Origin of the sequence: Serpentinimonas raichei, from assembly GCF_000828895.1 — a bacterium.
Lineage (GTDB): Bacteria > Pseudomonadota > Gammaproteobacteria > Burkholderiales > Burkholderiaceae_C > Serpentinimonas > Serpentinimonas raichei.
Genome location: NZ_AP014568.1, coordinates 1,572,897 through 1,683,208 on the forward strand (window position 1 = coordinate 1,572,897; position 110,312 = coordinate 1,683,208).

Consider the following 110,312-nt stretch of genomic DNA (forward strand, 5'->3'; position numbering starts at 1 on the left):
GCTTATGGTGGCCTGGGGACGATCACCGACGACACGCAGATGACCTTGTTCACCGCCGAGGGACTGATCCGAGGCTGGGTGCGTGGCTGCTTCAAAGGCATCACAACCTATTCCGGGGTAACGGCGTACGCCTATTTGCGCTGGCTGCAAACCCAGGGCGAACGTCCGACATGCGACATCGACTTCGGCACCGATGAGCCTGGCTGGCTGTTTCAGCAGCGTCAGCTGCACAGCCGTCGCGCACCGGGCAACACCTGCCTGGCGGCCCTGCGGGCAATGAACTCGCTCGGGGAGCCGGCCCGCAACGACAGCAAGGGCTGCGGCGGCGTCATGCGGGTTGCGCCGGTCGGTCTGTTCGCCTGGCGCCTGCGTCAGTACGAATCTCCCCAAGACGCCTTCCGGCTGGGTACCGAGTTGGCTGCGCTGACCCATGGGCACCCGACCGGAGCCCTGACCGGTGGTGTGCTGGCGGTTCTGATCCTCGCCCTGACCGATGGCGCGTCGCTGCGCGAGGCGTTGGCCGCCGTCAAACTCTTACTGCGAGCTGAGCCCGGCTTTGAGGAGACGCTTCGGGCGATCGAGATGGCTGAGGAGTTAGCCGATTCCGATTTGCCACATGAAGAAGCAATAGCCCGGCTGGGCCAGGGCTGGGTCGCCGAGGAGGCCCTGGCGATCTCCATCTATTGCGCGCTGGTCGCCCGGAATTTCAAACATGGCGTGATCCTGGCCGTGAACCACGATGGCGATTCCGATTCGACCGGAGCGATCGTCGGAAACCTGCTGGGCGCGATGTACGGCGTGAAGGCGATCCCTGTCGAGTGGCTGGAGCCGCTGGAGCTGCGCGACGTCATCACCGAATTGGCGGAAGACCTCTACGCCTTCAAGGATTGGGCGATCGGCGAGTACAGCGACAACGAAGAGCTGAACCAGCGGATCTGGCGCAAGTACCCGGGATTCTGAGATGGAGTGAACTGGCATGAGCGGAAATCGATGGGACCAGCCGGGTGTGCCCCACAAAGGATGGCACTGCGTGGACGTGGTCGATCTGCGGGCCGACGGTGAGTCGGCGGACGAAACCGATTACGCGACCTGCCAGATGTGCGGCAACGAGAAGATCCGCTACGTCCACATCATGGAACACCCGGATCTGGACGAGAACTTCGACGTCGGGTGCGTCTGCGCCGAGAAGATGAGCGGCGACTACGAGGGGCCGAAACGGCGTGAGGCCAAGTTGCGCAACCGAGCAGCACGCCGGACCCGATGGCTGCAGCGCAAGTGGCGGGTGTCCGCCAAGGGGAACAGCTTCCTGAACGTCGATGGGCACAACCTCGGCGTCCACATGAACAAGTTCAATCGGTGGGGCTATCGGATCGGGAGCCGGTTCAGCACCAAGACCTACGCAACCAAAGACGAAGCCAAGCTGGCCCTTTTCGATGACTTCTGGGCCGCGACCCAGGATGACGATCGGCTGTGGGCCAGTGACTGATCAGGGAAATAGATTCGATGGCGCATAACTTACCCAGCAGCACACCGCGAGACGGAAGCCCACTGCCCAAGGGCAAAAGGCCTGATTTGGTCGAACTGATCGCCGCTACCCTTCATTCGGTAAAGGCGTATGACTTGCCGGCGGAATGCGAGCGGCTCGGATTGGCTACCGGGACAGGTAGCGAAGCACACTCCAGCAAGCGCGTGTACGTGCGAAGCCGTCTCCAAGGACTGAGCAACGATCAGCTTCTCCAGCTCGCACGCCAGGTTGAGCAGGATCACGTCAGTTTTTCGCTGAGCGAATTTCTCCGACTGTTAGACGAGTCGAGCGACGGTCAGACAGTCACTGAACTCACGCGGCGCTCGATCCTCAAGCTGCTGAACGACGTGGATCTCTTCGGCGAACTCCCGCTTGTCGAGCAATTGTCCAATATCTGGCCATTACCGGAAATGCGTGGCGCGGGCTTCGAGGCAAATTTGGAGGAGTCCGTTATACGGCACTGCGTGAACAACGACGACTGGACCAACGCTGAATTGCTCGAGGTGGTGGGCGCACTGAGCTGCTCCCGACAACTGTTCTTCAAGTTGCTTGAGGCGGTCGTCTCTCCAAATGCCCGAAGAGGAAAGGAGCAGACGCAGCTCGTTGAGACACTGAATACTCTCCTCAAGGCGGACGGCTTCCAGCTAAGGCCATCGGGGAGCATCTCAGGACATTCGGCGTTCGCGGTGAATCGAATCAGTGGTGGCGTATCTGGCGCGCCCAAGAATTTGATCTTCGCGTCAACGGGTCCGAAGCCCGAGATCGTCATCCAGGATGCCATCAACAACGACATCCGAATCGTAAGGAATGAAGAGCACTGCCTCGTGTACGACCGCCCGATTCAGGCCAACGGGCTTACCAAGGAGGAGATGCTCTCGTGGTGGAAGGAACGGCAAGGCATCCAGGACGAATCAGATGCACGGCGATCGCTTTCTCAACGTCTGATGGCATCCCTCGCATCGGACGGCGAACGAAACGTATTCAGCGTCTACTACCGAGCATTCAAGGATCTCGGCGATAAGCTGCCAGCCCTCATTCCGCAGGTCTATCTGCATTACGACCCATACACGCTGGCACAGCTCGGCGGGGTTGGACGCTTGTCTCGGCAACGCATGGACTTCCTACTCCTTTTCAGCAACGCAGGTCGTGTGGTCGTCGAGGTTGACGGATCTCAGCACTTCGCCGAAGACGGGAAGCCATCCCTCGCCAGGTACGCGGACATGGTGGCGGCCGATCGTGACCTCCGGCTCGCCGGGTACGAGGTCTATCGTTTCGGGGCCAACGAGCTCACCGGCCACGGGTCGGCGGAACGGATCGAAGTATTCTTCCGGCGCTTACTTCGGAAGCACGCGGTCCTTCCCGGAGCCGGTTCGGCTGAGTGAGGCCATGCCAACCGATCCGGAGTTGCGGACGTGGGTTCAATTCCGCAAACGGGAATCGAACTGGCGTCCTGGCTTAGGCACTTGGCTGATGACCTCGGCCGGGCAGAACTGGTAGGATTGTCGGCAGTTGGGGCTGGATTCCGCACCTTTCCGCAGGAGTTCGCAGCGGTTCTAAGGCGCTGAGTTACATAGGTTTGGCGCAGGGTTCCACCCCACCACCATATACAAGGGCCCGGATAATCTCCGGGCCCTTTTCTTTTGGCCTTTCCCCAGGGAAGCGCGCAGATGTGCTGCGGGTGGCCACCTGCCGAAAAGCCAGAAATCGTCTACTTTCTCAGCCAGAGCCGTCTCTGTTCTCCGTTTTACCTGCGGGTATGTGCAGATTGCGATATAGTAAAATCAACGAGTTATCTGCTCTGGTTCATCGTCAACCAAGGCCACCGGTCAAGCATCAAACTCCGTCACCACCTCCCATTGGGTAGCCCATTCATGTCGACGATGAGCAACAAGAAGAAAATCACCGCCGATCTGCAGTCAGCACTGTCTGGGCAGAGCCCACTGAGCATCGACCTCTACGTTGAAGTTCTGGCTGACTATGAAGCTGAGCTGAAAGCATCGCTGGACAAGGACGCCGATGACGCCCTGCTGTGCATGCTGGCCGACGACGGGGACGTGGCGATGATGGTCATCGACTGGGACGGCAGCATCTACCGGAATGAAAACGCGTTGAAGAAGCTGCGAGCCATGTGGCGGCACCGCTTTGAGGCCAATGTGCAGACTCTCGTGCCCATCCTCAGCACCCACATCAGCCAGAAAAACTTGGGGGTGGCAGGCATCAAATGGTTGCCCGCATCAACCGATTGAAGCGGGTTGGCCAATGACGGCCATGTTCACGAATCGAACGCGGCCACCACCTCCTGCTGCACCGCTTGCAGCCCCTTGCGCTCGATGAGGTTGAGGAGTTTGAGGGACGTGCCACTCGGCTTCTTGTCACCTGCCTCCCACTTTTGCACCGTGGACACACTGGTGTTGAGCACCGCGGCAAACACCGACTGGCTCAGGTGCGCTTGTTCGCGCAGCGCTCTGATTTGCTGCGGCACCAGCTCGTGGACGCCGAGATGGCACAGGGCATCAAACTCGCCCATGCGCCGCTTGCTGATGAGCCCAGCGCCATGCAGCCCGCATGCGGTTTCGTGCACCTCATTCAGGATGCGGCTTTTGCGTTTGGTCGTTGTCATGGCATACCTCTTCAATTTCACCCACCGCCAGAGCGTTTTCCAGTTGGCGGTCATCAAACTTCAGCAACACCGTTACCACCTCTTGGAGCGCCTTCAATTCATCTTCGTTGACGTTGGCACGCTCGTTCTTCTCGAACCCGTAGAGAAAGAACCACAGTCCCGCGCGCTTGGTCGCTACGATGGTTCTGGAACCGCCACGCTTGCCTTGGCCCGCCAGCGCAATGCGCTATTTTCAATAGATGGCCACCCAAGTCTGCGTCCACGAGTCCCTGAACCATCTCTCTCACTGCATCGCGCAGGCCCGCATCAGTCAGACCTGTCTTGCGCATCCAGCGGGTGAATGTGCGGGTACGGAAAACTCTGTCCATTTATTAAATCATACCACTGGATGCGATAGATTGCCAGTCGTGCCAGGCTACGGCGCGCAGGCGAATCGACCTTTGTCCCGTTCCCTGACCAGTTCGTACCAGCGCTTGGCTGGTGCCGAGGGCGCCGGACGCTCGACTGGCTCGACGGCTGCTGCAGCGGCCTTGCCACGCACACTGTTGGCGATCTCCCAAGCCAGAATCGCCTGCAGCGAGAAGCGCAGATTGCCGACCAGCATCAGGTGCGGCACGCGCTTGCTGTTGCGTTTGGCCTGATCGCGGAAAAGGTGGGTCGACAGCGATGCCGCCTCGGCGATTTCCTTGGCTGTGAGGCATTGTCTTGCAGCCTCGTCATTGCCGCCCTGATCCGCTGCTTTACAAGGCGGTGTTCAAAGAGCGGCTCGGTTCAACGCAGGGGCCAAGGCAGATCGCAACCGATCCACGATGGCAGGCAGGGGCTTGGGGGGAAGCTCGTTCTTCTTGAGAAACGCCAGCCACAGCGCCTGCCGCGAGGAATTGTGCGCGAACTCGTCCGTCAGCCCAAGCGGCACCGCATTGGGCACGGACATGCCGCGCCGCTCGAAGGTGGCTTTGATCGCTTGGGCCAGCAAATCGGTGTCCAGGGTTTCTCGCTCCAGCAGCACCGACAGATCGAAGTAGTCCTTCAGGCGGCTGTTGCTCATGCCCAGCAGGGCGATGGCGTGGAGTTTTTCCGCGATGACCGTGTACGTCGGGTAGGCTCGCAGCCGGGGTGCGGGCAGATCATCCAGCAGGACCGGATAGACCGAATCCACCGGTGCGGGTGTGACGGCATCGCCGAAGCCAACGTCGATCTGCGTCTTGCAGCGCGCCTTGGCCAGTTCGCCTGCGATGAACACGCGCACGCCGCCGTAGCCGGCTTCCTTGCGGATCTCATCCACCGTGACCGAGGCCGGATCGAATGCAATGCCGTCGTCAACAGCCACGGCGGCGATGTCACGGAAAGTTTCGGCAACCGATGCCAAATCGCTCGCGCCGAAGCCGAGCAGATCGGCATCGCGCGTGGCCCGGTGCGGCATGTCGTACCAGAGCGTGAACAGCAGCGCGCCCTTGAGCAGAAAACGATCGGCGTGCTGCGATTGGGTCAGGCGGTAGAGGATGCGTTCCAGCGCAAAGCGCACCAGCACCTGATTGAAATCGACACCCTGCGTTTTGGCAACGTTGAGCAGGCGCGCACGGACGGACGCAGCGACGTTGGGATTGGCGGGGTTCATCCGATGCTCTCCAGATAGGGCCGCATCACGTTGGCCACGCGGCAGACCTTGGCGTTGCGCCAGATGTCATCGACCGATGCCTTGTTGCGGGCCCGGACGTCCTTCAGTGCCTCCAGCGCCACGTCCAGGCCGATCTTGTTGCGGTGCTTGAAGCAGTCCGCCAGGGTCTTGGCCACGCCGTACACCCGCAGCGTGACGCCATCGCGTTCAACTTCATCGATGCCCGCCGTGTAGGCTGCACCCGTGAACTGCACCATCTTGATCGGCGGGTAGTCGAACCGTGGGGCATGGCTGCCGCGCGGCATGGCGATCCAGACCTGGCGCGGCAATTGGGTTGTGAGCTCGTGGAACTGCAGCGCCGTGAGCAGGCAGAACACGGCTTGCGGCACCTTGGTGGCGACGGTCACCAGACTTTCGTGTTCAGACCACTGAGAGCCCGGCAGGCGGTACAGACCACGCCCAATTTTCTCCAGCAAACCAGCGGCCGTCAGACGCGTCAGGACGACCCGGGGCGCATCGATGGCGTCCAGATCGCTGGCACGCAGCAGCCCCTTCTGGCTGGCCAGGCCGAGGACGCGCTGGGTATGGGTGTCAGGGAGCATGGCTGGAGTATGTTCCTTTTATTCGTCAAAAACAATATATGGACGAAATATAGGAACGCAATCAGCAACATCTGCTCAAGACGACGGCGCGGAATCGAACCGTGCGCCGTCCTGCTCCCTGACGAGTTCGTGCCAGCGTTTGGCTGGCTCTAAAGGTGCTGCCGGGCTCTCGGCTTCATCGCTGACGGCTGTGGCGGTGCCGCCAACCACGCTGTTGGCCGTCTCCCATTCCTGGATCGCTGGCAGTGAAAACCGGAGGTTGCCCACCAGCATCAGGTGGGGAACGCGTTTGCGATTGCGCTCGGCCTGATCGCGGAACAGGTGGATGGGTAGCGATGCTGCTTCGGCAATTTCTTTGGCGGTGAAGTAGTTGTCTTCAGCCTTGGCATCGAGGCCCTGCGCCGCTTCTGGCACTTCCGGCTTGAAGTCCCGTTTGATGCCGAGCAGTGTCATCAGATGCTGCGCGCTGCTGTGCTCGAACTCGAGGACGTCTGCTTCGTGGTATCGGACGTGGCGGAACAACTTGTGCCAGACCGGCCCTTCGCCATCGAGCCGCCAGCGCCGCAGCGTCTTGAGACTGACTTGCCAGCGGTCGGCCACATGCTTTTCGGTCATCACGGGGTAGTGCATCTTTTGCTCCTGAACAGATGACCCCAGGACAACGCTGTTCACCGTAGAAGTCAAGCTCAGTGTTCGATGATCACCCTGGAGCCGTCTGCGCAATCAGCACATCGGCCGGGATGCCCAGGCTCTTGTGCAGTCTGCGGATCATGGCCAGCGTCAGCGGGCGCTTGCGGTTCAGGACTTCGTAAACGCGGTTGCTCTTGCCTATGATGGGCTCAAGATCTTTGATAGACAGACCGCTCTGATCCATGCGGAATTTGATGGCATCCACCGGATCTGGCGCGGTGATGGGCACTTGCTTGGCCTCGTAGGCTTGCACCAGCGTGGCCAGGATGTCCAGGCGATCACCCTCTGGCGTACCCAGATCGGGGTCGGAATCCATCAAGGCCGAGATCTCTTTGAGCGTGGCCTTGTAGTCTGCTTCGGTGTGGATGGGGCGGATGTCCATGTTTTCCTCCGTGGCCGGTCAGGCCGAATCGATGGTTTCTGCGTCCACTGCGCCGTACTCTTTGTGGGTGCCGACGAACTTCACGTAAACGATCTGCAACTTGTACGCAATGGCCACGATCAGCCGGTAGTCATTGCCTTTGATGTTGAAGACCACGCGACGGTTCTTCAGCACGCTGGCGCTGCGGTACTGCGCCTTGATGTCGGCGGGCTGGCTCCAGCTCGCACTGGTGGCCTCCTCGTACCAAGCCTTCAGCGGCTGCTCGGCGTCGGGGTAGCGCTCCCAGAAGGCGCGAAGGGTAGACACGGCAATCACTCGCATAGTTCGAAGTATAGTCCCAAAATGGGACTAAGGCAAGTGGCGTCCGGCCGAGGCGGGTGGTCAAGGCGTCCAAGAATGTGTGAGTGGGTGTGTTTATGGTTGTCCGAGCTGGCTCAGCATTGATCGGCCGGATTTCCGAGCTGCTCGTTTCGTACAGGTGGGCACCTACAATGGGGCCGCTTTCGAATCTGGTTCAGATGACGGACGCGGGTTCGGTTCCGCGTTCCACCACCACTCACCCCCAATCCCAGCCCTTATCCGGCTGGGATTTTTTTTGATATTTTCCCAATAATTTCAAGTGCTTACGAGCCTTGGCCGAAGACTTCCCGGCGTCCAAAACCCCCCCAAAATCCCCTGAAAAGCCGCCCTGAAAACGGAGAATTCTCTGTTTTTCTCTACCAGCCTCGCGAGTACTCGCGAGGCCTGATCGTTAAAAATCAATGGCTTGCAAGGGGTGAGTTGTGGCGGGCAGATATTCTCCAGTCGAGATCTGAAATCTGAAAGCGCCTTGCACGAGAGGCGGCGGCATGATTCAGGCGACAACTTTCTTGGCCTGCGCCGAACCGGCCACCCAGCGTTGCTTCGGATGTGGGACAAACGGCAACGAAGCTACCGGGCGATGGGGTATCGCGTCGAGGCGTAGCGCGAATTTGGCGAAATCAGGTGCCCGTACAGTCGCTTGTCTTCTGTGTGCGCAATCGTTGCGACAGATGCCGTCACTGGTGCGACAATGCCCCTATCTGATCGCTCCGTGAGGCCCCCATGTCCGACCGCATCAACGCCCGTCTGTCGCAACCCTTGGCTGAATTCGTGGGCCGAATGGTCGGCGAGGCGGGTCTTTACGAAACACCCAGCGAATACGTGCGCGACCTGATCCGCCGCGACATGGAACGGCGTGACGGCCAGTTTGTGCAGGACGCCATTCTCGCCGGATACCGAGACTTGGCGGCAGGCCGCGTCTTTGCGTCCAGCGGCGACTTCAAGACCGACATGGCAGCACTCGAGCGCAAGGAAGCCGATGGCTGGCAATGACGTGCCATCACCCGCCACGTTCCTGCTGACCCGCAATGCGGCGCTGGATTTGCGCCGCATCCACACGCGGTCGCGACGTGAATGGGGCCAAGACGTTGCCGACCAGTACCTCGCCGATCTGTACGCGGCCATGGGCGTTGCTGCCGCCAACCCGGAGCAGGGCCGCTTGCGGCAGCACCGTTCGGCGCCGTTTCTGATGGTTCCTGCGCGGCAGCACTTCGTCATATATGACCTTGTGCCGCAGGGCGTCGCGGTGCTGACGGTTCAACATCAGGTGCGCGACATCGAGACCCTGATTGCGCAACTGACCCCTGCTTTCGTCACAGAAGTGGAGCGGTTGAAGCGGAAAGTCTGATGCATCCCGTTCATTGCAACCCGCCGCAGCCATCTCCAATGCTCATGAGCTCGGGAGGCCGGTCGGCAGATGGTCATCGATCCGCCAGCAGAGCAAGGAGCCCCATGATGGCAAGAAAACTCGATGACGTGATCGCCGCGCTGCCCAAAGAGCGCCAGCAACGGGTGCAAGCGCGAGCGATGGAGTTGGCCACGCTCAAAGATCTGCGCTTGGCGGCCGAGCAAACCAAGCAGCAACTGGCCGCCACGCTGGGTGTGGGGCAAGACACCATCTCGCGCCTGGAAAAACGCAGCGACATGCTGCTGTCAACCCTGCGCCAGTACGTGCAAGGCATGGGTGGCAATCTCGAGCTCGTGACCCAGTTCCCGAACCGCCCGCCCGTGGTGATCGAGCACCTTGGGGTGCAAGCAAGCTCTGACAAAAAGCCTCGCGCAAGCGCTTGAAGGCAAGCTCGGGGATCTGCGCAGGTTTTGGCTACATCAATATTCGGGGCTTGGGCACGTGTGCGGCGCGCTCGATGAGATCGTGCAGAAGGGATATGGCCACGGCCTTGTTGATCTCTCGGCTGGGCGAGCCTTGCGCACGGATGGCCCTGAACTCGACTTCGGATTCGGATTCGGATTCGGGGATGTGGAGGGCTACCCCTGTCACCCTAGCCGGGTGGAGTCCTTTGGGGGCCGTTGCTTGGCTGCCACATCACGGGCGATCTAAGGGCATGTTCCAGTTGAACCGCCTGATCGGCGCTGTGGGACAGGGTGCTGTAGCCTTGGAACGCTGCGGCGTTGCCGGAGATTATGGTGGGGGCCTTGCAGGAAGGCAAGCGCGGTGTATCCGAGCAGCGTCGAGATGGCCGAGTAGCAGGCCAGCGGAGCGGAAATGAGACTGGTTTTGGGGGCGAGGTCAAGGATTCAGGTAGAAGTCGTCTGGGAACGGACCTGCCCCGTCAATGGGATGATCATCAGCATAGTTACTTGGCGCATTGTTGAAGCTGCCACTATTACCATATCGACCAGAAAAGTTTTCCTGCTGAAGTCGGGCCTCGTATTCATCCTCCTCCATTCTGCGACGCTGGTCCTCCAATTCGTTGGAGTTCTCTGAGAACTTTCCATTCGCCCGTGACAGCATTTCCTGATGTGCGTACGCCTGCCGACGGCCTGCCTCTACTACTTCCTTCTTGCGGCGCTTCCGATAGTAATTGCGTTGTCCACCAAGCCACCTTTCAATGTCCTCGCGGAGCTTCCAAGTCTCAAACGCCGCTATGGTGGTCTCCCGCTGCCCGCCGTCTCGCAGTGTCCTAATCTTCGTACGCAAGATGACTGGGATGAAGCGCTGCATCCCACGACTTTCGGACCAAAGAAAGACGTGCGGGCAGTCAGGCAGTTGTAGTGTTGGATCAAAGACCAAGACTTCATCATCCAAGAGGCCGAGCCAAAGTGAGGTGGACATTTCGTGACGCCTAACGTTTGAGGTGAGCGGCACCTGCGCTCTACACGAGATTTCCATATCCATCCGTCGTGTACCAGCCACTGCCCGAGCAGCGGGCGCAACTCTCGACCTCGCCACGGCAGGAGCAGCTAGAAACGAGACGCTGCGTCTTTAGTGCGCTTGCGCGCTCTGCTTGCACCTTCTCATCGACAGCCTTAATGCGATCCCACTCCTCGACACTAACTTTGAGTATCCGTGCTTCAAGTTGTTGAATACGCGTCTTGAGGCTTTCTCTTTCCCTGAATCCGTGACCCCATTAGCAGCCAAACTCTAACCCAAGCCGAATCCGCTTTTAGACATGAATTCCGCTCTGGATTTCTCAAATTTGGCCCAAGCCGAGCGTGTTTGCGCGCCCATGCGCTATCAAAGCATGGGAACGGATGCGTTGAACAAGGCCGTATGGGTGTTTTTGCCTGCAAGCGCGCAGCCCCCATCCTTGGGAGCCTCCCAATTGGCTGATCTTTCTTCGGGTGCTGGTCGGCAGCGGCTGGGGCTTTGCGCTTGGCCGCTACAGCGCGTCAAGCGCGCGCCAGTGGCGCTCAAACACCGCAAAGGCCCTGTCGTTGGCCCCCAAGCCCAACACCCACTGGCGGGCATGGTCCACCATGCGGGCGGCCTTGAACATCAACTCCTGTATCACCGTGCGGATGCGACGGCGCTGCGCGCTGTGGCGCACCGGTGCATCGGGCCCGTGCAGCGTGTGCTGGCCAACCAAGCGCAGCAGGTTCATCGCCACGGCCGCCAGCGCGCACACCACGTAGTTGGTGTCGAACTTGCCCGAGGGCAGCCGGGTCAGATCCATGTCGGTTTTGAACTCCGAGTGAAACTGCTCATGCGTGCCGTGCTCGGCGTACAAGGCAATGACCTGCTCGGGCGTGAACGACTCAGGCAAGGTGGTGCTCCAGCCTTCCAGCACATACTCGGGCAACAGCATCTGCTGGCCCCGTTTGTCAACGGTGCGCTCGGTCAGGCGGTACACGCGGCGTGCTTTGAGGCTCTCGTTACCGTCTCTGATGGCCACGCTTTGCTCCCACAGGCACTGGCGTTTACCGGGGCGCAATACCGTCCAAGCGGTGTTGGCATCGGCTACCCGTGCCTGGGCGATGGTCTCTACCGGCGTGCTGCGCGGGTTCCACTTGATGAGCCACGCGACCTCGCGCTGCAGGGCTTTGGCTTGTCGGGCGATGGCACACATCAGCTTGGCCGAATCAAAGCCCGAGTCGGCCCGCAGCAGCAAGGGCGGCTGGGCCGCTGCCGTGACTTTGGCCGCCAGCGGCAGCAGCCGCTCGATGTTGTATTCGGTCTCGCTGGCCGAGTGCTGGGTGCCCGGGCGCAGGGCAAACTCCAGGCAAAAGCCTTGGGTGCCCAAGTAGGCCACCAGCGGGCAGTAGCCGTCCACTCCCGCATAGGTGCGCCCCACATGCTCCTTGGCCGTGCCGCTTTGGTCCATGGCGAAGGTGTCGATGTCCAGTGGCACATAAGCACAGGGCAGCGCCCCGAAGTCGATGGGCTGGCCCTCGAGCTTGAGGCTCAAAACCGCGGTGTTGATGTCATCGATCAAGTCAAACCAAGCTGGCGCGTGGGTGTCCAAGCGCTGGCGCAGGGTGGGCGACGAGGGCACCGATCGCAAGCCCAAGGCGCGGGTGAAGAAAGTGTCTTGGCGCTGGCCTTCGATGGCATCAAAATCGTTCTTGCCCAGACACAGCAGGCCCAGGTAGCTCTTGAGGATGTCGCTATTGGCGATGCCGCTGCGCACGGGGTAAGCGGGGTCGACCAAGGCGTTGAGATTGATGCGCTTGAGGTACTTGCCAATCAGGGCCAAGCCAGCGTGCTGGCTCAAGTCGTAGGGCAGTTGTTTGATGACAAAATCGGGCATGGGGGCTTCACCTTCAGGGTGAAGCCCACTTGGGGTCTAGAATGTTGATTTCAATAGGGAATCAGCAGTATTTTTGGTGCGGGGTCACGGATTCAGGTCTTTCGTCATCAGTGGTCTTTCGCTCTATAGCACGACTGGCTCGTTCGCCGTTGAGTTGTACGCCAATATGGTGAACCTGATTCCTCAGCGCGGCGATAACGGTCTGTGCATTCGCGAGCTTCGTGAGGACTCCGTCCAACCGCTCCTGCAGATCCGATTCTCCGGATTGAGGCTTGATAATGTCGGCATGGGAGGGTAAGTGCAGCGTCCCATCGGGCCGATACACCAAGTATCCGCCGTCTGTTCCTGAACGGACGGTGAAGCCTGGGTTCCTGCGCGCAATTTCCAGTGCTGTTCGATAGTCCATGGCGTGGCAAGTGCGGCCTATCGTCGAGGTTAACCGGCGTGCCGAAGGCCCGTCCGAGTTGAACCGCAGGTTAGGCGCTGTGGGGAAGGGTGCTGCGGCCTTGGAACGCTGCGGCGCTGCCGGAGATTATGGCCGGGGCTGTGGATGAAGGCATACGCGGTATGCCCGAGCCGCACCCAAATGGCAAAGCAGCAGGCCAATACCCGTTTGGTGTTGACAGCGCAGGTCAGCTTGAGCGCCAAGTTACGCAGCATTGGATGGATATTCCCCGCGCCAAAGTTGAGCAATAATTCGTTGAAAATCATATATCGACGATACGTATTCTTCATTTGTACAGTTACTCGTGGTTACGAGCCAAGATGACTTTCCTGTCTTGCTGACGGTTCGGCCATAACGGGCGAGCTCGACTACGCATTCATCTTCGTTCAAGTATGGCCAACCACTGCGATCAGGTGCTGATTTCGGACTGGAAGTGCTTACTGATTTTCCGTTCGAATCGTCCTGCCGCCGCGCCTCAATTTCTGCCAAGAATTCAACTTCGATCTGTTGTACTCGTAAGATTATGTAGCGCGCTCTGGCCCTTGCCAAGTCTCCGTCCGTAAGCGCATACGCCCGGGCCCAGAGGCCAGGGTGCGGAGGGCCTGACATCAGTTCGCTAGCCACTCGGTCGAAGAACAGTTGAGGATTCACGATGTGTAATGGACTGTTGTTGTACTACCTAACGTTGAGGTTAACCGGCGTGCCGAAGGCACGTCCGAGTTGAACCGCAGGTTGGCGGGGTAATCGGCATCCTGCCGAAAATCGCGCCGAAGAAACAGCCGTTATTCATAACCAAAAATTATTATCTATGAGCAACTTCAGTGTTTCTTGAGAGGCGTCATGGGCGATGCGCTGCGACGTTCTGATCCGCCTGCCAATACAAGTGACGTAGAGCGAGGTTAGTAACTTGCTTATTGGACTCCACTTCGGTTAGGTAGGGATGGCTTAGAAAGAAAGTCGCGGACCGCAGGTTTATGGATACTCCATTAAGTCGTAACATCGACTCAGCGACTACACCCGTCAAAGCGGAGCCGCTTATGCGTACTCTGCCAACATGCCGCGCTAGTCGTGGCGGTGGCTCAGTTAAGTCGCTAAATTCATCAGGTTGGACAAGCGGCGGTGGGCCTGCTCTCACAAGATCTGAATAGTACTTGTCCTCGAGTAAATCGGTGATTAAGTTGGAACGGTCAATTCTCAACCGTTGCTCCGGCGTTAGGCTATGGTAATCAGTGTCAAAGATGGTTCTAGTTAACTGCTCGCGGAGTCTTACAACTTTTTGTTCGAAGTGATGTTCTTCAATATTCTCCGTTCGCCACTCGTTCACTCCCTCAGAAATTCTGCTCGCCCAGCTACAGAGTATTTTGGAATACAATTGGAATTCTTTGCTCCAGCTTTTCTGCCAGAGTCGAATGTCTGAAGGAAGAATGCGCAGCACCGGCAAGCCAATGTCTCGCAAAAGCGCCGTCTTGCGTTTGTCTTTCAACTGACGTTGCGGATTATTGTGAGTTTGTCCGTCAACTTCAACGCACAGCAAGGGTCTGTTGGAGTCTTGACTGTGAATCACTATGTCTACGGGCCCGAGGCTTCTTATGGATTCGACTAGTTCGATGTTAAAGGAGTGCACGTACTCTGGAATCATTCGGTGAACTGCGACTTCATCCTGAATCCGTGACCCCATTAGCAGCCAAACTCTAACCCAAGCCGAATCCGCTTTTAGACATGAATTCCGCTCTGGATTTCTCAAATTTGGCCCAAGCCGAGCGTGTTTGCGCGCCCATGCGCTATCAAAGCATGGGAACGGATGCGTTGAACAAGGCCGTATGGGTGTTTTTGCCTGCAAGCGCGCAGCCCCCATCCTTGGGAGCCTCCCAATTGGCTGATCTTTCTTCGGGTGCTGGTCGGCAGCGGCTGGGGCTTTGCGCTTGGCCGCTACAGCGCGTCAAGCGCGCGCCAGTGGCGCTCAAACACCGCAAAGGCCCTGTCGTTGGCCCCCAAGCCCAACACCCACTGGCGGGCATGGTCCACCATGCGGGCGGCCTTGAACATCAACTCCTGTATCACCGTGCGGATGCGACGGCGCTGCGCGCTGTGGCGCACCGGTGCATCGGGCCCGTGCAGCGTGTGCTGGCCAACCAAGCGCAGCAGGTTCATCGCCACGGCCGCCAGCGCGCACACCACGTAGTTGGTGTCGAACTTGCCCGAGGGCAGCCGGGTCAGATCCATGTCGGTTTTGAACTCCGAGTGAAACTGCTCATGCGTGCCGTGCTCGGCGTACAAGGCAATGACCTGCTCGGGCGTGAACGACTCAGGCAAGGTGGTGCTCCAGCCTTCCAGCACATACTCGGGCAACAGCATCTGCTGGCCCCGTTTGTCAACGGTGCGCTCGGTCAGGCGGTACACGCGGCGTGCTTTGAGGCTCTCGTTACCGTCTCTGATGGCCACGCTTTGCTCCCACAGGCACTGGCGTTTACCGGGGCGCAATACCGTCCAAGCGGTGTTGGCATCGGCTACCCGTGCCTGGGCGATGGTCTCTACCGGCGTGCTGCGCGGGTTCCACTTGATGAGCCACGCGACCTCGCGCTGCAGGGCTTTGGCTTGTCGGGCGATGGCACACATCAGCTTGGCCGAATCAAAGCCCGAGTCGGCCCGCAGCAGCAAGGGCGGCTGGGCCGCTGCCGTGACTTTGGCCGCCAGCGGCAGCAGCCGCTCGATGTTGTATTCGGTCTCGCTGGCCGAGTGCTGGGTGCCCGGGCGCAGGGCAAACTCCAGGCAAAAGCCTTGGGTGCCCAAGTAGGCCACCAGCGGGCAGTAGCCGTCCACTCCCGCATAGGTGCGCCCCACATGCTCCTTGGCCGTGCCGCTTTGGTCCATGGCGAAGGTGTCGATGTCCAGTGGCACATAAGCACAGGGCAGCGCCCCGAAGTCGATGGGCTGGCCCTCGAGCTTGAGGCTCAAAACCGCGGTGTTGATGTCATCGATCAAGTCAAACCAAGCTGGCGCGTGGGTGTCCAAGCGCTGGCGCAGGGTGGGCGACGAGGGCACCGATCGCAAGCCCAAGGCGCGGGTGAAGAAAGCGTCTTGGCGCTGGCCTTCAATAGCATCAAAATCGTTCTTGCCCAAGCACAGCAGGCCCAAGTAACTCTTGAGGATGTCGCTATTGGCGATGCCGCTGCGCACGGGGTAAGCGGGATCTACCAAGGCGTTGAGGTTGATGCGCTTGAGGTACTTGCCAATCAGGGCCAAGCCAGCGTGCTGGCTCAAGTCGTAGGGCAGTTGTTTGATGACAAAATCGGGCATGGGGGCTTCACCTTCAGGGTGAAGCCCACTTGGGGTCTAGAATGTTGATTTCAATAGGGAATCAGCAGTATTTTTGGTGCGGGGTCACGGATTCAGGTTCATGTAAGCAGATATGTGGAGTCATAGCACTAATCTGAAAGGCGACATTGCGCTCTATTAGATTTATGGGTTGCCGGTCTCCTGAGTAATTCCGAGAGATGCCCAAACGCGAAACGGACTTCTCAACAAACTCCTCTGGCGAAACAAGTGGTTCGAATCGGAGCATTGGCGCGCCCCTCAGATCGAGGAAGTCGGTTGCACCGGACGCATCGGATTCTTCATCAGTGATAAACAAGAGCGGCTTAGTTTCGATCTTGTTTCGACCATGCGCGATGGCAAAAAGTGCGCTCATCTTCTTGACATCGTGGGTGTGTCCAGCCTGATGCCTCGTTGGGTCGAAGAATGCCGACAATGCGCAGCCAGCAAGAACCACATGATCATCGTCTTCAAGGCGGCTAACAAGCCCGTTGAATACAGCCCACTGACTTTGGCTGAGAACGGGACGGGCGTGCCAGAGCTCCGGCTTGGTCTCAAGCAAATACTCGTCGAGGAGAGAGTCCAGCGTTCTGTCGTTTTCCATGGGCGTAACCTCAAGTGCCATCAATGACGCCTAACGTTGAGGTTAACCGGCGTGCCGAAGGCACGTCCGAGTTGAACCGCAGGTTAGGCGCTGTGGGACAGGGTGCCGCAGCCTTGGAACGTTGCGGCGCTGCCCGAGATTATGGCCGGGGCTGTGCAGGAAAGCAAGCGCGGTGAGCCAGTGCCTTTCCACGAAGGCCTGCCACCAAGCAGCACCGACGAAGCCCACGACGGCTGCCCGCCAAGCTGTGGAGCTTGCCCCACCAGCATACCCAGCCGGTGCAAGCTCAAGCTTGTGGCTCATCCGGTGGCGCTGCTTGCCACCCCATCACAGGCGCGATCGTCCACTGCGACAGGGCATCTTGTGTACCCGCATCCGACACGCCCAGAGCGGGGTTGGTCCAGATGAACTGCGGATTCCACGAGGCCAACAGATGCGCGTCCTCTTGAAACATGGAAGGCCGGTCATCGAGCACGCACACCGACTCGATCTTCCAGCCCTCGACCTCCTGCCAGGTGTTGAGAGCCAAGTCGATGTAGGCCGCATGAGAGAGCGACTCACGCTCCTGCGGGGAAATCCACCTGTCGGTGCTGATCACCCGTGGCGCCAGTTCCGGCCCCAGCAACTCGCGCAGGGCCTGATCGCTGGCGCGGCGCCGCCAAGTGGAATGCACCAGGATTTTTGCATCCGACCCGGCAAGTGCCACCTCCAGTTCTGGCAACCAGCGCAACAAGCCCTGGGTGCGCGCCTGCGTGGCCAACTGCCAGCCAGGAGCAGAAAAATCCAGCAGCACGCGGCAGTCTGCCGGGTGCAAGACGCCATCAAGGTCCAGGCAAAGAATGCGGCTCATGCTGCATCGCTTTGTGCCTCAGAGGCCCTTTGAATGATCAACTCCAAGCCCTTGACCGCTCGCTGGCACAAGGGTTGCGAGGCAGACACCGCCGCCGACCAGGCCGCCGACGGGCCCTTTTGGGATCTTCGCGCACGCTGCTGGTTTTGGAACTCGTCCATCGCCATGTCGCGCACCTGCTGCATCGTGCTCGGGTGCAGCAAAGGACTCTGCGGCTCCATCTCGCGCAGCAAGTCTTGCGCCGCCGTCATCGATCCTTGCCCGATTTGCACCTTTTGCAGTGCGCTCCAGGCCCCATCTTTCTGGTCTGCATGCAAAAACGCCAGCCGCCGCATATACACCTCGGTGAGCGCCAACTCGGCGAGCACTTGCACCCCGCTGGGGCGTCCCGGCACGCTAAAGCTCAGGCCCGCCTCACGCGCCACATCAAAGGGATCCATCCCCTGGCCCGGTATCGACATGTTGATGGAGGTCTCGCCCGCACGGCGCACGCGGTTGCGCAACTCCTGGTCGTGCAGCAGCGGGTTTTCTGGATCGGCACGCAGCAACTGCATCTCCAGCGCGCAGCGCAGCGTCAGGTTGGCCGCGTGCCAAGCCTGGAAGGTGTCGATTGATCGGCTCTTGCGCTGCACCTCTTGCTCCAGGCCCTCGACCTGATTGCGTGCGTCGTAATACACCCGCTTGGCAGCCTGCTCTTGCTCTCGCGCCTGAGTCAAGTCTTTGCCAAGCACGGCAAGCTGGCTTTGCGCCTGCGCAAAATCGGTTTTCGCTTGCGCTAAATCGGCTTGCGCCTGCGCCAAAGTGCCATTGAGCACCTGGTTTTCAGCACGGGCAGCCTCCATCTTGCCCTTTAAGGAGCCAGCAACCCGCTCCCACTCCGGCATCACCTCCTCCTTGTATTTGGCTATGACGTGCTCGGCAGTGGCGAGGTTTTTTGCGCGCATCGCGCACAATTCCTGCAGCGACTCGATACCTGACCGCTGCGCTTCGATATCCGCCTGCTGCGATTTGATTTTTGCTAGCAATTGGTCTTGCACCTGCTCATAGCGCTGAAGGCGGCGCTGGGTGTTGGCCTCATGGCGCGCATCCATGACGCTGCCAATCATGAGACCCAAATCGGCAACCGCCGTGGCCATCGACATGCCTGTGCGTCCGTGGTTCATGTTTTGATCCTGCTGTTGTGAGACCCGGTATCCGTGGTCAGGCTGTTTGCAAAACAGAATTCCAACGGAATCAATGTGTTGGCGCTTGCGTGCGCCACATCCCGAAGGTGCAGGGGCGCAACTCAGACACCATCTTAAAGCAACTTTGCGGCACTTGACACGGCACTTGACGCAGCGATGGGTGAGCGCCCGCACTCAGCAGTGCGCGCCTTGCAGCAAGCGCGCCATCTCACAACATGGCTCTGGCCTGCTGGCAGCGCGGCAATTCTCGGCTTCTGGGCGCTCAAAGCAATGCACCACTTTGGATTTTGAGCATGCGCTGCTCCAGCGTCTCGCCCCAGCGATGGGTCCAGAGCACGACCTCACCAAAAAAGAGATTGCGTCTGCGCCAGGATTCTGGCGTGTATTCGACGTTGAATTGCTGCATTTTTGTGTTGCGCCCAAAAAACTGCGGCTCTGGGGCAAATCGCTTGGGGTCGAGCGCCCATGCGGGCACTTCGATGCCGTTGCGCCATGCAATGTCTTCGGCGGCCGCCGCCAGGTGCAGATCCACCATGGGGATGCCGACCATGACGGGCTCGACGGCAATCATGCGCGCCTGCGTCTCAGCTGCGGCGTTGTCTGGATGGCTGATCGCATCGACAAAGGTCTTGCCGGCCAAGCTGAACATTTTCATGCCGTCTTGGTCGATCAACTGGGCTATGTGAGCCAGCGATTCCACCGGAAAACGGCAAGGCAGGCCGGGCGAGCCATCGGAGCAGGCCGGTATTGCCAGATGTCGTGCAGGGCGCTGGGGGTTAATGGGGGAGGATTCACGTTTCTTGGTGTGGAGGCTGGAGCCAACAAAGCGGTGAAGGCGGCTCTGCAAGGCATCATAGATCAGGTCGGGCGCCAGCAGGGTCGGGCGCTGCGGCCAGTGCAAGCCCCCGCATCTGCTCATCCCACCCGCTGTGCCAAGGGCGGCGCAGCACGTGCTCCAGCGCCCTGTTGGGCGACTGCACCAACTGCTCGATCACCTGCGGTGCCAGCAGGGTCAGGCGCAGCAGGCGGCGCACCTGCGTGGGGTCGATGCCCTCGGCCTGCGCGATCTCGGACACCGAAGCAAACCGCCCATCATCCAGCAGCCGCTGCCAATGGTGCGCCAGGCCCAGCGCCCGCATCAAGGGGGTGTTTGGCACCCTCTGGCGCAGCTGGCGCTCGCGCCGGGCTTCGTGCTGGAAGGCCTGCGGCGCATCCAAGGGCGTGATGATTTGCTGCTTGACCCCGCGCTTAACCAGCGTCCAAGGCACGAAAGTCTCCAGTCGCACGCCACCGGCTGGGCTGGGTATTGGGTAAGTGACCGGCTCACCCTGAAACCGGCCCCGGTGCTTTCTGCTCATGCCCGCTCCTCAAAGCCTTGCAGCATCTGGCGCTGCGCCGCCCAATCCAGCGGCAGCGGGTTGCGCTGAAACCAGATCAGCGCCAACTGCGGCGGCTGCTGGCCGGCCATGAAGCGCTCGATCAGGTCAGGCGCCAGCAAGGTCAGGCGCAGCAGTTCATTGACCACCGAGTGGTGCAGCCCTTCGGCCCGGGCAATGTCCGAGCCGCTGTGCATCGCGCCGCTGTCGAGCAGGTGCTGCCAGTAAAAGCCGCGCGCCACACCGTCGAGCAAGGTCAGGTTGTGGCCACTGCGCGCCTCGCTGCCCTGCGGCCGCTTGCCCCGGCGGCGCAGCCCCAGCGGCACAAACTTTGGCATCGAATCTTGCATCATGCCTGCACCTCCAGCAGTTCGGCCCCGATGCTGCCGGGGGCGAACTCCTCGATCAGCGCCCGCCAGCCCAACTCGCGCCACTTCACCTGTATGCCCTGCACCGCGCCGACGTGGACGAGGTCGATGCGCTCGATCATCAGGTTGGCCAGGCGGTGCTGCTCGATGGCGTACAACTGCTCCCACACATCGTTGAGCCCAGCCAGCGCCATCACGATGCGGGCCTCGTCGATCTGGGTGTCGGGCTTGTTCTGCTGCACCTGGCGCAGCACCGCAGCCACGGCCTCCGGGCTGGAGAGCACGGTGCGGATCTGGGCCAGCACCGCCGCCTCAAGCTCCGGCGCAGGCAGGCGCTCGTAGCCCTTGCCCGGTGCGCCAAAGCGGCTCTCGGACTTGGACACGTAGTAGCGGTAGGTGCGCCCGCTCTTGCGCGAGTAGGTCGGGTACATGCGCTCACCCGAAGGGGCGTAGAGCAAGCCGCGCAGCAAGGCGTCGCTGCGCGCACGGATCTTGGTCTCGACCGAGCGGGTGTGGCCATCGCGGGCCAGCACCTCGTGTACCCGCCCCCACAGACCGGGGTCGATGATGGCCGGGTGCGCGCCGAGGTACCAACTGCCCTTGAGTGACAACTCGCCCAAGTAGATGCGGTTGCGCAGCAGCTTGTGCAGGTACTTTTTGTCGATGCGCGCACCGCTGCGGGTCTGGCCCTCTTGCGTGGTCCAGGCTTTGGTCGTGATGCCATCGCGGATGCGCCGGCCTGCGGATCGGTCAGCTTCAACGCAAACCTCCAAACACGCGCTGCAGGATCTGACTCCCCGTGGCCACTGGGTCTTGGCGTATCTTGCGCTCTTCTTCGCCTATCGTGAGATAAATACCATCTAACGCCCGATCGGTCACGTATTGCTGCAGATTCGCCTCTTGTGGCCTGAGCAGACCCAATCGGGCCGCACGGCCTGCGACGTCGTTGTATCTCTGCGCCAGCTCGACCCGCTCTGTGGCACGCGTCACAATCGGCAGGAACCGGGTGCTCAGGGGGGTGCGGGTGCGCTCGGAGAAAAAATTCGTGGCGGCGGTATCGCCACCTGTCAGGATTCGCCTCGCGTCGTCGATGGTCATGGTGCGTATGGCCTGCAGCAAAAGATTGCGCGCTTCCGGAGTGGCTTGCTCAGCCGCCCGGTTCATCGCCGTTTCAAGTGCGTCCACGCGACCGCCCTGCCCCATGCGCCGCAACAGTTCAGCAAGGTCCTGCAGCGCTCCCGGAAGGGGTATCCGAACTTTGGGGTTGCCCAGAAAGCCATCGGGCCGCCCCAGCAAGCGCACCGCCGACTCGGCGCCGCGCTCCAAAGCTGCGCGCAGACCCGCACTGGCATCTGCTGCAGACAACCCCTGCGCTTGGGGCTTTGATAGGGGAACAAGGGACAGCAACAGCACGATCTGCCGTCGACTCAGGATCGGATTGGGCATAGACTTTCCTCTTGTTGCATGTGGGGTGGTGGGACAGGATACCGAGGGCCTGCCAAGTGTCGCATCCCGGATGAACGCTGTCAAAGGAACACCACATGAGGCATGCCGTGAAGCACAGAATTTTTGGCGTCGCGTCATCGGCGCTCAACTTGTTTAGGAAGGGGTGACAACGTGTTTGTTTTATCCAATTTGTTGTCGGCCATCACGCAGCCCATGTTTTGGCTGGCCCTGTGGTGGGCGCTGGCGCTGCTGATTTTGACGCGCTGGCGCCGACCGGCCCTGATCATGCTTTGGAGTGGCTTGGTGGTGCTGGGCCTGCTCGGGTTTCGCGCCATCCCGGACGCGTTGCTGCGCCCTCTGGAAAACCGCTACGCCGTGCCCGCTGCCGATGCCATCGATCGCCACGTGGGCCTGATTGTGCTCGGCGGTGCGGTGGGCCACCCCGACAGCTTTGTCAAGCACGGCCAAGTGCCCTTGGGTGAAGCGGCCGAGCGCATGACGGTGCCGGTGGGTTTGATGCGCCAGCATCCGGGGTTAGAACTGGTGTTTTCGGGTGGAGAGGGTCGGCTGCTGACCACGGGCGTAAGCGAATCCGATCTGGCGCGAGCGTTCTACCAAGCACAAGGGCTGGACATGGCGCGGGTGCAGCTCGAAGGCAACTCGCGCAATACCCGCGAAAACGCCCAGCAAGTGGCCAAGCTGCTGGGCGATCGGTGCCAAGAGCCGTGGTTGTTGGTGACTTCTGCTTGGCACATGCCACGCTCGATGGCGGAGTTTAAGGCGGTGGGCTGCAACGTGACGCCGTACCCGGTGGACTTCAGGACCGGCGCATCGACCCCGCTCACCGAATACTCGCTCGCCCACAGCCTGTTGCGCTGGCAGACTGCACTGCATGAGTGGCTGGGATTGTGGGTGTACGGGCTGACCCGGTGAAGCGGCGCCCCGCACACAAAACGCACAAAACAAAAAACCGCAAGCTAAACGCGTTGCGGTTTTTGAATTTTCTTGATAATGGCGGAGCGGACGGGGCTCGAACCCGCGACCCCCGGCGTGACAGGCCGGTATTCTAACCAACTGAACTACCGCTCCGTGCGGTTGGCGACCCTACGGGGATTCGAACCCCGGTACTCACCGTGAAAGGGTGATGTCCTAGGCCTCTAGACGATAGGGTCAAACCTAGAAAACTTCTGCTTGCACTTGCCTGTTGCAGCTCGCCTTGGTGGAGGTAAGCGGGATCGAACCGCTGACCTCTTGCATGCCATGCAAGCGCTCTCCCAGCTGAGCTATACCCCCGTGGAGAAACTGCAACTGCTGCACACCCTTTTCAGCCCAAACCTGTTACGGCCTTTGCTTCGCTCGATGTGCATCAGCAAGACTCGAATTATAGACAGGTTTTAGGCCCTTTGCAAGGCACGCAAAACTTTTTCGCGCGGCTGCAAGGCCAGCACGGCATCGAGCGAAGGCGTGTTGGGGGTGCCCATGAGCAAAACCCGCACCGGCACGGCCAGTTGCGGCATTTTCAGGCCCTGGGCGGCAAGCACGGCTTTAAGTGCGGCCGCGATGCCGGGGCGACTCCATTCGCACTGCGCCAGCGCTTGGGCCAGTGCCGCCAGCGCCGGCCGCTGCGCCGCCACGCCGTGCTCGGCCAAGGCAGCGGCCGGCACCTCGGCGTCGCGGTAAAACAGGGCGGCCCAGTCGGCCAGCGCCACGGTGGTGTCGCAGCGGTCTTTGAACAGGGCGCAGATGGTGGGCAGGCGCTCGTCGGCCTGCAAGCCGCGCCGCGCCAGTTGCTCGGCCACCAGCGGGGCCAGTTCGGCCTCCGGCAGGGCCTTGAGGTGCTGGGCGTTGACCCAGCGCAGCTTGGCTTCGTCGAACTGCGCCGCGCTGCGCCCGAGGTGCTCGAGGTCGAACCACTGCAAAAACTGCTGGCGGCTAAAAATTTCGTCGTCGCCGTGGCTCCAGCCCAAGCGCGCCAGGTAGTTGAGCAGGGCATCGGGCAGGTAGCCTTCGTCGCGGTACTGCGTCACCGGTTTGGCGCCGTTGCGCTTGCTCATCTTCTCGCCCTGCTCGTTGAGCACGGTGGGCAGGTGCGCATAGACCGGCGGCTGGTGCCCGAGGGCGCGCAGGATGTTGATCTGGCGCGGGGTGTTGTTGATGTGGTCGTCGCCGCGTATCACGTGCGTGATGCGCATGTCGATGTCATCGACGACCACGCAAAAGTTGTAGGTCGGCACGCCGATGCGCCCGCTGGCCGCCTCGCCCTCCTCACCCGCTGCGCCCTCCTCACCCGCTTGGCTGGCCGGGGCCGGGCGGGCAAGCACGAGGTCGTCGAGCTCGGCGTTGGCGATCTCGATGCGGCCCTTGACCTTGTCGTCCCAAGCCACCACGCCGCCTTGCGGGTTTTTGAAGCGCAGCACCGGCTGCACGCCCTCAGGTATGGGCGGCAAAGCCTTGCCCGGCTCGGGCCGCCAGGTGCCGTCGTAGCGCGGCTTTTCCTTGTTGGCCTGCTGGCGCTCGCGCAGCGCGTCGAGATCGGCCACGCTCATGTAGCAGGGGTAGGCCAAGCCGCGCTCCAGCATCTGGGCCAGCACCGCTTGGTAGCGCGCCATGCGCTGCATCTGGTAGTAGGGGCCTTCGTCGAAGTCCAGCCCGAGCCAAGCCATGCCTTGCAAGATCACATCGACTGCGGCTTGGGTGGAGCGCTCTTGGTCGGTGTCTTCGATGCGCAGGATGAAATCGCCCCCTTGGGCACGGGCAAAGGCCCAAGGGTAGATGGCGGAGCGGATGTTGCCTAGGTGGATGAAGCCGGTGGGCGATGGGGCAAAGCGGGTGCGGATGCGGGGCGGGGTGCCGCGCTGCTCGGTGTCGGGGGTGGTCATGGGGTCGGCGGCGGGGGATGTGTCAGGGGGTGAGGACGGCATCAGAGGGCATCAGAGGGCATCGAGGGTGTCGAGGCCGCGCAACAAATCGGCCTCGATGTCGGGCATATGCTCTAGGCCCACGGCGACACGGATCAGCCCTTGACCTATGCCAGCGGCCTGGCGCTGCGCTTCGCTGAGCTTGCCGTGCGAGGTGCTGGCCGGGTGCGCGCACAGGGTTTTGGTGTCGCCCAGGTTGGTGCACAGCGAGAGCACTTGCAAGGCGTCGAGCACGTGGAAGGCGCGCGCGCGCGCTTGCTCGGCGCTGCTGGCATGCAGTTCGAATGAGAGCACCGCGCCGCCGCAGCCGTCCATCTGGCGCATGGCCAAGGCGTGCTGCGGGTGCGTGGGCAGACCCGGATAATGCACCCGCGCCACGGCAGGGTGCGTTTGCAGCCACTGCGCCAGCGCCAGCGCTTGCGCGCTTTGTGCGCGCAGGCGCAGGCTCAGGGTTTCCAGGCCCTTGAGCACCACCCAAGCGTTGAAGGGCGACAGCACCATGCCGGTGTTTTTTTGCACCGGCAGCAGGCGCTGGTGGATCAGCTCGGCGCTGGCGCAAACCGCACCGGCCATGACTCGGCCTTGGCCGTCGAGGTACTTGGTGCCCGAGTGCAGCACGAGGTCGGCCCCGAATTCGAGCGGGCGCTGCAGCGCCGGGGTGGCCAGGCAGTTGTCCACCGCCAGCCAGGCACCGGCCTTGTGCGCCAGCTCGGCCAGGGCGGCGATGTCGCACACCTCGGTGAGCGGGTTGGTGGGGGTTTCGGCCAGCAGCAGCCGGGTTTCGGGCCGCATGGCTTGGCGCCAGGCCGCCAGATCGGTTTGCGGCACGCAGGTGGAGGCCACGCCAAAGCGCGCAAACTCGGCCCCGATCAGCTTGAGGGTGGAGCCAAACATGGACTGCGAATAGACCACGTGGTCGCCCGCCTTGAGCAAGGCAAAGCAGACCAGTGTGAAGGCGGCCATGCCGGAGGCGGTGGCCAGCGCGGCTTGGCTGCCTTCGAGCGCGGCCAAGCGCTGCTCGAAGCTGGTCACGGTCGGGTTGCCGCTGCGGCCGTAGGTGTAGCCCTCCTCCTCGCCGGCAAAGCGGCGCGCGGCGGCGGCGGCGCTGGGCTGCACGAAGCCGCTGCTCAAATACAGCGCTTCCGAGTGCTCGCCATGCTGGCTGCGCTCGACCGCCGTGCGCAGCGCCAGCGTGTCGCGGTGCAGGGCAGCGGGTGGGGATGGGTCGGTCGTGGGGCGGCTCATGGGGTGGCTCACTAGGCGTTTGGGCGTTTGCGCGTTTGCGCGTTGGGGCCTTTAGGCGTCGGTGGAATTGGGCAGCGCCAGCCGCGAGCTGCAGGCATCGTCTTCTTCGGCACCGCTGCGCTGCGCGTGCAGGCGGCCAACGTCTGCGCTGCTGATGTCGCCCGTAACATAGACGCCGTCGAAGCAGGAGGCCTCAAAGCCATCGAGCGCCGGGTTGAGCGAACCAACGGCGCGCTTCATGTCTTCCACGCTCTGGTAGATCAGGGCGTCGCAGCCTATGCTCTGGCGCACTTCTTCGAGCGTGCGCCCGCAGGCCACCAGCTCGTCGCGCGTGGGCATGTCGATGCCATACACGTTGGGGTACATCACCGGCGGCGCGGCGCTGGCCATATAGACCTTGGTGGCACCGGCTTCGCGCGCCATCTGCACGATTTCGCGGCTGGTGGTGCCGCGCACGATCGAGTCATCGACCAGCAGCACGCGCCGGCCCTTGAACTCGCTGCCGATCACGTTGAGCTTTTGCCGCACCGATTTTTTGCGCACCGCCTGCCCTGGCATGATGAAGGTGCGCCCGACGTAGCGGTTTTTCACGAAACCTTCGCGGTAGGGTTTGTCGAGCAACTGCGCCAACTGGGTTGCCGCCGGCCGGCTCGATTCGGGGATCGGGATCACCACATCAATCTCGTCCAGCGGCACCAGCAGGCGCAGGCGCTCGGCCAGCGTGTGGCCCATATTGAGCCGCGCCTGATAGACCGAGATGCCGTCGAGCGTGGAGTCGGGCCGGGCCAGATAGACGTACTCGAACACGCAGGGGTAGTGGCGCGGCTGGGCGGCGCACTGGCGCGACTGGATCTGGCCATCGGAACCGATGAACACCGCCTCGCCGGGCGCGATGTCGCGCAAAAAATCGTGCCCGGTGCCTTCGAGCGCCACCGACTCGCTGGCCACCATGATGGTGCCGTCTTTGCCGCGCCCGATGCACAGCGGCCGGATGCCAAAGGGGTCGCGAAAGGCCAGCAGGCCGTGCCCAGCAATGAGCGCGACCACCGCGTACGAGCCCTGCAAGCGCAGGTGCGTGGCGGCCACCGCCTCGAACAGGGCCTCGGTGCTCCAGGCACCGTGCTGCCCGGCGCGACCGATCTCGTGCGCCAGCACGTTGAGCAGCACCTCGGAGTCGCTGTCGGTGTTGATGTGGCGGTGGTTGCGCTCGACCATGTCGGCCCGCAGCGCCTGCGCGTTGGTCAGGTTGCCGTTGTGCGCCATCACGATTCCAAAGGGCGCGTTGACGTAGAAGGGCTGCGCTTCTTCCTCGCTGTAGGCGTTGCCCGCCGTGGGGTAGCGCACCTGCCCCACACCGTGGTTGCCCGGCAGGGCGCGCATGTTGCGCGTGCGAAACACATCGCGCACCATGCCCTTGGCCTTGTGCATGAAGAACTTGCGCCCCTGCTCGGTGACGATGCCGGCGGCATCTTGGCCGCGATGCTGCAGCAGCAGCAAGGCGTCATAGAGCAACTGATTGACTGGTGCCGTGCTGGCAACGCCTACGATTCCACACATACGACGAGTCCTGTTTTTATCAAGGGAAATGGGCTGCCAACCAAGCTGGCATCAGGCCTTCGAGCGCAGCCAAGCCGTCGTAGAGCCCAGCGGCCCCAACCGACTGCTGCCATTCGGGGTGCTGGTGCAGCGGGGTCAGGTGCAGCAAAAGGGTGAAGGCCAGCAAAATCACCAGGCCGCGCAGCAGGCCAAAGGCGGCCCCCAGCGTGCGGTCGATCGGGCGCAAGCCCACCTGCTCGACGCCTTTCTTGATCAGCCACGCCAACAACCCGCCGACAAACACGGTGGCGATAAACACCAGCGCAAATCCGATCGCAAAGGGCAAGGGCGGGTCGAGCTCGGCCAGCGGCAACCAAGCGGCGGCCTCGTCGGCCCACCACTGCGCCAGAATGAAGGCCGCCACCCAAGCCGCGAGCGACAACACCTCGTACACCAGCCCGCGCCAAGCCCCGATCAGCAACGAAGCCAGCAGCAGCAGCAGCAAAAAAATATCGACTGCGGCCATCGCTCATAGCACGAGGATGGAAGCGGGCAAGCCAAGCTGGCGCACCCGCTCGGCAGCGCGTTCGGCCTCGGCGCGGCTATCGAAGGGCCCCAGCCGCACGCGGGTGCGCGGGCCGTCGGAAGTTTGGGCCACCTGGGTGTAGGTGACTAGGCCAGCCCGCTCCAGCCGCTGGCGCACCTCGCGCACGCGGGCCGGGTCTTCGAAGGCACCGACTTGCACCACCAGCCGCTGCGCCGCCGCTGGGCTGCGCCCCTCCAGGATGGCTTGGGCACGGGAGGCATCGGTGGGCGCTGGCGCGGCAGGGGTAGCCGGTGCCGCTGGCACGGGAGGGGCGGAGGGGGCAGCCGGAGCGGCTGGACGGACAGGGGCCGCTGGTGCAGGCGCCGCCGCTGGCGTGGCAGGACTGGGCGCCGCCGCAGCGGGGGCTGCAGGCGCTGCAGGCGCTGCAGGCGTAGGGGGCTCAGCCGGTGCAACCACGGGGGCAGGAGCAGGCGGCTGCACGGGCAAAGGCGCCCCCAGCTGCCGATCCGGGATTTCGATGGCGATGTCCACCGGCACCGGGCGCGGCTGGGTATCGAACAGCAGGGGCAAGCCGATCACCCCCGCCAGCACCAAAATGGTGGCCCCGATCAGGCGCTGGCGCGAACGCCGACGCAAGGTTTCGATGGTGGTCGGCGGGGCCGGGGCGTTGGCACCGCTGCCGCCTGAACGCAGTTTGAACATGGGCCGCTGTTACACCGTGGGTTGCAAAAAATCGGGTTCCATCGCGCCCAGCCGGCCCGAAGAAATGGCTGGTCTACCGTTCAAGTCGGCAGGTGTGGGGCCGCCAAACGCGGCACACCGTGCTCCAGCACTGCCCCCACCGTGAGGAAAGACCCGAAGACCACGATTCTATCAGCCGGGTCGGCGGCCGCGTGCGCCGCCGCCAAGGCCGCCAACGCATCCGCATGGGTGCTGGCGCTGCCGCCCGGGCGCTGCGGCAGCGCTTGCCACTGCGCCAGCAAATCGACCGCCTTGGCGGCGCGCGCGCCGGGCAAGTCGGTGAAATACCAGCCGTCCACCAGCGCGCCGGCGCGCTCCAGCATGGGGGCGAGGTCTTTGTCGGCCATGGCCCCAAACACCGCGTGGGTGCGCGGGAAGTAGCCTTGGGCGTCGAGGTTTTGCACCAGCGCCGCCACCGAATGCGGGTTGTGCGCCACATCCAGCACCAGCGTGGGCTGCCCCGGCACGATCTGGAAGCGCCCCGGCCACTGCACCAGCGCCAGCCCGTTGCGCACCGCCTGCGCCGTGACCGGCAGGCGCAAATGCAGGGCCTCGATCGCTGCCAGCGCCCCGGCCGCGTTTTGCAACTGGTTGGCGCCGCGCAGCGCCGGATAGGCCAGCCCGCTGTAGCGCTTGCTGCGCCCGCTCCAGTTCCACTGCTGGCGGTCGCCGCTGAACTGAAAATCGACCCCGATCCGGCACGGCTCGGCCCCAATCTCCTGCGCGCGCGCCAGCACGCTCTGCGGCGGCAGCGGGTCGCTGACCACCACCGGGCGGCCGCTGCGCATCACGCCGGCTTTTTCGATCCCGATGGCTTCGCGGTTGGGGCCCAGAAACTCCATGTGGTCGAGGTCGATGCTGGTGATGATGGCGCAGTCGGCATCCCACAGATTGACCGCATCCAGCCGCCCGCCCATGCCAATTTCGAGCACCAGCACCTCGGGCTGCGCCGCCACCAGCGTCTGCACGATGGCCAGCGTGCTGAACTCGAAGTAGGTGAGTGATACCTCGGGCTGCCCGCCGCGCCCCAAGCGCGCGCGCTCGACTTCGGCAAACGCCGCCGCCAGCGCCGCCGCCGCCACCGGCTCGCCGCGCACCTGGGCGCGCTCCTCGAAGCGCACCAGGTGCGGCGAGGTGTAGAGCCCGGTGCGGTAGCCGGCATGGCGGTAGATCGATTCCAGCATGGCGCAGGTCGAGCCCTTGCCGTTGGTGCCCGCCACCGTGATGAGCGGGCACGGCGGCACGATGCCGCGCCCACCGTTCATGCGCTGCATCACGGTGCGCACGCGCTCCAAGCCCATTTCAATGCCCTTGGGGTGCAGGCGCTCGCTGTGGGCCAGCCAGCCTTCGAGGGTTTGGGGCAGCGGGCCGGCGGGGCTGTGGTGGGGGTCGATCATGGGTGACGGGTGTGCAAAGGGTCAAGGGGCATGGCGCTGGGGCTAAGGCCACACGATGGAGGAGATTGTCGCGCAAGGCGCGCTGCGGCCACGCACCGCAAAGCACCCGCCCTTGCTCCACTAGAATCAACCACACGCGCAGAGGTTCCAGCAGCCCCTTCGGATCGATCCGTGCTCTGGCAACCCCCAACAGCCCAACCACCCCGTACCCCATGAGCACCACCCAACTCGACGGCGTGACCGTCCAAACCCAGGCCAACGTCTATTTCGACGGCAAGTGCATCAGCCACAGCCTCACGCTGCCCGATGGCAGCAAAAAATCGATCGGCGTGATCCTGCCCGCCACCCTCACTTTCAACACCGGCGCGGCCGAAGTCATGGAATGCGTGGGCGGCGCCTGCGAGTACCTGCTGGCGGGCAGCAGCACCTGGCTGCCGTCCCAAGCCGGGGAGCGCTTCGCGGTGCCGGCGCAATCGAGCTTCCAGATTCGCGTCAGCGGCCAGCCCTACCACTACATCTGCCACTTTGCCTGAGCGCACCATGCCCACCATCCTGCAATCCCTGCCCGTCGGCCAGAAGGTCGGCATCGCCTTTTCGGGCGGACTCGACACCTCCGCCGCGCTGCTCTGGATGCAGCTCAAAGGCGCCCTGCCCTACGCCTACACCGCCCACCTCGGCCAGCCCGACGAAAGCGACTACGAGGCCATTCCGCGCAAGGCGCTGGCCTACGGGGCCCAGGCAGCGCGCCTGATCGACTGCCGCGCCCAGCTCGTGGCCGAAGGGCTGGCGGCGCTGCAAGCCGGGGCCTTTCACATCAGCACCGCCGGCAACACCTACTTCAACACCACGCCGCTCGGGCGCGCCGTCACCGGCACCCTGCTGGTGGCCGCCATGAAGGCCGACGAGGTGCACATCTGGGGCGACGGCAGCACCTTCAAGGGCAACGACATCGAGCGCTTCTACCGCTACGGCCTGCTCACCAACCCGGCGCTCAAAATCTACAAACCCTGGCTGGACCAGCGCTTCATCGACGAGCTCGGTGGCCGCACCGAAATGAGCGAGTTCCTGATCGCGCACGGCTTCGACTACAAAATGAGCGTAGAAAAAGCCTACAGCACCGACAGCAACCTGCTCGGTGCCACGCACGAGGCCAAAGACTTGGAGCAGCTCAGCTCAGGCATACGGATCGTGAACCCGATCATGGGCGTGCCGTTTTGGCGCGAAGACTGCGCCGTCAAGGCCGAAGAAGTCAGCGTGACTTTCGAAGAAGGGGTGCCGGTGGCCCTCAACGGCCAGCGCTTCGACTCGCTGGTGGCGCTGTTCGAGCAGGCCAACGCCATTGGCGGGCGCCACGGGCTGGGCATGAGCGACCAGATCGAAAACCGCATCATCGAAGCCAAGAGCCGCGGCATTTACGAAGCCCCCGGCATGGCGCTGCTGTTCATCGCCTACGAGCGCTTGCTCAGCGGCATCCACAACGAAGACACGATCGAGCAGTACCGCGACAACGGGCGCAAGCTCGGCCGCCTGCTCTACCAAGGGCGCTGGTTTGACCCGCAGGCGATCATGCTGCGCGAGGCGGCGCAGCGCTGGGTGGCGCGCCCGATCAGCGGCAGCGTCACGCTGGAGCTGCGCCGCGGCAACGACTACTCCATCCTCGACACCGAAAGCCACAACCTGAGCTACGCGCCCGAGCGCCTGAGCATGGAAAAAGTGGAAGACGCCCCGTTCAGCCCGGCCGACCGCATCGGCCAGTTGACGCTGCGCAACCTCGACATCTCCGACACCCGCGCCAAGCTCGGCATCTACGCCGACAGCGGCTTGCTGGCGCTGGGCCAGGGGGCGGATTTTTTGCGCTTGGGGCGCTGAAGTCACCCGGTGGGGGCGGCGCGCGGCGCCAGGCCGGCTCAGTTGGCAAAGGCCGCAATGCCGGTGATGGCCCGGCCGAGGATGAGGGCGTGAATGTCGTGCGTGCCCTCGTAGGTGTTGACGACCTCTAGGTTCACCAAGTGGCGAGCGACGCCGTATTCGTCGCTGATGCCGTTGCCGCCCATCATGTCGCGTGCGGTGCGGGCAATGTCGAGAGCCTTGCCGCAGCTGTTGCGCTTGAGCATGGAGGTCACGTCCACCGACGCGGTGCCGGCATCTTTCATGCGGCCCAGTGCCAGACAACCCTGCAGGCCCAGACTGATGTCGGTCAGCATATCGGCCAGCTTTTTCTGAATGAGCTGATTGGCCGCCAGCGGGCGACCAAACTGCTTGCGGTCGAGCACGTACTGGCGGGCGCGTGCGTAGCAGTCTTCGGCCGCACCCAGCGCACCCCAGGCAATGCCGTAACGGGCGCTGTTTAGGCAGGTGAACGGACCCTTGAGGCCGCGCACCTCGGCAAAGGCGTTTTCTTCGGGGCAAAACACCTCATCCATCACGATTTCACCGGTGATCGAGGCACGCAAGCCCACCTTGCCGTGGATGGCCGGTGCGCTCAGGCCTTTCCAGCCCTTCTCCAGCACAAAGCCGCGGATGGCGCCTGCATCGTCCTTGGCCCAGACCACGAACACATCGGCGATTGGGCTGTTGCTGATCCACGTCTTGGCACCGCTGATCGAGTAACCGCCCGGCACCGCCTTGGCGCGGGTGACCATGCTGCCGGGGTCGGAGCCGTGGTTGGGCTCGGTGAGGCCAAAGCAGCCTATCCACGCGCCCGAGGCGAGCTTGGGCAGGTACTTTTGCTTCATGGCCTCGCTGCCAAATTCGCAGATCGGCACCATCACCAGCGACGACTGCACGCTCATCATCGAGCGGTAGCCCGAATCGACGCGCTCCACTTCGCGCGCGATCAGGCCGTAAGCCACGTAATTCAGCCCGGCACCGCCGTAGGCTTCGGGAATGGTGGGCCCCAGCAGGCCCAGCTCGCCCATTTCTCTAAAGATTGCCGGATCGGTCTGCTCGTGGCGAAACGCCTCGACCACGCGCGGGGCCAGCCGCTCTTGGCAGTAGGCGTAGGCGGCGTCGCGGATCGCGCACTCATCGGCGCTGAGCTGGGCACTCAGGGCCAGCGGATCGGACCAGTCGAAGCGGTTGTGTGTAGCAGTCATGGTGTACTCCTGTGGATTTAGTTGCGGCGCATCAGTTCGCGACCGATGACCAGTTGTTGATTCAAACACGCTCGAGCACCAGCGCAATGCCTTGGCCGACACCGATGCACATTGTGCACAGCGCGTAGCGGCCGCCGCTGTGGTGCAGGCGGTTGATGGCGGTGGTGGCCAAGCGGGCACCGCTGGCGCCCAGCGGGTGGCCCAGGGCAATCGCGCCGCCCCAGGCGTTGACGCGGGCATCGTCGTCGTGTAGGCCGAGCAGGCGCAGCACGGCCAGGCCCTGGGCGGCAAACGCCTCGTTCAACTCGATCACGTCCATCTGCGCCAGCGTCAGGCCGGTTTGCACCAGCACCTTCTGGGTGGCGGGCACCGGGCCGATGCCCATGATGCGCGGCGCCACGCCGGCCGTGGCCATGCCCACCACGCGGGCCTTTGGGATTAGGCCGTTTTTGGCGGCAGTTGCCTCGTCGGCCAAAATCAGCGCACAGGCGCCGTCGTTGACGCCGCTGGCGTTGCCAGCGGTTACCGTGCCGTCGGGTCGCACCACGCCCTTGAGCTGGGCCAGCGCTTCCAAGCTGGTCTTGCGCGGGTGTTCGTCGGCGCTGACCCGCACCGGATCGCCCTTCTTTTGTGGCAGGGTGACGGGGCAGATCTCGCGCGCCAAGTGGCCGGCCTCGATGGCGGCCACGGCGCGCATCTGGCTGTTGAGGGCCATGCGGTCCTGCGCTTGGCGCTCGATCTTGAAATCGGTGGCAACGTTTTCCGCCGTTTCGGGCATGGAATCGACGCCGTACTGCGCTTTCATGAGCGGGTTGATGAAGCGCCAGCCGATGGTGGTGTCGTACACCGCTTGGTTGCGGCTAAAGGCCGACTCGGCCTTTGGCATGACGAAGGGCGCGCGGCTCATGCTCTCCACACCGCCCGCGATCATCAGACCCGCTTCGCCGGCCTTGATGGCGCGCGCGGCGGTGCCGATGGCGTCTAGGCCGGAGCCGCACAGGCGGTTGACGGTGACGCCGGGCACTTGCAGCGGCAGGCCGGCCAGCAGGCTGCTCATGTGGGCCACGTTGCGGTTGTCTTCGCCGGCTTGGTTGGCGCAGCCGTAAATCACGTCGGCCACGGCGGCCCAGTCCACTTGCGGGTTGCGCGCCATCAGCGCCTTCAAGGGGATGGCACCGAGGTCGTCGGTGCGCACGCTGGAGAGCGCACCGCCGTAGCGGCCAAAGGGGGTGCGGATGGCGTCGCAGATAAAGGCTTGGTTCATGGGGGTCTCCGGGTGGGGGTTGGTGCAACTAAAGGGTTAACGGGGCCAGCGCAGCGTGATCTCAGCTTGCCGAATTGCTGCGCGCTGGGGTGCATCACGCAAGCAAGGGGTCGAGCTGGCCCAGCCTAAAGCCAAAGCCGACCGATTGCGCCAGGGCTTGCAGGTCGCGCTCGAGCGCGGCGCGCTCCTGCTGGCGGGCCCAAAACACGGGCCCGCCCTCCCAGCGCGGGAAGCCGTAGCCCTGCACCAGCACCACGTCGATGTCGCTGGCGCGGGCGGCCACGCCCTCGGCCAGCAGCAGCGCGGCCTCGTTCACCATGGCCAATAGGGCTTGGCGGCGGATCTGCTCCGCGCTGGGCGGCTGACCGGTGATGCCGCGCGCCGCACGGACTTGCTCGATGAGGCCGCGCACGGTGGCATCGGTGCTTGGGGCCTGTTTGCCGTCGGTGTAGGTGTAGTAGCCGGCGCCGGTCTTGCGGCCCAGGCGGCCCTGCTCACAGAGCCGGTCGAGAATGCCGACGTAGCGCTCGCGCGGGTCGCGCGTGGCGGCCTGGGCTTGGCGCATGTGCCAGGCGATGTCCAGGCCCGACAGGTCGGCCACGGCAAATGGGCCCATGGCAAAGCCCATGCCGGTCAGGGCGTGGTCCACGTCCTCGGGCCAGGCGCCATCTTCCAGCATGAACTCGCACTGCTTGCGGTAGGCGTTGTAGATGCGGTTGCCAATGAAGCCAAAGGCGTTGCCGCACAGCACGGGCAGTTTTTTGAGCGCCTTGCCCAGCGCCATGCCGGTGGCCAGTGCGTCGGGGGCGGTGTGTGCGCCGCGCACCACCTCCAACAGCTTCATCACGTTGGCGGGGCTGAAAAAGTGCAGGCCCAGCACGTCTTGCGGGCGGCGCGTGGCGTTGGCGATGGCGTCCACGTCCAGGTAGGAGGTGTTGGTGGCGAGCACGGCACCGGCTCGGGCGTGAGTGTCGATCTGCTGGAACACCGCAAGCTTGACCGACAGGTCCTCAAAAACAGCCTCGATCACCACGTCGGCGCGCTCCAGCAAGGGCCAGTCGATGCTGGCGGTCAGGCGGGCCTGGGCGGCATCGGCCACGGCAGGCTTCATCTTGCCAGCGGCCACGCGGCCGCTGTAGTGCTCGGTCACGCGCTGCTGGCCACGGGCCAGGGCCTCGTGGTTCTGCTCCAGCAGCAGCACGTTTAGGCCGGCGTCGAGCGCACAGATGGCAATCCCCGTGCCCATGGTGCCGGCGCCGATCACGGCCACCGTTTGCACCGGGCGCGGCTGGGCCTGCACCTCGGGCGGCAGCTTGCTGGCCTCGCGTTCGGCCTTGAACTGGTGGCGCAGCGCCTGTGCGGCATGGCTGGGCACCAGTTGCAAAAACAGCTCGCGCTCGCGCTGGGCGCCTTCGGCAAAGGGCAGCGCGCAGCCGGCCACCGCGTCCATGAGTGCGCCATAGGCGGGTTGCAGGCGCTGGCGCGCGCTGAGCCTGGCGCGCTCGGCAGCCACCTGCTCGGCCACGGCGGCGGCATCCAGCGTGCGCTCGCGAGCGCCCACTGGCAAGGCACCGGCTTCGGCCCACTGGCGGGCCAGCGCGCAAGCCGCTGCCAGCACATCATCGGCCACCACGAGGTCGAACAGGCCGCTGTCGGCCCAGGCTTGGGCGCTTTGCGGCTGGCCGTTGAGCATCAGGCCCAGCGCCCGGGGCACGCCCACCAAGCGCGGCAGCAACTGCGTGCCGGTAGAGCCGGGGATCAGCCCGAGGTGGATCTCGGGCAGGCCCACGAGCGCGCTGGCCAGGGCCACGCGGCCGTGGCAGCTCATGGCCAGCTCCAACCCGCCGCCCAGCGCCACACCACTCAAAGCGGCCAGCACCGGCTTGCGGCAAGCCGCCACGCGCGCCAGCACGGTGGGCAAGATGGGTTCCGCCGACTGGGCCGGCGTGCCCAGTTCGGCCACATCGGCACCGGCCGAAAAGGCCCGGTCGCTGCCCGCGAGCACGATGCCGCGCACGGCCGGGTCGGACTCGGCTGCGTCCAGCGCCTGCACGATGAAGCGGCGCAGCACGAGGCTGAGGCTGTTCACCGGTGGATGGGACAGGCTGACCACCGCCACATCGCCCTGCATGGCGTAAGAATTCAAGATGCTTCCCCTAAAACGGCAAAACCCGATTATTTTTCAGCAGGCCGTGTTTGACAATACGAATGAAAATTGACAGACTGTATAAAAATTTTTAACAAACAAACGCCATGGACGCAAACTCCCTGCTGCTGCTGGTTGACATCTTGGACGCGGGCAACCTGAGCCAGGCCGCACGCAAGCGCAAGATGAGCCGGGCCAACATCAGCTACCACCTCACGCAACTGGAGCGCAGCCTGGGCATGCAACTGGTGCGACGCACCACGCGCCGGATCGACCCGACCGAGGCCGGCCTCAAGCTGTACCAACATGGCCGCACGCTGCGCGACGAACTGCTGGCGGCACAGGAGTCGGTGGCCAGCCTGCGCGAGGGCCTGCACGGATCGGTGCGCCTGGCCGTGCCCACCGGCTTTGGGCAACTGGTCATGTCGGGCTGGCTGATCGAGTTCAAGCACCGGCACCCGAGCATCAGCCTGGAGCTGATTTTCGACAACCGGGTGGACGATCTGCTGCGCGACGAGGTGGACCTGGCGATACGGGTGCTGTCAGAGCCCCCGCCCCATCTGGTGGCGCGCGAACTGAGCCGGATGCGCCACATCGCCTGCGCCTCTTCGGCCTACGCGGCGCAACACCCCATGCCGCAGACCGTGCAGGACTTGGCGCAAGTGCCCATCATCACGTCCATGGTGGTCGGGCGCTCCTTGCGCGTGTCGGCCTACCAAGGCGTGCAGCGCCACGAAGTCACCCTGAGCCCCACGCTGGCCTCGGAAAACTTCCAGTTTCTGCACGAGGCCATCCTGGCCGGCTTGGGGGTCGGGCTGGTGCCCGACTACGTGGTGGCACAAGACTTGGCCGCCGGTCGCGTGGTTCAGGCCCTCGACGACTGGCGTCTGAGCATTTTCGGCACCCGGCTGTACCTGCTGCGCATGCCCGACCGCTACCAGACCCTGGCCGCGCGCACGCTGATCGACTTTGTGATCGAAAAAGCCAGAGCCTGGGCCGGCGGGGTTTGAGGCCGGCGTTTCCCTCGGCTTGACACCCCCAGCTCACAGATGGACCCGCTTCAGTCGGACGAAATGCGCAAGGCCACTTTGCCAAACTGGCGGCCCGAGTCCAGCCGATCCAAGGCTGCGTGCACGTCGTCCATGCCGAACTCGCTGTCGATCACGGGTTTGAGGCCTGTGCGGCCGACAAACTGCAGCAGGTCCGCGAACTCCTTCAGATCGCCGTAGGTCGAGCCGATCACCTGCAACTGGCGGATGAACAGTCGCCGCAAATCGGCCGGGGGCTGGTCGCCGCTGGTGGCGCCGCAGGTCACCAGGCGGCCGCCGCGCACCAGCGACTTCAGGGCCGCCGACCACACGGCTTCGCCCACGTTTTCTATCACCATGTCCACGCCGCGCCCACCGGTCAGGGCCAGCGCCGCTTTCGCAATGTCTTCCCGGCTGCCGTCGATCACGCCATCGGCCCCCAAGGCCCGCGCACGTTCGAGCTTGTCGGCATCGCGCGAGGTCACGATCACCCGCGCGCCCACCTGCTTGGCCAGTTGCAGCGCGGCCAGCGAAACGCCGCCGCCTATACCGAACACCAGCACGGTTTCCCACGGTTGCAGACGGCCCTTGGTAAACAGCATGCGCCACGCCGTAAGGTGGTTTACGCCCAAGGCGGCGGCTTGTACCAAGCTCAATCCGGCGGGCATGGGAAAGGCATTCTGCGCTGGCACGGTGACCCATTCGGCAAACGTGCCGTCGCGGTGCTCGCCCAGCAGTTGCAGGCGGGTGCACAGCACGCCTTCGCCGCGCTGGCAAAACTCGCACCGCCCGCAGGCCAAGCCGGCGTGCAACACCACCGGCTGGCCGGGCCGCAGGCAAGGGTCGTCGACATCCACAGCGTCCACCACACCAGCCCCGTCTAGCCCCATGATCTGGGGCAGGCGGTGGGTGATGCCTGCCCCGCTGTTGCGCATGTACAGATCCACCCGGTTGAGCGTGGCGGCGTGCATGCGCACCCGCACCTCGCCCGGCTGGCGCTCGGGCATGGGCCTGTCGCCCACCGCCACCACTTCGTTGCCACCGTGTCCTGTGAGGTAAACCGCTTTCATCGTTGCCGCCTCCGGGGTTGAGCCTGTGCCCTATTTGTTGCAGGGGCCGGACATCGGCCTGTAAGGCAATACATTGTTACATTATCCCCATTGTCTTGGATTGGAGCCCGTCCCATGTCAGAGTCAGAAAGCCGCACCCAAGGCGCGCGCATGGAAATTGCCAACCGCTTGTTTTTCAAGCTCTACCAATGCGCCAACCTAATGCACAAAACGGGCACCAAGGCCGTGGAAAGCGAGGGCCTGACCACACAGCAGTGGGCGGTGCTGGGCGCCTTGACCCGCAGCAAAGCCAGCAATGGCATGAGCGTAGGCGACTTGGCCCGCTACCTGCTGGTGAGCCGGCAAAACCTGACCGGGGTGATCGGCCGCATGGAACGCGACGGCCGCATTCGGGTGGACCCGGATCCGCGCGACCGCCGCTCCCGGCTGGTCCGCATGACCGAGGAGGGTGAGCAAGTCTGGCGCGCATTGGCGTTGCCGAAAATCCACCGCTTTTACGCCGATGCGCTCGACGGTTTTGCCATGACCGATCTGGTGCACACGGCGCACTACCTCATCAAGTTGCTCGACAACATGGAGCGCCTAGACAAGGGCACCGAAACCGATGAAGAGGCTGAAACCGAAGCCGAGGCCGAATCAGCAGCGTTGTCACGGCTGGCTTGAAGCCGCCCTTGGCCAACCACGAGCGCGCGCACCTTCACCGCACCGTCTGCGCCGCACGGTAGCCGCGCTCGGCATTCACCCCGCGCAGCAGCACCAGCCCAATCACAAAATACAGCCCGGTGACGAGCATGGCGGTGCGGTGGTCGCCGCCGGTGAGCCAGGTCACCAGCCCGTAGGTGAGCGGGCCGACGATGGAAGCCAGCATCACCGCCAAGCCCCAGAGCCCGAAGAACTCGGCGCGCTGGGCATCGGGCGCCAAGTAGCCCACCAGCGCGCGACCGGCCGACTGGCTCGCCCCTAGGCACAGCCCGGCCAGATTGGCCGCAAGCCAAAAGCTGGCCGCGGTCTCGCTCGACCAGGCCACCAGCACCATGGCGATCCAGCCCAGCAGCGTGAGCGCAATGCCGCGCACCGGCCCGATGCGGTCTTGCAGATAGCCAAAACCCAGCGCCCCGATGGCGGCGGTGATGTTGACGACAAAAATCATCATGACCGTCTGCGCGGTGTCAAAACCCATCACCTCCTGGGCGTAGATGGCCGCCAGGGCGATCACGGTCATGATGCCGGCCTGGTAAAACACGATGCAAATCAGGAAGCGGCGCATGTCTTGGAAACGGGCCGACTCGCGCCACGTTTTGGCCACCTGCGCCCAGGCCGAGACCCCAGACTTGGGCTGCGGCAGCGCGCGCTCGCGCACCCAGATGAAAAACGGCAAGGCCGTGAGCGCAAACAGCGCCGCCGTGATGAACAGCGTAACCGGCACGAACTCGGAGGCCGTGTGCCCGCGCGCCTGCGCCCAATGGATGTAGGCCAGACACAGCGCCAGGCACAACAAGCCGCCGATGTAGCCCAGGCCCCAGCCCCAGCCCGACAGCGTGCCCAGGCGCTGCGGCCGCGCCAGCTCGGGCAAGAAGGCCGCCACCAGATTGCCGCCGGAACTAAAAAACGCATTCGACAGCACCAGCAGCGCCAAGGCCAGCACCACACTGCCCGGCCCGATCCAGCCCAGCGCCGCCGTGGTCAGCACGCAGCCGATGGTGGTGAGCGCCGCCAGCCGCTTCTTGCCCGCGTGCACATCCGCCCAAGCCCCCAGCACCGGGGCGCTGAGCAGCACCAGCAGGTTGGAAAAGGCCAAGGCCGCGGTCCAAGCCAGCGTGGCCCAGGTGGTGCCCCCGGCCACGACCGAGACGAAATAGGCCCCGTAAATGGCCGTGATCACCACCGTGGTGTAGCCCGAATTGGCAAAATCGAACATGGCCCAGCCCAAGGCCTCGCGGCGGCGCACGCCGGGGCGCAGCACCGGGTTCGGGTCAAGTGGCGCTTTGGCGTGGTTCACCACAGCACCGGTTCGATTTCCAGCCGAATGCCAAAGCGCTCATAGACGCTGGTCTGGATGGCGGCGGCCAGCGTCATCACCTCGGCGCCGCTGCACGGGTGCTGGACGTCGCTGCGGTTGACCAACACCAGCGCCTGCTTTTCATAAACCCCGGCATGCCCCATGGTTTTACCCTTCCAGCCGCAGGCCTCGATCAGCCAACCCGCCGCGAGCTTAATGCGCCCATCGGGCAGCGGATAGTGCACCACGGCCGGGTCGCGCGCGATGATGTCGGCGCACTGCTCGGGGCTGACCAGCGGGTTTTTGAAAAAACTGCCCACGTTGCCGATTTCGGCCGGATCGGGCAGCTTGGCGCGCCGGATTTGGCACACCCAATCAAAAATCTGCCGCGCCGTGGGCTGCGCCAAGCCCGCCTCGGCCGCTTTGCGCTCCAGCTCCAAATAGCCCAGCACCGGCTGCCAGCGCCGGGGCAACCAAAAGCGCACGCGTGTGATCAGCGCCCGCCCGGCCAGCCCATAGCCCTGCGCGCCGGCGCGTTCGTGCTTGAACACCGAGTCGCGGTAGCCAAAGCCGCACTGCGCCGCATCGAGGCTGAACACCTGCCCGCTGTGCAGATCGACCGCATCGAGCGAATGAAAGCGGTCTTGCAGCTCCAGCCCGTAGGCGCCGATGTTTTGCACCGGCGCTGCGCCCACGCTGCCGGGAATCAGCGCCAGGTTCTCCAGCCCCGGCCAGCCGCGGTCCAGCGTCCAGGTGACGAAATCGTGCCAGTCCTCACCCGCTTCAGCCTCCACCAAATAGCCGGCCTCGGTTTCGCGCAGCAAGCGCTGCCCCAAAATTTCGACCTTCAGCACCAAGCGGTCGACATCGCCCGTGAGCACGATGTTGCTGCCGCCACCGAGCACGCACACGCGATCGGGGCGCCAGCCGGGCTGACCGATCAGGTCGGGCAGCAAGTCGGCCTTGCGCACCCGCAGCAGGCGCTGCGCCCGTGCCGCGATGCCAAATGTGTTGTAGGGCTGCAAGGCCACGCTTTTCTCGACTAACATGTGGGGATTGTCGCATTCCTGCACCGAAACGCCCGCCCATGCCCTCCTTCGACACCGTACTCGAACCCAATCTGGTTGAAATAAAAAACGCGCTCGAGCAAACCAGCAAAGAAATTGGCACCCGCTTTGACTTCAAGGGCAGCGCCGCCGCCGTCGAGCTCAAAGACAAGGAAATTTTCCTGACCGCCGACAGCGATTTCCAGATCAGCCAAATCGACGACATCCTGCGCGCCAAGCTGAGCAAGCGCAGCGTCGATGTGCGCTTCCTCGATGCCGGTAAAATCGAAAAAATCGGTGGCGACAAGGTGCGCCAAGTCCTCAAGGTGCGCGAAGGCATTGCCAGCGAAGACGGCAAAAAAATCCAGCAAGCCATCAAGGGCAGCAAGCTCAAACTGCAGGCCGCCATCCAAGGCGAGGCGGTGCGCGTCAGTGGCGCCAAGCGCGACGACTTGCAGGCCGGCATGGCCCTGATCCGCCAGGCCCTGCCCGATTTGCCTGTGTCGTTTAACAATTTTCGCGACTGAAAGTCGTCGCCCTACTTGGCCAGATTCCGGCTGCACCGCCCCTTCATCTGAACCGTTGCCACCTTCTACCCCAACCGGTTTCAGCCCCATGACCTTTGCCGCTGCGCCCGACCCCGCCTACGCACTGATGCGCGATTGGACGCAGCGCTGGTCCGACCTCGAAAGCGATCTGGCGCGTCTGCTGCTGCACCCACACGCCGACAGCAACTTCTGCACCCGCTTGCAGACGCTGCAACAGCAGGCGCATGGCCTGTTGCAGCTCGACCCCGATGCCAGCCTGTACTGGCTGCTGCAACTCGCCGCCAGCACCAGCATCGGCTACAGCAGCTCGCACGCGCTGGTGTGCTGGGCCCTGTCCCGCCTGGTGGCCCCCAGCCTCGATTGCTCGCCCCCGCAGCAGCTCAGCCTGGCGCACGCCGCCCTGACGATGAACATCGCCATGACGCAGTTGCAAAACACCTTGGCCGAGCAGCCCCACGAACCCAGCGCCGAGCAGCGCGCCGCCATCGAAACCCACGCCGCCCGCAGCGCCCAGTGGTTGCGCGAACTGGGGGTCACCGACGCCGACTGGTTGCACACGGTGGAGCTGCACCACGAACCCCAAGACGATCTCGACACACCAACCCGCTTGCTGCAAGCGGTGGACCGCTACGCGGCACAGATCAGCCCGCGTGAAACCCGTGCCGGGCGCTGCGTCACCGATTCGGGTCGGCAGGCTGTCGTCGCCCACTCTCAGGGCGCGGTCAACGCCATCGGCCACGCCCTGCTGCGCACGGTCGGCATTTGCCCGCCCGGCAGCTTCGTGCGCCTCGAAGACGAATCCACCGCCGTGGTGCTGCGCCGCACCGATCGGCCCGACGCACCTTGGGTCGCGCGCGTGCTCGATGCCGCCGGAACAACGTTGGCCGAGCCCACGCTCATCGACACCCGCCTCGATGGCTGCGGCATTGCTGCCGCTTTGGTGACGCAAACGGTGCGGGTGCGGCTCAACCACGCCCGGCTGCTGCACCTGTCGCGCATCGCGCTGGCGCACTAGGGGGCGCAGCAGCGGGTTTTGCAGAGCCTACTTAGGTTTTTTTGCCGCCGACCTTGCTCTCTTGCCCCGCCAACAGGCGCTGGATGTTGCCCGAGTGGCGCCACAGCAGCAGCGCACTCATGGCGGTGATGGCAATGCCCACGGCCGGCTGCACCTGCCACAAGGTGTCATCGCCCAGCCAGTACAGCAGCGGCGCCGTCAACGCCGCCACGATGGCCGCCAACGACGAGTAACGCAGCCCCACCAGCGTGAGCACCCACGCCCCCAACACCGCCAACCCCAGCCACGGCTCGAAAGCCAGCAGCACCCCAGCGGCGGTGGCCACGCCTTTGCCACCCTGAAAACGCAAAAAAACCGGATACAGGTGCCCAAGGAAAGCCGCCAAACCCACCAGCGCCACGGTGTTCCAGCCCAAGCCGAGCTGCGGCCCCCACTGCAACACCAGCCACACCGGCAACCAGCCCTTGAAGGCGTCCAGCAACAGCGTCAGGGCTGCGGCCACCTTGTTGCCCGAGCGCAGCACGTTGGTGGCCCCCGGGTTTTGGCTGCCGTAGCTGCGCGGGTCATTCAAGCCCATGAGCCGGCTCACCAGCACGGCAAAAGACAATGAGCCCATCAAATAGGCCAGCACGAGCGCCGGCAACCAGAGCCAATCGGTCATTATGGGAGTATCCACAAACAAAGCGCTTTACTGCGCCGGGTCGCGCATCTGCGCGCGCACGGCGTCGATCGCCGCCAACAAGGGCGCCGGCAACTGCGTGTCCCAAGCATCGAGGCAGGCATCGAGCTGCGCCACCGACGTGACCCCGATCAAGGTGCTGGCCACCTGCCACTTGGTGTAGCAAAAGGCCAGCGCCATTTGGCTTGGGTCGAGGCCGTGTTCGCGCGCCAGCGCGTTGTAGCGCCGCGCCGCATCCAGCGCGGCCGCGCGGCCCCAGCGCTGCTGGCGCATGCTGGCAAAGCGCGCCATGCGGCCCACCGAAGGGTCGGCACCCTCGAAGCCACTGGCGTCGTACTTGCCGGTGAGCAGGCCAAAGCCCAGTGGCGAATACGCCAGCAAACCGACCCCGAGCCGGTGCAGGGTTTCATCCAGCCCGTTTTCCACGCTGCGGTTGATCAGGCAATAGGCGTTTTGCACGCTCGCCACACGCGGCAGGCCGTGCTGCTCGGCCAGGCGCACGAATTCGTGCACGCCATAAGGGGTTTCGTTGGACAAGCCGATGGCGCGCACCTTGCCCTGCTGCACCAGTTGCGCCAGCGCCTGCAACTGCTCCAAGATCGAGGGACAGGGCCGATCCCGGGCCGGCTCGTAGTAGAGCGTGCCAAACATCGGCACGTTGCGCGCCGGCCAGTGGATCTGATAGAGGTCGATGACATCGGTGCCCAGGCGGCGCAGGCTGCCTTCGCAGGCGGCCACGATTTCGGGCGCCGTGAGCCCGGTGTGCTCGCCCCGAATCCAGTTCATGCCGCGCGAGGGCCCGGCCACTTTGGTGGCCAACAGCAGGCGCTGGCGCACCCCGGGGCGCGCCGCCAGCCACTGGCCGATGATGCGCTCGGTGGCGCCAAAGGTTTCGGCACGCGGTGGCACCGAGTACATCTCGGCGGTGTCAAAGAAGCTGACCCCGCGCTCGAGCGACCGGTCCATGATGGCAAAGGCCTCGGCCGAGCCGACTTGCTCGCCAAAGGTCATGGTGCCCAAGCCGATGGCGGGCACTTGTAGGCCGCTTTGGCCTAGGGGGACAATTTTTATGGCTGACATGCAAACTCCATGAACCGTCCACATCGATGTGGTGCCCCGAGCCGGAATCGAACCGGCACGCCGCTTATGCAGCAAGCGGCGGATTTTAAGTCCGCTGTGTCTACCTGTTTCACCATCGGGGCGCAAGCGGACGATTCTAGCGCCCGGCAAGGCGGCCCAGCAGGGGGGATCCGGGTCTTCAAGCCGCGCGCGGGTTCCCCTTGACCAGCGCCAGATAGGCGTGCCGGCTTGCGGGGGCGATGGCATCGAGCACCTGCTCGTAGGCGGTGCGGTGGCGCGCCAGCAGACGGATCGAGGCCACGGTGCGCGACTTGCAAAACCAGTGGCAGGTGTGCTGAAACAGCATCAGCTCGGCCAGCAGGGTGTGGGCGCGCGCTTTGGCGCTGCGCTGCCCGTGGTTGGCCATGGCGGCTTGCACGGCGTCGGCGTGCACGCGCAAGACGGCGCGCAAATCGAGCGTGGACTGGGGCAGCCAGCGCTCGATCATGGGCAGACTGAAGCGACAAAGGCGGGTTTGCTCGGCCGGCAACCGGCTCATGTCGGCGGCAAAGTCGCCCAACTGCTGGGCCAGTTGCGACTCGGCCTCGCCCAGCGCGGCCCACATCGGGGCGCGGCGCTCGGCCTCGGGTTCACCCAAGGCGCGCAGGTAGCCGTGGTTGAGCTGCTCCATCAGCTTTTCGATCTGGTAGCGGCGCAAGTGGCTGCCCAGCAAGGCGATGCGCTGGCGCTCGCTGTGGCCCTTGAGCGTGAAGTAGCCCAGTCCAAATAAGAAAGCGATCAGGAAGGCGTCCATTTGGGGGGTCGGTTGTGGGTGGCGCGGTCCACTGGGGGTTTGGGTAGGCGGGATGCAGCCCGTTCGGCGGCGCGCTCGGCCTCGGCTTGCTGGGCTGCGCGCAGCCACTGGGCAAATTGCTGCGGCGACTCGAGCGTGATGGGCCCCAAGGCGGCGCTGCGAAAATCGCTCAACAGCACCTCAGCGGCTTTTTGGGTGTTCAGGCGCCCGCCCGGAAGCAGGCAGCCCCGGCGCTGGCCGATGGCTTGCAGCAGCGCGTCTTCGGGCAGGGCGGCAATCTGCTGCACCGACTGCGGCAGTTGGTAGCGCGCCTGCAACAAGGCGGCGTAGGGCTGGCGCAGCCGCAGCAGCAGTTCCAGCGCCACGCTTTCCTCATCGTAGGCGTTGCGCCCCACCGCCCCACTGGCGGCCAGCAGGTAGCCGCTTTCGGGCACGATGATCTTGGGCCACAGCACGCCCGGGGTGTCGTAGAGGTAAAAATCGTCGGCCAGCAAAATGCGCTGTTCCGCCCGCGTGACCCCGGCTTCGTCGGCGACGCGGGTGGCGCGTTTGCCCACCAGGGTGTTGATGAGGGTCGATTTGCCCACGTTGGGGATGCCGCCGATGAGCACCCGCATGGGCTTGGCCAGCCCGCCGCGCCTTGGGGCCAGCTCGTGGCAAGCGCTGATCAGGGCGCGCGCCGGCCCGGCCATGCCGGCATCGAGGCCGATGGCGCGCGTGCGTGGCTGGGCGTTGTAATGCTCCAACCAAGCTTGCGTCAGGGCCGGGTCAGCCAAATCTTGCTTGTTGAGGATTTTCAGCGTCGGCTTGGGTCCGATCAGGCGCGCCAGCATCGGGTTGGCGCTGGAACCCGGCAGCCGCGCGTCGAGCAGCTCGATCACCACGTCGATGGACTTGAGGCGCTCGGCGATCGCTTTTTGCGTCGCGTGCATGTGCCCGGGAAACCATTGCACCGCCATATCGTGTTCTTTCTGGTGCGCGCGCTTAGGCGTGAGCAGCCAGCCAAGCGCGCAACTCGGCCAGCGAGTGCGCGACGTGCAGCGGGCCTAGGGGATCGAAGTGGGCATGGTCGTGCGCGCCGTAGCTCACGCCCACACTGGCGCAGCCGGCGTTGCGCGCCATCAGCAAATCGTGTGTGGTGTCACCGATCATGAGCGTGCGCTCGGGGGCGGTGTCAAAAGCCTGCATCAGCTCATGGAGCATCAGCGGGTGTGGCTTGCCGGCGGTTTCGTCGGCGGTGCGCGAGCCATCGAACACCCCGTGCAACTGCACCGAGTGCAGCGCTTCGTCGAGGCCGCGGCGGCTTTTTCCGGTGGCAACCACTAGCAGGTGCTGGCGCTGGCGCAGCTCGGCCAGCAGCGGCAGCACCCCATCAAACAAAGTCAGCTCGTGCTGCTGCGCCAGATAATGCTGCTGATAGCGCTGGCCCAGCAGGGGGTAGCGCTCGGGGGGCACGTCGGGGGCGACATGCGCCAACGCCTGCATCAGGCCCATGCCGATCACCCAAGCGGCTTGCTCGTCGCTGGGCACCCGGCCGCCGACGTCGCGCACCGCCGCCTGGATCGCTCGCACGATCTGCGCGGTGGAATCGAACAGGGTGCCGTCCCAGTCGAAGGCGATGAGGTCGAATTGGCGCGGGCGCATGGGACAAAAAGAAAAAGGGGCGGACTCTCAGAAAGGAGAGCGGCTGCAAGCGGCGCAGCAACGACAAAGGGCGCAGCACGCGCCCTTTGGGTCGGCGTCACGCAGCGCGCCCGAAGGCAAGCCGCGGCACGCCCCGCATTATCGCAGAACGGCTGCGCTAGCGCAGCAGCGCGCTCAAATGCGGTAGCTTTCGATGTTTTTGCCTTCGGCTTGCAGCGCCCGCACCCACTCGGGCTTGCGCCCTGGCCCGCCCGACCAGGTTTCGCCGTTGGGGCCTTTGAATTTGGCCGGGGCTTTGGCGCGTGCACCGGTTTTGCGCACGGCAGCACCCAAGTCTTCGAGCGTAATGCCGTGCTCTTTCATGGTGGCCTTGATGCCCAGAACAACATTGGCCAATTCCTGCTTGCGCATCTGTTCGGCTTGCACCAGCAGGGCTTCGGCTTGGGCTTTGAGTTCGGCGTAAGTTGCCATATCGGGGTTCCTTTAACGGAAAGTTTACAAGAGCCTCTATTGTAATCACAAAAAACGTTGACAATCGGCCCAAGCCAACAAATCGGTCGGCAATGTTGCTTGCAGTTGCAGCTCCTGCCCTTGCAAAGGGTGCACGAAACGCAATTGCCAGGCGTGCAAAAACATGCGCTTGCCGCCCAGTTTTTGCAAAGTGCGGTTCCAGCCAAAGTCACCGTATTTGTCATCGCCCGCGATCGGGTGCCCGGCGTGTGACAAATGCACCCGAATCTGGTGCGTGCGCCCGGTTTTGATCGTCACGGCCAGCAGCGTCGCCATTGGTGCCGCGCCCCCTGCATCGGTGTCACCCAAAGCCAGCTGCCCGAGCACCCGCACCAAGCTGATCGAGCGCATGCCCTGCGGATCGTGCTCGTCGGTGACGCGCACCCGGCGCTCGCCATCGGGCAGCAAATACTTGTGCAAGGGCCAGTCGAGCACTTTCAGCCGAGTCGGCCAACTGCCCTTGACCAGGGCCAAATAGGTTTTTCCCATGCTGCGTTGGCGCAATTGGTCTTGCAAGGTGCGCAGCACGCTGCGTTTTTTGGCCACCAGCAAAATGCCGCTGGTGTCGCGGTCCAAGCGATGCACCAGCTCCAGCAGCGGCGCCTCGGGCCGCGCACGGCGCAGCTGCTCGATCACCCCAAACGAAACCCCGCTGCCCCCGTGCACCGCCACCCCGGCAGGCTTGTCGATGGCCAGCAAGGCGTCGTCCTCGTAGAGCACGGGAAATTCGCGCGGTGGCGCTGCGCCCTCCTCGTCGGCCTTCAGGCGCCCGCTCTCAGGCAGGCGCAGCGGCGGTATGCGCAGCACATCGCCCGTTGCGACCCGGCTGTCGGCCTGCACCCGGCCCTTGTTGCGCCGCACCTCACCAGAGCGGATGACGCGGTAGATCAGGCTTTTGGGTGCGCCTTTGAGCTCGCGCAACAGGTAGTTGTCGAGCCGCTGGCCGTCGGATTCGGCATCGACCACGAGCTGGCGCACGCCGGCACTGGAATTGTTTATAATGGTTGTCACCAGAGTCGATGGGTTGGTGTTTGAGCAGCCTTGAAATCAAGCTAGGATTTTAAGGGCACGCGCCACCACCCCCGATTCGGTAACAAGTTGCCAGCCCTGCCCTTTCGTGCCGCCCCGCCTTGGCAGCAACGTAGCCGCCCACAGCGGCCGCACGAACCGCAGGTCGAGTCGACGTCGTCGAAGCGAACCCGATACGGAATACCCCAAACGTCCAGCCCACGCGCGCCGCGCCGCGCCGGGCTGGACGCGGACCAAAGTGAAACCAAAGCCCCTCTGGCAGACGCTGTGACAGCCCCCCACTGGCCCCCTTTGATCACCGCCCTCCACGCGCCCATGCCTTGGCAGGTTTGAGGCTGTGCGGTCGCGCCCACCCAGCCGACCGCACAGCCCACCCTAAGCCCGGGATCTCCGGCAATTCCTCCTCGTTCGCACGTCGCACGTTGGCCGCTGGCCGTGCGCCCCATTTGGGGCATGTTGTGCAAAAGACCGAGGAATTTTTTATGAAACGCATGCTGATCAACGCCACCCAGTCCGAAGAACGGCGGTTGGCCATCGTAGACGGGCAAAAACTGCTCGACTACGAAATCGAAATCGAAGGGCGCGAGCAGCGCAAAGGCAATATCTACAAGGCCGTGGTGACGCGCGTCGAGCCTTCGCTGGAAGCCTGCTTCGTGGATTACGGCGAAGACCGCCAAGGCTTTTTGCCGTTCAAGGAAATCGGGCGCCAATACTTCCAAGGCAATGCCTCGCCCGCCCAGGCGCGCATCCAGGACGTGATCAAAGAAGGCCAGGAACTGCTGGTTCAAATCGAAAAAGAAGAGCGCGGCAACAAAGGCGCGGCCCTCACCACCTTCGTCAGCTTGGCCGGGCGCTACGTGGTGCTGATGCCCAACAACCCGCGCGGCGGTGGCGTGAGCCGGCGCATCGAAGGCGACGAACGGGCCGAACTCAAAGCGGTGCTGGACCAGCTCGACTACCCGGGTGGCATGAGCATCATCGCGCGCACCGCCGGCATAGGGCGCGAAGCGGGTGAATTGCAATGGGACTTGAACTACCTGCTCAAGCTCTGGAACGCCATCGACGGCGCCGCCAAAGCCGGCAAGGGCGCGTTCCTGATTTACCAGGAATCGAGCCTGGTGATCCGCGCCATCCGCGACTATTTCAACAGCCAGATCGGTGAAATCCTGATCGACACCGACGACATCTACGAGCAAGCGCACCAGTTCATGAGCCACGTGATGCCCGAACATGGGCATCGGGTGAAGCGCTACCGCGACGACGCGCCGCTGTTTTCGCGCTTCCAGATGGAGCACCAGATCGAAACCGCCTACAGCCGCACGGTGCAACTGCCCAGCGGTGGCGCGATCGTGATCGACCAGACCGAAGCGCTGGTGGCGGTGGACGTGAACTCGGCGCGCTCCATCAAGGGCGGCGACATCGAGGAAACCGCGTTGCGCACCAACCTCGAGGCCGCCGACGAAGTGGCGCGCCAAGCCCGGCTGCGCGATTTGGGCGGCCTGCTGGTGATCGACTTCATCGACATGGAAGAATCGCGCAACCGGCGCGATGTAGAAAACCGCCTGCGCGATGCGCTGCGCCAAGACCGCGCCCGGGTGCAGTTCAGCGCCATCAGCAAATTTGGCCTGCTCGAAATGAGCCGCCAGCGCCTGCGCCCCACCTTGGCCGAAGGGGCCTCCATCCCCTGCCCGCGCTGCGGCGGCTCGGGCCACATCCGCGACACCGAGAGCTCGGCGCTGCAAATTTTGCGCGTGATCCAAGAAGAATCGCTCAAAGACGGCACCGCCGCCGTGTTCGTGCAGGTGCCGGTTGAAGTGGCAAGCTTTTTGCTCAACGAAAAACGCACCGAGATCACCAAGATCGAGCTGCGCCAGCGCATCAACGTGCTGCTGGTGCCCAACAAATCGCTCGACACCCCACACTACAAGCTCGAACGCCTCAAGCACGACGACCCGCGCCTCGACAAGCTCGACGCCAGCTACCGGCTGGCCGAAGAAATCGACGACGTGGCCACCGTGACCCGGCGCAGCCACGAGCGCGCCAACAAGCAAGAGCCGCTGATCAAGGGCGTGCTGCCCGACGGCCCGGCGCCGCAGGCTGCGGCCAAAGCCAGCCCGGCCGAGGCCCCGGCTGCGCCAGCGGCTCCTGTGGCTGCCGCCGCAGCGGGCGCAACCCATGCCGCCACGCCGCGCACTGGCGGCGCCGCCCAAGCGCCCACTTCTGCTGCAGCGCCGAGCGGTTTCATGGCCTGGTTCAAGCGCTTGCTGGGCTTGGAGCCGAGCGCCGCGCCGGCTGCGGACAGCGTGGTGCCATCCACCCCGGCCAGCCCCATACCCGCCACCGCATCTGCCCGGGCCGAGCTTGGGCGCGGCGGACGTGGGGGCGCAGGCCGCGGCCGCAATGGCGAACGCGGCGAACGCGGCGAGCGCGGTGATCGTGGTCCGCGGCCTGAAGGCGCTAGCGAGGCCGCAGGCCGTGGTGGCGAGCGCGGCAGCCGCGGTGAGCGCAGCGACCGGGGCGAGCGTCCTGCCCGCCCTGAAGGCCGCATTGAAGGGCGTGCCGATTCCGCCACCGAGGGCCGCGAGCCCCGCGCCGAGCGTGGCAACGCCCGCACCGAAGCCGGCGAGCGCACCGAACGCGGCGAGGCACGCCGCCCTGCGCGCCCGGATCGCGAAGGCCGCAGCGAACGCGAAGGCCGTGAGCCACGCGAACCCCGCGAAGGCCGGCGTGAGGGCAGCGAGGCCCAAGCCAGCAGCGCCCCTGCGAACCTAGACGGTGACATGAGCCCTGCCAGCACAGGCACCGGCAGCGAGACCCCACGGCGTGAGCGCGGTGGGCGTGGCCGTGGTGGCGAAGGCCGACGCGGTGCCACCATCCCAGTCAACGGGGTCGATTCTGTTGCATCCAGTGCCGAGGAGGCCAGCGCCGAGCGCCCCTTGACCGACGCTGCGTCAACCGATGCGTCGGGCACCCCGCAGCTGCCCAGCGAGCGCGAGGCCGAAGACACCGGCAGCCGCCGCCGCAGCCGCGACCGCTACGGGCGCGACCGGCGCGATCGCACCGCCGGCACCGAAGCCAGCGACAGCGCCGACAACACCGATGTGAGCGATGACAGCCCTGCCAATGCTCCTGCTGCCACACCTGCTGCCGCAGCGGTTGTTGCAACTGCCGCCGAGGCCAGCCAAGAAGTCGAGGCGCAACCGCGCTCCTACTTCAGCCGCGCCAGCAGCCAGGCTGCAGCCGATGCGCCCGCAGCAGCCGATGCACCCGCTGCTCCCAGCAGCGCCGCTGCGCCCGCACCAAGCCCCCGCGCAGTGACCGACACGGACAGCGCTGCGCTGCCTGCGGCGGCCCCTGTGCCCGCGCCAGCGCCAGCGGTCGCTCCCACCTCAACTGCCACCGTCGCCACCGAGCAGCAGCCCAGCGCCCAGGCCAGCACCCCCTACGTGCTGCCGCTGACCGAGCTCGAAGCGCTGGCCAGCCAAGTGGGCTTGCAATGGGTGCAGTCCGACGCCGCCCGCGTCGAGCAGGCCCGCGCCGCCAGCGCGGCCCAAGCGCCAGCGCCGCATGCGCCGCGCCAGCCCAAGCCGGTTCAAATGCCCGGCGATGGCCCGTTGGTGCTGGTCGAAACCCGCCGCGACCTGCGCCAACTGAACTTTTAACCGCCCGCTGGACTCAGGCTTTGATGCGAATCAAGGCCTGCGTCAGCGGCCACCGCTATTTTTGTTGTGCCATGAACACCGCCACCCTAGAACCCACCGAAGCCGCAGCCGCCAGCCCCCCGGCGCGCGAGTTTGCGCCCGTGCCCGACTTGGTCTGGTCCGAGGCGCTGCAAATTGGTGACGCCCGCATGGACGCCACGCACCAAGAAATGGTCGAGTTGCTGGCGCGCCTGCGCGCCCTGCCGCCCGAGCAGCAACTGGCGCCCTACCACGAGCTGGTCGCGCACACCACCGAGCACTTTGCTCAAGAAGACCGCTGGATGCTGGCCAGCGGCTTCACTGCCGACAACTGCCACAGCCTGCAGCACAAAAGCGTGCTCGACACCCTGCTGGCCGTCGAAGCCCACTTCCACAAGGGCGACCGCAGCATCATCACCCGCATGGCCGAGGCGCTGGCCGAGTGGTTGCCGCTGCACGCGCAGAGCATGGACGCCGGGCTGGCGCAGCACCTGCAAGCGCTGCAATTCGATACCCAGACCGAAACCCTGCCCGACCCCTCGCAGGTGCGCCCGGCCAGCATGAGCGGCTGCGGCAGCATCAGTTGCAGCTAAGCCCGTTCCACTCCAGCCCCTGGAAAACCCCCGAAGCCCAATGAGCACCCCGCAGCGCAAACCCGCCAGCCCCCTGACCGAGGTCTTGATCGCGGTCATCGTGCCGTCGATCATCCTGATGCAGCTCAGCGGCCCCGAAGACCTCGGGCCCGTCAACGCGCTGCTGCTGGCGCTGGCCTTTCCGCTCGGCTGGGGCGCGCGCGACCTCTGGTTGCAACGCCGCCTCAACCCCTTTGCCGTGCTTGGCTTGGTCAGCATCGGGCTCACCGGCGGCATCGGCCTGCTGGAGCTCGACGCCTTCTGGCTGGCAGTCAAAGAGGCCGCCATTCCGGGCCTGATCGGGCTGGCGGTGATCGGCTCCACCTGGACCCGCTACCCGCTCATCCGCACCGTGCTCTACCACCCGCGCCTGATCGACGTCGAGCGCGTGCAAGCGCAGTTGCTGCTGCGCGGTGCCCAGGCCGAGTTTGAAGCGCGGCTGCAACGCGCCACCTGGATGCTGGGTGCCACCTTCTTCTTTTCGGCCACCATGAACTTCATTTTGGCGCGCTGGATCGTGGTCAGCCCGGCCGGCACCACCGCCTTCAATGAAGAGCTCGGGCGCCTCACGCTCCTGAGCTACCCCATGATCGCCATCCCGGCCACGCTGATGATGCTGCTCGTGCTCTACTATATCGGGCGCGCCATCCACCAGCTCACCGGGCTCAAGCTGACCGAGTGCCTGCACACGGCGCAGTAAGCCCCCCCAAGCAAGCCCCCAGCGCGACTGCAGCGCCATATTTCACGCCCCGGCAGCCACTTTTCAACAGCTCGGGGCGCCCCGGGCGCTACCATGCGGGATCTATAACAGGAGACCCGCCCATGACCGTCATCACCTGCGTCGAAGACCTGCGCCGCTTGGCCCAAAAGCGCGTGCCACGCATGTTTTACGACTATGCCGACAGCGGTTCGTGGACCGAAAGCACCTACCGCGCCAACGAGGCCGACTTCGTGCCCATCAAGCTGCGCCAGCGCGTGGCGGTCAACATGGAGGGGCGCAGCACCCGCAGCACCCTGATCGGCCAAGAAGTGGCGATGCCGGTCGCGCTGGCCCCCACCGGCCTGACCGGCATGCAGCACGCCGACGGCGAAATCCTGGCCGCCCGCGCCGCGCGCGCTTTTGGCGTGCCGTTCACGCTCTCGACCATGAGCATCTGCTCGATCGAAGACGTGGCGGAGCACGCCGGCCCGGGTTTCTGGTTTCAGCTCTACGTGATGCGCGACCGCGACTTCATCGCCCGCCTGATAGACCGCGCCAAGGCCGCCGGCTGCTCGGCGCTGGTGCTCACGCTCGATTTGCAAATTTTGGGCCAGCGCCACAAAGACCTCAAAAACGGCCTCTCGGCCCCGCCCAAACCCACCTTGGCCAGCGTGCTCGACCTGCTCACCAAGCCGCGCTGGTGCCTGGGGATGGCGCGCACCAGCCGACGCCAGTTTGGCAACATCGTCGGCCACGTCAAGGGCGTGAGCGATATGTCGCAGCTCAGCGCCTGGACCGCGCAGCAGTTCGACCCCGCCCTGAATTGGGCCGATGTGGAGTGGGTGAAAAAGCGCTGGGGCGGCAAGCTCATCCTCAAGGGCATCCAAGACGAAGCCGATGCGCGCTTGGCGGTCGAGTCCGGGGCCGATGCGCTGATTGTGAGCAACCACGGCGGACGCCAACTCGACGGGGCCGAGAGCAGCATCCGCGCCCTGCCCAAAATCGTTGCCGCCGTGGGCTCGCAGATCGAAGTGCACATGGACGGCGGCATCCGCAGCGGCCAAGACGTGCTCAAAGCCCGCGCCTTGGGTGCGCGCGGCACCTACATCGGCCGCGCCTTCCTCTACGGCCTGGGGGCCATGGGCGAAGCCGGCGTCAGCAAGGTGCTGGAGCTGATGCAAAAAGAGCTGGAGCTCAGCATGGCCTTCACTGGCCACACCGACATAGCAACCGTGGACCGCTCGATTTTGCTGCCCGGCACCTTCCCAGTGGCTTAAAGGCGCGCCTTGACTTTTATGCCTGCAATGCCGACGACGGTGCTTTAAGCAATCACCGCTTCTTCGGTGCGGGTACCGCCCCGGTTATCGGTCCAGCGCACCGCCACGCGCTGACCCTTGGCGGCACCGCGGAACTTGAACGCCAAAAAGGGGTTTTGCGATACCGCTGGCCCCCAGACACCCGAGAGCACGGTGCGGCCGTTGTGTGTGGCCTCGACATTGGTGATGTAGTGCGCCGCAATCGGGCTGCCATCGGAGCCGCGGCGCAAGCCGGTTTCCATCGGGTGCGCCATCAACACGCGAACAGTGGTCACGCCACCCTCTTCGGTGGCTCGAACACGCATCGGACCTGCCATGATAATTCTCCAGATAGGACTGTGTAGGGTGCTGCTGCCGCGCCTTAACCGCCGCAGCCGCCGAGGATGACCCTGGTTTCCTTGACGACAGAAAACAGCCGGCCATCGGCGCGCACCACAGCCACGATGTTGCTGCTCTCGCTCATGCGCAAGCGGGTCTGGATTTCGGCTTCGGTGCCCTCGGGGATGGTAAAAGCAACCGTCAAGGGCAGCGGGTTGCGCTCGACCAAAACAAACATTTCGGTGGTCTTGGGCAGGCGGCTGATGACCGTCACCGGCACCACGGCGCCGTTTTCTGCGATATCGGGCGAGACGATGCTGATCTGGTTCGAGGTCGCTGGCGCACCACCCAGCGTGCGCAGCGCGTCCTGCAGCGTGCGGGCATCAAAACCGGGACGACCCGCTGCGTGGGCTTGCTGGGCCGTCACGATGCCCAGCGCAACCAAGGTCGCCATGGCACCGGTGGCCTGAAGAACGGTGCGTCGGTTGGTTTTCACGGATGGTTTCCTTTCGGAAGGGTTGATGTCGGTTTGATAGGAAAAGGGCAAGCCGAGTTCAACGCGCGGATGCACCGGCCAGAATCCACACTGCCAAGATGCGGGTGTTGGCTTCTTGCAGCTCGTTGGGCACCACTTCAGTTAAATACAGAATGTAAGCGGTCACCGCATACACCTGCGCCACACTCAGGCTTTTGGGGGCCTGCCAAGATCGGGCGACGGGGAGTGAAAGTTCAGAGCGGCTGCAGCCGCCCGCCTTGCATGTGCAGCACCCGGTCGCAGCGTTGCGCCAGTTCCGGGTCGTGGCTCACGACCACAAAGGCCGTGCCCTGCTCGCGTGCCAGCCCCAGCATCAGCTCAAACACCCCGGCGGCGCTGGTGCGGTCAAGGTTGCCGGTGGGCTCGTCGGCCAGCACGCAAGCCGGCTGCGTCACCAGCGCACGCGCCAAGGCCACGCGCTGGCGCTCGCCGCCCGAGAGCTCGGCCGGTCGGTGCGCCAGCCGCTGCCCCAGCCCAACTTTTTGCAGCCACAGCGCGGCCTGCTCGGCCGCTTGGGCGCGCGGCTGGCGCCGAATCCAGAGCGGCATGGCGACGTTGTCGAGCGCCGAAAACTCAGGTAACAAATGGTGAAATTGGTAAACAAAGCCCAAATGCCGGTTGCGCAACTGCCCTTGCTGCGCTGCGGTGAGCTGGTGCAGCGGCTGCCCGCACAGTTGCACCGCGCCGCTGCTGGGCGCATCGAGCCCGCCCAGCAGGTGCAGCAAGGTGCTTTTGCCGCAGCCCGAAGCGCCGACGATGGCCAGCGTCTGGCCGGCGCAGACTTGCAGATCGACCCCTTGCAGCACGGTGAGGTCAATCGGCCCTTCGCGAAAGCGCTTCACCAGCCCTTGCGCAGACAGCACCACCGGCGTTTGCTGGGTTTCACTCATAGCGCAGCGCCTCGGCCGGGTTGACGCGGCTGGCGTGCCAGCTCGGGTAGATCGTGGCCAAAAAGGCCAGCAGCAGCGCAATCAGCACGATCGGCACGATGTCGGCGCTGCGCGGGTCGCTGGGCAAGGTGGTGATGAGGTAGATCTCGGGCGGCAGCAGGGTGAAGCCGAGCAGGCGCTCCAGCGCCGGCATCAGCGTCTCGACGTTGAGCGCCACCCCGAGCCCGAGCAGCAGCCCGAGCGCAGTGCCGATAAAGCCCGCCAGCGCGCCCTGCACCATGAAGATGGCCATGATGCTGCCGGGGCTGGCCCCTAGGGTGCGCAAAATGGCGATGTCGGCGCGCTTGTCGGTCACGGTCATCACCAGCGTGGAAACCAGGTTGAAGGCCGCCACCGCGACGATCAGCGTCAGGATGACGAACATCATGCGCTTTTCCAGTTGCACCGCGGCAAACCAGGTGCGGTTGACGCGCGTCCAGTCGCGGATGAACAGGTCGCCGCTGAGTGTGGCCGCCAGTTGCAGCGCCACTTCGGGGGCTTGGTGCAGGTCGCGGATCTTGAGCCGCACCCCGGTCGGGCCTTCGAGGCGAAACAGCCGCGCCGCGTCTGCGTAGTGCAGATAGGCCAGGGTGGAGTCGAAATCGTGGTGCCCGGAATCGAACAAACCCACCACCGTGAGTTGGCGCATGCGCGGCATCACGCCCGCCGGGGTGAGCTGGCCGCTGGGGACGATCAGCGTCACCGCATCGCCCAGCCCCACGCCCAGGCTGCGCGCCAGCGCCGCCCCCAGCACCACGCCAAAGCCACCGGGCTGCAACTGCGCCAACGCCTGCTGCGCCTGATCGGCGGCCAATTCGGTGACCTGGCTCTCCAGCGCCGGGTCGATGCCGCGAATCTGCGCGCCGCGCATGTCCTCGCCCCAAGCCAGCAGGCCTTGGGCGGCAATGAACGGCGCGGCGCCGATGACCTCCGGGTGCGCGCGCACTTCACGCAAGGTTTGCTCAAGGTGCGGGATGGCTTGCTCGCCGGGCGCGAACACCTCGACGTGCGCCAGCACCCCCAGCATGCGGTCGCGCACCTCGGTCTGAAAACCGTTCATCACGCTGAGCACGATGATCAGCGCCGCCACCCCGAGCGCGATGCCCAGCATCGAGACGGCGCTGATGAAGGAGATGAAGCCGTTGCGCCGACTGGCGCGGCCAGCGCGGGTGTAACGCCAGCCGAGCCGGAGTTCGTAGGGAAGCTGCATGAAGTCGAAAGCAAGTGGGCGCAACCGCCCAAGGCGGAATCGAAGCGGGGGTGGTAACGGCCAATGGTAGCGCAAAGCGCCGCAGCAGGTGCCCCAAGGGGAGCTGCGCTGCGACTGCGCGGACTCGGCAGCCGCTCAGCACCCCCTCAGTGCGCGTCCAGCGGCGTGTAGCGCCACACCGAAGCGGGCGGGAAGTTGGCCGGTGTCCAGGCCTCGCGCTGGCCCTGCAAGCCCAGCTTGTGCGCCGACAGCGGCGAGGTGATGCAGTACGAGAAGTGCAAAAAACCGCGCCCGGGGGCCACCGCCTCGATGGCGTCGATCAAGCCTTGCTGGCGCTCCTGGGACAACAAAACCATCGGGATGCCGCACACCACGCTGCCAATGCGCCCCAGCGCCTGCAAGCCGAGCAACTGCGGCAGGCTCCAGGCGTCGCCGCAGACCACCGTGACGCCGGGGTAGGTGCGGCGCAGCACCTCCGCCATTTCGGGCACGATCTCGACCACGATCAGCCGCTCGGGGGCGATGCCGTCGCGCAGCATGGCCGCCGTAATGGCCCCGGTGCCGGCCCCGAGTTCGAGCACCATGCCCTCTGGGCCGCTGCGCACCGCCGCCGCCACCAGCTTGCCCAGCGCAGCCGATGAGGGAATGATCGAACCCATTTGCAAGGGATTGGCCAACCAACGCCGAAAAAATACCCAAGCGCGTTCGGCGGCGCTGCTGGAGCGGCCTGGGTTGGGTTCGCCAAGGGCACCGGCCACAGCGGATGCGGATCGGTTGTGGCTACGCACAGGTGCAGGTTGCATGGATAAGGGCCTTGGGTGCAGATTTAAAAAACAACGCGACAATCACTCTACCTTCCTTATGTGAAAGTTTTTTTGCAGGCCCTCCCTTGACTCAGATCGCGCACCAGATCGACCCCTTGCCCCACACACCTGCCTCGCCCGCCCCCTTGCACCTGATCGTGCCCTGGGCCAGCGCCCGCGCGCCCGCCTGCCAAAACCTGCTGCCCACGCTGGCGCTGCCTGCCTTGCAGGCCCTGCTGAGCGAATGGTCCAGCGAGCCGATGCACACGGGCAGCGAGTGGGGGCTCAACGCCCCACACGAAGCGGCCTCGGCCGCCGCCTTGGGCTGGGCCGAAAGGCCCGATGGCTGCCTGCCCCTGGCAGCTTGGCACGCCGCCGTGGCCGACACCCCCTGCGCCTGGTTCAGCCCCTGCCACTGGCGCGCGACCATGGACGGCGTGACGCTGTGGGGCGTATCCGATTTGGCAGCCACCGATGCGCAGGCCTTGTTGCAGGCCCTGCGCCCACTGGCCGAGGCCGACGGCCTGCAGTTGCACTTCGAGACGCCGACGCGCTGGCGCGCCGAAGGCGAGCCGCTGCGCACCCTGCCCTGCGCCAGCTTGGACCGGGTCTGGCAGCGCCCGCTGCACGGCTGGTTGCCCGAGCGCAGCCAGACCCCGGCCGCCCGCACCCTGCAGCGGCTGCAAAGCGAGGCCCAGATGCTGTTCTACACCCATCCGGCCTACGATCGCCGCACCGAAAGCGGCCTGTTGCCAGTCAACGCGATCTGGGTCAGTGGCACCGGTGCGCTCAACGCCGCCCAAGTGCAGGCGGCACGCGGCGCCGGCGTGGCCACCGAACCGCGCCTGCGCGAAGCCGCACTGGCTGCCGACTGGCCGCTTTGGGTCGCCGCCTGGGCCGAGCTGGAGCACCGCCTGCAGACCGACTGGCTGCCCCGTGCCCACGCCGGCGCTGCCCTGCGCCTGACCCTGTGCGGCGAACGCAACTGGCAAACCTGGGCCAGCCCGGCGCTGGCCACTGCGCCGGGCCAAGGCTGGCTGGAGCGCTGGCGCACCCCACTGCGCCGCCGCGCCCCCGCACCCAACCCCGCCACCCTCTTGGCCAGCCTATGAAACTCACCGTCCGCGACACCCCGCCACGCGCCGTCTGGGCGCTGGAGCAAGCCGGCCTGCACCCGCTGCTGGCGCGCTTGTACGCCGCCCGGGGCATTGTGCAGGGCGCCGAGCTCGACGACAGCCTGGCGCAACTGCCCGCCCCCGAGCAGATGCAAGGCTGCACCGACGCCGCCCGGCTGCTGGCCGACGCCATGCAAGGCGGGCTGCGCATCTGCATCGTGGCCGATTACGACTGCGACGGCGCCAGCGCCTGCGCGCTGGGCCTGCGCGGGCTGCACTTGCTCGGGCAAGCGCTGGGCTGGAACCGCGCCGACTACCTAGTGCCAGACCGAGTCCAAGACGGCTACGGCCTGACCCCCAGCATCGCCGCACGGGTGCGCGCCAGCGGGGCCGATGTGCTGGTGACGGTGGACAACGGCATCGCCAGCGTCGAAGGCGTGGCGCACGCACGGGCGCTGGGCTTGCAGGTGCTGATCACCGACCACCACCTGCCGGCCGTGATCGACGGCGCGGTGGCGCTGCCGCAAGATTGCGTGATCGTCAACCCGAACCAGCCCGGCTGCCCCTTCCCGAGCAAGGCGCTGGCCGGCGTGGGGGTGATGTTTTATGTGCTGCTGGCGCTGCGCGCCGAACTGCGCACCCGAGGTGTTTTCACGGCGGCGCAACAGCCGCGCCTGGACCCGCTGCTGCCGCTGGTGGCGCTGGGCACGGTGGCCGATGTGGTGCGGCTCGACGCCCTGAACCGGCGCCTGGTGGCGCAGGGCTTGAAGCGCATCCGCAGCGGCCAGATGCCGGCCGGGCTGGCGGCGCTGTTTGCGGTCGCCAGCCGCCGCCCCGAACTGGCCAGCAGCTTCGACCTCGGTTTTGCGCTGGGGCCGCGCATCAACGCCGCCGGGCGCCTGAGCGACATGCGCCTTGGCATCGAATGCCTGTGCTGCGACGAGCCCGAGCGCGCCCGCGAGCTGGCGCAGACGCTGGACGCCATCAACCGCGAACGCAAGAGCCTGGAAGGCGAAATGCGCGAGCAGGCGCTGCAACTGGCCGAGGCGCTGTGCCTGGCGCGCGCCCACGCCGGCACCCCGCCCGCGCTGTGCCTGTACGACGGCGCTTTCCACGAAGGCGTGATCGGCATCGTGGCGGCGCGCCTGAAAGACAAGCTGCACCGCCCCACTTTTGTGTTTGCGCCCAGCCAAGCGGCCGACAAAGCGGGCGAACTCAAGGGCTCGGGGCGCTCCATCGCCGGCTTTCACTTGCGCGACGCGCTGGACTTGCTCGCCAAGCGCCACCCCGGCGTGCTGCTGCGCTTTGGCGGCCACGCCGCCGCCGCCGGCTGCACCATCGCCGCCGATCAGCTGCCCACCTTCGCCGCCGCTTTCGAGCAGATCGGCAGCGAATGGCTAGACGCTGCCACGCTGCAACAGCGCCTGGAGACCGATGGCGCGCTGGAGCCGCAGTACCGGCGGCTGGACTTGTGCGACACGCTGCAGCAGCAGGTTTGGGGCCAGGGCTTTGCGCCGCCGCTGTTTTGCGAAGAACTCGAGGTGCTGTCGCAGCGCCTGCTGGGCCAGAAACACCTGGCGCTCAAGCTGCGCCACGGCGGCGAGGCGGTCGATGGCATCTGGTTTGGCCGCACCGAAACCCTGCCCGCGCGCGCCCGGCTGGCCTATAGGCTCGACGCCGACGAGTGGCAGGGGCGACGGCGCCTGCGCTTTTTGATCGAAGCCGCCGAGAGCTGAAGCGCTTAAAGCAGCCGCACCCCAGTCTGGCTTTGGATGTGTTCGCGCGTCACGCCCTCGGCCAGCTCCACCAGCTCGAGGCCCGACGGCGTCACGTCCATCACCCCCAGATCGGTGATGATGCGGTTCACCACCCCCTTGCCGGTCAGGGGCAGGGTGCATTGCGGGATGATCTTCAGGTCTACGCTGCCGTCTTTTTTGCGCGCCACGTGCTCCATCAGCACCACCACGCGCGCCACCCCGGCCACCAAGTCCATGGCACCGCCCATGCCCTTGACCATCTTGCCCGGAATCATCCAGTTGGCCAGGTCGCCGCTGCCGGTGACTTGCATCGCGCCCAGAATCGAGAGGTTGATCTTGCCGCCGCGAATCATGGCAAAGCTGTCGTGGCTGCCAAAGATCGATGAGCCCTTGATCGTGGTCACGGTCTGCTTGCCGGCGTTGATCAGGTCGGCATCGACTTCGTCCTCGTAGGGGAAGGGGCCGATGCCCAGCATGCCGTTTTCGCTTTGCAGCCAGACCTCGATGTGGTCGGGCACGTGGTTGGCCACCAGCGTCGGGATGCCGATGCCGAGGTTGACGTAGAAACCGTCTTGCAACTCTTGCGCCGCACGGGCGGCCATTTGGTCTTGGGTCCAAGGCATGATTGTCTCTCCTGTGCTCAGAATTTGCGGTCGCGGGTGGTGCGCTTTTCGATGCGCTTCATGGGCGTGGGGTTGTGCACGATGCGGTGCACGTAGATGCCGGGCAGGTGCACGTCGTCGGGGGCGAGGTCGCCGGTGGCCACGATGCGCTCGACTTCGACGATGCAGACCTTGCCCGCCATCGCCGCCGCCGGGTTGAAGTTGCGCGCCGTCAGGTGAAAACGCAGGTTGCCGGAGAGGTCGGCCACATCGGCCTTGACCAGCGCCACTTCGGGCTGCAGGGCGCGCTCCATCACATAGGTGGCACCGTCGAACTCGCGCAACTCCTTGCCTTCGGCGACCAGGGTGCCGACGCCGGTTTTGGTGAAAAAGGCCGGAATGCCCGCCCCACCGGCGCGCAGCTTCTCGGCCAGCGTGCCTTGGGGGGTGAATTCGAGCTCGAGTTCACCGGCCAGGTACTGGCGCTCGAACTCTTTGTTTTCGCCCACGTAGCTTGAAATCATTTTCTTGATCTGGCGCGACTCCAGCAGCTTGCCCAAGCCAAAGCCATCGACGCCGGCGTTGTTGGAGATCACCGTCAGGTTGCGCACGCCGCTGTCGCGCAGCGCGTCGATCAGCGCCTCGGGGATGCCGCACAGGCCGAAGCCGCCGACGGCAATCAGTTGGCCGTCGGCCACCACGCCCTGCAGCGCCGCCGCCGCGCTGGGATAGACCTTGTTCATTCTTGCTCCTGTCGCTGATTGAGGAAAAGTGTGAATCGAGGGATCATTATCCGGGATTGCGCCCGCCCCAAGCGGCCTCACTGGCGCGCCGTGCGCACCGGCTCGGGCGGCTGCTGCGGGTGGCTGCTGCGCCAGGGGTTGATGTCGAGCCCGCCCCGGCGCGTGTAGCGCGCATAGACGCTGAGCTTGGCCGGGCGGCAACGCTGCCAGATGTCCTGGTAGATGCGCTCCACGCACTGCTCGTGAAAGCCGCTGTGCTGCCTGAAGCTCACCAAGTAGCGCAGCAGGCCGGCTTGGTCGATCGGGGCGCCGCTGTAGGCGATTTGCACGCTGGCCCAGTCCGGCTGGCCGGTAACGGGGCAGTTGCTTTTGAGCAGTTCGCTGCACAGCACTTCTTGCACCACGGCCTGGCTGGCGTCGGCCTGCAGGTGCTGCGGCGCGGGCTGGTAGTCGCTGCATTCCAGATCGAGCCGATCCAGGCTCAGGCCCTCCAGCACGCCCAGTCGTTCTTGAGCAAACTGACTGGGGCGCAACAGGCGCACGCCCACGCCCCCGCTGCGCTCGCTGCCGCGCCACAGCGCTTCGGCCAAATCTTGGCGCAGTTGCTGCTGCACCGCCTCGAAGCTGGGGTACACGCTTTGGTTGTAGCTGTTGAGGTAGAGCTTGAACGATTTGCTCTCGATCAGGTGCGGCGTCTCGCACGGCACGGTGAAGTGGGCAAGCGCCACCTGCGGCTTGCCGCGCGCATTGAGCCAGCTCAGCTCGTAGGCGGTCCACAGATCGGCCCCCAGAAAGGGCAGCGTGGCCCCTATGCCGAGCTCGGCCCGCTTGGGCGCGCGCGGCACGGGGTGCAGCAGCGCCGGGTCGTAGCGCTCGGGGTAGGCGGTGGGCTGGCCGAGCAGCAGCGGGGCGGGTGGAGGGGTGTGCATGGGTTTTCCTGCGCTTCAAACAAATTCGCGCTCGCGCAGCCACTTGGTGGCGATCCACTTTTCGCCCTCCCACACCGGGGCGCCGCCGTGCAGGGTGCGGGTGCCGGGGTGCGCTCGCTCGTAGGCAAAAAACAGCGCCTGGCCGCCGCGTGGCAGCACCTCGAGCCCAAGGTCGGGGAAGGTGGTGGCGCCGCCGCGCTGCGGCTGGTTGAGGTAGATGATCAGCGTGGCCACGCGCTGGCCGCCGCGCCGCATCAGGGCAGCGGTGCCGGGCTCGGCCGGGTCAAAATAATCGTAATGCGGCTTGTACTCGCCGCCCGGCGGGTAGTGCAGCACCTGCAAGCCCTCGCCGTTTTGCAGCGGCCAGCGCAGCAGGCGGGCGATGCGCGCTTCCAGGCGCTGCACCAGCTCGGTTTCGCCGCGCCCAAAAAACATGCCGCTGCTGGTGCGGTCGGGGTTGATTTCGCTGCCGCCGCTGCGCGTTTGCACCGTGAGCGAGCGCGCCAACCTAGGCCGCGCCGACTCGATCAGCGCCGCGCACTCGGGCGCGCTGAGCAAGCCGTCGAACAAGGCCAGCGGCGGTTGCTGCAAGCGCAGCAGCAGCTCGACCGAGCGGTCGCCGCAATCGAAGCAGCGCGCCGCCGTGTTCCAGTCCGGCTGCGGCAGGGTTGGGGGTGCGGGGGCAGGCATGGCGGCGTGGGGCGGATGGTAGGGCAGCGGGCAGGCGGGCGGGCGTCTTCAGACCGGCAGGCGAAACAATAGCCGCTCCGGCGTGGATTCGGCCGCCACGTAACGGTAGCCCTCGGCGGCAAAGCCCTTGAGCTGCTCGGGGCTGATGGCGCGGCATTCGATGGCGTGGCGCATCATCAGGCCGCGGGCGCGCTTGGCGGCAAAACCCATCACCCGGTAGCGGCCTTCGTGGTACTGCTCAAACACGCAGTGCAGCACGCGCGGCTGCAGCGCGGGCAAATCCACCGCCTTGAAATACTCCTCGCTGGCCAGGTTCACCACCAGCGGCACCGGGTCGGCGGCGGCGCGCTGATTCAGGTATGCGCTGATCTGGCTGCCCCAGAACTGCACCAGGTTTTTGCCCTTGGCCGTGGCCAGCCGGGTGCCCATTTCGAGCCGGTAGGGCTGCATCAAATCGAGCGGCCGCAGCACGCCGTAGAGGCCGCTCAAAATGCACAGGTGCTGCTGCGCCCACTGCAAATCGGCCTCGCTCAAAGTGCGCGCCTGCAGGCCAGCATACACATCGCCATCGAAAGCCAGCAGCGCCTGTTTAGCGTTGGCGGGCGTGAAAACCGGCTGCCAGGCCTGAAAACGGGCCGCATTGAGCGCCGCCAGCTTGTCGCTCAGGCCCATGAGATCGGCCAGTTGCTGCGGGGCCAGCGCGCGCAGTTGCGCCACCAGCTCGGCCGCCTGCGCCACAAACAAGGGCTGGCCGTGGCTGGCGCTGTGGGCGCGGGTCTCGAAATCGAGCGCTTTGGCGGGGGACAACAGAAACAACATGGGGGGTGGGTCCTCTCGTGGCCGCATTATCCGGGATCGTTGGGTTGATCTTGCCCCATGATCTTGCGCCCTGATGCCGCGCCCAAACCGTGCTAGGATTTGCAGAAATCTGCATTCAAACCTTGGGGTGGCCCATGAGAACCACGCTGAACATCGAAGACGGCTTGCTGCTGCAGGCCAAGTCCTTTGCGGCACGGGAACACACCAGCCTGACACGGCTGATCGAGGAAGGTCTGTCGCTGCGTTTGCGGGCCGCGCAGGCCGCTCCCGCGCGCGCGCCGAAGTTGCCCCTCTACGCGGGACGCGGGGGTCTGCAGCCCACCATCCAGGACACCTTGAGCCAGCGTGCCCTGCTCGACGCCGCCGACGGAACTGAGCCAGCCCGATGACGCCCGATGTGAATGTGCTGGTGGCGGCCTCGCGCACAGACCATCCGCACCACGAGGCCGCACGGGCTTGGCTGGAGGCGGCCCTCAACGCCAGCGCAGTGCAGCAGCCGCTGGCCATTTTGCCGATGGTGGCAGCGGGTTTTGTGCGCCTGGTGACGCACCCCAAGGTGTTCAGGGAGCCGACACCGATTGCTGCCGCGCTGGAATTCATGCACGCCCTCTTGGATGCGCCCGGCGTTTACTTGCCTGCCTTGGGCCAGGAGTGGCCCGAAGTCGAACGCCTGTGCGCGCAACTGGGGCTGACCGGCAACGCCATACCCGATGCCTGGATTGCTGCAGCGGCGCAACACCACCATCTGCATCTGGTGACCTTTGACAAAGGCTTTCGCCGCTTGCTCAAACCCAGCAGGGTCACGGTGCTGAAAGCCGTGGCGCCAAGCCTGTAGGGGGCGCAGGGTTGGCAAGCCAGCGCGTTGGCTACCCGGTTGCCAAGCCGCTGGGCCGTGTTGGGTGGCCCATTAAAATCAGGGTCAAATAACCGCGCCACGCGCTGCCTTCTCCACCACCGCCTTCACCGCATCCTGCGGCGTGCCGTGCGCGCCCTCTTCTCCTTGCCACCGAGGTTTCCATGTCCGATACCGTCGCCCAGCCGGGCTTGCAGAGCCTGTCCAAATCGTTTGAACCCGCCGCCCTAGAGGCGCACTGGGGCCCGGAGTGGGAGCGGCGCGGCATTGGGCGGGCGGGGGTGCGCGGCAGCGGTGCGCCTGAGGCCGGGGCACCCTCTTTTGCGATCCAGTTGCCGCCGCCCAATGTGACCGGCACGCTGCACATGGGGCACGCCTTCAACCAGACCATCATGGACAGCCTGACGCGCTACCACCGCATGCTGGGCCACAACACGCTCTGGGTGCCGGGCACCGATCACGCCGGCATCGCCACCCAGATCGTGGTCGAGCGCCAGTTGCAGGCGCAGGGCAGCAGCCGGCACGCGCTTGGGGCCACGCCCGAGGCCGCGCGCGCCGCCTTCTTGTCCAAGGTCTGGCAGTGGAAGGAGCAATCGGGCCAGACCATCACGCAGCAGATGCGCCGCCTAGGCGACAGCGTGGACTGGAGCCGCGAATACTTCACCATGGACGAGCGGCTCTCGCCAGTGGTCACCGAAACCTTCGTGCGCCTGTACCAGCAGGGGCTGATCTACCGTGGCAAGCGGCTGGTGAACTGGGACCCGGTGCTGCGCAGCGCGGTCTCGGACCTGGAGGTCGAGAGCGAGGAAGAAGACGGCTGGATGTGGCACATCGCCTACCCGCTGGCCAGCGGCGCGGGCCAGTTGGTGGTGGCCACCACGCGCCCCGAAACCCTGCTGGGCGACGTGGCCGTGATGGTGCACCCCGAGGACGAGCGCTACGCGCACCTGGTGGGCCAGTACGTGCGGCTGCCGCTGTGCGAGCGCGAAATCCCGGTGATCGCCGACGCCTACGTGGAGCGCGCCTTTGGCACCGGCGTGGTCAAGGTCACGCCTGCGCACGACGCCAACGACTACGCAGTCGGGCAGCGGCACCAGTTGCCGATCATCGGCGTGCTGGCGCTGGACGCCACGCTCAACGACCACGCCCCGGCGCGCTACCGCGGGCTGGACCGCTTCGAAGCGCGCCAGCGCGTGGTGGCCGATTTGCAAGCCGCCGGCCTGCTGGTGCAAACGCTCAAACACCGCCTGATGGTGCCACGCTGCACCCGCACCGGCCAGGTGGTGGAACCCATGCTGACCGACCAGTGGTTTGTGGCGGTGAACAAGGCCCCCACGCTGCACCCGGCTGCGCCGGGTTCGCTGCCCCCCGAGGGGGTTGGCCCCGCCTTGGGGCGGCCCGGCGCCGGGGCCGAGGCCCCCACGCTGCACCCCGAGGCCGACCCGCGCAGCATGGCGCAAAAAGCCATCGACGCCGTCAACAGCGGCGCGGTGCGCTTCGTGCCGGAAAACTGGGTCAACACCTACCACCAGTGGATGGGCAATTTGCAGGACTGGTGCATCAGCCGCCAACTGTGGTGGGGGCACCAGATTCCGGCCTGGTACGACATCGAAGGCCAGGTCTATGTGGCCCGCGACGCCGCCGCCGCGCAGGCCCAGTTCGAGCACCGCGCCGCGCAGTTGAGCCCCAGCCAACGCGAGCCGCTGCTGGCCGGCGGCCTCCAGCGCGACCCCGACGTGCTCGACACCTGGTACTCCAGCGCGCTGGTGCCGTTTTCTACCATGGGCTGGCCACATGCGGCCGAAAACAGCGCCAAGGACGGCAGCGGCGGCGGGCGGGGCGGGCTCGCTCGCAGCGATATTGCGGCCGCAGGACGCATGAGCAAGGGCGAGTCCGCCCCGCCCGCCGACGCTGCAGGGCTCGCTCGCAGCGATATTGCGGCCGCAGGACGCATGAGCCAGAGTGAGTCCGGACCGCCCGCCGCCGCTGCCGCCGCCCCGCTCGCCGCCTCCACCAGCGACTACGACCTGTATCTGCCCAGCAGCGTGCTGGTCACCGGCTACGACATCATCTTCTTCTGGGTCGCCCGGATGATCATGATGACCACGTACTTCACCGGCCGCGTGCCGTTCAAACACGTTTACATCCACGGCTTGGTGCGCGACGCGCAGGGCCAGAAAATGAGCAAGTCCGAAGGCAACGTGCTCGACCCGGTCGATCTGATCGACGGCATCGACCTGCCCGCGCTGCTCGACAAACGCAGCAGCGGACTGCGCAAACCCGAAACCGCGCCAGCGGTGCGCAAAGCCACCTCCAAAGAATTCCCCGACGGCATCCCACCCTACGGGGCCGACGCGCTGCGCTTCACCTTCGCCGCCCTGGCCAGCCTGGGGCGCAGCATCAACTTCGACAGCAAACGCTGCGAAGGCTACCGCAACTTCTGCAACAAACTCTGGAACGCCACCCGATTCGTGCTGATGCACTGCGAGGGGCAAGATTGCGGCCTGGCCGAACACGCGCCCGGCAGTTGCGCCAGCACCGGCCCAGGCAGCCAAGGCAGCACCGAAGCCTACTTGGCCTTCAGCGCTGCCGACCGCTGGATCGTCTCGCTCCTGCAGCGCAGCGAGGCCGAGGTGGCGCAAGGCTTTGCCGACTACCGGCTCGACCAGGTGGCGCAAACCGTTTACGAGCTGATCTGGAACGAGTTTTGCGACTGGTACCTAGAAATCGCCAAAGTGCAGTTGCAAATCGGCAACCCGGCGCAGCAGCGCGCCACCCGCCGCACCCTGATCCGCAGCTTGGAAACCCTGCTGCGGCTGGCGCACCCCATCATCCCCTTCATCACCGAGGAACTGTGGCAAAAAGTGGCCCCGGTAGCCGGGCGCTGGCCGCTCGACCCCGATGGCGCACCCGCCGCCCACGCCTCCCTCAGCGTGGCGCCCTACCCGCTGGCGCAGCCCGAGCGCATCGATGCGCACGCTGAAGGCCAGGTGGCGCAGCTCAAATCCTGGGTCGATGCCTGCCGCACCCTGCGCGGCGAAATGGGCGTCTCACCGGCACAGCGGCTGCCCCTGTACGCGCTGGCCGATGCGGCCGATACCGGTGCCGCCGCGCAGTTGCAGCAACTGGCCCCGGTGCTGCAGGCGCTGGCCAAGCTCAGCGAGGTGCGGCTGTTTGCCGACGAGGCCGCTTGGGGCCATGCGGCCGGGGCCGCACCGGTGGCGGTGCGGGGTGCGGTGCGGCTGTGCCTGCACATGGTGGTCGATGTGCAAGCCGAAAAAGCGCGCCTAGGCAAAGAAGTGGCGCGGCTAGAAGGCGAGCGCGCCAAGGCACGCGCCAAGCTCGACAACCCGGCCTTCGTCGCCAAGGCCCCAGCAGCGGTGCTGGAGCAAGAGCACAAGCGGCTGGCCGATTTTGCCGCCACGCTCGACAAGCTGCAGGCGCAGTTGCAGCGCCTAGCGTGAGCGCGGGGCGGGTACCTAGGTAACCGCCTTAGCGCCGGCGCAGCACCGAAACGTACTCCGGCCCGGTGCCTTGCTGCTCGATCAGCTCATTGCCGGTCTGCTTGGCAAAGGCCTGAAAATCGCGCACCGAGCCGGAGTCGGTGGCAACCACCTTCAGCGTTTGGCCGCTGCTCATTTCGGCCAATACCTTTTTGGCTTTGAGGATGGGCAGCGGGCAGTTCAGGCCGCGCACGTCGAGTTCTCGGTCAACATTCATGGGGGTATTTTCACCTTTGGCGCGATTGTATGCTGGTGGCCGCCCCACCCCTCAAGCCGGAAACACCCCGGTCGACAGGTAGCGGTCGCCGCGGTCGCAGACCACAAAGGCGATGGTGGCGTTTTGCACCGTGGCCGCCAGTTGCAGCGCCACCCAACAGGCCCCAGCGGCCGAAATGCCGGCAAAAATGCCCTCCTCGCGCGCCAGCCGGCGGCACATCTGCTCGGCCTCGGCCTGGCTCACATACACCAGCTCATCGACGTGCGCGGGGTCGTAGATCTTGGGCAGATACTCCGGCGGCCATTTGCGGATGCCCGGAATGCGCGAGCCCTCGCTCGGCTGCGCGCCGATGATGCGCACTTTTGGGTTGCGCTCCTTGAGGTAGCGGCTCACGCCGGTGATGGTGCCGGTGGTGCCCATGGCGCTCACAAAGTGGGTGATCTGCCCACCGGTTTGCTGCCACAGCTCGGGGCCGGTGCTCTCGTAGTGGATGCGCGGGTTGTCGGGGTTGGCGAACTGGTCCAGCACCCGGCCCTTGCCCTCGCGCTGCATTTTTTCGGCCAGATCGCGCGCGTATTCCATGCCGCCGCTCTTGGGCGTGAGGATCAGCTCGGCGCCAAAGGCCTTCATGGTCTGGGCGCGCTCGATCGAGAGGTCTTCGGGCATGATCAGCAGCATGCGGTAGCCCTTGATCGCCGCCGCCATCGCCAGCGCAATGCCAGTGTTGCCCGAAGTGGCCTCGATCAGCGTGTCGCCGGGGCGGATTTCGCCGCGCTCTTGGGCGCGCTGGATCATGGACAGCGCCGGCCGGTCTTTCACCGAACCGGCTGGGTTGTTGCCTTCGAGCTTGCCCAGCACCACGTTGCCGCGCGCGCGGTTGGCCTCGGCCTCGATGCGCTGCAAGGCCACCAGCGGGGTGTTGCCCACGGTGGCTTCGATGCCCGGGTAGTGGCGTGGGGCGCTGGGCGGCTTGGGGCTGCGCTTCGGGGCGCTGGCCTTGGGGCCGGACTTGGATGGGGTGGCACGGGGCATGGCAGGATTTTTCCGGGACTGTGGGCTAGTGAATGGGCCATACTGTGCCATAATTCGCGGCTACTCCAGTGCCGGAGTGGCGAAATTGGTAGACGCAGCAGATTCAAAATCTGCCGGAGTAACCCTCCGTGCCGGTTCGAGTCCGGCCCCCGGCACCAAAATGCAAAGGCAGCATCCACAAGATGTTGCCTTTTCTTTTGATTTTTCATCTTGGGGAGTTGTCGCATGTCCGCCGCATTGCCTTTGCTGATGCCCATGCTGGCCATCGTCGTCGGCCTCGTGGTTTTGGTCTGGTCGGCCGACAAGTTCATCGACGCCGCCGCCACGGTGGCGCGCCACTACGCGCTGCCGCCGCTGCTGATCGGGGTGGTGATCATCGGCTTTGGCACCTCGGCCCCGGAGCTGACGGTCTCGGCCATTTCGGCGCTCGAAGGCAGCCCCGGCATCGCGCTGGGCAACGCCTATGGCTCCAACATCGCCAACATCGCCCTCATCCTGGGCATCACAGCCCTGATCAGCCCGATCGTGGTGCAGTCGGGCATTTTGCGCAAAGAGCTGCCGCTGCTGGTGGGGGTGACGCTGTTGTCGGTGGCGCTGCTGTGGGACTTGCACATCAGCCGGCTCGACGCCGCCGTGTTGCTGCTCACTTTTGCCGCGATCATGGCTTGGTCGGTCTGGCACAGCCTGCGCTCGGGCGACGACACGCTGGGTACAGAGACGCAGGCCGAGCTGGGCGCCCACACCTTGGCCACGGTGCGGCTGGCTTGGGTCTGGCTGGCCGCTGGTTTGCTGCTGCTGATCGCCAGCTCGCGCCTGTTGGTCTGGGGGGCGGTGCAGGCGGCGCAGGGGCTGGGGGTGAGTGAGCTGGTGATCGGGCTCACGGTGGTGGCGGTCGGCACCTCGCTGCCGGAGCTGGCCTCGTGCATCGCGGCGGCGCGCAAAAAGGAGCACGATCTGGCGATCGGCAACATCCTGGGCTCGAACCTGTTCAACACGCTGGCGGTGGTGGGGCTGGCGGGCGCGATCCACCCGTTGGCCGCTGAACCCGAGGTGCTCAGCCGCGATTTGCTGGTGGTGGGCGCGCTGACGCTGGCCCTGTTTGTGCTGGCGCGCCAGCGCCGGGGCCGGCCGGGGCAGATTTCGCGCTGGAGCGGGGCCGCGCTGCTGCTCACGTTCGTGGGCTACACAGTATTTTTACTCACCACCAGCGTGGCCCAAGGCCCGGCTTGAGGGCCCCTCAACCCTTGAAGCCCTTGCCGCCCCGCCCTCCTCCTGGCGCTCCTAGCCTTTTAGCCCCTGCCACACACTCGGAAAACGCAGCACCAAGCGCAATTCGCGCTGCATGCGCTGGTTGCGCAAGCGGCGCGATTCGCTCATGAATGAGAGCAGCGCGGGCGACAGTTGCTGCTCGGCCTGCTTGCGCGTGATGCGCGCTGGCCGCGCCAACCCATACAGGTCGGCGGCGAGGTCGAAGTAATCGCCCATGCGCAGATCGGTGTCGTCGCAGACGTTGAAGGCGCGCTGGGGCGCGCGGCACCAGAGCGCGCGCAGGCAGGCCCGGGCCAGATCGTCGGCGTGGATGTGGTTGGTAAACACATCGTCTTCGGGGCACAGCACCGGGGTGCCACGCAGCAGGCGCGCCTGGGCACCGCCGGGGCGGCCGCCGCCGTAGATGCCGGGAATGCGCAGCAGCGACACATCCACCCCGCGCCGGCGGCCCCAGTCGCGCCAGGTGCGCTCGGCGTCGAGCCGGCGCTGCGCCCTTGCCGTGGAGGGCTGGGGCGTGCGGGTCTCGCTCACCCACTGGCCGGCGCAGTCGCCATACACCCCGCTGGTGGAGCCATAGACCAGTTTGTACGGCGCGCTGCGCCGCCCCAGCGCTTGCGCCAAGGCGCGGCTGCGTGGGTCCAATCCAGCCGATACAACCGAATCACCCGGCCCACCCATCCCGCCCGGTGGCGGGGCCAGATGCAGCACCCGCGTGGCCAAACCGGCCAGCCGCGCCAGGGTCTCGGGGCGGTCCAGGTCGCCCAGCAAGGGCGTGACTCCCGCCAGTCGCAGATCGGGCAGGCGCTGCGGCGAGGATGTCAACGCCAGCAGGCGCACCCGGCCCTGCCCGGGCCCCTGCCCTCCCCCCAGCAGCGCCGCGCAGCGCAAGCCCACGTCGCCGCAACCCACGATCAACACCCGTTCGCGCCGAAAGCGGGCCGGCAATGCCCCCAGAAAAGCCATGAGCGGATTCCAATTTGAGAAAATGCCGGATTTAGGCCGTCACCGGCCACACCACAGGAACCGTGCCCGCATGACATACACCATCACCATCGAGCCCAGCGGCCGCCAGTTTAGCGCCCAGCCCGACGAAACCCTGCTCGCTGCCGCCATCCGCCAAGGCGTGCCCCTGCCCTACGGCTGCCAAGACGGCGCTTGCGGCAGCTGCAAATGCAAAAAACTGCAAGGCGAGGTGCTGCACGATCCCTATCAGGCCAAGGCCTTGTCGGAGCAGGAAGCCAGCGCCGGGCTGATCTTGGCCTGCCGCGCCCATGCGCAGAGCGACCTGCGGCTGGAGTCGCGCCAAATCGGGGCCGCCGACGCCTTGCCCGTCAAGCGCCTGCCGGTGCGCGTCAGCCGCTTGCAGCGCGCCACGCCCGACGTGATGATCCTGCACCTGCAACTGCCCGCCAGCGACGCCTTCGGCTACCACGCCGGCCAGTACGTCGATGTGCTGCTGCGCGACGGCAGCCGGCGCAGCTACTCGATGGCCAACGCGCCCCACTTCCAGGCCTTGGCGCCGGGGCTGGAACTGCACATCCGGCACCTGCCCGGCGGCCTGTTCACCGACCACGTGTTCGGGGCCATGAAAGAGAAGGAAATTTTGCGCATCGAAGGCCCGCACGGGGGGTTTTACCTGCGCCAAGGCGGCAACAACCAGCCCATGATTTTGCTGGCTTCCGGCACCGGCATGGCCCCCATCAAGGCACTGATCGAGCACCTGCGCTACCAAAACATCGAGCGCCCCACCACCCTGTACTGGGGCGTGCGCCGCCCGAGCGATCTGTACCTGAACGACTGGATCGCCGCCCAGTGCGCCGATATGCCCAATCTGCGCTACGTGCCGGTGCTGTCGGACGCGCTGCCCGAAGACGGCTGGAGCGGGCGCTGCGGCTTCGTGCACTTGGCGGTGCTGCAAGACTTCCCGGACTTGAGCGGGCACCAAGTCTATGCCTGCGGCGCCCCGGTGATGGTGGAGGCGGCTCGGCGCGACTTTGCGGCCGCCGGTTTGCCTGCCGACGAGTTCTACGCCGACGCCTTCACCTCGGCGCTGGACAAACTGGGGGCTTGAAGCGCTGCCGCGCAGCCCATTGCCCCGCTCAGCGCGGCGGCGCTTCGGCCAGCAGCAGCCGCACGTCGGCGGCGATGGCCTCGGCCGGGCTGCCGAAAGCGTGGTGCAGGCGCACCCGGCCTTGTGGGTCAAAGAAAAATTTGCCAGCCGAGTGGTCGATGGTGTAGCTGCCGGGGGTGCGACCCTCGACCCGTTTGAAATAGACCCGAAACGAGCGCGCCAGCGCGGGCAGATTGGCTTCTGCGGTGTAGAGCGCCAAAAAAGTGGGATCGAAAGCCGCCATGTAGGCGCGCATGACCTCGGGCGTGTCGCGCGCCGGGTCCAGGCTCACAAACAGCACCTGCATGCGCCCGGCCTGCTCGCCCAACAAGCGCCGCGCCTGCGCCAAGGTGCCCATGCTGGTCGGGCACACATCGGGGCAGTGCACGAAGCCAAAAAACACCGCCACCACCTGGCCTCGAAAATCGGCCAGCGTGCGCCGCTGCCCGTTGTGGTCGGTGAGGTCGAAGCCGGTGGCGTAGTTGGCCCCGGTGATGTCGATGCCGGCAAAGGGCGAGCGCGGGCTGCAGGCGGCCAAGCTGCCCAATAAACCCAGCGCGCCCAGCGCCGCAGCGCCTTGCAGCAGGCGGCGGCGGCAGGCCAAAGGGGAAGGCTGATCGGGCATGGTTACGGGCTTTGGTTGTGGATTCGGTGCCGGCTGCAGCGTGGATCAGTCGTTACTCAAAATAACCGGCCCGATTGCTGCTATAAAGTGCTCTGCCTGCTCCACCATCTGCCTTGCATCGTCCGCTTCAACGCTGCTGCCAGCATAGTCGGCCAGCAAGCGGATTTCGTGTGCACGGTTCAATAGCCGCCCAAGCTCTCTGGCCAGCGGGCCGTTCTTGACCAAATGCTGCCCAAAAGCCGCGATCAAGCCACTGTGGGTGCGCGCAATATCCGGCTCAACCGGGGCTCCTGTTGCCAGCAAAGCGGCTCGGGCCGCGTCAAACATCGCGTAGTAAGCTCGATTGACCGCGCCATCGGTGTCGCCATGCTCAAGCAGCACCCACGCAGAGGCGCAAGCTGTGGCCGCCTTGCCCATAAAAACCTCGGCTGACAAGGGGGACTTGCTCACAGGCGCACGCCCTCGTTATCGATGCGCTGGAGCAGGGAGGGATTGGAGTGCAGGCCCGGGTTTTCCCATTCGTCAAGCCAGACCGGAAGCGGGGAGACAAGAATGCCGCTATCGAGCATGGCGTCGAAAGCGGCATCGGCCATGTCGAGCTTGGTGCTTAGCAGACGCTGGTGCGGGCCTCGCAACAGCACGGCCACGTCGGCATCGCTGTCGGGGCGATGTGTTCCGCGCGCACGGCTGCCATAAACAATGGCCCCAGCCATGTCGTAGCGGCTGGCGATCAACGCCAAAAAGCGACGCACGGCAGCCTCGGTGTTGGGGTCAAGTCGGCTCATGCAAACCTCGCTCGGTTGGGTGATTCAATCGCTGCACCGCCTTGGGGTATGGCTCCACGGTGCCACTGCAGCGCTCACTGGAAAGAAAACCGCTGCGCCTGCGCAGCCATTGTAAATTGCACTGACCGATCGGGACGCATTGATCGGGGACATTATCGGGGGAGCGCGCAATGATCGATTTGCTACTCAAGCCGAGCGCGGCCGGCGCAACAGGGTGCGCATGTCGTCGAGCGCCACGGTGCTGGATGCGGCCACGGGCACCCGGGGTGCTGCCTTGAGGGCGTGGCCATAGACCACTTCCACCGTCAGGCACAAGTGGCCGCCGGCGTTGCGCGGCAGTTGCTGCTCCAGCGCTTGCAGCAGGCGCTGGCGGTGCGCGCGGCCACGCAGGCCTTCGGGGCGCTGCAGGTGCAGGTTACGCCCGCCCTCGCGCAAGTCCTGCAACAGGCGCTCGGCGCTGGGGTAGCTCAGGGTCAGGCGCTCCATGTCGAGCACCGGGGCGTTAAACCCGGCCTGCACCAGCATGTCGCCCCAGTCGTGCATGTCGGTGTAGGGCTGATGCGGCGGCGGCCAGCCCAGCGCCTGATAGACGCGGCGCAGCTCCAGCAAGGTGTCGGGCCCTAGGCCCGAGAAAAACAACAAGCCCTCGGGGCGCAGCCAATCGCGCCAGTGCGCCAGCAGCGCCTGCGGCTGCGCATACAGGTGCAGCGCCATATTGGCCCAGAGCATGTCGGCCTGGCCGGGTTGCAGGGCGGCGCCGCTGGCTTGCCGCTGTGGCCGCCCTTGCTCGTCGAGCGCCTGCCAACGCGCCTCGGGGTAGCGCGCCTGCACCGCCTGCTGCGCCAGCAAGCCGCCCAGTGCCGGATTCCAGCTCAGCCATGCGCTGGGCCGCTGCGTCAGCCAGTCCAGCCGCTGCGCCATGCGCTGGCCGATTTCCTCATGCAGCCACGGGCTTGCGGGGCGGGCCAAGGTGCGCCAACGCTGCGCCGCCACCGGGTCGAGGTCGGGCACGCCAGCGGCCACCGATTGGGACTCGCCACGGGCCGCATCCGGCGCATGGACGGCAGCTTGGTCTATGGGATCAATGGGTGGGCGCATGGCAGGAAAAAGTTTCGGGCAGTATAGGCCCACGTGCTCGATTTTCTGCTCGGCTTGCTGCCTGTGCCACAGGGTACGCGCGCCGCCAAGGCCAAGCCAGCCGCCCCATGACCGGGGTGAGCACCCCGCCTGCTAGACGCAGTTAGGCACCGTCGTGTGCTGCTGGCGTGGCCGGCCATTGCGGCTGATCACGATCTGCACCGCCGGGCTCGGGCTCAGGCCAGCCCGGCAGAGCGTGAGGGTGCCGGCCTGAAAGGCCCCGGTCACCAGCAACGTGTGCCCCTGCGGCATGTACGACACATAGCGCGCCACGTGCATATTGCCCACCACCACCACCCCCGGCGGCGCGGCCGAGCCCACGCGCAGCAGCGTTTCGCCATCTTCGCGCTGGGCGTTGCCATTGAGATCGGCAAACAGCAGCCAGCCCGCCGTCCACTGGTGCGCGGGGGCGTTGATGGCGTTGGAATTGGTGGCGCAGCGCTGGTTGGGTGCGGGCTCCGGCCCGGCGCGGCACAGCACCACGCGCCGCCCCTGCTTGATGGCCTCGCTGCGTGCCAAGGCCAGCGCGCCGAACTTCTCGGCCGCCGTGGCGTTGAGGCGCTGCTGCGCCACCATCTGCCCCATGGCCGGGGCCGCAAGCGCCGCCAGAATGGCCAGCAGCGCCAGCACCAGCAGCGCCTCGATCAAAGTCACCCCACCCGCGTGCCGCCGTACAGCCTTCATGAACCGCCCCTCCCCTGTTTGTTTGCATTTTTGCGGCAGTCTGGCACAGACCGCAAGTTGCGTCAAGGGCAGGGCAAGGACCCAAACCCCGCCGCTGAGCGGCTGAAAAGCGCCACTGATCGGCTCAAGCCCTAAGTGTCGCATCCCCGATGATTGTATAGACTCGAAGCGTTATCCGTTGTTCATCGCTCGTGAGGCGATGAGGGCGCTGGTGTACGATCTGACGCAAGCTCAAGGAGAGTCTACATGATGATAGCCCTGCACAAGAACGCGCGCACCACGCCCGCCATCCGCGCAGAAATCGCTGCCAGCAGCGCCAGTGCCGCCAGCCTAGCCCAGCGCTTTGGCATCACCCTAGCCACGGTCTACAAGTGGAAAAATCGCAGCAGCGTGCAGGACGGTTCGCACACCGCACACCGTCTTCAGACCACCCTCACGCCTGCCCAAGAGCATGTGGTCGTGCAACTGCGGCGCACCCTGCTGTTGCCTCTGGACGACCTGCTTGCCGTCACGCGCGAATTTCTCTGCCCCAAAGCCAGCCGCTCTGGTATTGACCGCTGCCTGCGCCGCCATGGCGTGGGCAACCTCAATGCCCTCAAGCCCGCCACGCCCCGTGAGCCCCACAAGCGCTTCAAGAGCTACGAGCCGGGCTACCTGCACGTCGACGTGAAGTACCTGCCGCAAATGGCCGATGAGACGCAGCGGCGCTACCTGTTCGTGGCCATCGACCGCGCCACGCGCTGGGTGTACGTGGCGATCAAGAGCAACAAGACCGCAGCCAGTGCCAAGGCTTTCCTTGGCGCCTTGCACAAAGCCTGTCCGCTCAAGATTCATAAGTTGTTGACTGACAACGGCAAAGAGTTCACGGACAGGCTCTTTGCCTCGCGTGCCAGGCAGCCCACGGGTCAACATGAGTTTGATCAGTTGTGCCAAGCCTTGGGCATTGAACACCGCTTGACCAAACCCAGAACGCCCAGAACCAATGGCATGGTCGAGCGCTTCAACGGCCGCATTGCCGATGTGCTCAAGACGCATCACTTCCACAGTGGGCAGGATCTGGAGCAGACCTTGATGCGCTACGTGACTTTGTACAACCACCAACTGCCACAGTCAGCGTTGAAGAGCAAAACGCCGATGCAAGCCATGAAAGAATGGTACGCTTCTCGCCCTGATCTGTTCCATAAACGCCCGTATGATCGTCCGGGATGTGACAGGACATTGCACCCGAAAGTTTGTACCTAGAAAGCACGCCGATCTGATGGCGATTGGGCGGCACCGCTGCAGTTGCTCAGTCATCGCCAATGTCCACCTCGAGGGCTCGGGCCTTGTCGGCAAGGCGGATCGCCACTTTGCGGTAGAAATCTTGGTCGGCAGGCTGTTCCGGCATGGCCTCGACCTGCTCCCTGCCCACCGCTGGGCAGCCCAAAAGCGCCGCTCGTCGGCAGGTGGCCCGAACACGCGCCTGCGCAGCATTATGATAGGAGCATGAGTACTTTGGCCCGCCTTCGTCGCCGCGTACGTGGCGTAACCCTGATCGAGGTCATGGTGGTGGTGGGCATTGTGGCCATTTTGGCCATGATGGCGGCGCCCAACTTTCGCGCCATGATCGAGCGCAACCAGATCAACAGCGCCACCAACGAGCTGATGATGGGGCTGCAACTGGCGCGCTCCGAAGCCATCCGGCTCAACAGCACGGTCACGCTGTGCCGCAGAGCTGTCCCCATCAACCCCAACGACGCCCCCTCCTGCGCCAACCCCCTAGACAACCCCCAAGGCTGGCAAAACGGCTGGATCGTGTTCCACGACCGCGACGGCGACGGATCGGTCACGCCCGCACAGGCTGGCCCGCCCGCCGTGGCAGCCGATGCGGTGCTGCGCAGCTGGGGCGCACTTGGGCCAAGGCTCACGCTGCGCGGCAGCGCCGATGTGGCGCAGCGGGTGAGCATCAACGCACGCGGCCAGGCGCGCGACACTGGCCACCTGATCGTCTGCAACAACAACCGACTGGAGCAGGCGCGCGCCATCATCGTCACGCTCAGCCGCCCGCGCTTGGCCACCGACAGCCACGCAGATCGCATCCCCGATGACGACAACCGCGACAATTTGCTCACCTGCACGCCATGAACCCCGCCCGCACCCCCTCATCCCCCTTGGGCGCAGCGCGCCGGCTGGGCGGCCCGCCGCTTGGGGCGCGGCTGCGCGGTGCGGCACCGGCCAAGCGCCAGCGCGGGGCCTCGCTGATCGAGGTGTTGGTGGCGTTTTTGCTGCTCACCTTTGGCTTGCTGGGCATGTCGGCGATGCAGATCAACGCGCTGCAAAACAACCACAGCGCGCTGCAGCGCAGCCAGGCCTCGATGTTGGCGCACTTCAAGATGGATGCGATGCGCGCCAACCGCGTGGACGCCATTACGGGCCTATACAACATGGGGGCATTGCCCAACAGCCGGATATGCGGCCCTGCGGTTGCTGGCACCGATTTGGCGACTCGCGACCGCGAGGTCTGGATCAATGCCCTGCGCGACACGCTGGGTGAGGCTGACACCTGCGCCTTGGTGGTCTGCTTGCCGGGTGGTGGATCAGCCATTTGCACCGTGCAAGTGCAATGGGACGACACCCGCGGCACCGGGGGCGCGGCGATGCAGGTGGTTGAAATCGTCAGCCAGATTTAGACCGCCCATACACCATGCACACCCCCACCACACGCCCCCCGCACAATCGGCGCACCTCGCAGGCCCCGGTGGCAGCGCACGGCGCACCGGGCCGCCCAGCCCAGCGCCCGCGCCACGGCGCCACCAGCGTACTGCGCCAGCGCGGCCTGACGCTGATCGAGGTCCTGGTGGCGCTGCTGCTGGGCCTGCTGCTGATCGGGGCCGTGGGCGGGCTGTATCTGGCCAACCACCAAACCTTCCGCCAAGTGGAAAACATGGCGCGCATCAACGAGAACGCGCGCTTGGCCTTCGAACTGCTCGGACGCGATCTGCGCGAGGCCGGTGGTATGGTCTGTGGCGGCAACCTGCCGACTGCATGGGGAATCGACTGGGGCCAGGGTTTGCAGGGATTTAATGAAAATCAGGCCTTGCCCGCCCGCGACTTTGGCAACGCAACGGGCGACCGGCGCGACGGTACCGACGCCGTGGTGGTGTGGTCGGGCACGCTCAATCCAGCGTTAGACTGCCCGGCGACCGGCGGTTCCTGGAGCGAGCTGCATGTCAGCGCCTGGTACATCGGCTTCAATAGCCGCGGTGGCTTCTCGCTTTACCGCATACGGCTGGACTACAGCGTTGCCGACCCGTTGAATCCCAGGGCTAGCAGCGGCCCCGAAGAAATGATAGAAAACGTGAGAAACCTGCAATTGGTCTACCTTGAGAGCGACGGCGGCGCGCTCGGGGCCAGTTACGTGGACGCCAACAGGGTCAATGACTGGAGACGGGTGCAAGCAGTACGCCTCGCGCTCACCTACCAAAGCGCCGAAGCGGTCGGCACCAACGCCCAACCCATCACCCGCCCCCTGCCCTTTGTCGTCGGTCTGCGCAACCGCTTGCCATGAACACCCTGCGCCACCGCCCCCACACCCAAAGCGGCATGGTGCTGCTGATGGCGCTGGTCATGCTGCTGCTGGTCACGCTGCTGGGCGTGACCTCGGTGCGCATGCTTACGGTCGAAGAACGCATGGCGGCCAACAGCTTTGACCGCAACCTCGCCTTTCAGGCAGCCGAAACCGCGCTGCGCGAAGGCGAAGCGCTTGCTGCGTCGAACACCGCTCCCCCACCCACTGCCATGGACTGCGGCCAGCTCAACAACGGCGCCTGTGTTAACGGCTTGTGCTCACCCCCGGTCCCAGCCTGCAACAGTGCGCGCTGGGACGACGCCAGCTTCAACGGCTGGCGCAACGCCACCACCTTGGTTTCGCCGCTGGCGGCGGGCGCACCGCAGTTTTTTGTCGAGCACCTAGGCCCGGGCTTCGTTTGCGACCCACAAGAGCAGCCGCCCAACACAGTCTGCAACGGCTACCGCATCACCGCGCGCAGCCAGCCGGCCGATGGCCGCGCCGTGGTGATCTTGCAGTCGATTTACATCGCCGAATGAGGAGCCGCGCCATGCCACCACTTGCCCGATCTCTGCCCGCCCTGCACTGGCCCGCTGCGGCGCGGCCTTGGTTGCGACGCTGCGCTGTGCTGCTTGCTTTGGCTGCCGCTGGCGCCAGCCTGCTGCTGGGCCCCATGGCCGCCGCGAGCAGCCCGGGGGCGCTGGGCGCCAACCCCGAAACCGCCGCGCCGCTGGCCGTGGCCCAAGGCGCGCCGCCGCTGGTGATGCTCACCATGGCACGCGACCACACCCTGTTCTACGAAGCCTACAACGACGCCTCCGACATCAACGGCGACGGCCGGCTCGACATCCGCTTTGACCCAAACATCATCTACTTGGGGCTGTTCGACTCGCGCCTGTGTTACGCCTACACCCCCGGCACGACCGGCGCTGCCGCACGCCGCAACGACAATGCTGGGATTTTCAGGCCTGCTGCCCGAGCGGTCGCCGCCCCTGGCACCAACACCAACCTGAGCTGTGCCACCGCCAACCACTGGTCGGGCAACTGGCTCAACTGGGCCACCACCAGCCGCATTGACGCCCTGCGCGTGGTGCTCTACGGCGGCTACCGCGAAACCGACACCGCCACAAGCACGGTATTGCGCCGCGCCTACATTCCGCAAGACGCACACTCCTGGGCCAAGGAATACACCAGCGTGACTGTAGATCGCTACGACATCAGTGCCTTTACCCCGCTTTCTCAACCCAGTGGCAGTGGCACCCGGCGCCATTTCTTTGGCAACCTGACCGATGTTCGCAACAGAGACTGCGCCACCCTGAGCAATTGCAGCAGCCGCGCGCCGCTGTTGCGCGTCGTCACCAACGCCCGAGACGCTCGGGTCTGGCAGTGGTCAGCAACCGAAGGCCCGGTGCTGCACGAGACCAACAACCTGTTTGGCGGCACGCGCACCGACCACACGGTGCGGGTCGAGGTCTGCACTGCGGCTTTCAACGACGGCTGCAAACGCTACCCCGGCGCCAACGCCGCCAGCACCGCCGACGACGTCCTCAAACCCGTCGGGCTGCTGCACGAGTTTGGCGAAAACGGCTCCATGCTGTTTGGCCTGCTCACGGGCAGCTACGACCGCAACCTATCGGGCGGTGTCTTGCGCAAGGTGGTGTCGTCGTTTGCCACCGAAGTCAACCCCACCGACGGCACTTTCACAGCCAATGCCACCATCGTCAATGCGATTGACGCGCTGCGCATACGCGGCTTCAACGACGGCCGCACAACAAATTACTACCGCGGCGGCTGGATAGTGGATCGGCCCATGAACCAAGGCGAGTTCGTCGATTGGGGCAACCCGGTGGCCGAGATGATGTACGAGGGCTTGCGCTATTTTGACGGCCGTCGCGGCGCCACATCGGCCTTTGCCACCAGCGGCGGGGTCGATGGCCACCTCGGGCTGCCAGTAGCCACTTGGGACGACCCCTTCGACACCCAGAACAGTGCCGCACGGGCACACTGGTGCGCACGGCCAAACCAGCTCGTGATTTCGGGCGTCAACCCCTCGTTCGACTCAGACCAACTGCCGGGTAGTGCTTTTGGTGGCATTACGGGCGACCTAAGGGGCGACCATGTAGGGACCAGGGCCGATACTTCTTTGCATGTGGCCAATATCGGGCAAACCATCGCCACACACGAGCCGGGCATTAGAGGCATGCGCTTCATCGGTCAGGTGGGGACCAACTTTGACGGCGCACCCACGGCCAAAAACGTGAGCTCGCTGGGCAATATCCGCGGTCTGCCCGAAGCCCCAACTCAGCAGGGCAGCTTCTACTCCGCCTCGGTAGCGCACTTTGGCCGCATATCCGACTTGCGCCCAGACCTGCAAGGCCACCAAAGCGTGGACACGCACGTGGTCGCGCTCAGTTCGCCCCTGCCCACGATTGCGGTGGCTGCCCCGGGCGGGCGCTCGTTTTCGCTCGTGCCTTTTGGCAAATCGGTAGGCGGATGGTTAAGATCAACACCACCCACACCAATCGTCAGCAACGTCAAGGGGGCTTTTCAACCCACCAATCCGATCATCGATTTTTTTGTCGAAAAAATTGCCAATTCCTGCCCAGCAGCGGGTGGCGGCGTGGCCAGCATGTGCGACGACTTTGACAGAGACGAAAACGACGGGCGCTACTTTGCGCGCTTTCGCGTCACCTTTGAAAACGTGGAACAAGGCGGCAACCACGATATGGATATCATCGCCAATTATGAAATTTCGATGCAGGCCAACGGCCAATTGCGCGTTGTTGTGATCCCGGAATACCAAGCCAGCGATATCCACCACAGCTTTGGCTATGTGATCTCAGGCAGCACCGCCGATGGAGTGTATCTGGTGGCGCAAGACGACAACGTGGATAGCCCCTTCCACCTGAACGTACCCCCCGAGCGGTCGCCGGGTTTTTGTGATGCCACGCCGTTTCCTGCCGGCTGTGGCACCCTGCCCCGAATCGGCGGTGGAGCAGGCAACGACCGCTCCATACGCCTTTTCACCGCCAGCACCACCCCGGCGGCCAGCGTGCTGCCCAGCCCGCTGTGGCTGGCGGCCAAGTGGGGGGGCTTTACCGACCTGAACAACAACCAGCGCCCCGACCTGCAGGCCGAGTGGGACGTGAACCGCGACGGCGTGCCCGACACCTTTCACCTGGTGCAAAACCCGACACTGCTGCGCGACCAGCTGGCGCGCGCCTTCACCACCATCCTCGAGCGCAACGCAGCAGCCGGCAATGTGTCGGCCAACAGCACCTTCATCACCACCGACAGCGCGGTGTTCCAAGCCACCTTCAACAGCGCCAACTGGTCGGGCGATTTGGTTGCGCTGCCCGTTACTGCTGCCGGCGGGGTGAGTGCGGTGCCCCTGTGGCGGGCCAGCGACCGCCTGCCGGCTTTTGCCAGCCGGCGCTTATTTACCACCAACGCCGCCGCCAGCCCGGCCACGGTGACGTTCGACTGGTCTGGGCTCTCGACCGCACAGCGCAATCTGTTTGGCGCCACCGACCCCGCACGCCAGGAGGTGATCAACCACCTGCGCGGCGACCCCAGCCGCGAGGTGCGCAACGGCGGCCCGCTGCGCAACCGCCCCACCACGGTGCTGGGCGACATCATCCATTCGTCGCCGGTGTATGTGGGCGACAACTCCACCCTGTTCGTGGGCTCCAACAGCGGCTTTTTGCACGCCTTTGACGCCCGCACCGGCGACGAGCGCTTTGCCTTTGCCCCCAGCGGCCTGCTGGCGCACATGCCGCGCTTGAGCGACCCCAACTACGTGCGCCGCTACTTTGTGGATGGCGAGCTGGCGGTGTCGCAACGCGCCCACACCGGTGGGCGCAATATCTTGGTCGGCTTTTTGGGCCGCGGTGGTCGCGGCCTGTTTGCGCTCGACGTCACCGACCCGGCCAACTTTGGCACCACGGGCAACCCCAGCCGGGCGCTGTGGGAGGCCTACGGTGCCAGCGATGCCGACATGGGCCACCTACTCGGGCGGCCGATAATCGCCAAGGTGCGCGGCGCCAGCGCGGGCGCGCCGCCCATAGACGTGGTGATTTTTGGCAACGGCTACAACAGCACCAGCGGCCGGGCGGTGCTGTACGTCAAAAACCTGAACACTGGGGCCGTGCTGCGCAAGCTGGACACCGGCGTGGGCAGCGCAACCAACCCCAACGGCCTGGCCAGCCCAGGGCTGGCGCTCGATGCCGACGGCGTGGTGCAGTACGTGTACGCCGGCGACCTGGAGGGCAACGTCTGGAAATTTGACCTCACAAGCCACACACCGACAGATTGGCGGTCGTCTTTTACCAGCGGCAGCCCATCCGTACCCGCGCCGTTTTTTGTCGCCACCAACGCCGCCGGGGAGCGCCAGCCGATCACGGCCCCGATCACGGTGGCCACCAACAACGTGGCCGGCGACCCGCACGTGGGCGAGCGCTTCGTCTTTTTTGGCACCGGCAGCTACATGCGCGCCACCGACCCGGCCGACCGGCAAGTGCAGTCCTTCTATGGCCTGATCGACGAAGGCGCGCCGATCGCAACTGGGCGGGCGAACCTGCGCCAGCGCAGCATCAACCAGGCCGGCACCTTTGCTGGGCGCCCAGTGCGCACCTTCACGCTTGCCGAAGCGGGCGATATGGTTGGTCGGCAAGGCTGGTTCCTCGACTGGGTCGAGCCGCCGCACCCGCCTGGCACGGCGCGCGGCGAGCGCGTGGTGAGTGCGGCTCGTATCATCCCCACGGCCAGGCCAGCGCTGTTGGTGAGTTCGATCATCCCGGTGCAAGACCCGTGTGTGCCCGGAGGTACCGGCTTTGTGAACCTGCTCAACCCCTTTACCGGCGGCTCGATCACCGCTGGCTTGTTCGACGTCAACCGCGACGACAACTTTGCGAACGATGTGCTGGGGAGTGGACAGGGCGTCCAGTTCATTTCCTCGTTTGACCCCGGCGTCGGGCTCGTGAGCGAGGCCGTGCTGGTGGGCAACCGGCTGGTGGTGGGCGGCTCCGAGGCACGCGTGGCCGATGTGCGCGTGCAACGCTCTGCCGTTCCACGCCGCATCTCGTGGCGTGAGATCATCCGCTAACTCGTCTCGTCACACCCCCCAAACCGACCACGCCCACAGCTGCCATGCTCCAAGCACCCACACCCATTGCCCCAGCACCGGCCGCAGCCCGCCCCCGCCGCGAACCTTTGCCGCTGCGCCGAGCGCTCGCAGGCTTCACCCTGATCGAACTCATGATCGTGGTGGCCATCATCGCCATTCTGGCGGCGATCGCCCTGCCGAGCTACCAGCGCCACGTCACCGAAACGCGGCGCGACGCGGCCACCGCCTGCCTGCTGGAGCTGGCGCAGTTTGCCGAGCGCCACTACACCACGCGCATGAGCTACGAACGCCTAGACCCAAACTTCCCGGTCGCAAACGAACGTGTGCCGCTGCCCATGACCCAGTGCCGCACCGACTTGGCCGCCTTCTACAATTTCAGTATCGTCGTGCCCAACGCGCGCAGCTACACCCTTGAGGCCGTGGCCCAAGGCGGCCAAGCCACCCGCGATGCGGCCTGCCTGACGCTGCGCCTCGATCAGCGCGGCACCCAAACGGCGTTGGACAGCGCCAATGCGGCGAGCGCGGGTTGCTGGTGATTGCAAGCCCTCTGCCAGGCTCGCAGAGCCTCAATCAGTCGTACACCACCTCGGCGCGCTGCTGGTGCGCTTGGGTGCGCCAGGCGGCCAGCGCGGCGTCGCAGGGGTAGCACTGGGCGCGCTGAGGGTCGAGCTGCAGCGTGGCGCGCACGGTCTCGAATTCCACTTCGAGGCGCAGCGGCAGGCCACGCAGCACCTCGCCCAGCTCTGTCTGGTGGCGCCGGGGCGGGTGCGCTTGCAGCAGCGCAGCGACCTCGGGGCGCTGGGTGGGCCCCACGGCCACGCGCAGGTATTTGCCAAAGCGGCAGCGGGCAGCGGGCAAGTCCCACACCTGCTGCACCTTGAGGCGCAGCCCGCCCGAAAAACGGTCGGGCTGCACCAGCACTTGCAGCAGCACCAGTTCGTCGTCTTGCAGTAGGTGGCGGTGCGCCTGCAGCAGCGCGTCGTCGGCGCTGGCTTCTAGCACGGCGCTGCGGTCGTCGAGCTTGAATAGTGCCACCTTGCCGCGCTGGCCGTTGATCACGCGCAAATCGCCCACGATGCCGGCCAGCAGCTGCGGCTCGCGGCTTTCGGTCACGTCGGCCAAGGGGGTGCGGGCGATGCGCCGCACTTCGTCGGCGGCTTGGTCGAACAGGTGGCCCGAAAAGTAAAACCCGAGCGCGGCTTTTTCGTGTGTCAGGCGCTCGCGCACGCTCCACGGCGGCGCCTCGGCCAGCGCCGGCTCTTGGTCGCTGGCGCCGTGGCCGCCGGCTTGGCCGGGCAGGTCGAACAAGCCGCCCTGCAAGGCGTTGGCCTGCTGCGCCTGGGCAAAATCAAAGGCCAGCTCGACCGAGGCCAGCGCGGCGGCGCGATCCGGGTGCAGGCGGTCGAAGGCGCCGGCCTTGACCAGCGCCTCGACGGTGCGCTTGTTGAGGCGGCCGCGTTCGATGCGGGCGCAAAAATCGAACAGGCTGCTAAACGGCCCCACCACCGTGGCCCGCGGCCCCGCGCCATGGCCTTGGCGCGCGGCCACGATGGCCTCGATGGCCTGCTGCCCGGTGCCCTTGACGGCCCCGAGGCCGTAGCGGATGCACTGCGCGCTCACCGGATCGAAGCGGTAGCCGCCCAGGTTCACGTCCGGCGGCTCGAAGGTGATGTTGAAGCGCTGCGCGTCTTCCACCAGCAGCTTGAGCTTGTCGGTGTCGTCCATCTCCAGCGTCAGGTTGGCGCAGAAGAATTCGGCCGTGTAGTGCACCTTGATCCAGGCGGTGTGGTAGGCCAGCAGCGAGTAGGCGGCGGCGTGCGACTTGTTGAAGCCGTAGCCTGCGAACTTTTCCATCAGGTCAAACACCTCGTCGGCCTGCGCCGGGCTCAGGCCCTGGCCGGCCGCCCCCTGGCGAAAGACCAGCCGCTGCTGCGCCATTTCTTCGGGCTTTTTCTTGCCCATGGCGCGCCGCAGCAGGTCGGCGCCGCCCAGGCTGTAGCCGCCCAGGATCTGCGCCGTCTGCATCACCTGCTCTTGATAGACCATGATGCCGTAGGTCTCGGACAGCACCTGCTCCAGCAGCGGGTGCGGGTATTGCACCACCTCGCGCCCGTGCTTGCGCGCCACGAAGCTGGGGATCAGGTCCATCGGGCCGGGGCGGTAGAGCGCGTTGAGGGCGATCAGGTCTTCGAGCCGGCTTGGTTTGGCGTCGCGCAACATGCCCTGCATGCCGCGGCTCTCGAACTGGAACACGGCCTCGGTTTTGCCTTCCTGGAACAAGCGGTAGGTGGCGGCATCGTCGAGCGCCAGCGTTTCGTAGGCAAAATCAGCCTGCTGCGGGTGGCGCTGCACGATCAGCTCTTTGGCCTGCTCCAGAATGGTGAGGGTGGCCAGGCCAAGGAAGTCGAACTTGACGAGACCGATCGCTTCCACATCGTCTTTGTCGTACTGGCTCACGGCGGCGTTGCTGCCGGGCTGCTGGTAGAGCGGGCAAAAATCGGTGAGTTTGCCGGGCGCGATCAGCACCCCGCCGGCGTGCATGCCCACGTTGCGCGTCAGGCCCTCGAGCTTTTGCGCCAGCTCGATTAGTTGGCGCACCTCGTCTTCTTTGGCGATGCGCTCGGCCAGCAGCGGCTCCATCTCGATCGCGTACAGGGTTTTATCGCCTTCGGGCTTGGGCCGGGGCGGGTATTGCAGCGTCACGCTCTGGCCGGGTTTGTTGGGGATGAGCTTGGAGATGCCGTCGCAAAAACCGTAGGGGAAATCGAGCACGCGCCCCACGTCGCGGATCGCCGCGCGCGCCGCCAGGGTGCCAAAGGTGGCGATTTGGCTCACCGCCGCCAGCCCGTATTTGCCCTTGACGTAGTCGATCACGCGGTCGCGGTTGGCTTGGCAGAAGTCGATGTCGAAGTCGGGCATCGAGACGCGCTCGGGGTTCAAAAAGCGCTCGAACAGCAATTGGTAGCGCAGCGGGTCGAGGTCGGTGATTTGCAGCGCGTAGGCCACCAGCGAACCGGCCCCAGAGCCGCGCCCCGGCCCGACTGGGCAGCCGTGCGCCTTGGCCCAGAGGATGAAGTCCGAGACGATCAGAAAGTAGCCCGGAAAACCCATTTTGACGATGGTGCCGAGCTCGAATTCAAGCCGCTCTTGGTAGCGCTCCTGCTGGCGCGCGCGCTCGGCTGCATCGGTGTAAAGCTGCTGCAGGCGCTGCTGCAAGCCTTGCTGCGCGACGTGGCGAAAGTAGTCTTCGGTGCCCAGTTGCTGCCCATCTACGGGCGGAATGGGGAAGGCCGGCAACTGCGGCTTGCCCAGCGTGAGCCGCAGGCTGCAGCGGCGCGCGATCTCGAGCGTTTGCGCCAGCGCGCCGGGCAGGTCGGCAAACAGGGCCGCCATGTCGGCACCGGTCTTGAAATACTGCTCGCGCGTGAAACGCCGGGGCCGGCGCGGGTTGCCCAAAATCTCGCCTTCGGCGATGCACACGCGCGCCTCGTGCGCCTGAAAATCGTCGGCCTGCAGGAACTGCACCGGGTGCGTGGCCACCAGCGGCAACCCCAGCCGCGCCGCCAAGGGCACGGTGGCGCGCAGGTGGCGTTCGTCGTCGGCGCGGCCGGCGCGCTGCACTTCGAGGTAGAAACGCTGCGCAAAGGTGCCCGCCAGTTGCTGCGCCAGCGCGGCGGCGGCGGCTTCATCGCCCGCCAGCAGCGCCTGCCCCACCGGCCCGGCAGCAGCCCCGCTGAGCACGATCAGGCCCTCGTGGTGCTGGCGCAACCAGTCCCACTTGAGCACGCCCTGGTCGCGCAGCAGGTTGCTGCTCCAGCCACGCGCCAGCAGCTCGCACAGGTTCAGGTAGCCGGTGTGGTTTTGCGCCAGCAGCAGCAGGCGCGGCCAAATAGGCGGCGCGGCGCTGCCTGCACCCGCAGCGGGCGGCGGGCCCAGCCCCTGCAGCAGCACCTCGGCCCCGAGGATGGGCTGCACGCCTTGGCTGCGCGCCGCCTGGTAGAACTTGACGGCGCCAAAGAGGTTGTTGAGGTCGGTAATGGCCAGCGCCGGCTGGCCATCGGCGGCGGCGGCGGCCGCCACCGCGTCGATGCGCGTGGTGCCATCGACCACCGAAAACTCGGTGTGCAGGCGCAAGTGGACGAAGGCGGGAGCAGCGGGTGAATCGGGCAAATCAGACATGGGGCGATGATATGCCGGGTGCGGTGCCCCCCCGCTACAACCTGCGCCTGGTCAATCCGGTTCAACCGCGCCAGCGCACCGCCGCCGCCGCCACGCGCTGGCCAAACAGGCGCGCGGTTTCTAGGTCGCCGCTGAGCATTTCGTGCGCCCCGGCATCCGACGGGGTTTGGGCCATGGCACCGCTCGATGAACCGACGAAGTTCACATCGTTGCGCTGCGCTGCCTTGCTGTTGCTGGGCATCATGCCGGTGCCCACCCAAACGCCGCCGTGCTGCATCGCCAGCGTAAAGAGGTAGTGCAGGGTCGAGAGCTTGTCGCCGTTCATGGTGGCGCTGTTGGTGAAGCCGGCAAAGAGCTTGTCTTTCCACTGCTGCGCAAACCAGGCCTTGCTGGAGGCGTCGGCAAATTTCTTGAACTGCCAGCTCACGCTGCCCATGTAGGTGGGCGAGCCCATGACGATGGCGTCGGCGGCGTCGAGCGCCTCCCAGCCGCCTTCAGGCAGGTTGCCATCGGCGTCGATGGCCAGCAGTTGGGCCCCGGCGCCCTCGGCAACCGATTGCGCCATGCGCTGCGTATGGCCGTAGCCGGAGTGGTAAACAACAATGACTTTGCTCATGGGATGGCTTTCAAAAATGCGCCGACCGATGGGCCAGCGCGGGTTGAGGGGAAATCGAGATACTACGCTGCCCTTATGTCTTGCGGCGCGCGTCAAGGCTGTATGCACCGGCGCCCAATGCGGCCAAGGCCAACAGACCACCAACTACACCTATGTTTTTCATAAACATCAGTTGCTGCATCATTTGCTGCTCAGCCGGCATGGCCCAGTAGGCGTGAAAGTAAAAGGAGGCCACCAAAGTGAATCCGGCCAACACCAGCGCCGCATAGCGCGTGCCCAAACCCAAGATCAGGGCGATGCCGCACAACACCTCGATGGCAATGGCAAGGGCTGCGCCCAGTTCGGGAAAGGGCAAGCCGACTGATCCGATATAGGCCGCCGTACCGGAGAAGCCACCGATCTTGTTGATGCCAGCGGGAAGAAACAAGGCTGCCAACAAGAGGCGGGACAGCAGGGCGAGGGGGTTTTGCAGTGCGTTCATGGATATTGACTCAGGTTAAAAAAAGATGCAAAAATCAGGCCGCCAGATCGAAGACCAGCACCTCGGCATCTTGGCCGTCGCTCAGCTTAAGTTGGGTCTCGGCTTGCAACAGGGCCGCATCACCACCTTGCAAGGCGGTGCCGTTCACGCTCAAAGCGCCGCGCACCAAGTGCACATAGGCCTTGCGGGCCGGGCTTAGCGCCAGCTCGGCCGCCTCGGCGCCATCAAACAGGCCGGCGTAGAGCGCCGCATCGGCGTTGATGTGCACCGATCCCTCGGCCCCGCCATGGCTGGCCACCAGGCGCAGGCGGCCGCGCTTTTGTTCATCGGCAAAGGTTGTTTGCTCGTAGCTGGGCGCCACGCCCTTGAGGCTGGGCTCAATCCAAATTTGCAGCAAATGCGTCTGCCCGCCGGGCTCGTGGTTGAACTCGCTGTGGCGCACGCCGGTGCCCGCGCTCATGCGCTGCACCTCGCCGGGGGCGATGGTTTCCACATTGCCCATGCTGTCGCGGTGCGCCAAGCGGCCTTGCAGCACGTAGGTGACGATCTCCATGTCGCGGTGCCCGTGGGTGCCAAAACCGGTTCCGGGCGCGATCCAGTCTTCGTTGATCACGCGCAGATTGCCCCAGCCCATGTGGGCCGGGTCGTAGTAGTCGGCAAAAGAGAAGGAGTGGCGGCTTTGCAGCCAGCCGTGGTCGGCATGGCCACGCTCGGCGCTGCGGCGGATGTGCATCATGGCGATTCTTTCATCAGGTGTGGGGCCTTGGAGCAGGCCATCCAGCCGCTAGGCCTTGCCGGTTTGGGGTAGCAGGGCCAGCGCTGGGGCCATGGCCAGACTGTAGGCCCTAGGGCAGGCTTGAAGGGCGCAAGGATTTGATGGCATCATTCGAATAATTTGAATACTCAGGTCACCCCATGCCCAGCCCCCGCAACGCCTTGTCGCCCGAAAACCTGCACCTGATCGGCACCGTGGCGCGCTGCGGCAGCCTGGCGGCGGCGGCGCGCGAGCTGGGCATGGTGCCCAGCGCCCTGACCTACCGCGTGCGCCAAGTCGAAGACGCGCTCGATGTGCTGCTGTTCGACCGCCGCTCGCGCCGCGCCACCCTGACCCGCGCCGGGCAGGAGCTGCTGCGCGCCAGCGAACACCTGCTGCGCGAGCTCGACGCGGTGGCACTGCGCGTGCGCCGCATCGCCACCGGGTGGGAACCCGAACTCACGCTGGCGGCCGATGCGGTGATCGCCAGCGCGCCGCTGTTTGATCTGTGCCACGATTTTTACGCCCTCGCGGCCCCGACGCGGCTGCGCCTGCGCACCGAAACCCTGTCGGGCACGCTCGAAGCCTTGTTGAACGGGCAGGCCGATCTGGCCTTGGGGGTGGCACTCGATGGCAGCGGTCTGCCGGGGCTGCGCAGCGGCCTTTTGGGTGAAGTGGAGTTTGTGTTCGTGGTGGCACCCCAGCATGCGCTGGCCGGCGCCACCGAGCCACTCACCCCGGCCACCATCCAGCCGCACCGCGTGGTGGCGGTGGCCGACACCGCGCCGCCTGGGCGCGGCCAGAGCGTGGGCCTGCTGCCAGGGCAAGACGTGCTCACCGTGCCCACCATGCAGCACAAGCTGGCGGCGCAACTGCGCGGCTTGGGTTGCGGCTCCTTGCCGCTGCCGCTGGTGCAAGGGCACTTGCAAACGGGCGCCCTGCTGCGCAAGCGCACCACCTTGCCGGCCAGGGTGTACCGCATCGGCTACGCCTGGCGCAGCGCCGAAAGCCCCGGCCCCGGCCCGGCCCTGCAGTGGTGGCTGGATCGGCTGGCCAACCCGGCCAGCACCAGCGCGCTGCTGCACCATGCGGCCGGGGGCTGAGCGCCCGCGCACGCATCGCTTTGGTGGGCACGCCGCCAGCGCCATCAGGCCCGATTTGCGGCGCACACCCGCCAGAAGACGCCCAAATTGTGCGAATGATTCCCATTTATAATTGACACGCAGCGCCCATTGTTTGCTATGCTGCTTCGCCCACCCGGACCCTTTCCGGGTACCCCGCCGCCCTCAACAAACCCATGCCCCTGCTCCATCGGCCTTGGCGCGCCCTTGTGCGCCCCGTCAGCGTGACCGCCGCCGTGCTGCTGGCGCACGTGGCGGCGCTGTGGGCCTTCCACAGCGGTTGGCGTCCGCCCGCGCCCGCCGGGGTGGGGGTGGTGCGGGTGGAGGTCGAATTGCGCGCCCAGGCCTCTGGCGTCGCCGCTACGGCGCCAGCCCCGGCCCCCGCTGCCAGCGCGCCCAATGGGGCTGCACCGCGCGCCGCGCCCGAGCGCCCGTCACGACCTGAACCACCCCGCCCTGAACCACCGCGCCCTCCGGCACCGAGGCCGACGCCGATACAGCCCGCACCGGCAAGCCCCAGCCCGGCGTCTGAGCGCGTGCCGCAAGCGGCCCCGGCGCCACCCAGCCCGCAAGGGGCAGCGGCTGCCGAAGCCAGCCCGCAGCAGACCCTACACAACGCCGCCCCAAGCCACGCGCTGCCGGGCAGCGCTGCGAGTGCCCAAGGCAGCAGCGCCGCCGCCCAAGGCTCGACCGAAGCGGCAGCGGGCCGAGCGCCCGCCGCACCAGCCGCACCCGCCGCACCGCAGATCGTACTGCCCTCGAGCAGCGCCGCCCACCTGCACAACCCGGCCCCTGCCTACCCGGTCTTGAGCCGCCGCTTGGGCGAGCAAGGCCGCGTGCTGCTGCGGGTGCGCATCGAGGCCGACGGCAGCGCCTCGGCGGCACAAATCTACGCATCCAGCGGTTTTGTGCGGCTCGACCAAGCGGCGCAGCAGGCGGTGTTGCGCTGGCGTTTTGTGCCCGGCACCCGCAACGGCGAGGCGCAAGCGATGTGGTTCCTCGTCCCCATTCATTTCGTACTGGAGTAAAAAGCAAGCATGGAAACCCATTTTGGACTGACCTACGTCTGGCACCAAGGCGACTGGATCATTCGCGGCACCGCGCTCGTGCTGCTTGGCATGTCGATCGCCACTTGGGTGGTGATCGTGCTCAAGGCGCTGCACTTGCGCCAACTGCGTGCGCGTGCGCAAGTGCTGGAAAACTTCTGGCACAGCAAAGACTTTGCCGAAGGCCTCCACAAACTCGGCCCCGACGGCCACAACCCCTTCTACCTGCTGGCGCTGCAAGGGCGCGAAGCCACCAGCCACATCTTGCACCTGGACGGCGAACACCCACGCCAACTGCACGACAACCTCGACGTGAGCGACTGGGTTACGCGCTCCCTGCGCAACGCGCTCGACGACAGCAGCGCGCGCCTGCAGTCTGGCCTGGCCATCTTGGCCTCGGTCGGCTCCACCGCGCCCTACGTCGGGCTGTTTGGTACGGTCTGGAAGATCTACCACGCCCTGATCGGCATCGGGGCGGGCGGCACCGCCACCATCGACCAAGTGGCCGGGCCGATTGGTGCCGCGCTAATCATGACCGCGCTCGGGCTGGTGGTGGCCATTCCGGCCGTGCTGGGCTACAACGCATTGCTGCGCGGCAACAAAGCCATCCAGCACCGGCTCAACCGCTTCGCCCACGACCTGCACGCCTACTTCGTGACCGGGCACCGGGTGGCCTCGAACCGCCCCGGCGCTGCCAGCCCAGCAGCGGCGCCGGCCAGCCCACTCCGACACGAGGCACCCGCACCATGACCCCCTCCAACCTCGAACCCGACCAGGGCGAACTGCACAGCGAGATCAACATGATTCCGCTCATCGACGTGATGCTGGTGCTGCTGATCGTGTTTATCGTGACCGTGCCCGTGATCACGCACTCCATCGACGTGCAACTGCCGCGCGCCGCCACCGAGGCCAGTGCGCCGCAGCCGCAGGCGGTGCGCCTGAGCGTCGATGCGCAGGGCGGCTTTCACTGGAACGACGCCGCCGTGCCCGATGCCGAACTGATGCAGCGCTTGCACGCGCTGGCGCAGCAGGTGCCGCAACCCCCGCTGCATTTGGAAGGCGACGCCGCCGCCCGCTACGAGCGGGTGGCACTGGCCTTGGCCGCCGCGCAGCGCGCCGGCATCGAGCGGCTGGTGTTCATCACACAGCCCTGAGCCCTTGGGCTGGGGGCGATGCGCCGCCGCTGGCTTTTTTCTTGAATTTTCAAGCCGGGCCCGGCTCGAGCGCCCGTTTTCGGTGGCTTGTGCTGGCGGCTTCGCTACACTGTGAGCACAACAGGAGATCACCATGAGCCGAAAACCACGCCGCGAGGGCGGCACCCCCCGCACCACCCCGCCCGATCAGGCCCCACGGGCACGCCGCACCGCCGTCGTGGGAGCGGGCATGGCAGGTGTGGTGTGCGCACGCACACTGGCGCAGGCCGGCCACGAGGTGCTGCTGCTCGACAAACACCACAGCCCCGGCGGGCGCATGGCCACGCGCCTGACCGAATTTGGCGGCTTTGACCACGGGGCGCAGTTTTTCACCGTCACCGACGAGCGTTTCAAAAAGGCCTTGGCATTGCAACCCGAGCTGATCGCCCAGTGGCAGGTGCCCACCGTGCGCGTGCTCGACACCTTGGGACAAACACTGGCCAGCGCCAGCGCCATCGAGAAAGCGCGCTGGGTCGGCGTGCGTGGCATGAGCGAGCTGTTGCGCCAGTGGGCGCTGCCGCTGTCGGATGGCTCGCTCAACGCCAGCAGCCACTACAACACCCAGGTGGTGGGCATCGAGCCCGACGCCCTGAACCCCAAGCAGTGGCAGTTGCGCTGCGCCGGTGCTGCGGGCTCGCAACAAGTGATCGCTGGCCTCGACCAGGTGCTGCTGGCGCTGCCCGCCCCGCAGGCGCAGGCCTTGCTGTGCGCCAGCGCCTTGGTGCCCGAATGGGTGGCGGCACTGGATGCGGTCGAAACCGCCCCCTGCTGGACGCTGCTGCTGGCCTTTGCCCAAGCGGCCCCCGGCGGCCCTGAGCCCTTTGGACCCAACTGGCACGCCGCCAGCAGCGACCACCACCGCATCCGCTGGGTGGCGCGTGAAAACAGCAAGCCCGGGCGCTCCACCATCGAGCGCTGGACCGTGCAGGCCAGCCCGCAGTGGTCGGCCGAGCACCTAGAGGACGACGCCGAGCGCGTCAAGGCCAAGTTGCTCAAGGGCTTTGCCGAAGTCACCGGCATCCGCGCCGAGCCCACGCTGGCGCAGGTGCACCGCTGGCGCTACGCGCAGACGCTGCGTCCGCTTGGCCAGCCTTGCCTGTGGAACCCGGCGCTGGGCTTGGGCCTGAGCGGCGACTGGTGCTTGGGGCACCGGGTAGAAAACGCTTTCGTCTCGGGTCTGGAGCTGGCCCTGGCTGCGACTTGAGCGCATCGGGCGGCTGCTCTTGACTGGCCCACGCGGCTCGATCCGCACCCCCAGCGGCTACCGCGGCCGCTTCGCCCCCTCCCCCAGCGGGCCGCTGCACGCCGGCTCGCTGGTGGCAGCGCTGGCCAGTTGGCTCGATGCGCGCGCGCACCACGGCAGCTGGCTGCTGCGCTTGGAGGACGTGGACCGCCCGCGCTGCGTGCCCGGCGCCGACCGGCTGATCGTGCAGCAACTCGCCACCTGCGGCCTGTTGCCCGACCAGCCCCCCACTTGGCAGAGCGCCCACGAAGCGCGCTACACCGCAGCCTTGCACGCGCTGGCCGAGCGCGGCTGGGCCTACCCCTGCCACTGCAGCCGCAAACACATCGAAGCCGCACAGGCCGCCGCCGGGCTGTTGCGCCAGCGCCATGCGCCGCTGGTCTATCCCGGCACCTGCCGGCCCGAGCGGCTGGCGGGTGGCACCCAAGTCTTGGAAGACCCCAAAACCTCGCCAGGTTCGGTTGTCTTTGCCAGCTCCGGCCTGGTTGCAGCCACGGGCACTGAGACAAGCACCCCCAACACCCCGGCATGGCGGCTGCATGTGGGCCGGGTGCAGCAGGCGCTGGGCCTGCCCGAAGTCACGCACTGGCACGACCGCCGCCTTGGGGCCCAGCAGCAGGCGCTGGCGCACGAGGTGGGCGACTTCGTGCTGCGCCGCGCCGACGGCCTGTGGGCCTACCAGTTGGCGGTCGTGGTAGACGACGCCGCGCAAGGCATCACGCACGTGGTGCGCGGTGCCGACCTGGCCGACAACACGGCACGCCAACTGCTGCTGCAAGCCGCGCTCGGCCTGCCCTCGCCGCAGCACCTGCACACCCCGCTGGTGCTGGGCGCCGACGGCAGCAAACTCTCCAAGCAAAACGGCGCCGCCGCGCTGGACCTGCACGACCCGCTGGCCGCCCTCAACCAAGCCGCCACCGTACTCGGCCTGCCTGCCCACGCCGGCCCATTGCCGCAGGCGCTGGCCGACTGGACCGGGCACTGGGCGCGCCGCTGGGGCCAGCGCGCATAGCGAGGCTATTGCAGAGCCTCACAAGCACTGATATCCGGTTTGCTATGGCACAACGTTTGTGCCACAATGGCTTGCGCCCTGCAGGGCGGTGGGTTTTCGGCTCAAGCAAGGAATTTTGCGCTCATGATTCAAACCGTTGAAGCCATCGTTGACGAGTGCGGTGTGGTCCGGTTGCTCGAACCGCTGCACCTAGCCCGACGCCATCGGGCATTCCTCACGGTTTTGGCAGACGAGCCTGCTGCCGACCACGAGGCGGCCCTGCTGAGCGAGGCATCGCTGGCTCAAGACTGGCTCCGCCCCGAGGAGGACGCCGCGTGGGCACACCTGCAGCAGGCTCGGTAGTTCTCGTACCCTTCCCCTTTTCCGACCTGTCGCAATCCAAGCGCCGTCCTGCGGTCGTGCTCGCCGAGGCAGGCCGCGGCGACTGGATTTTGTGCCAAATCACGAGCAAGGCGTATGCAGACAGCCGTGCGGTTCTGCTTACAGACGATGATTTTGAATGCGGCAGCCTTCGCATCGAGAGCCATGCCCGACCCGCCAAGCTCTTCACCGCGCATGAGGGTTTATTTATTTCCGAACCAGGTGTGCTCACTGCCGCGTCGCTCAAGCGCATCAGGGACACAGTCGTCACTGTGATCCAGGGCAAGCCTTAGCCCACCTCAGGTGCCACCTGCCTACAATCGGGCGCGTGAAACCCGATAGCCCTACCCCTGACTGCACTGACACCGCTTTGAGTGCGCCCGTACCGGCCGCCGCAACCGCCACGGCACCCGTTGCAGAGGCGGCCTCTGCCGCCAATGCCGCCCCCGCCTCAGACTACCCCGCCTCGCACCCCCGAATCAAAAGCTTCGTCAAACGCGGCGGGCGCACCACCACCGCCCAAGCGCGTGCCTGGGCCGAGCTGGGGGCGCGCTACCTGCTGCCCTTTGCTCCGCAGCCGCTGCAACCCGAGCCGGTGTTTGGCCGCCGCGCGCCGCTGATTTTGGAAATTGGCTTTGGCATGGGCGAGGCCAGCGCCCACATCGCCCGGCTGCGCCCCGGCGACGATTTTTTGTGCTGCGAAGTGCATGCGCCCGGCGTGGGGGCGCTGCTCAGGCGCATCAGCGAGCAAGGCCTGGGCAACGTTCGCATCGTGGCGCACGACGCGGTGGAGGTGCTGCAGCACATGCTGCCCGAGGGCACGCTGGCTGGCGTGCATATTTTTTTCCCCGACCCTTGGCACAAGCTGCGCCACCACAAGCGCCGCCTGCTGCAGCCGCCGCTGGTGGCGCTGCTGGCCAGCCGCCTCCAAGCCGGTGCCTACCTGCACTGCGCCACCGACTGGCAGCCCTACGCCGAGCAGATGCTGCAGGTGCTGGGCGCCGAACCGCTGCTGGCCAACACCGCCAGCGATCCCGCCCTGGGCGGCTACGCCCCCAAACCCGACTACCGCCCCCTGACCAAGTTCGAACAGCGCGGCTTGCGCCTGGGGCACGGGGTCTGGGATCTGGTGTTCGTGCGCCGCCCACACATCCCATGAACCCACCCCCAAGCACCTTTGACCCGCGCTGGCTAGTCGGGCTGGATGCCTTGGCCGAGCAGTCCATCGGCCTGTCGGAGCCCAATCCGCGCGTGGCCTGCCGCATCATCGCCCCAGACGGGCGCGCCTTCGAGGGCCACACCCAGCACGCCGGCGGGCCGCATGCCGAGGTGATGGCACTGCGCGCGGCGGCTGCGGCCGGGGCCGATCTGCGCGGGGGCAGCGCCGTGGTCACGCTGGAGCCGTGCAGCCACCACGGCCGCACCCCGCCCTGCTGCGAGGCGCTGATCGAAGCCGGGCTGGCGCGGGTGCTGGTGGCGCTGCCCGACCCGAACCCGCTGGTGGGCGGGCGCGGCATCGCGCGCCTGCGCGCTGCAGGCATCGAGGTGCAGGTATTACCCCCCGCGCACCCGCTGGCCGTGGCCACACGCGAATTGAATCTGGGTTTTTTGAGCCGCATGGAGCGCGGCCGGCCTTGGGTGCGGCTCAAAGTGGCCACCTCGCTCGACGGCCGCACCGCGTTGCCCAACGGTGCCAGCCAGTGGATCACCGGCGCCGCAGCGCGCACCGACGGCCACCGCTGGCGCCGCCGCGCCGGTGCGCTGCTCACCGGCATCGGCACCGTGCGCGCCGACGACCCCCGGCTCGACGTGCGCTTGGTGCCCACGGCGCGCCAGCCGGTGCGGGTGCTGCTCGATGCGCAGCTGGCCGTTGACCGCCAAGCGCGCATGCTGCAGCCACCGGGGCCGGTCTGGCTCTATTGCGCCAGCGATTCCGCCAACACCCCCCACCGCGCCGCCCTGCAAGCGCTGGGCGTGCAGGTGCTAGCCTGCCCAGCCGCAGGCGCGCCGCTGCGCCTCGATTTGGAGCACCTGCTGCGCGACCTGGCGGCGCGCGAGATCAACGAGCTGCACTTGGAAGCCGGGCCGGGCCTGAACGGGGCCTTTTTGCGCGCTGGTCTGGTCGATGAACTGCTGCTCTACCTGGCCCCGACCCTGCTCGGGCCCGGTGCCCCGTTGGCGCAGCTCGACGCGCTGCACGCACTCAGTGGCGGCCTGCCGCTGGCTTTCACCGACTGCAGCGCCATCGGCCCCGACTTGCGCATCCGCGCCCGCGTGCTGCCTAGGCCTGCGGGCGGCGTCGCCGCCGGACAGTGAAGCCGTGGCCCACGTCCCCAAAAACCCCGCCATCCCGATGCGCGGCGGCGTCTCGCCCAGTTGCCTGGCGCTGCCGCAGATGCGCCAGCCGCCTTGGCCCACGCTGCTCGACTACCTGGCCCAGCGCCTGCCGCGCATCCCGCGCGCGCAGTGGCAACAGCGCCTGGCCGACGGCCTGGTGTGCGCCGACGACGGCCGCGCACTGCCACCCCACAGCCCCTACCTGGGCGGCAGCCGGATCTATTACTGGCGCGATCTGGCCATCGAGCCCCCGATTCCCTTCGAAGCCACGGTGCTGCACCGCTGCGCGCACCTGGTGGTGGCCGACAAGCCGCATTTTTTGCCCGTGACCCCAGGTGGGCGCTACGTGCAGCAAACGCTGCTGGTGCGCCTCAAGCAGCAACTCGGCCTGCCCGATTTGAGCCCGCTGCACCGGCTGGACCGCGAAACCGCCGGGCTGGTGCTGCTCTGCGTCAACCCGGCCGAGCGCGACGCCTACCAGCGCCTGTTTCGCCAGCGCCAGGTGCACAAAGATTACGAAGCCATCGCCGCCGCTGCCCCGCACCTGGATTGGCCGCAAGTGCGGCGCAGCCACATCCGCGAATGCGAAGGCGCTTTTTACAAGATGCGCGAAGCCCTGCCGCACGAGGGCTGGCCCGACAACAGCGAAACCCGCATCGAGCCGCTGGAGCAGCGCGGGCCTTGGGCGCGCTACCGGCTGCAACCGGTGAGCGGGCGCCGGCACCAATTGCGCGTGCACATGCTGGGGCTGGGCTTGCCGATTGTGGGCGACCAGTTCTACCCCGAGGTGCGGCGCGCGCCCGGCGCGGCCGAAGACTACGCCGAACCGCTGCGCCTGCTGGCACGCGCGATCGCCTTCACCGACCCCGTCACCGGGCAGGCGCGTTGCTTCGAGAGCGCGCTCACGCTGGATTGGCCCAGCGCGGTTTGACCCAAAACCCCAAACTCAAACCCGCTCGCGCACCCAGCCCGCCACGCTGGCCAGCGCCTGCGGCAGCGCCTGCGCGTCGGTGCCGCCGGCCATGGCCAGATCGGACTTGCCGCCGCCCTTGCCGCCCACCTGCTGCGCCACGAAGTTCACCAGTTCGCCCGCCTTGAGGCGGCCCATGCAGTCGGGCGTGACGCCTGCGGCCAACTGCACCTTGCCACCCTCGACGGTGGCCAGCACGATGGCGGCGCTGCCCAAGCGGGCCTTGAGCCGGTCCAGCGTCTCGCGCAGCGCCTTGGCGTCGGCCCCCTGCAGGTTGGCGGCCAGCACCTGCACCCCGCCCACCTCGATTGCCTGCGCCAGCAGCTCGTCGCCTTGGGAAGCCGCCAGCTTGCCCTTGAGCGCCGCCACCTCTTTTTCCAGCGCCCGCATCTGCTCCAGCACGGTGTGCAGGCGCGGCACCAGCTCGGGCACCGGGGCTTTGAGCGCCTCGGCCGCCGCCGCCACGCTGGCCTCAATCTGCTGCAGGTAGGCCAGCGCGTGCGCGCCGGTCACGGCCTCGATGCGCCGCACCCCGGCCGCCACCCCGCCCTCCGAGACGATCTTGAACAAGCCGATGTCGCCGGTGGCGCGCACGTGGGTGCCGCCGCAGAGCTCGCGGCTGCGCCCGATGTCGAGCACGCGCACGAATTCGCCGTATTTCTCGCCAAACAGCATCAGCGCGCCAGACTGCTGGGCACGCTCCAAGTCCATCAGCCGCGCCTCGGTGGCTTGGTTGGCCAGAATCTGCGCGTTCACCTGCTCTTCGATGGCGCGGCATTCGGCTTCGGTCAGGGGTGCGTGGTGCGCAAAGTCAAAGCGCGTGCGCTCGGGCGTGACCAACGAGCCTTTTTGCTGCACGTGCTCGCCCAGCACCTCGCGCAAGGCCAGGTGCAGCAAGTGGGTGGCGCTGTGGTTGCGCACAATGGCGGCGCGGCGCGCGGCGTCCACCTCGGCCAGCACGTGGTCGCCCACGGCCAGCGTACCGGCCTCCAGTTGCCCGTGGTGGCCATAGACATCGGCCTTGATTTTTTGTGTGTCCTGCACCGCAAAGTGCGCCGAGCCGCTGTGCAGGCGGCCGCTGTCGCCCACTTGGCCGCCGGATTCGGCATAAAAAGGCGTGGCTTCGAGCACCACCACCCCGGCTTGCCCGTGTTTGAGCTCGGGTACCGGCAGCCCGTCGCGGTAGAGCGCCAGCACCTTGGCGCTGGCCTGCAGCGCGCCGTAGCCCACGAACTCGTTGCCGTGGCCGGTGTAGTCGAGCCCGCGCTCCATCTTGAACTTGCCCGCTGCGCGCGCCTGCGTTTTCTGGCGCTCCATGGCGGCGTGGAAACCGGCCTCATCCACCGCCAGGCCGCGCTCGCGGCACACATCGTGCGTCAGGTCGAGCGGGAAACCGTAGGTGTCGTGCAGCTTGAAAGCCACGTCGCCGGGCAGCACCGTGCTTCCGCCAGCCAGCGCGGTTTCCAGCAGTTGCATGCCGTTTTCCAGTGTCTCGTAAAAGCGCTCCTCCTCGATCTGCAGCAACCCGGCGATGCGCGCGGCGCTGGCGGCCAGGTGCGGGTAGGCAGCGCCCATTTGCTGCACCAGCTCGGGCAGCAGCCGGTGCAAAAACGGCACCATGCAACCCAGCTTGTAGCCGTGCCGGATGGCGCGCCGGATGATGCGCCGCAGCACATAGCCGCGCCCCTCGTTGGCGGGCAAGACGCCGTCGGCGATCAAAAACGCGCTGGCGCGCAGGTGGTCGGCGATCACGCGCAGCGAAGGGCTGCCGGGGTCGGTCGTGCCGGTGACGCGCGCCGCCCCCTGCACCAGCGCCTGAAACAGGTCGATCTGGTAGTTGCTGTGTACGTGCTGCAACACCGCCGCCAGCCGCTCCAGCCCCATACCCGTATCAACACAGGGCGCGGGCAGTGGCTTGAGCGTGCCGTCGGTCTGCATATCGAACTGCATGAACACGTGGTTCCAGATTTCGATGTAGCGGTCGCCGTCGGCCTCGGGGCTGCCGGGCGGGCCGCCCGCCACCTCGGGGCCGTGGTCGTAGAAAATCTCGGAGCAGGGGCCGCAGGGGCCGGTGTCGGCCATCATCCAGAAGTTGTCGGACTGGTACTTGCCGCCCTTGTTGTCGCCGATGCGCACCACGCGCTCGGGCGGCAGGCCGATCTCTTGGGTCCAGATCTCGTAGGCTTCGTCGTCGTCGATGTACACCGTGGCCCAGAGCCGATCGGCGGGCAAGCCATAGACTTGCGTCAGCAGCTCCCAGCCCCAGTGCAGCGATTCGCGCTTGAAGTAGTCGCCAAAGCTCCAGTTGCCCAGCATCTCGAAAAAGGTGTGGTGCCGTGCGGTATAGCCCACGTTTTCCAGATCGTTGTGCTTGCCGCCGGCGCGCAAACAGGCTTGAACCGAAGCCGCACGCACATAGGGCCGGCGGTCGGTGCCGAGGAACACGTCCTTGAACTGCACCATGCCGGAGTTGGTGAACATCAGCGTCGGGTCGTTGGCGGGAACCAGCGGGCTCGACGGCACCACGCTGTGGCCGCGCTGGGCAAAGAAGTCCAGAAAGGTCTGGCGAATCTCGGCCACGGAGGCCACGGGCGGGGTCAGGGTGCTGGAGGTCATGGTCGGGCGCTCGGTTAAACCTTGAATTTTATTCGCCTGCGCTATGCTCACGCCCATGCGCCTGAACCTGATTTACGCCCGCGCCGCCAATGGCGTGATTGGCCTGCACAACCGCTTGCCCTGGCATTTGCCCGAAGATTTGGCGCACTTCAAGCGCCACACCCTAGGCTGCCCGGTGCTCATGGGCCGCGCCACTTGGGATGGCCTGCCGCCGCGCTTTAAGCCCCTGCCCGGGCGGCCCAATCTGGTGCTCACACGCCACCCAGAGCGCGCCGCTGCCCTAGAGGCCGAAGGGGCCCTGCCCTGCACCAGCCTAGAGGACGCGCTGGCCCAGTGCGCCCAGATGCAGCCGCCGCCGCCCGAGGTGTGGGTGATCGGCGGCGCGCAGCTCTACGCACAGGCGCTGCCCTTGGCCAGCCGGGTGCTGGCAACCGAAATCTGGGCCGACTTCGAGGGCGACGCCTACGCCCCTTCGCTGGGCCCGGAGTGGCAGGAATGCAGCCGCGAGCCCGTCACCAGCGCCAGCGGCTTGCGGCTGGATTTTGTTTGTTACCAGCGCCAGCCGCTGCCCGCCACCGTTTAGGGCCCGGGTTGGGTCGGCGGCTTTTTTGCCGGCAGCTTGGGTGGCGGCTGCAGGTAGCGCGCATCGGACCAAGTCGCCAGCCACTGTGGCGCAAAGGCCACGAACACCGACGCGATCAGGCCGGTCAGGAAGGCATCGCCCCAGGCCATGATCCAGCGCGCCACCAGCGCATGTTGCAGATTTTGCTGACCCAGCGCGTGGTGGATCAGCTCAAACCCCACCCCGGCCACAAACACCGCCAGCGCCGTGCCCAGAAAGGCGCGCCCCAGGGTGTAGATGAAAATATTGGGCGGCAACCAGCGCCGCAACCCGGCCCCCACCGCCAAAGCCAGCGTGGCCGGCACCAGCCCCATCCAGAACCACTGCGACAGCAGCTCGGGCAACGGCGCCTCGCCCAGCAGCCCGACCAGCAGCGCCACCAGCGCCAGCACCGGCACCGCCAACGGCCAACCCAGCAGCAGCAGCACCAGCGGGGCCCCGGAAAACTGCAAGGCCAGCCCCTGTGGCAAATTTTGTGGCATCAGCCACAGCCAAGGCAGCAGCACCAGCGTGGCCAAGGTGGGCGTGAGCAAGGCACCCCCGACCAGCAGGCGCCAAGGCCGCATGGCCAGCGCAAGCGCCAGCGCCAGCAGGCCGACGCTGGCCTCCAGCCAAGTCAGCGCGGTCCAGGCTGCATCTTCCATGGACTGGCTTTTATGAAACTAGGCCTAACCGCGCATGCCCGGCAGCTTGGGCATGCCCATGCCGCCCATGCCGCCGCCGAGCTGCTTCATCATCTTCATCAGGCCGCCGCCTTTCATTTTTTTCATCATGCCCTGCATCTGCTCAAACTCCTTGAGCAAGCGGTTCACCTCCTGCACCTGCACCCCGGCCCCAGCGGCGATGCGGCGCTTGCGCGTGGCCTTGATCAGCTCGGGTTTGCGCCGCTCGGTGGGCGTCATGCTGCAAATGATGCCCTCTTTGCGCCGCACCTCTTTGTCGGCGCGGTCCATGTCGGCGGCACCGGCTTTGGCCGAAAACTGTGCGGGCAGCTTGTCGATGAAATTGGCCAAGCCGCCCATTTTTTTCATCTGCCGGATCTGCTCCAGAAAATCTTGCAGCGTAAAGCCCTCGCCGCTCTTGATCTTGGCGGCAAACTTCTGCGCCTGCGCCACATCGACCCCGGCCGTGACCTGCTCCACCAGCGCCACGATGTCGCCCATGCCCAAAATGCGCCCGGCGTGGCGCTCGGCGTCGAAGGCCTCCAGCCCGTCGAGCTTTTCGCTGACACCGGCAAACTTGATCGGCACCCCGGTCACGGCGCGCACCGACAGCGCCGCGCCGCCGCGCGCGTCGCCGTCGAGCTTGGTGAGCACGATGCCGGTGAGCGGCAGCGCCTCCTTGAAGGCGCGCGCGGTGTTGATGGCGTCTTGCCCCTGCATCGCATCGACCACGAACAGCGTTTCGACCGGGTTCAGAACCGCATGCAACTCCTTGATTTCGTCCATCAGCACCGCGTCGATCGCCAGCCGCCCAGCGGTATCGACCAGCAGCACGTCGAAGTGGTGTTTGCGCGCGTAGTCGAGCGCGGCGCGTGCGATGTCCAGCGGTTTTTGCTGCGCCGTGCTCGGGAACCACTCGGCCCCGGCCTGCGCCGTGACGGTTTTCAACTGCTCGATGGCGGCCGGCCGATAGACGTCGCCCGACACGGTGAGCACTTTTTTCTTGCGCTTTTCGATCAGGTGCCGGGCCAGCTTGGCGGTGCTGGTGGTTTTGCCCGCGCCCTGCAAACCGGCCATCAGCACCACGGCGGGCGGTTGCGCCGCCAGATTGAGCTCGCCCGCTGTGCCCGCGCCCATGGTGGCGGCGAGCTCTTTGTGGATGATGCCGACCAGCACCTGCCCCGGCGTGAGCGAACCCACCACCTCGGCACCGAGCGCCTTGCCCTTGACGCGGGCAATGAAGTCGCGCACCACCGGCAGCGCCACGTCGGCCTCCAGCAGCGCCAGCCGCACCTCGCGCAGCATCTCGGCCACGTTGTCTTCGGTGATGCGCGCCTGGCCGCGCAATTCTTTGACCAAGCGTGAGAGTTTTTCGGTAAGGGCAGAGGCCATGCGAACAATCGTGAGCGGGTTTAAACTCCGAGCATGATACTCGCCACAAGCCCATGGTGGAGCACCGCCCCTGCGCTGGGTGCGGCGCTGGGCTACCTCTTGCTGGCGCTGGGTTCGCAGCGGCTCGAACGCGGCGCCATCAGCGCGCTGATGCTGGTGGTGTGGGCGCTGCATGGGCTGGCGCTGTTTGCGGCGCTGGGCGTGACGCCGGCGCGCTTTGGCTTTGCCACCACGCTCTCGGTCACGGCTTGGCTGGTGCTCACGGTCTATGCCATCGAAACCCGGCTCTACCCGCAACTGGCCACGCGCTGGACGCTGGCCGGCTTGGGTGCCCCGGCCGTGCTGCTGGCGCTGCTGTTTCCGGGGCAGGCCTTGCCGGTGCTGCTCTCGGGCTGGTTGCCGCTGCACTGGGCGTTTGGCGTGGCCTCCTACGGCTTGCTCGGGGTGGCGGTGGCGCACGCTTGGATGATGCAGCGCAGCGAGCAACTGATGCGCAGCGGCCAGCCCGCCCCGCAGGTGCTGCCGCTCTTGATGCTGGAGCGCATCACCTTTCGCTTCGTTGCCGCGGCCTTCGTGCTGCTCACCCTGACCTTGCTGGCCGGGGTGTATTTTTCTTGGCTGCTGCACGCCAGCGGCTGGGCTTGGACGCACAAAACCGTTTTCACCCTGCTCTCGTGGGCTGTGCTGGGGGTGCTGCTGCTGGGGCGCTGGCGCTACGGCTGGCGCGGCTGGCGGGCGGCGCGCATGCTCTATTTGGCGGCAGGCTTGTTGCTGCTGGGCTATGTGGGTTCGCGCTTCGTGATCGAAGTGTTGTTGCAACGGGTACCGGTATGAAGTACGCCTTGCTGGCCGTGGTGCTGCTGGCGGCTTTTTTCATCTGGCGCCACAAGCGCCGCCAGCGCCAACGCGAGCTGCAACAGCAGCAAACGCAGCGCGAGGCGGCCGAGCGTGAGCGCAAGCTGGGGCGGCCGGTGCCCATGACCGCCTGCCGCCACTGCGGCCTGCACCTGCCACTGGCCGATGCCACCGCAGGCAAACTGGGGCACTACTGTGGGCCAGAACACCGCCAACGCGCCGAAGACTGAGCCCGCTGCGCCGTTGGGTGTGACCGACTTCGCCCCAACTTGGTTTTTGCCCATCCCCGATGCGGCAGCGCTCCATGCCTTGGGCGCCGACTCCACCCCCCTCGAATCGAGCACCCGCCTCTGGCGCTATTTCATGCTGGTGCGCCTGCTGGTGGCGCTTGGTCTGACGGGCTGGATGCTCTGGTCCTACCTCCACACCGGCACCCCCCTGTGGCTGTTGCTGGCGTGCGGGGTCTATTTGTTTTCGACGGCGGCGGTGCTGCGCTGGAGCCGGCCGGCCAGCGCCGACTCGTTCTGGTCGATCGGCTGGGGCCTGACCCTGTGGATCGATCTGGTTTTTTTTGGCCTGCTGCAAACCCTGCACAGCGGTGTCATCAACTACATGCCCTTGTTCATCTTGCCCGTGTTGCTGGCTTCGGTGCTGGGGCCGCTGCGGCTGGCGCTGGGCAGCGCGGCCTTTGCCACGCTGGTGCTGCTGTTCGATGCGCTGGCGGGCGATCTGCTCGGCCCCCAGCAGGCAACCACCTATGTGCAGGGCGCCATCTCAGGGGCGGGGCTGTTCATCGTGGCCCTGTTGGTGCACCAGTTGGCGCGCCGCTTGGGGCGCGAACAAGCCCAAGCCAGCAGCCACCGCGCCATGGCCGACGCGCAAGCCCAAGTCAATCAGATTATCGCCACCGGCCTGAGTGAGGGGGTGTTGGTGATCGATGCGCGCGGCCAAATCTGGCACGCCAACCCGGCCGCTTGCGCCATGCTGGGTGCCCCGGGCGAGCGACCGCCTTATGCGCTGCTGCCCACCCTGCCCGCCTGGCCCCTGCTGTCGAGCTGGGCCCGCGCCTTGCTGGCACAGGGGAGCCACATGGATTGCACCATGCGCCTGCCCCGGCCTAGCCAAGAAGCGCTGCAGGTCCAGTTGCGCGCCCACATCAACTGGCCGGCGCCACACAGCCCGGCGCAGCCCGCTTGCGTCATCTTCATTGAAAGCCTGCGCGACGTCGAAGCCCGCGTGCGCAACGAAAAACTGGCCGCCATGGGCCGGGTGTCGGCGGCGGTGGCGCACGAAATCCGCAACCCGCTGGCGGCCATCAGCCAAGCCAACGCCCTGCTGACCGAAGAGGCGCTGACCCCCGCACAACAGCGCCTGAGCACCATGATCGGGCAAAACGCCAAACGGCTGGGCCGAACCGTGGACGACATCTTGGAGCTGGCCAAGCTGCCGGCGCGCCCCGACTTGGCCTTGCCGCTGCTGCAGCTCGACGCCGAGGCATCCGACATCGTGGCCGACTGGCAAGCGATCAACCCAAGCAGCAACCTGGTCTGGCAACCCGGTGCGCCCGCGACCGCGGTGCACTTTGAGGCCGAGCACCTGCGCCGGGTGGTCATCAATTTGCTCGACAACGCGCGCCGCCATGCCCCACCAAATGCCACGCCCAACGCCCCCGCGCTGCAAGTCAGCACCCACGACAGCCCCGATGGGGTCTGGCTGGAAGTCTGGAACGCAGGCCCTCCGATGCCCGACGAAGTCGAGGCACACCTG

The 110,312-nt window shown here is 65.7% G+C and carries 111 protein-coding genes, 5 tRNA genes and 2 pseudogenes (2 of these 118 cut by a window edge); 48 read left to right on the forward strand and 70 right to left on the reverse strand.

The window, feature by feature from the left end:
* The 4 genes from SRAA_RS07240 to SRAA_RS07255 form a co-directional block, all read left to right on the forward strand.
* On the forward strand, positions 1-960 hold the 3' portion of the coding sequence (locus SRAA_RS07240) for an ADP-ribosylglycohydrolase family protein (protein ID WP_231849265.1). Its footprint begins 918 nt before the window's first position; 960 of the gene's 1,878 nt are visible here — the last part of the coding sequence; the start codon falls outside the window, past its left edge; the stop codon is at positions 958-960.
* A gap of 70 nt (positions 961-1,030) precedes the next feature.
* Positions 1,031-1,486, forward strand: coding sequence for a hypothetical protein (locus SRAA_RS07245; protein ID WP_231849266.1), 456 nt, complete (start codon positions 1,031-1,033; stop codon positions 1,484-1,486).
* Positions 1,487-1,572: 86 nt separating this feature from the next.
* Positions 1,573-2,907, forward strand: a complete 1,335-nt coding sequence (locus tag SRAA_RS07250; protein WP_052467517.1) for an AbiJ-related protein — start codon at positions 1,573-1,575, stop codon at positions 2,905-2,907.
* A gap of 489 nt (positions 2,908-3,396) precedes the next feature.
* A complete protein-coding gene (locus SRAA_RS07255) occupies positions 3,397-3,771 on the forward strand; it encodes a hypothetical protein (protein WP_144318725.1) in 375 nt (124 codons plus the stop codon).
* A 26-nt stretch (positions 3,772-3,797) separates the two neighbouring features.
* On the opposite strand, the gene SRAA_RS07260 is transcribed toward SRAA_RS07255, so the two are convergent.
* The 9 genes from SRAA_RS07260 to SRAA_RS07290 form a co-directional block, all read right to left on the reverse strand.
* On the reverse strand, positions 3,798-4,145 hold the full coding sequence (locus SRAA_RS07260) for a helix-turn-helix domain-containing protein (RefSeq protein WP_045531778.1): 348 nt from the start codon (positions 4,143-4,145) through the stop codon (positions 3,798-3,800).
* Positions 4,108-4,362, reverse strand: a complete 255-nt coding sequence (locus SRAA_RS12785) for a type II toxin-antitoxin system RelE/ParE family toxin (RefSeq protein ID WP_338056384.1) — start codon at positions 4,360-4,362, stop codon at positions 4,108-4,110. The genes SRAA_RS07260 and SRAA_RS12785 overlap by 38 nt, the downstream gene beginning before the upstream one ends.
* Positions 4,244-4,513, reverse strand: a complete 270-nt coding sequence (locus SRAA_RS12790) for a type II toxin-antitoxin system RelE/ParE family toxin (RefSeq protein ID WP_338056356.1) — start codon at positions 4,511-4,513, stop codon at positions 4,244-4,246. The genes SRAA_RS12785 and SRAA_RS12790 overlap by 119 nt, the downstream gene beginning before the upstream one ends.
* Positions 4,514-4,560: 47 nt before the next feature.
* A complete protein-coding gene (locus tag SRAA_RS07265) occupies positions 4,561-4,761 on the reverse strand; it encodes a hypothetical protein (RefSeq protein WP_045531779.1) in 201 nt (66 codons plus the stop codon).
* 138 nt (positions 4,762-4,899) lie between these two features.
* Positions 4,900-5,763, reverse strand: a complete 864-nt coding sequence (locus SRAA_RS07270) for a nucleotidyl transferase AbiEii/AbiGii toxin family protein (protein ID WP_045531780.1) — start codon at positions 5,761-5,763, stop codon at positions 4,900-4,902.
* Positions 5,760-6,365 carry a type IV toxin-antitoxin system AbiEi family antitoxin domain-containing protein gene (locus tag SRAA_RS07275; RefSeq protein ID WP_045531782.1) on the reverse strand — a complete coding sequence of 202 codons (606 nt, stop codon included), beginning with the start codon at positions 6,363-6,365 and terminating at the stop codon, positions 5,760-5,762. The genes SRAA_RS07270 and SRAA_RS07275 overlap by 4 nt, the downstream gene beginning before the upstream one ends.
* A gap of 75 nt (positions 6,366-6,440) precedes the next feature.
* Positions 6,441-6,995 carry a helix-turn-helix domain-containing protein gene (locus tag SRAA_RS07280; protein ID WP_231849267.1) on the reverse strand — a complete coding sequence of 185 codons (555 nt, stop codon included), beginning with the start codon at positions 6,993-6,995 and terminating at the stop codon, positions 6,441-6,443.
* 70 nt (positions 6,996-7,065) lie between these two features.
* Positions 7,066-7,437: a helix-turn-helix domain-containing protein gene (locus tag SRAA_RS07285; RefSeq protein ID WP_045531784.1), complete on the reverse strand. Its 372-nt coding sequence runs from the start codon at positions 7,435-7,437 to the stop codon at positions 7,066-7,068.
* An 18-nt stretch (positions 7,438-7,455) separates the two neighbouring features.
* The gene (locus SRAA_RS07290; protein WP_045531786.1) at positions 7,456-7,758 is read right to left on the reverse strand and encodes a type II toxin-antitoxin system HigB family toxin; all 303 of its coding nucleotides are present in this window, start codon (positions 7,756-7,758) and stop codon (positions 7,456-7,458) included.
* 762 nt (positions 7,759-8,520) lie between these two features.
* Between SRAA_RS07290 and SRAA_RS07295 the strand changes: the two genes are divergently transcribed.
* The 3 genes from SRAA_RS07295 (at position 8,521) to SRAA_RS07305 (ending at position 9,588) form a co-directional block, all read left to right on the forward strand.
* A complete protein-coding gene (locus tag SRAA_RS07295; RefSeq protein ID WP_045531788.1) occupies positions 8,521-8,790 on the forward strand; it encodes a ribbon-helix-helix domain-containing protein in 270 nt (89 codons plus the stop codon).
* Positions 8,777-9,145, forward strand: a complete 369-nt coding sequence (locus SRAA_RS07300; protein WP_045531790.1) for a type II toxin-antitoxin system RelE/ParE family toxin — start codon at positions 8,777-8,779, stop codon at positions 9,143-9,145. Before SRAA_RS07295 ends, SRAA_RS07300 begins: the two co-directional genes overlap by 14 nt.
* A 107-nt stretch (positions 9,146-9,252) precedes the next feature.
* Positions 9,253-9,588, forward strand: a complete 336-nt coding sequence (locus tag SRAA_RS07305) for a helix-turn-helix domain-containing protein (protein WP_045533503.1) — start codon at positions 9,253-9,255, stop codon at positions 9,586-9,588.
* Between the two features lie 457 nt (positions 9,589-10,045).
* Here SRAA_RS07305 and SRAA_RS07310 read toward each other — a convergent pair whose 3' ends face one another.
* From SRAA_RS07310 to SRAA_RS07365, 13 genes and pseudogenes are all read right to left on the reverse strand, one after another.
* Positions 10,046-10,591, reverse strand: a complete 546-nt coding sequence (locus SRAA_RS07310; RefSeq protein WP_144318726.1) for a hypothetical protein — start codon at positions 10,589-10,591, stop codon at positions 10,046-10,048.
* 547 nt (positions 10,592-11,138) lie between these two features.
* Positions 11,139-12,506, reverse strand: coding sequence for an IS1380 family transposase (locus tag SRAA_RS07315; protein WP_045530335.1), 1,368 nt, complete (start codon positions 12,504-12,506; stop codon positions 11,139-11,141).
* A gap of 61 nt (positions 12,507-12,567) precedes the next feature.
* A complete protein-coding gene (locus SRAA_RS12490) occupies positions 12,568-12,912 on the reverse strand; it encodes a hypothetical protein (protein ID WP_144318727.1) in 345 nt (114 codons plus the stop codon).
* Positions 12,913-13,789: 877 nt separating this feature from the next.
* The gene (locus tag SRAA_RS12605; protein ID WP_231849268.1) at positions 13,790-14,485 is read right to left on the reverse strand and encodes a PDDEXK family nuclease; all 696 of its coding nucleotides are present in this window, start codon (positions 14,483-14,485) and stop codon (positions 13,790-13,792) included.
* 395 nt (positions 14,486-14,880) lie between these two features.
* Positions 14,881-16,248 carry an IS1380 family transposase gene (locus tag SRAA_RS07325; RefSeq protein WP_045531796.1) on the reverse strand — a complete coding sequence of 456 codons (1,368 nt, stop codon included), beginning with the start codon at positions 16,246-16,248 and terminating at the stop codon, positions 14,881-14,883.
* A gap of 61 nt (positions 16,249-16,309) precedes the next feature.
* The gene (locus SRAA_RS07330) at positions 16,310-16,867 is read right to left on the reverse strand and encodes a hypothetical protein (protein ID WP_144318729.1); all 558 of its coding nucleotides are present in this window, start codon (positions 16,865-16,867) and stop codon (positions 16,310-16,312) included.
* Positions 16,868-17,153: 286 nt separating this feature from the next.
* Positions 17,154-17,717 (reverse strand): HAD domain-containing protein, encoded by a 564-nt coding sequence (locus SRAA_RS07335; RefSeq protein ID WP_045531800.1) that lies wholly within the window; start codon positions 17,715-17,717, stop codon positions 17,154-17,156.
* Positions 17,714-18,880 carry a hypothetical protein gene (locus SRAA_RS07340; RefSeq protein WP_144318730.1) on the reverse strand — a complete coding sequence of 389 codons (1,167 nt, stop codon included), beginning with the start codon at positions 18,878-18,880 and terminating at the stop codon, positions 17,714-17,716. Before SRAA_RS07340 ends, SRAA_RS07335 begins: the two co-directional genes overlap by 4 nt.
* Positions 18,881-19,163: 283 nt before the next feature.
* Positions 19,164-19,802 carry a hypothetical protein gene (locus tag SRAA_RS07345; RefSeq protein ID WP_144318731.1) on the reverse strand — a complete coding sequence of 213 codons (639 nt, stop codon included), beginning with the start codon at positions 19,800-19,802 and terminating at the stop codon, positions 19,164-19,166.
* Positions 19,753-20,259: a hypothetical protein gene (locus SRAA_RS07350; protein ID WP_045531806.1), complete on the reverse strand. Its 507-nt coding sequence runs from the start codon at positions 20,257-20,259 to the stop codon at positions 19,753-19,755. Before SRAA_RS07350 ends, SRAA_RS07345 begins: the two co-directional genes overlap by 50 nt.
* A complete protein-coding gene (locus SRAA_RS07355; RefSeq protein WP_045533505.1) occupies positions 20,256-20,627 on the reverse strand; it encodes a hypothetical protein in 372 nt (123 codons plus the stop codon). The genes SRAA_RS07350 and SRAA_RS07355 overlap by 4 nt, the downstream gene beginning before the upstream one ends.
* Positions 20,627-21,373, reverse strand: a pseudogene (locus tag SRAA_RS07360) (recombinase zinc beta ribbon domain-containing protein); the annotation flags it as partial. The pseudogene SRAA_RS07360 and the gene SRAA_RS07355, both read right to left, overlap by 1 nt.
* A gap of 28 nt (positions 21,374-21,401) precedes the next feature.
* Positions 21,402-22,091 carry a DUF4197 domain-containing protein gene (locus SRAA_RS07365; RefSeq protein WP_045531808.1) on the reverse strand — a complete coding sequence of 230 codons (690 nt, stop codon included), beginning with the start codon at positions 22,089-22,091 and terminating at the stop codon, positions 21,402-21,404.
* A 171-nt stretch (positions 22,092-22,262) separates the two neighbouring features.
* Between SRAA_RS07365 and SRAA_RS07370 the strand changes: the two genes are divergently transcribed.
* Positions 22,263-23,024 (forward strand): YdcF family protein, encoded by a 762-nt coding sequence (locus SRAA_RS07370; RefSeq protein ID WP_144318732.1) that lies wholly within the window; start codon positions 22,263-22,265, stop codon positions 23,022-23,024.
* A gap of 79 nt (positions 23,025-23,103) precedes the next feature.
* Here SRAA_RS07370 and SRAA_RS07375 read toward each other — a convergent pair.
* From SRAA_RS07375 to folC, 9 genes are all read right to left on the reverse strand, one after another.
* Positions 23,104-23,180, reverse strand: a tRNA-Asp gene (locus SRAA_RS07375).
* Positions 23,181-23,187: 7 nt separating this feature from the next.
* Positions 23,188-23,263: transfer RNA gene (locus SRAA_RS07380), tRNA-Glu, on the reverse strand.
* A gap of 45 nt (positions 23,264-23,308) precedes the next feature.
* Positions 23,309-23,384: transfer RNA gene (locus SRAA_RS07385), tRNA-Ala, on the reverse strand.
* Positions 23,385-23,485: 101 nt separating this feature from the next.
* Positions 23,486-24,970 (reverse strand): glutamate--tRNA ligase, encoded by a 1,485-nt coding sequence (gene gltX / locus SRAA_RS07390; RefSeq protein ID WP_045531810.1) that lies wholly within the window; start codon positions 24,968-24,970, stop codon positions 23,486-23,488.
* A gap of 51 nt (positions 24,971-25,021) precedes the next feature.
* Complete coding sequence (locus SRAA_RS07395) at positions 25,022-26,254, reverse strand: O-succinylhomoserine sulfhydrylase (protein WP_045531812.1); 1,233 nt, start codon at positions 26,252-26,254, stop codon at positions 25,022-25,024.
* A gap of 51 nt (positions 26,255-26,305) precedes the next feature.
* Positions 26,306-27,811 carry an amidophosphoribosyltransferase gene (purF, locus tag SRAA_RS07400; RefSeq protein ID WP_045531814.1) on the reverse strand — a complete coding sequence of 502 codons (1,506 nt, stop codon included), beginning with the start codon at positions 27,809-27,811 and terminating at the stop codon, positions 26,306-26,308.
* A gap of 19 nt (positions 27,812-27,830) precedes the next feature.
* Positions 27,831-28,316, reverse strand: a complete 486-nt coding sequence (locus SRAA_RS07405; protein ID WP_045531815.1) for a CvpA family protein — start codon at positions 28,314-28,316, stop codon at positions 27,831-27,833.
* A gap of 3 nt (positions 28,317-28,319) precedes the next feature.
* Positions 28,320-29,039: an SPOR domain-containing protein gene (locus SRAA_RS07410; protein WP_045531817.1), complete on the reverse strand. Its 720-nt coding sequence runs from the start codon at positions 29,037-29,039 to the stop codon at positions 28,320-28,322.
* An 80-nt stretch (positions 29,040-29,119) separates the two neighbouring features.
* Entirely contained in the window at positions 29,120-30,475 is a 1,356-nt protein-coding gene (gene folC / locus SRAA_RS07415) for a bifunctional tetrahydrofolate synthase/dihydrofolate synthase (protein WP_045531819.1), read from the reverse strand.
* Between the two features lie 212 nt (positions 30,476-30,687).
* Here folC and ppnP point away from each other — a divergent pair, with 212 nt between their 5' ends.
* Together ppnP and argG are read left to right on the forward strand one after the other, a co-directional pair.
* Positions 30,688-31,008, forward strand: coding sequence for a pyrimidine/purine nucleoside phosphorylase (gene ppnP, locus SRAA_RS07420; protein ID WP_045531821.1), 321 nt, complete (start codon positions 30,688-30,690; stop codon positions 31,006-31,008).
* 7 nt (positions 31,009-31,015) lie between these two features.
* Positions 31,016-32,344, forward strand: coding sequence for an argininosuccinate synthase (gene argG, locus SRAA_RS07425; protein WP_045531823.1), 1,329 nt, complete (start codon positions 31,016-31,018; stop codon positions 32,342-32,344).
* 38 nt (positions 32,345-32,382) lie between these two features.
* Here the strand turns inward: argG and SRAA_RS07430 are convergent, their stop codons facing one another.
* The 3 genes from SRAA_RS07430 to SRAA_RS07440 all read right to left on the reverse strand — a co-directional run bounded on the left by SRAA_RS07430 (position 32,383) and on the right by SRAA_RS07440 (position 36,980).
* Entirely contained in the window at positions 32,383-33,570 is a 1,188-nt protein-coding gene (locus SRAA_RS07430; RefSeq protein ID WP_045531825.1) for an acyl-CoA dehydrogenase, read from the reverse strand.
* Between the two features lie 61 nt (positions 33,571-33,631).
* Positions 33,632-34,834 carry a 3-oxoadipyl-CoA thiolase gene (gene pcaF / locus SRAA_RS07435; RefSeq protein ID WP_045531827.1) on the reverse strand — a complete coding sequence of 401 codons (1,203 nt, stop codon included), beginning with the start codon at positions 34,832-34,834 and terminating at the stop codon, positions 33,632-33,634.
* A 94-nt stretch (positions 34,835-34,928) separates the two neighbouring features.
* A complete protein-coding gene (locus SRAA_RS07440) occupies positions 34,929-36,980 on the reverse strand; it encodes a 3-hydroxyacyl-CoA dehydrogenase NAD-binding domain-containing protein (protein ID WP_338056357.1) in 2,052 nt (683 codons plus the stop codon).
* 107 nt (positions 36,981-37,087) lie between these two features.
* Between SRAA_RS07440 and SRAA_RS07445 the strand changes: the two genes are divergently transcribed.
* Entirely contained in the window at positions 37,088-37,990 is a 903-nt protein-coding gene (locus SRAA_RS07445) for a LysR family transcriptional regulator (protein WP_045531829.1), read from the forward strand.
* A 50-nt stretch (positions 37,991-38,040) separates the two neighbouring features.
* Here the strand turns inward: SRAA_RS07445 and SRAA_RS07450 are convergent, their stop codons facing one another.
* Entirely contained in the window at positions 38,041-39,078 is a 1,038-nt protein-coding gene (locus SRAA_RS07450) for a zinc-binding dehydrogenase (RefSeq protein WP_045531830.1), read from the reverse strand.
* 114 nt (positions 39,079-39,192) lie between these two features.
* On the opposite strand from SRAA_RS07450, the gene SRAA_RS07455 reads away from it, so the two are divergent.
* Positions 39,193-39,741, forward strand: a complete 549-nt coding sequence (locus SRAA_RS07455) for a MarR family winged helix-turn-helix transcriptional regulator (protein ID WP_045531831.1) — start codon at positions 39,193-39,195, stop codon at positions 39,739-39,741.
* A gap of 34 nt (positions 39,742-39,775) precedes the next feature.
* Here SRAA_RS07455 and SRAA_RS07460 read toward each other — a convergent pair whose 3' ends face one another.
* Positions 39,776-41,077: an MFS transporter gene (locus tag SRAA_RS07460; RefSeq protein ID WP_231849269.1), complete on the reverse strand. Its 1,302-nt coding sequence runs from the start codon at positions 41,075-41,077 to the stop codon at positions 39,776-39,778.
* A complete protein-coding gene (gene murB, locus SRAA_RS07465; RefSeq protein ID WP_045531832.1) occupies positions 41,074-42,126 on the reverse strand; it encodes a UDP-N-acetylmuramate dehydrogenase in 1,053 nt (350 codons plus the stop codon). Before murB ends, SRAA_RS07460 begins: the two co-directional genes overlap by 4 nt.
* A gap of 38 nt (positions 42,127-42,164) precedes the next feature.
* On the opposite strand from murB, the gene SRAA_RS07470 reads away from it, so the two are divergent.
* A complete protein-coding gene (locus tag SRAA_RS07470; protein ID WP_045531833.1) occupies positions 42,165-42,650 on the forward strand; it encodes a YajQ family cyclic di-GMP-binding protein in 486 nt (161 codons plus the stop codon).
* An 88-nt stretch (positions 42,651-42,738) separates the two neighbouring features.
* Complete coding sequence (locus SRAA_RS07475; RefSeq protein WP_045531834.1) at positions 42,739-43,686, forward strand: HD-GYP domain-containing protein; 948 nt, start codon at positions 42,739-42,741, stop codon at positions 43,684-43,686.
* A 31-nt stretch (positions 43,687-43,717) separates the two neighbouring features.
* Here SRAA_RS07475 and plsY read toward each other — a convergent pair whose 3' ends face one another.
* The 8 genes from plsY to SRAA_RS07515 all read right to left on the reverse strand — a co-directional run bounded on the left by plsY (position 43,718) and on the right by SRAA_RS07515 (position 49,403).
* A complete protein-coding gene (plsY, locus tag SRAA_RS07480; protein WP_045531835.1) occupies positions 43,718-44,347 on the reverse strand; it encodes a glycerol-3-phosphate 1-O-acyltransferase PlsY in 630 nt (209 codons plus the stop codon).
* A 27-nt stretch (positions 44,348-44,374) separates the two neighbouring features.
* Positions 44,375-45,445 (reverse strand): aldo/keto reductase, encoded by a 1,071-nt coding sequence (locus tag SRAA_RS07485; protein ID WP_045531836.1) that lies wholly within the window; start codon positions 45,443-45,445, stop codon positions 44,375-44,377.
* A 29-nt stretch (positions 45,446-45,474) separates the two neighbouring features.
* Positions 45,475-45,567, reverse strand: a tRNA-Leu gene (locus tag SRAA_RS07490).
* A gap of 56 nt (positions 45,568-45,623) precedes the next feature.
* Complete coding sequence (locus SRAA_RS07495; RefSeq protein ID WP_045531837.1) at positions 45,624-46,238, reverse strand: hypothetical protein; 615 nt, start codon at positions 46,236-46,238, stop codon at positions 45,624-45,626.
* On the reverse strand, positions 46,223-47,197 hold the full coding sequence (gene ylqF / locus SRAA_RS07500) for a ribosome biogenesis GTPase YlqF (RefSeq protein WP_045531838.1): 975 nt from the start codon (positions 47,195-47,197) through the stop codon (positions 46,223-46,225). The genes SRAA_RS07495 and ylqF overlap by 16 nt, the downstream gene beginning before the upstream one ends.
* A gap of 25 nt (positions 47,198-47,222) precedes the next feature.
* Entirely contained in the window at positions 47,223-47,882 is a 660-nt protein-coding gene (locus SRAA_RS07505; RefSeq protein WP_045531840.1) for an HAD family hydrolase, read from the reverse strand.
* A gap of 174 nt (positions 47,883-48,056) precedes the next feature.
* On the reverse strand, positions 48,057-48,353 hold the full coding sequence (locus tag SRAA_RS07510; protein ID WP_045531842.1) for an H-NS histone family protein: 297 nt from the start codon (positions 48,351-48,353) through the stop codon (positions 48,057-48,059).
* A gap of 45 nt (positions 48,354-48,398) precedes the next feature.
* Positions 48,399-49,403: an RluA family pseudouridine synthase gene (locus SRAA_RS07515; protein WP_045531843.1), complete on the reverse strand. Its 1,005-nt coding sequence runs from the start codon at positions 49,401-49,403 to the stop codon at positions 48,399-48,401.
* A gap of 500 nt (positions 49,404-49,903) precedes the next feature.
* Here SRAA_RS07515 and SRAA_RS07520 point away from each other — a divergent pair, with 500 nt between their 5' ends.
* The 4 genes from SRAA_RS07520 (at position 49,904) to SRAA_RS07535 (ending at position 55,710) form a co-directional block, all read left to right on the forward strand.
* Positions 49,904-53,083: an Rne/Rng family ribonuclease gene (locus SRAA_RS07520; protein WP_045533511.1), complete on the forward strand. Its 3,180-nt coding sequence runs from the start codon at positions 49,904-49,906 to the stop codon at positions 53,081-53,083.
* Positions 53,084-53,154: 71 nt separating this feature from the next.
* Positions 53,155-53,694, forward strand: a complete 540-nt coding sequence (locus SRAA_RS07525; RefSeq protein WP_082040097.1) for a bacteriohemerythrin — start codon at positions 53,155-53,157, stop codon at positions 53,692-53,694.
* A gap of 40 nt (positions 53,695-53,734) precedes the next feature.
* The gene (locus SRAA_RS07530; protein WP_144318733.1) at positions 53,735-54,433 is read left to right on the forward strand and encodes a VC0807 family protein; all 699 of its coding nucleotides are present in this window, start codon (positions 53,735-53,737) and stop codon (positions 54,431-54,433) included.
* Between the two features lie 122 nt (positions 54,434-54,555).
* Complete coding sequence (locus tag SRAA_RS07535) at positions 54,556-55,710, forward strand: alpha-hydroxy acid oxidase (protein WP_045531846.1); 1,155 nt, start codon at positions 54,556-54,558, stop codon at positions 55,708-55,710.
* A 44-nt stretch (positions 55,711-55,754) separates the two neighbouring features.
* Here SRAA_RS07535 and soxZ read toward each other — a convergent pair whose 3' ends face one another.
* The 5 genes from soxZ to SRAA_RS07560 all read right to left on the reverse strand — a co-directional run bounded on the left by soxZ (position 55,755) and on the right by SRAA_RS07560 (position 59,544).
* Positions 55,755-56,066, reverse strand: coding sequence for a thiosulfate oxidation carrier complex protein SoxZ (soxZ, locus tag SRAA_RS07540; RefSeq protein ID WP_082039967.1), 312 nt, complete (start codon positions 56,064-56,066; stop codon positions 55,755-55,757).
* Positions 56,067-56,110: 44 nt separating this feature from the next.
* Positions 56,111-56,563, reverse strand: a complete 453-nt coding sequence (gene soxY / locus SRAA_RS07545) for a thiosulfate oxidation carrier protein SoxY (protein ID WP_144318734.1) — start codon at positions 56,561-56,563, stop codon at positions 56,111-56,113.
* A 233-nt stretch (positions 56,564-56,796) separates the two neighbouring features.
* Positions 56,797-57,492 (reverse strand): lipoprotein-releasing ABC transporter ATP-binding protein LolD, encoded by a 696-nt coding sequence (lolD, locus tag SRAA_RS07550; RefSeq protein WP_045531850.1) that lies wholly within the window; start codon positions 57,490-57,492, stop codon positions 56,797-56,799.
* Positions 57,485-58,741 (reverse strand): lipoprotein-releasing ABC transporter permease subunit, encoded by a 1,257-nt coding sequence (locus SRAA_RS07555; protein ID WP_045531851.1) that lies wholly within the window; start codon positions 58,739-58,741, stop codon positions 57,485-57,487. The genes lolD and SRAA_RS07555 overlap by 8 nt, the downstream gene beginning before the upstream one ends.
* Positions 58,742-58,887: 146 nt before the next feature.
* Positions 58,888-59,544 carry a class I SAM-dependent methyltransferase gene (locus SRAA_RS07560; RefSeq protein WP_082039968.1) on the reverse strand — a complete coding sequence of 219 codons (657 nt, stop codon included), beginning with the start codon at positions 59,542-59,544 and terminating at the stop codon, positions 58,888-58,890.
* An 86-nt stretch (positions 59,545-59,630) separates the two neighbouring features.
* Here SRAA_RS07560 and SRAA_RS07565 point away from each other — a divergent pair, with 86 nt between their 5' ends.
* Together SRAA_RS07565 and recJ are read left to right on the forward strand one after the other, a co-directional pair.
* Positions 59,631-60,656 (forward strand): hypothetical protein, encoded by a 1,026-nt coding sequence (locus tag SRAA_RS07565; RefSeq protein WP_052467519.1) that lies wholly within the window; start codon positions 59,631-59,633, stop codon positions 60,654-60,656.
* Complete coding sequence (recJ, locus tag SRAA_RS07570) at positions 60,653-62,395, forward strand: single-stranded-DNA-specific exonuclease RecJ (RefSeq protein WP_045531855.1); 1,743 nt, start codon at positions 60,653-60,655, stop codon at positions 62,393-62,395. Before SRAA_RS07565 ends, recJ begins: the two co-directional genes overlap by 4 nt.
* A 5-nt stretch (positions 62,396-62,400) precedes the next feature.
* Here the strand turns inward: recJ and SRAA_RS07575 are convergent, their stop codons facing one another.
* The 5 genes and pseudogenes from SRAA_RS07575 to yaaA all read right to left on the reverse strand — a co-directional run bounded on the left by SRAA_RS07575 (position 62,401) and on the right by yaaA (position 66,199).
* Positions 62,401-63,039 (reverse strand): 3-oxoacid CoA-transferase subunit B, encoded by a 639-nt coding sequence (locus SRAA_RS07575; protein ID WP_045531857.1) that lies wholly within the window; start codon positions 63,037-63,039, stop codon positions 62,401-62,403.
* A gap of 17 nt (positions 63,040-63,056) precedes the next feature.
* Entirely contained in the window at positions 63,057-63,761 is a 705-nt protein-coding gene (locus SRAA_RS07580) for a CoA transferase subunit A (RefSeq protein WP_045531858.1), read from the reverse strand.
* A gap of 77 nt (positions 63,762-63,838) precedes the next feature.
* Positions 63,839-64,690: an NADPH-dependent 7-cyano-7-deazaguanine reductase QueF gene (queF, locus tag SRAA_RS07585; protein ID WP_045531859.1), complete on the reverse strand. Its 852-nt coding sequence runs from the start codon at positions 64,688-64,690 to the stop codon at positions 63,839-63,841.
* Between the two features lie 15 nt (positions 64,691-64,705).
* A pseudogene (locus tag SRAA_RS12500) lies at positions 64,706-65,371 on the reverse strand (2OG-Fe(II) oxygenase); the annotation flags it as partial.
* A 57-nt stretch (positions 65,372-65,428) separates the two neighbouring features.
* Positions 65,429-66,199, reverse strand: coding sequence for a peroxide stress protein YaaA (gene yaaA, locus SRAA_RS12505; RefSeq protein WP_045531860.1), 771 nt, complete (start codon positions 66,197-66,199; stop codon positions 65,429-65,431).
* 134 nt (positions 66,200-66,333) lie between these two features.
* Between yaaA and SRAA_RS07600 the strand changes: the two genes are divergently transcribed.
* From SRAA_RS07600 to SRAA_RS07610, 3 genes are all read left to right on the forward strand, one after another.
* Positions 66,334-66,588, forward strand: a complete 255-nt coding sequence (locus SRAA_RS07600; RefSeq protein ID WP_045531861.1) for a hypothetical protein — start codon at positions 66,334-66,336, stop codon at positions 66,586-66,588.
* Positions 66,585-67,034 carry a TA system VapC family ribonuclease toxin gene (locus SRAA_RS07605; RefSeq protein WP_045531862.1) on the forward strand — a complete coding sequence of 150 codons (450 nt, stop codon included), beginning with the start codon at positions 66,585-66,587 and terminating at the stop codon, positions 67,032-67,034. Before SRAA_RS07600 ends, SRAA_RS07605 begins: the two co-directional genes overlap by 4 nt.
* 182 nt (positions 67,035-67,216) lie before the next feature.
* Entirely contained in the window at positions 67,217-70,516 is a 3,300-nt protein-coding gene (locus SRAA_RS07610) for a valine--tRNA ligase (RefSeq protein ID WP_045531864.1), read from the forward strand.
* A gap of 28 nt (positions 70,517-70,544) precedes the next feature.
* On the opposite strand, the gene SRAA_RS07615 is transcribed toward SRAA_RS07610, so the two are convergent.
* Entirely contained in the window at positions 70,545-70,772 is a 228-nt protein-coding gene (locus SRAA_RS07615; protein ID WP_045531866.1) for a sulfurtransferase TusA family protein, read from the reverse strand.
* Positions 70,773-70,823: 51 nt separating this feature from the next.
* On the reverse strand, positions 70,824-71,804 hold the full coding sequence (gene cysM / locus SRAA_RS07620) for a cysteine synthase CysM (RefSeq protein ID WP_082039969.1): 981 nt from the start codon (positions 71,802-71,804) through the stop codon (positions 70,824-70,826).
* Between the two features lie 70 nt (positions 71,805-71,874).
* Between cysM and SRAA_RS07625 the strand changes: the two genes are divergently transcribed.
* Positions 71,875-71,962, forward strand: a tRNA-Leu gene (locus SRAA_RS07625).
* A 67-nt stretch (positions 71,963-72,029) separates the two neighbouring features.
* Complete coding sequence (locus tag SRAA_RS07630; protein WP_231849270.1) at positions 72,030-73,034, forward strand: calcium/sodium antiporter; 1,005 nt, start codon at positions 72,030-72,032, stop codon at positions 73,032-73,034.
* Positions 73,035-73,085: 51 nt separating this feature from the next.
* Here the strand turns inward: SRAA_RS07630 and SRAA_RS07635 are convergent, their stop codons facing one another.
* A complete protein-coding gene (locus tag SRAA_RS07635) occupies positions 73,086-74,036 on the reverse strand; it encodes an NAD-dependent epimerase/dehydratase family protein (RefSeq protein WP_045531868.1) in 951 nt (316 codons plus the stop codon).
* 70 nt (positions 74,037-74,106) lie between these two features.
* Between SRAA_RS07635 and SRAA_RS07640 the strand changes: the two genes are divergently transcribed.
* The gene (locus SRAA_RS07640; RefSeq protein ID WP_045531870.1) at positions 74,107-75,144 is read left to right on the forward strand and encodes a CDP-6-deoxy-delta-3,4-glucoseen reductase; all 1,038 of its coding nucleotides are present in this window, start codon (positions 74,107-74,109) and stop codon (positions 75,142-75,144) included.
* Positions 75,145-75,172: 28 nt separating this feature from the next.
* Here the strand turns inward: SRAA_RS07640 and SRAA_RS07645 are convergent, their stop codons facing one another.
* The 5 genes from SRAA_RS07645 to SRAA_RS07665 all read right to left on the reverse strand — a co-directional run bounded on the left by SRAA_RS07645 (position 75,173) and on the right by SRAA_RS07665 (position 78,414).
* Positions 75,173-75,808 (reverse strand): SCO family protein, encoded by a 636-nt coding sequence (locus SRAA_RS07645; protein WP_144318736.1) that lies wholly within the window; start codon positions 75,806-75,808, stop codon positions 75,173-75,175.
* A 45-nt stretch (positions 75,809-75,853) separates the two neighbouring features.
* Positions 75,854-76,258 (reverse strand): HEPN domain-containing protein, encoded by a 405-nt coding sequence (locus SRAA_RS07650; RefSeq protein ID WP_231849271.1) that lies wholly within the window; start codon positions 76,256-76,258, stop codon positions 75,854-75,856.
* Complete coding sequence (locus SRAA_RS07655) at positions 76,255-76,593, reverse strand: nucleotidyltransferase domain-containing protein (RefSeq protein ID WP_045531874.1); 339 nt, start codon at positions 76,591-76,593, stop codon at positions 76,255-76,257. Before SRAA_RS07655 ends, SRAA_RS07650 begins: the two co-directional genes overlap by 4 nt.
* A gap of 186 nt (positions 76,594-76,779) precedes the next feature.
* A complete protein-coding gene (locus SRAA_RS07660; RefSeq protein ID WP_231849272.1) occupies positions 76,780-77,691 on the reverse strand; it encodes a methyltransferase domain-containing protein in 912 nt (303 codons plus the stop codon).
* Between the two features lie 132 nt (positions 77,692-77,823).
* A complete protein-coding gene (locus SRAA_RS07665; RefSeq protein ID WP_045531876.1) occupies positions 77,824-78,414 on the reverse strand; it encodes a GspH/FimT family protein in 591 nt (196 codons plus the stop codon).
* 246 nt (positions 78,415-78,660) lie between these two features.
* Here SRAA_RS07665 and SRAA_RS07670 point away from each other — a divergent pair, with 246 nt between their 5' ends.
* From SRAA_RS07670 to SRAA_RS12730, 7 genes are all read left to right on the forward strand, one after another.
* Positions 78,661-79,656, forward strand: a complete 996-nt coding sequence (locus tag SRAA_RS07670; protein ID WP_045531878.1) for an IS481 family transposase — start codon at positions 78,661-78,663, stop codon at positions 79,654-79,656.
* 243 nt (positions 79,657-79,899) lie between these two features.
* Positions 79,900-80,538: a GspH/FimT family pseudopilin gene (locus SRAA_RS12050; RefSeq protein WP_082040098.1), complete on the forward strand. Its 639-nt coding sequence runs from the start codon at positions 79,900-79,902 to the stop codon at positions 80,536-80,538.
* Positions 80,535-81,083 (forward strand): type IV pilus modification protein PilV, encoded by a 549-nt coding sequence (gene pilV / locus SRAA_RS07680; RefSeq protein WP_052467522.1) that lies wholly within the window; start codon positions 80,535-80,537, stop codon positions 81,081-81,083. The genes SRAA_RS12050 and pilV overlap by 4 nt, the downstream gene beginning before the upstream one ends.
* A gap of 14 nt (positions 81,084-81,097) precedes the next feature.
* Positions 81,098-81,961, forward strand: coding sequence for a PilW family protein (locus SRAA_RS12055; protein ID WP_052467523.1), 864 nt, complete (start codon positions 81,098-81,100; stop codon positions 81,959-81,961).
* Entirely contained in the window at positions 81,958-82,500 is a 543-nt protein-coding gene (locus SRAA_RS07690) for a pilus assembly PilX family protein (protein ID WP_045531880.1), read from the forward strand. Before SRAA_RS12055 ends, SRAA_RS07690 begins: the two co-directional genes overlap by 4 nt.
* 11 nt (positions 82,501-82,511) lie before the next feature.
* A complete protein-coding gene (locus SRAA_RS07695) occupies positions 82,512-87,065 on the forward strand; it encodes a pilus assembly protein (RefSeq protein WP_082039972.1) in 4,554 nt (1,517 codons plus the stop codon).
* Between the two features lie 107 nt (positions 87,066-87,172).
* Positions 87,173-87,622 carry a type IV pilin protein gene (locus tag SRAA_RS12730; protein ID WP_045533533.1) on the forward strand — a complete coding sequence of 150 codons (450 nt, stop codon included), beginning with the start codon at positions 87,173-87,175 and terminating at the stop codon, positions 87,620-87,622.
* A gap of 34 nt (positions 87,623-87,656) precedes the next feature.
* On the opposite strand, the gene dnaE is transcribed toward SRAA_RS12730, so the two are convergent.
* The 4 genes from dnaE to SRAA_RS07720 form a co-directional block, all read right to left on the reverse strand.
* Positions 87,657-91,265: a DNA polymerase III subunit alpha gene (gene dnaE, locus SRAA_RS07705; RefSeq protein WP_045531882.1), complete on the reverse strand. Its 3,609-nt coding sequence runs from the start codon at positions 91,263-91,265 to the stop codon at positions 87,657-87,659.
* 61 nt (positions 91,266-91,326) lie between these two features.
* Positions 91,327-91,881: a flavodoxin family protein gene (locus SRAA_RS07710; RefSeq protein WP_045531884.1), complete on the reverse strand. Its 555-nt coding sequence runs from the start codon at positions 91,879-91,881 to the stop codon at positions 91,327-91,329.
* A 73-nt stretch (positions 91,882-91,954) separates the two neighbouring features.
* Positions 91,955-92,362 (reverse strand): DoxX family protein, encoded by a 408-nt coding sequence (locus SRAA_RS07715; RefSeq protein WP_045531886.1) that lies wholly within the window; start codon positions 92,360-92,362, stop codon positions 91,955-91,957.
* Between the two features lie 34 nt (positions 92,363-92,396).
* The gene (locus SRAA_RS07720) at positions 92,397-93,098 is read right to left on the reverse strand and encodes a pirin family protein (RefSeq protein ID WP_045531888.1); all 702 of its coding nucleotides are present in this window, start codon (positions 93,096-93,098) and stop codon (positions 92,397-92,399) included.
* 179 nt (positions 93,099-93,277) lie between these two features.
* Between SRAA_RS07720 and SRAA_RS07725 the strand changes: the two genes are divergently transcribed.
* The 11 genes from SRAA_RS07725 (at position 93,278) to SRAA_RS07775 (ending at position 102,359) form a co-directional block, all read left to right on the forward strand.
* Entirely contained in the window at positions 93,278-94,219 is a 942-nt protein-coding gene (locus SRAA_RS07725; RefSeq protein WP_045531889.1) for a LysR family transcriptional regulator, read from the forward strand.
* A gap of 194 nt (positions 94,220-94,413) precedes the next feature.
* The gene (locus tag SRAA_RS12735; RefSeq protein WP_082039974.1) at positions 94,414-95,265 is read left to right on the forward strand and encodes an energy transducer TonB; all 852 of its coding nucleotides are present in this window, start codon (positions 94,414-94,416) and stop codon (positions 95,263-95,265) included.
* A 9-nt stretch (positions 95,266-95,274) separates the two neighbouring features.
* Positions 95,275-96,033 carry a MotA/TolQ/ExbB proton channel family protein gene (locus SRAA_RS07735; RefSeq protein WP_045531894.1) on the forward strand — a complete coding sequence of 253 codons (759 nt, stop codon included), beginning with the start codon at positions 95,275-95,277 and terminating at the stop codon, positions 96,031-96,033.
* A complete protein-coding gene (locus tag SRAA_RS07740; RefSeq protein ID WP_045531895.1) occupies positions 96,030-96,437 on the forward strand; it encodes an ExbD/TolR family protein in 408 nt (135 codons plus the stop codon). Before SRAA_RS07735 ends, SRAA_RS07740 begins: the two co-directional genes overlap by 4 nt.
* A 133-nt stretch (positions 96,438-96,570) precedes the next feature.
* On the forward strand, positions 96,571-97,680 hold the full coding sequence (locus tag SRAA_RS07745; protein ID WP_045531896.1) for an NAD(P)/FAD-dependent oxidoreductase: 1,110 nt from the start codon (positions 96,571-96,573) through the stop codon (positions 97,678-97,680).
* Between the two features lie 19 nt (positions 97,681-97,699).
* Positions 97,700-98,731: a tRNA glutamyl-Q(34) synthetase GluQRS gene (gene gluQRS / locus SRAA_RS07750; protein WP_231849273.1), complete on the forward strand. Its 1,032-nt coding sequence runs from the start codon at positions 97,700-97,702 to the stop codon at positions 98,729-98,731.
* A gap of 123 nt (positions 98,732-98,854) precedes the next feature.
* The gene (locus SRAA_RS07755) at positions 98,855-99,073 is read left to right on the forward strand and encodes a hypothetical protein (protein ID WP_045531898.1); all 219 of its coding nucleotides are present in this window, start codon (positions 98,855-98,857) and stop codon (positions 99,071-99,073) included.
* On the forward strand, positions 99,046-99,384 hold the full coding sequence (locus tag SRAA_RS07760; protein WP_045531900.1) for a type II toxin-antitoxin system PemK/MazF family toxin: 339 nt from the start codon (positions 99,046-99,048) through the stop codon (positions 99,382-99,384). The genes SRAA_RS07755 and SRAA_RS07760 overlap by 28 nt, the downstream gene beginning before the upstream one ends.
* A gap of 77 nt (positions 99,385-99,461) precedes the next feature.
* Positions 99,462-100,250 carry a tRNA (guanosine(46)-N7)-methyltransferase TrmB gene (trmB, locus tag SRAA_RS07765; protein WP_045531902.1) on the forward strand — a complete coding sequence of 263 codons (789 nt, stop codon included), beginning with the start codon at positions 99,462-99,464 and terminating at the stop codon, positions 100,248-100,250.
* Positions 100,247-101,407 carry a bifunctional diaminohydroxyphosphoribosylaminopyrimidine deaminase/5-amino-6-(5-phosphoribosylamino)uracil reductase RibD gene (gene ribD, locus SRAA_RS07770; protein WP_045531904.1) on the forward strand — a complete coding sequence of 387 codons (1,161 nt, stop codon included), beginning with the start codon at positions 100,247-100,249 and terminating at the stop codon, positions 101,405-101,407. The genes trmB and ribD overlap by 4 nt, the downstream gene beginning before the upstream one ends.
* A 37-nt stretch (positions 101,408-101,444) precedes the next feature.
* Positions 101,445-102,359: a pseudouridine synthase gene (locus SRAA_RS07775; protein ID WP_045533538.1), complete on the forward strand. Its 915-nt coding sequence runs from the start codon at positions 101,445-101,447 to the stop codon at positions 102,357-102,359.
* Between the two features lie 15 nt (positions 102,360-102,374).
* Here SRAA_RS07775 and alaS read toward each other — a convergent pair whose 3' ends face one another.
* Positions 102,375-105,014 (reverse strand): alanine--tRNA ligase, encoded by a 2,640-nt coding sequence (gene alaS, locus SRAA_RS07780; protein WP_045531906.1) that lies wholly within the window; start codon positions 105,012-105,014, stop codon positions 102,375-102,377.
* 43 nt (positions 105,015-105,057) lie between these two features.
* On the opposite strand from alaS, the gene SRAA_RS07785 reads away from it, so the two are divergent.
* Positions 105,058-105,597, forward strand: a complete 540-nt coding sequence (locus tag SRAA_RS07785; RefSeq protein ID WP_231849274.1) for a dihydrofolate reductase — start codon at positions 105,058-105,060, stop codon at positions 105,595-105,597.
* On the opposite strand, the gene SRAA_RS07790 is transcribed toward SRAA_RS07785, so the two are convergent.
* The gene (locus SRAA_RS07790) at positions 105,594-106,280 is read right to left on the reverse strand and encodes a hypothetical protein (protein WP_045531908.1); all 687 of its coding nucleotides are present in this window, start codon (positions 106,278-106,280) and stop codon (positions 105,594-105,596) included. The two genes, SRAA_RS07785 and SRAA_RS07790, sit on opposite strands and share 4 nt — an antisense overlap.
* A 24-nt stretch (positions 106,281-106,304) precedes the next feature.
* On the reverse strand, positions 106,305-107,690 hold the full coding sequence (ffh, locus tag SRAA_RS07795; protein WP_045531910.1) for a signal recognition particle protein: 1,386 nt from the start codon (positions 107,688-107,690) through the stop codon (positions 106,305-106,307).
* A gap of 33 nt (positions 107,691-107,723) precedes the next feature.
* Between ffh and SRAA_RS07800 the strand changes: the two genes are divergently transcribed.
* The 3 genes in view from SRAA_RS07800 to SRAA_RS07810 are tightly spaced (at most 19 nt apart) and all read left to right on the forward strand, a layout consistent with a single transcriptional unit that may run on beyond the window.
* Positions 107,724-108,524 carry a cytochrome C assembly family protein gene (locus SRAA_RS07800; protein WP_045531912.1) on the forward strand — a complete coding sequence of 267 codons (801 nt, stop codon included), beginning with the start codon at positions 107,724-107,726 and terminating at the stop codon, positions 108,522-108,524.
* Positions 108,521-108,775, forward strand: coding sequence for a PP0621 family protein (locus tag SRAA_RS07805; RefSeq protein WP_045531914.1), 255 nt, complete (start codon positions 108,521-108,523; stop codon positions 108,773-108,775). The genes SRAA_RS07800 and SRAA_RS07805 overlap by 4 nt, the downstream gene beginning before the upstream one ends.
* A gap of 19 nt (positions 108,776-108,794) precedes the next feature.
* Positions 108,795-110,312: the 5' portion of an ATP-binding protein gene (locus SRAA_RS07810; RefSeq protein ID WP_144318737.1), read on the forward strand. It continues 204 nt past the right edge of the window; 1,518 of the gene's 1,722 nt are visible here — the first part of the coding sequence; it begins with the start codon at positions 108,795-108,797; its stop codon lies off the right edge, out of view.

What these genes read in the sequence shown, in the direction of transcription:
- folC (WP_045531819.1), bottom strand. Translation starts at nt 30,475, where the DNA reads ATGATCGACCCCCACCACAGCCCCGCCGGCCCGCTGCCCCAAACCCTC.
- SRAA_RS07560 (WP_082039968.1), bottom strand. Translation starts at nt 59,544, where the DNA reads ATGCAACCTGCACCTGTGCGTAGCCACAACCGATCCGCATCCGCTGTG.
- SRAA_RS07445 (WP_045531829.1), top strand. Translation starts at nt 37,088, where the DNA reads ATGGACGCAAACTCCCTGCTGCTGCTGGTTGACATCTTGGACGCGGGC.
- cysM (WP_082039969.1), bottom strand. Translation starts at nt 71,804, where the DNA reads ATGCCCCGTGCCACCCCATCCAAGTCCGGCCCCAAGGCCAGCGCCCCG.
- SRAA_RS07575 (WP_045531857.1), bottom strand. Translation starts at nt 63,039, where the DNA reads ATGCCTTGGACCCAAGACCAAATGGCCGCCCGTGCGGCGCAAGAGTTG.
- SRAA_RS07640 (WP_045531870.1), top strand. Translation starts at nt 74,107, where the DNA reads ATGACATACACCATCACCATCGAGCCCAGCGGCCGCCAGTTTAGCGCC.
- SRAA_RS07615 (WP_045531866.1), bottom strand. Translation starts at nt 70,772, where the DNA reads ATGAATGTTGACCGAGAACTCGACGTGCGCGGCCTGAACTGCCCGCTG.
- SRAA_RS07710 (WP_045531884.1), bottom strand. Translation starts at nt 91,881, where the DNA reads ATGAGCAAAGTCATTGTTGTTTACCACTCCGGCTACGGCCATACGCAG.
- SRAA_RS07660 (WP_231849272.1), bottom strand. Translation starts at nt 77,691, where the DNA reads ATGCGCCCACCCATTGATCCCATAGACCAAGCTGCCGTCCATGCGCCG.
- SRAA_RS07450 (WP_045531830.1), bottom strand. Translation starts at nt 39,078, where the DNA reads ATGAAAGCGGTTTACCTCACAGGACACGGTGGCAACGAAGTGGTGGCG.
- SRAA_RS07365 (WP_045531808.1), bottom strand. Translation starts at nt 22,091, where the DNA reads ATGCCCAATCCGATCCTGAGTCGACGGCAGATCGTGCTGTTGCTGTCC.
- SRAA_RS07430 (WP_045531825.1), bottom strand. Translation starts at nt 33,570, where the DNA reads ATGACTGCTACACACAACCGCTTCGACTGGTCCGATCCGCTGGCCCTG.
- SRAA_RS07745 (WP_045531896.1), top strand. Translation starts at nt 96,571, where the DNA reads ATGAGCCGAAAACCACGCCGCGAGGGCGGCACCCCCCGCACCACCCCG.
- SRAA_RS07800 (WP_045531912.1), top strand. Translation starts at nt 107,724, where the DNA reads ATGATACTCGCCACAAGCCCATGGTGGAGCACCGCCCCTGCGCTGGGT.
- queF (WP_045531859.1), bottom strand. Translation starts at nt 64,690, where the DNA reads ATGCACACCCCTCCACCCGCCCCGCTGCTGCTCGGCCAGCCCACCGCC.
- dnaE (WP_045531882.1), bottom strand. Translation starts at nt 91,265, where the DNA reads ATGTCTGATTTGCCCGATTCACCCGCTGCTCCCGCCTTCGTCCACTTG.
- SRAA_RS07690 (WP_045531880.1), top strand. Translation starts at nt 81,958, where the DNA reads ATGAACACCCTGCGCCACCGCCCCCACACCCAAAGCGGCATGGTGCTG.
- SRAA_RS07280 (WP_231849267.1), bottom strand. Translation starts at nt 6,995, where the DNA reads ATGCACTACCCCGTGATGACCGAAAAGCATGTGGCCGACCGCTGGCAA.
- SRAA_RS12490 (WP_144318727.1), bottom strand. Translation starts at nt 12,912, where the DNA reads ATGGACTATCGAACAGCACTGGAAATTGCGCGCAGGAACCCAGGCTTC.
- SRAA_RS07335 (WP_045531800.1), bottom strand. Translation starts at nt 17,717, where the DNA reads ATGAGCCGCATTCTTTGCCTGGACCTTGATGGCGTCTTGCACCCGGCA.
- SRAA_RS07310 (WP_144318726.1), bottom strand. Translation starts at nt 10,591, where the DNA reads ATGTCCACCTCACTTTGGCTCGGCCTCTTGGATGATGAAGTCTTGGTC.
- murB (WP_045531832.1), bottom strand. Translation starts at nt 42,126, where the DNA reads ATGTTAGTCGAGAAAAGCGTGGCCTTGCAGCCCTACAACACATTTGGC.
- SRAA_RS07325 (WP_045531796.1), bottom strand. Translation starts at nt 16,248, where the DNA reads ATGCCCGATTTTGTCATCAAACAACTGCCCTACGACTTGAGCCAGCAC.
- SRAA_RS07755 (WP_045531898.1), top strand. Translation starts at nt 98,855, where the DNA reads ATGATTCAAACCGTTGAAGCCATCGTTGACGAGTGCGGTGTGGTCCGG.
- SRAA_RS07315 (WP_045530335.1), bottom strand. Translation starts at nt 12,506, where the DNA reads ATGCCCGATTTTGTCATCAAACAACTGCCCTACGACTTGAGCCAGCAC.
- SRAA_RS07805 (WP_045531914.1), top strand. Translation starts at nt 108,521, where the DNA reads ATGAAGTACGCCTTGCTGGCCGTGGTGCTGCTGGCGGCTTTTTTCATC.
- SRAA_RS07330 (WP_144318729.1), bottom strand. Translation starts at nt 16,867, where the DNA reads ATGGAAAACGACAGAACGCTGGACTCTCTCCTCGACGAGTATTTGCTT.
- SRAA_RS07535 (WP_045531846.1), top strand. Translation starts at nt 54,556, where the DNA reads ATGACCGTCATCACCTGCGTCGAAGACCTGCGCCGCTTGGCCCAAAAG.
- SRAA_RS07340 (WP_144318730.1), bottom strand. Translation starts at nt 18,880, where the DNA reads ATGAACCACGGACGCACAGGCATGTCGATGGCCACGGCGGTTGCCGAT.
- SRAA_RS07740 (WP_045531895.1), top strand. Translation starts at nt 96,030, where the DNA reads ATGACCCCCTCCAACCTCGAACCCGACCAGGGCGAACTGCACAGCGAG.
- SRAA_RS07655 (WP_045531874.1), bottom strand. Translation starts at nt 76,593, where the DNA reads ATGAGCCGACTTGACCCCAACACCGAGGCTGCCGTGCGTCGCTTTTTG.
- yaaA (WP_045531860.1), bottom strand. Translation starts at nt 66,199, where the DNA reads ATGTTGTTTCTGTTGTCCCCCGCCAAAGCGCTCGATTTCGAGACCCGC.
- SRAA_RS07525 (WP_082040097.1), top strand. Translation starts at nt 53,155, where the DNA reads ATGAACACCGCCACCCTAGAACCCACCGAAGCCGCAGCCGCCAGCCCC.
- SRAA_RS07355 (WP_045533505.1), bottom strand. Translation starts at nt 20,627, where the DNA reads ATGCAAGATTCGATGCCAAAGTTTGTGCCGCTGGGGCTGCGCCGCCGG.
- SRAA_RS07520 (WP_045533511.1), top strand. Translation starts at nt 49,904, where the DNA reads ATGAAACGCATGCTGATCAACGCCACCCAGTCCGAAGAACGGCGGTTG.
- argG (WP_045531823.1), top strand. Translation starts at nt 31,016, where the DNA reads ATGCCCACCATCCTGCAATCCCTGCCCGTCGGCCAGAAGGTCGGCATC.
- SRAA_RS07720 (WP_045531888.1), bottom strand. Translation starts at nt 93,098, where the DNA reads ATGATGCACATCCGCCGCAGCGCCGAGCGTGGCCATGCCGACCACGGC.
- SRAA_RS07725 (WP_045531889.1), top strand. Translation starts at nt 93,278, where the DNA reads ATGCCCAGCCCCCGCAACGCCTTGTCGCCCGAAAACCTGCACCTGATC.
- SRAA_RS07580 (WP_045531858.1), bottom strand. Translation starts at nt 63,761, where the DNA reads ATGAACAAGGTCTATCCCAGCGCGGCGGCGGCGCTGCAGGGCGTGGTG.
- SRAA_RS07290 (WP_045531786.1), bottom strand. Translation starts at nt 7,758, where the DNA reads ATGCGAGTGATTGCCGTGTCTACCCTTCGCGCCTTCTGGGAGCGCTAC.
- SRAA_RS12050 (WP_082040098.1), top strand. Translation starts at nt 79,900, where the DNA reads ATGAGTACTTTGGCCCGCCTTCGTCGCCGCGTACGTGGCGTAACCCTG.
- SRAA_RS07405 (WP_045531815.1), bottom strand. Translation starts at nt 28,316, where the DNA reads ATGGCCGCAGTCGATATTTTTTTGCTGCTGCTGCTGCTGGCTTCGTTG.
- pcaF (WP_045531827.1), bottom strand. Translation starts at nt 34,834, where the DNA reads ATGAACCAAGCCTTTATCTGCGACGCCATCCGCACCCCCTTTGGCCGC.
- SRAA_RS07715 (WP_045531886.1), bottom strand. Translation starts at nt 92,362, where the DNA reads ATGAACGCACTGCAAAACCCCCTCGCCCTGCTGTCCCGCCTCTTGTTG.
- SRAA_RS07735 (WP_045531894.1), top strand. Translation starts at nt 95,275, where the DNA reads ATGGAAACCCATTTTGGACTGACCTACGTCTGGCACCAAGGCGACTGG.
- SRAA_RS07285 (WP_045531784.1), bottom strand. Translation starts at nt 7,437, where the DNA reads ATGGACATCCGCCCCATCCACACCGAAGCAGACTACAAGGCCACGCTC.
- SRAA_RS07410 (WP_045531817.1), bottom strand. Translation starts at nt 29,039, where the DNA reads ATGTTCAAACTGCGTTCAGGCGGCAGCGGTGCCAACGCCCCGGCCCCG.
- SRAA_RS07470 (WP_045531833.1), top strand. Translation starts at nt 42,165, where the DNA reads ATGCCCTCCTTCGACACCGTACTCGAACCCAATCTGGTTGAAATAAAA.
- purF (WP_045531814.1), bottom strand. Translation starts at nt 27,811, where the DNA reads ATGTGTGGAATCGTAGGCGTTGCCAGCACGGCACCAGTCAATCAGTTG.
- SRAA_RS07260 (WP_045531778.1), bottom strand. Translation starts at nt 4,145, where the DNA reads ATGACAACGACCAAACGCAAAAGCCGCATCCTGAATGAGGTGCACGAA.
- SRAA_RS07695 (WP_082039972.1), top strand. Translation starts at nt 82,512, where the DNA reads ATGCCACCACTTGCCCGATCTCTGCCCGCCCTGCACTGGCCCGCTGCG.
- ylqF (WP_045531838.1), bottom strand. Translation starts at nt 47,197, where the DNA reads ATGGCGGTGCAATGGTTTCCCGGGCACATGCACGCGACGCAAAAAGCG.
- SRAA_RS07670 (WP_045531878.1), top strand. Translation starts at nt 78,661, where the DNA reads ATGATGATAGCCCTGCACAAGAACGCGCGCACCACGCCCGCCATCCGC.
- gltX (WP_045531810.1), bottom strand. Translation starts at nt 24,970, where the DNA reads ATGACCACCCCCGACACCGAGCAGCGCGGCACCCCGCCCCGCATCCGC.
- SRAA_RS07255 (WP_144318725.1), top strand. Translation starts at nt 3,397, where the DNA reads ATGTCGACGATGAGCAACAAGAAGAAAATCACCGCCGATCTGCAGTCA.
- SRAA_RS07605 (WP_045531862.1), top strand. Translation starts at nt 66,585, where the DNA reads ATGACGCCCGATGTGAATGTGCTGGTGGCGGCCTCGCGCACAGACCAT.
- SRAA_RS07455 (WP_045531831.1), top strand. Translation starts at nt 39,193, where the DNA reads ATGTCAGAGTCAGAAAGCCGCACCCAAGGCGCGCGCATGGAAATTGCC.
- ppnP (WP_045531821.1), top strand. Translation starts at nt 30,688, where the DNA reads ATGAGCACCACCCAACTCGACGGCGTGACCGTCCAAACCCAGGCCAAC.
- ribD (WP_045531904.1), top strand. Translation starts at nt 100,247, where the DNA reads ATGAACCCACCCCCAAGCACCTTTGACCCGCGCTGGCTAGTCGGGCTG.
- SRAA_RS07305 (WP_045533503.1), top strand. Translation starts at nt 9,253, where the DNA reads ATGGCAAGAAAACTCGATGACGTGATCGCCGCGCTGCCCAAAGAGCGC.
- SRAA_RS07510 (WP_045531842.1), bottom strand. Translation starts at nt 48,353, where the DNA reads ATGGCAACTTACGCCGAACTCAAAGCCCAAGCCGAAGCCCTGCTGGTG.
- pilV (WP_052467522.1), top strand. Translation starts at nt 80,535, where the DNA reads ATGAACCCCGCCCGCACCCCCTCATCCCCCTTGGGCGCAGCGCGCCGG.
- SRAA_RS07635 (WP_045531868.1), bottom strand. Translation starts at nt 74,036, where the DNA reads ATGGCTTTTCTGGGGGCATTGCCGGCCCGCTTTCGGCGCGAACGGGTG.
- soxZ (WP_082039967.1), bottom strand. Translation starts at nt 56,066, where the DNA reads ATGGCAGGTCCGATGCGTGTTCGAGCCACCGAAGAGGGTGGCGTGACC.
- SRAA_RS12735 (WP_082039974.1), top strand. Translation starts at nt 94,414, where the DNA reads ATGCCCCTGCTCCATCGGCCTTGGCGCGCCCTTGTGCGCCCCGTCAGC.
- SRAA_RS07645 (WP_144318736.1), bottom strand. Translation starts at nt 75,808, where the DNA reads ATGCCCGATCAGCCTTCCCCTTTGGCCTGCCGCCGCCGCCTGCTGCAA.
- SRAA_RS07785 (WP_231849274.1), top strand. Translation starts at nt 105,058, where the DNA reads ATGCTCACGCCCATGCGCCTGAACCTGATTTACGCCCGCGCCGCCAAT.
- SRAA_RS07530 (WP_144318733.1), top strand. Translation starts at nt 53,735, where the DNA reads ATGAGCACCCCGCAGCGCAAACCCGCCAGCCCCCTGACCGAGGTCTTG.
- ffh (WP_045531910.1), bottom strand. Translation starts at nt 107,690, where the DNA reads ATGGCCTCTGCCCTTACCGAAAAACTCTCACGCTTGGTCAAAGAATTG.
- SRAA_RS12790 (WP_338056356.1), bottom strand. Translation starts at nt 4,513, where the DNA reads ATGGACAGAGTTTTCCGTACCCGCACATTCACCCGCTGGATGCGCAAG.
- SRAA_RS07300 (WP_045531790.1), top strand. Translation starts at nt 8,777, where the DNA reads ATGGCTGGCAATGACGTGCCATCACCCGCCACGTTCCTGCTGACCCGC.
- lolD (WP_045531850.1), bottom strand. Translation starts at nt 57,492, where the DNA reads ATGAGTGAAACCCAGCAAACGCCGGTGGTGCTGTCTGCGCAAGGGCTG.
- SRAA_RS07600 (WP_045531861.1), top strand. Translation starts at nt 66,334, where the DNA reads ATGAGAACCACGCTGAACATCGAAGACGGCTTGCTGCTGCAGGCCAAG.
- SRAA_RS07295 (WP_045531788.1), top strand. Translation starts at nt 8,521, where the DNA reads ATGTCCGACCGCATCAACGCCCGTCTGTCGCAACCCTTGGCTGAATTC.
- plsY (WP_045531835.1), bottom strand. Translation starts at nt 44,347, where the DNA reads ATGACCGATTGGCTCTGGTTGCCGGCGCTCGTGCTGGCCTATTTGATG.
- recJ (WP_045531855.1), top strand. Translation starts at nt 60,653, where the DNA reads ATGAAACTCACCGTCCGCGACACCCCGCCACGCGCCGTCTGGGCGCTG.
- SRAA_RS07475 (WP_045531834.1), top strand. Translation starts at nt 42,739, where the DNA reads ATGACCTTTGCCGCTGCGCCCGACCCCGCCTACGCACTGATGCGCGAT.
- SRAA_RS07485 (WP_045531836.1), bottom strand. Translation starts at nt 45,445, where the DNA reads ATGTCAGCCATAAAAATTGTCCCCCTAGGCCAAAGCGGCCTACAAGTG.
- SRAA_RS07270 (WP_045531780.1), bottom strand. Translation starts at nt 5,763, where the DNA reads ATGAACCCCGCCAATCCCAACGTCGCTGCGTCCGTCCGTGCGCGCCTG.
- SRAA_RS12055 (WP_052467523.1), top strand. Translation starts at nt 81,098, where the DNA reads ATGCACACCCCCACCACACGCCCCCCGCACAATCGGCGCACCTCGCAG.
- SRAA_RS07275 (WP_045531782.1), bottom strand. Translation starts at nt 6,365, where the DNA reads ATGCTCCCTGACACCCATACCCAGCGCGTCCTCGGCCTGGCCAGCCAG.
- SRAA_RS07555 (WP_045531851.1), bottom strand. Translation starts at nt 58,741, where the DNA reads ATGCAGCTTCCCTACGAACTCCGGCTCGGCTGGCGTTACACCCGCGCT.
- SRAA_RS07665 (WP_045531876.1), bottom strand. Translation starts at nt 78,414, where the DNA reads ATGAAGGCTGTACGGCGGCACGCGGGTGGGGTGACTTTGATCGAGGCG.
- SRAA_RS07350 (WP_045531806.1), bottom strand. Translation starts at nt 20,259, where the DNA reads ATGAGCAGAAAGCACCGGGGCCGGTTTCAGGGTGAGCCGGTCACTTAC.
- SRAA_RS07495 (WP_045531837.1), bottom strand. Translation starts at nt 46,238, where the DNA reads ATGGACGCCTTCCTGATCGCTTTCTTATTTGGACTGGGCTACTTCACG.
- alaS (WP_045531906.1), bottom strand. Translation starts at nt 105,014, where the DNA reads ATGACCTCCAGCACCCTGACCCCGCCCGTGGCCTCCGTGGCCGAGATT.
- SRAA_RS07630 (WP_231849270.1), top strand. Translation starts at nt 72,030, where the DNA reads ATGTCCGCCGCATTGCCTTTGCTGATGCCCATGCTGGCCATCGTCGTC.
- SRAA_RS07395 (WP_045531812.1), bottom strand. Translation starts at nt 26,254, where the DNA reads ATGAGCCGCCCCACGACCGACCCATCCCCACCCGCTGCCCTGCACCGC.
- SRAA_RS07505 (WP_045531840.1), bottom strand. Translation starts at nt 47,882, where the DNA reads ATGCGCCCGCGCCAATTCGACCTCATCGCCTTCGACTGGGACGGCACC.
- SRAA_RS07790 (WP_045531908.1), bottom strand. Translation starts at nt 106,280, where the DNA reads ATGGAAGATGCAGCCTGGACCGCGCTGACTTGGCTGGAGGCCAGCGTC.
- SRAA_RS07775 (WP_045533538.1), top strand. Translation starts at nt 101,445, where the DNA reads ATGCGCGGCGGCGTCTCGCCCAGTTGCCTGGCGCTGCCGCAGATGCGC.
- SRAA_RS07610 (WP_045531864.1), top strand. Translation starts at nt 67,217, where the DNA reads ATGTCCGATACCGTCGCCCAGCCGGGCTTGCAGAGCCTGTCCAAATCG.